Source organism: Andreprevotia sp. IGB-42 (genome assembly GCF_009848685.1).
Classification (GTDB): Bacteria; Pseudomonadota; Gammaproteobacteria; order Burkholderiales; family Chitinibacteraceae; genus Andreprevotia.
This window is the reverse complement of the sequence record NZ_WXTX01000014.1, coordinates 1-108,329: the sequence shown is the minus strand read 5'-3', so window position 1 is coordinate 108,329 and position 108,329 is coordinate 1. Positions and strand designations below refer to the sequence as shown.

The 108,329-nt window shown below is 61.5% G+C and carries 120 protein-coding genes and 3 tRNA genes (1 of these 123 running past the window's edge); 59 read left to right on the top strand and 64 right to left on the bottom strand.

All coding sequences use genetic code 11. The features are described from left to right. The 11 genes from rplR to rplQ form a co-directional block, all read left to right on the top strand. On the top strand, window positions 1–320 hold the 3' portion of the coding sequence (gene rplR / locus IGB42_RS18740; protein ID WP_159674543.1) for a 50S ribosomal protein L18. It extends 34 nt beyond the left edge of the window; the window shows 320 of its 354 coding nt (coding positions 35–354); its start codon lies beyond the left edge, outside the window; it ends in the stop codon at window positions 318–320. Between the two features lie 19 nt (window positions 321–339). Further along, entirely contained in the window at window positions 340–852 is a 513-nt protein-coding gene (gene rpsE, locus IGB42_RS18735; RefSeq protein WP_159674541.1) for a 30S ribosomal protein S5, read from the top strand. Further along, window positions 852–1,037 carry a 50S ribosomal protein L30 gene (gene rpmD / locus IGB42_RS18730; RefSeq protein ID WP_159674539.1) on the top strand — a complete coding sequence of 62 codons (186 nt, stop codon included), beginning with the start codon at window positions 852–854 and terminating at the stop codon, window positions 1,035–1,037. Before rpsE ends, rpmD begins: the two co-directional genes overlap by 1 nt. A 2-nt stretch (window positions 1,038–1,039) precedes the next feature. Next, window positions 1,040–1,480, top strand: a complete 441-nt coding sequence (gene rplO / locus IGB42_RS18725; RefSeq protein ID WP_159674537.1) for a 50S ribosomal protein L15 — start codon at window positions 1,040–1,042, stop codon at window positions 1,478–1,480. A 27-nt stretch (window positions 1,481–1,507) separates the two neighbouring features. Then, window positions 1,508–2,812 carry a preprotein translocase subunit SecY gene (gene secY / locus IGB42_RS18720; protein ID WP_159674535.1) on the top strand — a complete coding sequence of 435 codons (1,305 nt, stop codon included), beginning with the start codon at window positions 1,508–1,510 and terminating at the stop codon, window positions 2,810–2,812. A 266-nt stretch (window positions 2,813–3,078) separates the two neighbouring features. Beyond that, window positions 3,079–3,192, top strand: a complete 114-nt coding sequence (gene rpmJ / locus IGB42_RS18715) for a 50S ribosomal protein L36 (protein ID WP_018748524.1) — start codon at window positions 3,079–3,081, stop codon at window positions 3,190–3,192. A gap of 60 nt (window positions 3,193–3,252) precedes the next feature. Next, window positions 3,253–3,615 carry a 30S ribosomal protein S13 gene (rpsM, locus tag IGB42_RS18710; protein ID WP_159674533.1) on the top strand — a complete coding sequence of 121 codons (363 nt, stop codon included), beginning with the start codon at window positions 3,253–3,255 and terminating at the stop codon, window positions 3,613–3,615. Between the two features lie 29 nt (window positions 3,616–3,644). After that, the gene (rpsK, locus tag IGB42_RS18705; RefSeq protein ID WP_018748522.1) at window positions 3,645–4,037 is read left to right on the top strand and encodes a 30S ribosomal protein S11; all 393 of its coding nucleotides are present in this window, start codon (window positions 3,645–3,647) and stop codon (window positions 4,035–4,037) included. Window positions 4,038–4,051: 14 nt separating this feature from the next. Beyond that, window positions 4,052–4,678: a 30S ribosomal protein S4 gene (gene rpsD / locus IGB42_RS18700; protein WP_159674531.1), complete on the top strand. Its 627-nt coding sequence runs from the start codon at window positions 4,052–4,054 to the stop codon at window positions 4,676–4,678. Window positions 4,679–4,715: 37 nt separating this feature from the next. Beyond that, on the top strand, window positions 4,716–5,699 hold the full coding sequence (locus IGB42_RS18695; RefSeq protein WP_084088518.1) for a DNA-directed RNA polymerase subunit alpha: 984 nt from the start codon (window positions 4,716–4,718) through the stop codon (window positions 5,697–5,699). Between the two features lie 25 nt (window positions 5,700–5,724). Then, window positions 5,725–6,114 carry a 50S ribosomal protein L17 gene (gene rplQ, locus IGB42_RS18690; RefSeq protein WP_159674521.1) on the top strand — a complete coding sequence of 130 codons (390 nt, stop codon included), beginning with the start codon at window positions 5,725–5,727 and terminating at the stop codon, window positions 6,112–6,114. 42 nt (window positions 6,115–6,156) lie between these two features. On the opposite strand, the gene IGB42_RS18685 is transcribed toward rplQ, so the two are convergent. Continuing rightward, entirely contained in the window at window positions 6,157–7,179 is a 1,023-nt protein-coding gene (locus IGB42_RS18685; RefSeq protein ID WP_255461529.1) for an HDOD domain-containing protein, read from the bottom strand. A 48-nt stretch (window positions 7,180–7,227) separates the two neighbouring features. Between IGB42_RS18685 and IGB42_RS18680 the strand changes: the two genes are divergently transcribed. After that, the gene (locus IGB42_RS18680; RefSeq protein WP_159674517.1) at window positions 7,228–8,049 is read left to right on the top strand and encodes a symmetrical bis(5'-nucleosyl)-tetraphosphatase; all 822 of its coding nucleotides are present in this window, start codon (window positions 7,228–7,230) and stop codon (window positions 8,047–8,049) included. Here IGB42_RS18680 and IGB42_RS18675 read toward each other — a convergent pair. The 10 genes from IGB42_RS18675 to IGB42_RS18630 all read right to left on the bottom strand — a co-directional run bounded on the left by IGB42_RS18675 (window position 8,031) and on the right by IGB42_RS18630 (window position 17,478). Further along, window positions 8,031–8,810 carry a 1-acyl-sn-glycerol-3-phosphate acyltransferase gene (locus IGB42_RS18675; RefSeq protein ID WP_159674515.1) on the bottom strand — a complete coding sequence of 260 codons (780 nt, stop codon included), beginning with the start codon at window positions 8,808–8,810 and terminating at the stop codon, window positions 8,031–8,033. The genes IGB42_RS18680 and IGB42_RS18675 overlap by 19 nt on opposite strands. Window positions 8,811–8,901: 91 nt before the next feature. Further along, complete coding sequence (locus tag IGB42_RS18670) at window positions 8,902–9,654, bottom strand: GNAT family N-acetyltransferase (RefSeq protein ID WP_159674513.1); 753 nt, start codon at window positions 9,652–9,654, stop codon at window positions 8,902–8,904. A 108-nt stretch (window positions 9,655–9,762) separates the two neighbouring features. Continuing rightward, window positions 9,763–9,969, bottom strand: coding sequence for a DNA gyrase inhibitor YacG (locus tag IGB42_RS18665; protein WP_159674511.1), 207 nt, complete (start codon window positions 9,967–9,969; stop codon window positions 9,763–9,765). 2 nt (window positions 9,970–9,971) lie between these two features. After that, window positions 9,972–10,748 carry a cell division protein ZapD gene (gene zapD / locus IGB42_RS18660; protein WP_255461528.1) on the bottom strand — a complete coding sequence of 259 codons (777 nt, stop codon included), beginning with the start codon at window positions 10,746–10,748 and terminating at the stop codon, window positions 9,972–9,974. 24 nt (window positions 10,749–10,772) lie between these two features. Further along, window positions 10,773–11,414, bottom strand: coding sequence for a dephospho-CoA kinase (gene coaE, locus IGB42_RS18655; protein WP_159674509.1), 642 nt, complete (start codon window positions 11,412–11,414; stop codon window positions 10,773–10,775). Window position 11,415: 1 nt separating this feature from the next. Next, window positions 11,416–12,282 carry an A24 family peptidase gene (locus IGB42_RS18650; protein WP_159674507.1) on the bottom strand — a complete coding sequence of 289 codons (867 nt, stop codon included), beginning with the start codon at window positions 12,280–12,282 and terminating at the stop codon, window positions 11,416–11,418. 1 nt (window position 12,283) lies between these two features. Beyond that, window positions 12,284–13,507, bottom strand: a complete 1,224-nt coding sequence (locus tag IGB42_RS18645) for a type II secretion system F family protein (RefSeq protein ID WP_159674505.1) — start codon at window positions 13,505–13,507, stop codon at window positions 12,284–12,286. 14 nt (window positions 13,508–13,521) lie between these two features. Next, window positions 13,522–15,228, bottom strand: coding sequence for a type IV-A pilus assembly ATPase PilB (gene pilB / locus IGB42_RS18640; RefSeq protein ID WP_159674503.1), 1,707 nt, complete (start codon window positions 15,226–15,228; stop codon window positions 13,522–13,524). Window positions 15,229–15,369: 141 nt separating this feature from the next. Continuing rightward, a complete protein-coding gene (locus IGB42_RS18635; RefSeq protein WP_159674501.1) occupies window positions 15,370–16,629 on the bottom strand; it encodes an HlyC/CorC family transporter in 1,260 nt (419 codons plus the stop codon). A gap of 45 nt (window positions 16,630–16,674) precedes the next feature. After that, window positions 16,675–17,478, bottom strand: coding sequence for an inner membrane protein YpjD (locus tag IGB42_RS18630; RefSeq protein WP_159674492.1), 804 nt, complete (start codon window positions 17,476–17,478; stop codon window positions 16,675–16,677). An 84-nt stretch (window positions 17,479–17,562) separates the two neighbouring features. Here IGB42_RS18630 and ffh point away from each other — a divergent pair, with 84 nt between their 5' ends. From ffh to IGB42_RS18590, 8 genes are all read left to right on the top strand, one after another. Continuing rightward, entirely contained in the window at window positions 17,563–18,921 is a 1,359-nt protein-coding gene (gene ffh, locus IGB42_RS18625) for a signal recognition particle protein (protein WP_159674490.1), read from the top strand. Between the two features lie 160 nt (window positions 18,922–19,081). Then, complete coding sequence (gene rpsP, locus IGB42_RS18620) at window positions 19,082–19,330, top strand: 30S ribosomal protein S16 (RefSeq protein ID WP_035052911.1); 249 nt, start codon at window positions 19,082–19,084, stop codon at window positions 19,328–19,330. 7 nt (window positions 19,331–19,337) lie between these two features. Continuing rightward, a complete protein-coding gene (gene rimM / locus IGB42_RS18615; RefSeq protein WP_159674488.1) occupies window positions 19,338–19,889 on the top strand; it encodes a ribosome maturation factor RimM in 552 nt (183 codons plus the stop codon). 11 nt (window positions 19,890–19,900) lie between these two features. Beyond that, complete coding sequence (gene trmD / locus IGB42_RS18610) at window positions 19,901–20,719, top strand: tRNA (guanosine(37)-N1)-methyltransferase TrmD (RefSeq protein WP_255461526.1); 819 nt, start codon at window positions 19,901–19,903, stop codon at window positions 20,717–20,719. 113 nt (window positions 20,720–20,832) lie between these two features. Beyond that, the gene (gene rplS / locus IGB42_RS18605) at window positions 20,833–21,213 is read left to right on the top strand and encodes a 50S ribosomal protein L19 (RefSeq protein WP_159674486.1); all 381 of its coding nucleotides are present in this window, start codon (window positions 20,833–20,835) and stop codon (window positions 21,211–21,213) included. A gap of 147 nt (window positions 21,214–21,360) precedes the next feature. Further along, the gene (locus IGB42_RS18600) at window positions 21,361–21,867 is read left to right on the top strand and encodes a methylated-DNA--[protein]-cysteine S-methyltransferase (protein ID WP_201800009.1); all 507 of its coding nucleotides are present in this window, start codon (window positions 21,361–21,363) and stop codon (window positions 21,865–21,867) included. Between the two features lies 1 nt (window position 21,868). Continuing rightward, complete coding sequence (gene xerD, locus IGB42_RS18595; RefSeq protein ID WP_374705061.1) at window positions 21,869–22,771, top strand: site-specific tyrosine recombinase XerD; 903 nt, start codon at window positions 21,869–21,871, stop codon at window positions 22,769–22,771. A gap of 69 nt (window positions 22,772–22,840) precedes the next feature. Continuing rightward, window positions 22,841–23,719, top strand: a complete 879-nt coding sequence (locus IGB42_RS18590) for a mechanosensitive ion channel family protein (RefSeq protein ID WP_159674480.1) — start codon at window positions 22,841–22,843, stop codon at window positions 23,717–23,719. 127 nt (window positions 23,720–23,846) lie between these two features. On the opposite strand, the gene clpA is transcribed toward IGB42_RS18590, so the two are convergent. Then, on the bottom strand, window positions 23,847–26,126 hold the full coding sequence (clpA, locus tag IGB42_RS18585) for an ATP-dependent Clp protease ATP-binding subunit ClpA (protein WP_159674478.1): 2,280 nt from the start codon (window positions 26,124–26,126) through the stop codon (window positions 23,847–23,849). Further along, window positions 26,123–26,461: an ATP-dependent Clp protease adapter ClpS gene (gene clpS / locus IGB42_RS18580; RefSeq protein WP_374705060.1), complete on the bottom strand. Its 339-nt coding sequence runs from the start codon at window positions 26,459–26,461 to the stop codon at window positions 26,123–26,125. Before clpS ends, clpA begins: the two co-directional genes overlap by 4 nt. Before the next feature lie 227 nt (window positions 26,462–26,688). Between clpS and IGB42_RS18575 the strand changes: the two genes are divergently transcribed. Next, entirely contained in the window at window positions 26,689–26,892 is a 204-nt protein-coding gene (locus IGB42_RS18575) for a cold-shock protein (RefSeq protein ID WP_159674474.1), read from the top strand. A 134-nt stretch (window positions 26,893–27,026) separates the two neighbouring features. Here the strand turns inward: IGB42_RS18575 and icd are convergent, their stop codons facing one another. Further along, window positions 27,027–28,250, bottom strand: coding sequence for an NADP-dependent isocitrate dehydrogenase (gene icd, locus IGB42_RS18570; protein WP_159674472.1), 1,224 nt, complete (start codon window positions 28,248–28,250; stop codon window positions 27,027–27,029). Window positions 28,251–28,372: 122 nt separating this feature from the next. Here icd and IGB42_RS18565 point away from each other — a divergent pair, with 122 nt between their 5' ends. The 5 genes from IGB42_RS18565 to mnmA all read left to right on the top strand — a co-directional run bounded on the left by IGB42_RS18565 (window position 28,373) and on the right by mnmA (window position 31,423). Continuing rightward, a complete protein-coding gene (locus IGB42_RS18565) occupies window positions 28,373–28,996 on the top strand; it encodes a pseudouridine synthase (RefSeq protein WP_159674470.1) in 624 nt (207 codons plus the stop codon). A 208-nt stretch (window positions 28,997–29,204) separates the two neighbouring features. Next, window positions 29,205–29,399 (top strand): hypothetical protein, encoded by a 195-nt coding sequence (locus tag IGB42_RS18560; RefSeq protein ID WP_159674468.1) that lies wholly within the window; start codon window positions 29,205–29,207, stop codon window positions 29,397–29,399. A 187-nt stretch (window positions 29,400–29,586) separates the two neighbouring features. After that, window positions 29,587–29,775: a hypothetical protein gene (locus tag IGB42_RS18555; RefSeq protein ID WP_159674466.1), complete on the top strand. Its 189-nt coding sequence runs from the start codon at window positions 29,587–29,589 to the stop codon at window positions 29,773–29,775. 122 nt (window positions 29,776–29,897) lie between these two features. Beyond that, window positions 29,898–30,368: an NUDIX hydrolase gene (locus IGB42_RS18550; RefSeq protein WP_159674464.1), complete on the top strand. Its 471-nt coding sequence runs from the start codon at window positions 29,898–29,900 to the stop codon at window positions 30,366–30,368. Next, window positions 30,365–31,423: a tRNA 2-thiouridine(34) synthase MnmA gene (gene mnmA, locus IGB42_RS18545; RefSeq protein ID WP_159674462.1), complete on the top strand. Its 1,059-nt coding sequence runs from the start codon at window positions 30,365–30,367 to the stop codon at window positions 31,421–31,423. The genes IGB42_RS18550 and mnmA overlap by 4 nt, the downstream gene beginning before the upstream one ends. 88 nt (window positions 31,424–31,511) lie before the next feature. Here mnmA and IGB42_RS18540 read toward each other — a convergent pair whose 3' ends face one another. The 7 genes from IGB42_RS18540 to purB form a co-directional block, all read right to left on the bottom strand. Beyond that, window positions 31,512–32,243: a proteasome-type protease gene (locus IGB42_RS18540; RefSeq protein WP_159674460.1), complete on the bottom strand. Its 732-nt coding sequence runs from the start codon at window positions 32,241–32,243 to the stop codon at window positions 31,512–31,514. 65 nt (window positions 32,244–32,308) lie between these two features. After that, complete coding sequence (locus tag IGB42_RS18535) at window positions 32,309–33,100, bottom strand: transglutaminase family protein (RefSeq protein ID WP_159674458.1); 792 nt, start codon at window positions 33,098–33,100, stop codon at window positions 32,309–32,311. Between the two features lie 7 nt (window positions 33,101–33,107). Next, window positions 33,108–34,040, bottom strand: coding sequence for an alpha-E domain-containing protein (locus tag IGB42_RS18530; RefSeq protein ID WP_201800008.1), 933 nt, complete (start codon window positions 34,038–34,040; stop codon window positions 33,108–33,110). Window positions 34,041–34,068: 28 nt separating this feature from the next. After that, window positions 34,069–35,496, bottom strand: a complete 1,428-nt coding sequence (locus tag IGB42_RS18525) for a circularly permuted type 2 ATP-grasp protein (RefSeq protein WP_159674456.1) — start codon at window positions 35,494–35,496, stop codon at window positions 34,069–34,071. 196 nt (window positions 35,497–35,692) lie between these two features. Further along, the gene (locus IGB42_RS18520) at window positions 35,693–36,631 is read right to left on the bottom strand and encodes a DegV family protein (RefSeq protein WP_159674454.1); all 939 of its coding nucleotides are present in this window, start codon (window positions 36,629–36,631) and stop codon (window positions 35,693–35,695) included. 150 nt (window positions 36,632–36,781) lie between these two features. After that, the gene (locus IGB42_RS18515; RefSeq protein ID WP_159674452.1) at window positions 36,782–38,248 is read right to left on the bottom strand and encodes a YdgA family protein; all 1,467 of its coding nucleotides are present in this window, start codon (window positions 38,246–38,248) and stop codon (window positions 36,782–36,784) included. A gap of 113 nt (window positions 38,249–38,361) precedes the next feature. Further along, window positions 38,362–39,732, bottom strand: a complete 1,371-nt coding sequence (purB, locus tag IGB42_RS18510) for an adenylosuccinate lyase (RefSeq protein WP_159674450.1) — start codon at window positions 39,730–39,732, stop codon at window positions 38,362–38,364. A gap of 275 nt (window positions 39,733–40,007) precedes the next feature. On the opposite strand from purB, the gene IGB42_RS18505 reads away from it, so the two are divergent. After that, window positions 40,008–40,889 carry a 2OG-Fe(II) oxygenase gene (locus tag IGB42_RS18505; RefSeq protein WP_159674448.1) on the top strand — a complete coding sequence of 294 codons (882 nt, stop codon included), beginning with the start codon at window positions 40,008–40,010 and terminating at the stop codon, window positions 40,887–40,889. Window positions 40,890–41,055: 166 nt separating this feature from the next. Continuing rightward, window positions 41,056–41,781 (top strand): 5-oxoprolinase subunit PxpA, encoded by a 726-nt coding sequence (locus IGB42_RS18500; RefSeq protein ID WP_201800007.1) that lies wholly within the window; start codon window positions 41,056–41,058, stop codon window positions 41,779–41,781. 78 nt (window positions 41,782–41,859) lie between these two features. Here IGB42_RS18500 and IGB42_RS18495 read toward each other — a convergent pair whose 3' ends face one another. After that, complete coding sequence (locus IGB42_RS18495; RefSeq protein WP_159674446.1) at window positions 41,860–42,195, bottom strand: DUF5684 domain-containing protein; 336 nt, start codon at window positions 42,193–42,195, stop codon at window positions 41,860–41,862. Window positions 42,196–42,428: 233 nt separating this feature from the next. On the opposite strand from IGB42_RS18495, the gene murI reads away from it, so the two are divergent. From murI to IGB42_RS18480, 3 genes are read left to right on the top strand one after another with little or no spacing between them, the layout of a single operon-like run. Further along, window positions 42,429–43,238: a glutamate racemase gene (gene murI, locus IGB42_RS18490; protein ID WP_159674444.1), complete on the top strand. Its 810-nt coding sequence runs from the start codon at window positions 42,429–42,431 to the stop codon at window positions 43,236–43,238. 4 nt (window positions 43,239–43,242) lie between these two features. Then, window positions 43,243–43,581, top strand: a complete 339-nt coding sequence (locus tag IGB42_RS18485; RefSeq protein ID WP_159674442.1) for a CidA/LrgA family protein — start codon at window positions 43,243–43,245, stop codon at window positions 43,579–43,581. Next, window positions 43,578–44,294, top strand: a complete 717-nt coding sequence (locus IGB42_RS18480) for an LrgB family protein (protein ID WP_159674440.1) — start codon at window positions 43,578–43,580, stop codon at window positions 44,292–44,294. Before IGB42_RS18485 ends, IGB42_RS18480 begins: the two co-directional genes overlap by 4 nt. A 22-nt stretch (window positions 44,295–44,316) precedes the next feature. Here IGB42_RS18480 and IGB42_RS18475 read toward each other — a convergent pair whose 3' ends face one another. From IGB42_RS18475 to IGB42_RS18430, 10 genes are all read right to left on the bottom strand, one after another. Next, window positions 44,317–44,820, bottom strand: coding sequence for a molybdopterin-dependent oxidoreductase (locus IGB42_RS18475; protein WP_174764237.1), 504 nt, complete (start codon window positions 44,818–44,820; stop codon window positions 44,317–44,319). A gap of 10 nt (window positions 44,821–44,830) precedes the next feature. Next, a complete protein-coding gene (locus IGB42_RS18470; RefSeq protein WP_159674438.1) occupies window positions 44,831–46,918 on the bottom strand; it encodes an ATP-binding protein in 2,088 nt (695 codons plus the stop codon). A gap of 114 nt (window positions 46,919–47,032) precedes the next feature. Continuing rightward, a complete protein-coding gene (locus IGB42_RS18465; RefSeq protein ID WP_159674436.1) occupies window positions 47,033–47,599 on the bottom strand; it encodes a putative metalloprotease CJM1_0395 family protein in 567 nt (188 codons plus the stop codon). A 187-nt stretch (window positions 47,600–47,786) separates the two neighbouring features. Continuing rightward, window positions 47,787–49,811 carry an ATP-dependent DNA helicase RecG gene (gene recG, locus IGB42_RS18460; RefSeq protein ID WP_159674434.1) on the bottom strand — a complete coding sequence of 675 codons (2,025 nt, stop codon included), beginning with the start codon at window positions 49,809–49,811 and terminating at the stop codon, window positions 47,787–47,789. A gap of 158 nt (window positions 49,812–49,969) precedes the next feature. Continuing rightward, window positions 49,970–50,533: an NADPH-dependent FMN reductase gene (locus tag IGB42_RS18455; protein ID WP_159674432.1), complete on the bottom strand. Its 564-nt coding sequence runs from the start codon at window positions 50,531–50,533 to the stop codon at window positions 49,970–49,972. Window positions 50,534–50,540: 7 nt separating this feature from the next. Further along, on the bottom strand, window positions 50,541–50,942 hold the full coding sequence (locus IGB42_RS18450; protein WP_159674430.1) for an OsmC family protein: 402 nt from the start codon (window positions 50,940–50,942) through the stop codon (window positions 50,541–50,543). 1 nt (window position 50,943) lies between these two features. Beyond that, window positions 50,944–51,834, bottom strand: coding sequence for a pirin family protein (locus tag IGB42_RS18445; RefSeq protein WP_159674428.1), 891 nt, complete (start codon window positions 51,832–51,834; stop codon window positions 50,944–50,946). Between the two features lie 126 nt (window positions 51,835–51,960). Further along, complete coding sequence (locus IGB42_RS18440; protein ID WP_159674426.1) at window positions 51,961–52,818, bottom strand: pirin family protein; 858 nt, start codon at window positions 52,816–52,818, stop codon at window positions 51,961–51,963. A gap of 168 nt (window positions 52,819–52,986) precedes the next feature. Beyond that, window positions 52,987–53,958 carry a phosphate/phosphite/phosphonate ABC transporter substrate-binding protein gene (gene phnD / locus IGB42_RS18435; protein ID WP_159674424.1) on the bottom strand — a complete coding sequence of 324 codons (972 nt, stop codon included), beginning with the start codon at window positions 53,956–53,958 and terminating at the stop codon, window positions 52,987–52,989. A gap of 191 nt (window positions 53,959–54,149) precedes the next feature. Beyond that, entirely contained in the window at window positions 54,150–55,211 is a 1,062-nt protein-coding gene (locus IGB42_RS18430) for an imelysin family protein (protein WP_159674422.1), read from the bottom strand. A gap of 206 nt (window positions 55,212–55,417) precedes the next feature. Between IGB42_RS18430 and IGB42_RS18425 the strand changes: the two genes are divergently transcribed. Continuing rightward, window positions 55,418–55,798 carry a hypothetical protein gene (locus IGB42_RS18425; RefSeq protein ID WP_159674420.1) on the top strand — a complete coding sequence of 127 codons (381 nt, stop codon included), beginning with the start codon at window positions 55,418–55,420 and terminating at the stop codon, window positions 55,796–55,798. Here the strand turns inward: IGB42_RS18425 and IGB42_RS18420 are convergent. Beyond that, entirely contained in the window at window positions 55,790–56,962 is a 1,173-nt protein-coding gene (locus IGB42_RS18420; protein ID WP_201800006.1) for an MFS transporter, read from the bottom strand. The two genes, IGB42_RS18425 and IGB42_RS18420, sit on opposite strands and share 9 nt — an antisense overlap. Before the next feature lie 160 nt (window positions 56,963–57,122). On the opposite strand from IGB42_RS18420, the gene IGB42_RS18415 reads away from it, so the two are divergent. From IGB42_RS18415 to IGB42_RS18400, 4 genes are all read left to right on the top strand, one after another. Beyond that, a complete protein-coding gene (locus tag IGB42_RS18415) occupies window positions 57,123–58,832 on the top strand; it encodes a proline--tRNA ligase (RefSeq protein WP_159674418.1) in 1,710 nt (569 codons plus the stop codon). A gap of 57 nt (window positions 58,833–58,889) precedes the next feature. After that, entirely contained in the window at window positions 58,890–59,204 is a 315-nt protein-coding gene (locus IGB42_RS18410; RefSeq protein ID WP_159674416.1) for a hypothetical protein, read from the top strand. A 5-nt stretch (window positions 59,205–59,209) separates the two neighbouring features. Further along, the gene (locus tag IGB42_RS18405; protein ID WP_374705059.1) at window positions 59,210–59,851 is read left to right on the top strand and encodes a lytic transglycosylase domain-containing protein; all 642 of its coding nucleotides are present in this window, start codon (window positions 59,210–59,212) and stop codon (window positions 59,849–59,851) included. A 64-nt stretch (window positions 59,852–59,915) separates the two neighbouring features. Further along, window positions 59,916–60,359, top strand: coding sequence for a hotdog fold thioesterase (locus IGB42_RS18400; RefSeq protein WP_159674414.1), 444 nt, complete (start codon window positions 59,916–59,918; stop codon window positions 60,357–60,359). A gap of 25 nt (window positions 60,360–60,384) precedes the next feature. On the opposite strand, the gene IGB42_RS18395 is transcribed toward IGB42_RS18400, so the two are convergent. From IGB42_RS18395 to IGB42_RS18375, 5 genes are all read right to left on the bottom strand, one after another. Further along, window positions 60,385–61,059, bottom strand: coding sequence for a Crp/Fnr family transcriptional regulator (locus IGB42_RS18395; RefSeq protein ID WP_159674412.1), 675 nt, complete (start codon window positions 61,057–61,059; stop codon window positions 60,385–60,387). A gap of 9 nt (window positions 61,060–61,068) precedes the next feature. Continuing rightward, complete coding sequence (gene xth / locus IGB42_RS18390) at window positions 61,069–61,839, bottom strand: exodeoxyribonuclease III (RefSeq protein ID WP_159674410.1); 771 nt, start codon at window positions 61,837–61,839, stop codon at window positions 61,069–61,071. Window positions 61,840–61,988: 149 nt separating this feature from the next. Further along, window positions 61,989–62,465, bottom strand: coding sequence for a glutaredoxin family protein (locus IGB42_RS18385; protein ID WP_159674408.1), 477 nt, complete (start codon window positions 62,463–62,465; stop codon window positions 61,989–61,991). Window positions 62,466–62,589: 124 nt separating this feature from the next. Next, complete coding sequence (locus IGB42_RS18380; protein WP_159674406.1) at window positions 62,590–63,036, bottom strand: hypothetical protein; 447 nt, start codon at window positions 63,034–63,036, stop codon at window positions 62,590–62,592. Beyond that, window positions 63,033–63,980, bottom strand: a complete 948-nt coding sequence (locus tag IGB42_RS18375) for a Nudix family hydrolase (RefSeq protein ID WP_159674404.1) — start codon at window positions 63,978–63,980, stop codon at window positions 63,033–63,035. Before IGB42_RS18375 ends, IGB42_RS18380 begins: the two co-directional genes overlap by 4 nt. 104 nt (window positions 63,981–64,084) lie before the next feature. On the opposite strand from IGB42_RS18375, the gene IGB42_RS18370 reads away from it, so the two are divergent. Beyond that, window positions 64,085–64,528 (top strand): hypothetical protein, encoded by a 444-nt coding sequence (locus IGB42_RS18370; protein WP_159674402.1) that lies wholly within the window; start codon window positions 64,085–64,087, stop codon window positions 64,526–64,528. Window positions 64,529–64,579: 51 nt separating this feature from the next. Here the strand turns inward: IGB42_RS18370 and IGB42_RS18365 are convergent, their stop codons facing one another. From IGB42_RS18365 to IGB42_RS18355, 3 genes are all read right to left on the bottom strand, one after another. Further along, entirely contained in the window at window positions 64,580–65,467 is an 888-nt protein-coding gene (locus tag IGB42_RS18365) for an ATP-binding protein (protein ID WP_159674400.1), read from the bottom strand. A 635-nt stretch (window positions 65,468–66,102) separates the two neighbouring features. Then, window positions 66,103–66,942, bottom strand: coding sequence for a GyrI-like domain-containing protein (locus tag IGB42_RS18360; RefSeq protein WP_159674398.1), 840 nt, complete (start codon window positions 66,940–66,942; stop codon window positions 66,103–66,105). A 76-nt stretch (window positions 66,943–67,018) separates the two neighbouring features. Continuing rightward, window positions 67,019–67,774: a DeoR/GlpR family DNA-binding transcription regulator gene (locus IGB42_RS18355; protein WP_159674396.1), complete on the bottom strand. Its 756-nt coding sequence runs from the start codon at window positions 67,772–67,774 to the stop codon at window positions 67,019–67,021. A 100-nt stretch (window positions 67,775–67,874) separates the two neighbouring features. Between IGB42_RS18355 and IGB42_RS18350 the strand changes: the two genes are divergently transcribed. Further along, on the top strand, window positions 67,875–68,474 hold the full coding sequence (locus IGB42_RS18350; RefSeq protein WP_236822641.1) for an NUDIX domain-containing protein: 600 nt from the start codon (window positions 67,875–67,877) through the stop codon (window positions 68,472–68,474). Here the strand turns inward: IGB42_RS18350 and IGB42_RS18345 are convergent, their stop codons facing one another. From IGB42_RS18345 to argJ, 3 genes are all read right to left on the bottom strand, one after another. Beyond that, window positions 68,475–68,798: a YnfA family protein gene (locus IGB42_RS18345; RefSeq protein WP_159674569.1), complete on the bottom strand. Its 324-nt coding sequence runs from the start codon at window positions 68,796–68,798 to the stop codon at window positions 68,475–68,477. A 15-nt stretch (window positions 68,799–68,813) separates the two neighbouring features. Beyond that, window positions 68,814–69,146 (bottom strand): multidrug efflux SMR transporter, encoded by a 333-nt coding sequence (locus IGB42_RS18340; protein ID WP_159674394.1) that lies wholly within the window; start codon window positions 69,144–69,146, stop codon window positions 68,814–68,816. An 85-nt stretch (window positions 69,147–69,231) separates the two neighbouring features. Next, window positions 69,232–70,461: a bifunctional glutamate N-acetyltransferase/amino-acid acetyltransferase ArgJ gene (gene argJ / locus IGB42_RS18335; RefSeq protein ID WP_159674392.1), complete on the bottom strand. Its 1,230-nt coding sequence runs from the start codon at window positions 70,459–70,461 to the stop codon at window positions 69,232–69,234. A gap of 492 nt (window positions 70,462–70,953) precedes the next feature. Here argJ and IGB42_RS18330 point away from each other — a divergent pair, with 492 nt between their 5' ends. Then, on the top strand, window positions 70,954–71,535 hold the full coding sequence (locus IGB42_RS18330; protein ID WP_159674390.1) for an outer membrane beta-barrel protein: 582 nt from the start codon (window positions 70,954–70,956) through the stop codon (window positions 71,533–71,535). 62 nt (window positions 71,536–71,597) lie between these two features. Here the strand turns inward: IGB42_RS18330 and mutY are convergent, their stop codons facing one another. After that, window positions 71,598–72,638 (bottom strand): A/G-specific adenine glycosylase, encoded by a 1,041-nt coding sequence (mutY, locus tag IGB42_RS18325; protein ID WP_159674388.1) that lies wholly within the window; start codon window positions 72,636–72,638, stop codon window positions 71,598–71,600. Further along, window positions 72,635–74,896, bottom strand: a complete 2,262-nt coding sequence (locus IGB42_RS18320; RefSeq protein WP_159674386.1) for an AsmA family protein — start codon at window positions 74,894–74,896, stop codon at window positions 72,635–72,637. Before IGB42_RS18320 ends, mutY begins: the two co-directional genes overlap by 4 nt. Before the next feature lie 109 nt (window positions 74,897–75,005). On the opposite strand from IGB42_RS18320, the gene IGB42_RS18315 reads away from it, so the two are divergent. The 3 genes from IGB42_RS18315 to IGB42_RS18305 all read left to right on the top strand — a co-directional run bounded on the left by IGB42_RS18315 (window position 75,006) and on the right by IGB42_RS18305 (window position 76,592). Further along, a complete protein-coding gene (locus IGB42_RS18315; protein ID WP_159674384.1) occupies window positions 75,006–75,416 on the top strand; it encodes a thioesterase family protein in 411 nt (136 codons plus the stop codon). Continuing rightward, complete coding sequence (locus IGB42_RS18310; protein WP_159674382.1) at window positions 75,413–75,892, top strand: LEA type 2 family protein; 480 nt, start codon at window positions 75,413–75,415, stop codon at window positions 75,890–75,892. Before IGB42_RS18315 ends, IGB42_RS18310 begins: the two co-directional genes overlap by 4 nt. Before the next feature lie 64 nt (window positions 75,893–75,956). Continuing rightward, a complete protein-coding gene (locus IGB42_RS18305; protein ID WP_159674380.1) occupies window positions 75,957–76,592 on the top strand; it encodes a hypothetical protein in 636 nt (211 codons plus the stop codon). A gap of 117 nt (window positions 76,593–76,709) precedes the next feature. Here the strand turns inward: IGB42_RS18305 and IGB42_RS18300 are convergent, their stop codons facing one another. Next, the gene (locus IGB42_RS18300; RefSeq protein WP_159674378.1) at window positions 76,710–77,912 is read right to left on the bottom strand and encodes an amino acid aminotransferase; all 1,203 of its coding nucleotides are present in this window, start codon (window positions 77,910–77,912) and stop codon (window positions 76,710–76,712) included. Here IGB42_RS18300 and IGB42_RS18295 point away from each other — a divergent pair. The 3 genes from IGB42_RS18295 to IGB42_RS18285 are packed head-to-tail and all read left to right on the top strand — an operon-like array spanning window position 77,911 to window position 81,510. Next, window positions 77,911–78,093 (top strand): hypothetical protein, encoded by a 183-nt coding sequence (locus tag IGB42_RS18295; RefSeq protein ID WP_159674376.1) that lies wholly within the window; start codon window positions 77,911–77,913, stop codon window positions 78,091–78,093. The two genes, IGB42_RS18300 and IGB42_RS18295, sit on opposite strands and share 2 nt — an antisense overlap. 32 nt (window positions 78,094–78,125) lie before the next feature. Beyond that, complete coding sequence (locus IGB42_RS18290; protein ID WP_159674374.1) at window positions 78,126–81,059, top strand: HD domain-containing phosphohydrolase; 2,934 nt, start codon at window positions 78,126–78,128, stop codon at window positions 81,057–81,059. A gap of 58 nt (window positions 81,060–81,117) precedes the next feature. Beyond that, window positions 81,118–81,510 carry an SgcJ/EcaC family oxidoreductase gene (locus IGB42_RS18285; RefSeq protein ID WP_159674372.1) on the top strand — a complete coding sequence of 131 codons (393 nt, stop codon included), beginning with the start codon at window positions 81,118–81,120 and terminating at the stop codon, window positions 81,508–81,510. 16 nt (window positions 81,511–81,526) lie between these two features. Here IGB42_RS18285 and IGB42_RS18280 read toward each other — a convergent pair whose 3' ends face one another. Further along, window positions 81,527–82,516, bottom strand: coding sequence for a hypothetical protein (locus IGB42_RS18280; RefSeq protein ID WP_159674368.1), 990 nt, complete (start codon window positions 82,514–82,516; stop codon window positions 81,527–81,529). Between the two features lie 110 nt (window positions 82,517–82,626). Here IGB42_RS18280 and IGB42_RS18275 point away from each other — a divergent pair, with 110 nt between their 5' ends. The 4 genes from IGB42_RS18275 (at window position 82,627) to IGB42_RS18260 (ending at window position 86,867) form a co-directional block, all read left to right on the top strand. After that, on the top strand, window positions 82,627–83,514 hold the full coding sequence (locus tag IGB42_RS18275; RefSeq protein WP_159674367.1) for a LysR family transcriptional regulator: 888 nt from the start codon (window positions 82,627–82,629) through the stop codon (window positions 83,512–83,514). 93 nt (window positions 83,515–83,607) lie between these two features. Next, on the top strand, window positions 83,608–84,177 hold the full coding sequence (locus IGB42_RS18270) for a LemA family protein (protein ID WP_159674366.1): 570 nt from the start codon (window positions 83,608–83,610) through the stop codon (window positions 84,175–84,177). Between the two features lie 3 nt (window positions 84,178–84,180). After that, on the top strand, window positions 84,181–85,188 hold the full coding sequence (locus tag IGB42_RS18265) for a hypothetical protein (protein ID WP_159674365.1): 1,008 nt from the start codon (window positions 84,181–84,183) through the stop codon (window positions 85,186–85,188). 65 nt (window positions 85,189–85,253) lie between these two features. Further along, entirely contained in the window at window positions 85,254–86,867 is a 1,614-nt protein-coding gene (locus IGB42_RS18260; protein WP_159674364.1) for an NAD+ synthase, read from the top strand. Window positions 86,868–86,977: 110 nt separating this feature from the next. Here IGB42_RS18260 and IGB42_RS18255 read toward each other — a convergent pair whose 3' ends face one another. After that, window positions 86,978–87,571, bottom strand: a complete 594-nt coding sequence (locus tag IGB42_RS18255; RefSeq protein ID WP_159674363.1) for a TetR/AcrR family transcriptional regulator — start codon at window positions 87,569–87,571, stop codon at window positions 86,978–86,980. Between the two features lie 138 nt (window positions 87,572–87,709). On the opposite strand from IGB42_RS18255, the gene surE reads away from it, so the two are divergent. From surE to IGB42_RS18240, 3 genes are all read left to right on the top strand, one after another. Beyond that, window positions 87,710–88,666 (top strand): 5'/3'-nucleotidase SurE, encoded by a 957-nt coding sequence (gene surE / locus IGB42_RS18250; RefSeq protein WP_159674362.1) that lies wholly within the window; start codon window positions 87,710–87,712, stop codon window positions 88,664–88,666. Window positions 88,667–88,675: 9 nt separating this feature from the next. Next, on the top strand, window positions 88,676–89,329 hold the full coding sequence (locus tag IGB42_RS18245; protein ID WP_159674361.1) for a hypothetical protein: 654 nt from the start codon (window positions 88,676–88,678) through the stop codon (window positions 89,327–89,329). A gap of 149 nt (window positions 89,330–89,478) precedes the next feature. Beyond that, a complete protein-coding gene (locus IGB42_RS18240) occupies window positions 89,479–91,269 on the top strand; it encodes a GGDEF domain-containing protein (RefSeq protein ID WP_159674360.1) in 1,791 nt (596 codons plus the stop codon). Between the two features lie 16 nt (window positions 91,270–91,285). Here IGB42_RS18240 and IGB42_RS18235 read toward each other — a convergent pair whose 3' ends face one another. Continuing rightward, entirely contained in the window at window positions 91,286–92,413 is a 1,128-nt protein-coding gene (locus IGB42_RS18235; RefSeq protein WP_159674359.1) for a response regulator, read from the bottom strand. Window positions 92,414–92,530: 117 nt separating this feature from the next. Between IGB42_RS18235 and IGB42_RS18230 the strand changes: the two genes are divergently transcribed. Then, a complete protein-coding gene (locus IGB42_RS18230) occupies window positions 92,531–92,881 on the top strand; it encodes a hypothetical protein (protein ID WP_159674358.1) in 351 nt (116 codons plus the stop codon). An 85-nt stretch (window positions 92,882–92,966) separates the two neighbouring features. Here the strand turns inward: IGB42_RS18230 and rpsT are convergent, their stop codons facing one another. Both rpsT and IGB42_RS18220 read right to left on the bottom strand, forming a co-directional pair. Next, on the bottom strand, window positions 92,967–93,230 hold the full coding sequence (rpsT, locus tag IGB42_RS18225; protein ID WP_084088604.1) for a 30S ribosomal protein S20: 264 nt from the start codon (window positions 93,228–93,230) through the stop codon (window positions 92,967–92,969). Between the two features lie 118 nt (window positions 93,231–93,348). Further along, window positions 93,349–95,343, bottom strand: a complete 1,995-nt coding sequence (locus IGB42_RS18220) for a UvrD-helicase domain-containing protein (RefSeq protein ID WP_159674357.1) — start codon at window positions 95,341–95,343, stop codon at window positions 93,349–93,351. 182 nt (window positions 95,344–95,525) lie between these two features. On the opposite strand from IGB42_RS18220, the gene IGB42_RS18215 reads away from it, so the two are divergent. Then, window positions 95,526–96,377, top strand: coding sequence for a flagellar brake protein (locus IGB42_RS18215; protein WP_159674356.1), 852 nt, complete (start codon window positions 95,526–95,528; stop codon window positions 96,375–96,377). Between the two features lie 148 nt (window positions 96,378–96,525). On the opposite strand, the gene IGB42_RS18210 is transcribed toward IGB42_RS18215, so the two are convergent. The 6 genes from IGB42_RS18210 to IGB42_RS18185 form a co-directional block, all read right to left on the bottom strand. Further along, entirely contained in the window at window positions 96,526–98,184 is a 1,659-nt protein-coding gene (locus IGB42_RS18210; protein ID WP_159674355.1) for a carbohydrate-binding protein, read from the bottom strand. 296 nt (window positions 98,185–98,480) lie between these two features. Beyond that, window positions 98,481–99,017, bottom strand: a complete 537-nt coding sequence (locus tag IGB42_RS18205) for an LURP-one-related/scramblase family protein (RefSeq protein WP_201800005.1) — start codon at window positions 99,015–99,017, stop codon at window positions 98,481–98,483. A gap of 156 nt (window positions 99,018–99,173) precedes the next feature. After that, complete coding sequence (gene nth / locus IGB42_RS18200; protein WP_159674352.1) at window positions 99,174–99,824, bottom strand: endonuclease III; 651 nt, start codon at window positions 99,822–99,824, stop codon at window positions 99,174–99,176. A gap of 3 nt (window positions 99,825–99,827) precedes the next feature. Continuing rightward, complete coding sequence (locus IGB42_RS18195; protein WP_159674350.1) at window positions 99,828–100,070, bottom strand: DUF2164 domain-containing protein; 243 nt, start codon at window positions 100,068–100,070, stop codon at window positions 99,828–99,830. Window positions 100,071–100,082: 12 nt separating this feature from the next. After that, window positions 100,083–100,628 carry a DinB family protein gene (locus IGB42_RS18190; RefSeq protein ID WP_159674348.1) on the bottom strand — a complete coding sequence of 182 codons (546 nt, stop codon included), beginning with the start codon at window positions 100,626–100,628 and terminating at the stop codon, window positions 100,083–100,085. A 13-nt stretch (window positions 100,629–100,641) separates the two neighbouring features. After that, complete coding sequence (locus tag IGB42_RS18185; RefSeq protein WP_159674346.1) at window positions 100,642–101,184, bottom strand: alpha/beta hydrolase; 543 nt, start codon at window positions 101,182–101,184, stop codon at window positions 100,642–100,644. A 123-nt stretch (window positions 101,185–101,307) separates the two neighbouring features. Between IGB42_RS18185 and IGB42_RS18180 the strand changes: the two genes are divergently transcribed. Beyond that, entirely contained in the window at window positions 101,308–102,402 is a 1,095-nt protein-coding gene (locus tag IGB42_RS18180) for a sorbosone dehydrogenase family protein (RefSeq protein ID WP_201800003.1), read from the top strand. Window positions 102,403–102,444: 42 nt separating this feature from the next. Here IGB42_RS18180 and IGB42_RS18175 read toward each other — a convergent pair whose 3' ends face one another. From IGB42_RS18175 to folD, 4 genes are read right to left on the bottom strand one after another with little or no spacing between them, the layout of a single operon-like run. Then, window positions 102,445–103,185, bottom strand: coding sequence for an alpha/beta hydrolase (locus tag IGB42_RS18175; protein WP_201800002.1), 741 nt, complete (start codon window positions 103,183–103,185; stop codon window positions 102,445–102,447). Window positions 103,186–103,239: 54 nt separating this feature from the next. Further along, window positions 103,240–104,052 (bottom strand): RnfABCDGE type electron transport complex subunit B, encoded by an 813-nt coding sequence (locus tag IGB42_RS18170; RefSeq protein ID WP_159674340.1) that lies wholly within the window; start codon window positions 104,050–104,052, stop codon window positions 103,240–103,242. Further along, on the bottom strand, window positions 104,052–105,071 hold the full coding sequence (locus tag IGB42_RS18165; protein ID WP_159674338.1) for a quinone-dependent dihydroorotate dehydrogenase: 1,020 nt from the start codon (window positions 105,069–105,071) through the stop codon (window positions 104,052–104,054). The genes IGB42_RS18170 and IGB42_RS18165 overlap by 1 nt, the downstream gene beginning before the upstream one ends. Continuing rightward, a complete protein-coding gene (folD, locus tag IGB42_RS18160) occupies window positions 105,068–105,922 on the bottom strand; it encodes a bifunctional methylenetetrahydrofolate dehydrogenase/methenyltetrahydrofolate cyclohydrolase FolD (RefSeq protein WP_159674336.1) in 855 nt (284 codons plus the stop codon). Before folD ends, IGB42_RS18165 begins: the two co-directional genes overlap by 4 nt. Window positions 105,923–106,044: 122 nt before the next feature. Between folD and IGB42_RS18155 the strand changes: the two genes are divergently transcribed. The 3 genes from IGB42_RS18155 (at window position 106,045) to IGB42_RS18145 (ending at window position 106,377) form a co-directional block, all read left to right on the top strand. Next, window positions 106,045–106,121 (top strand) — tRNA-Pro (locus tag IGB42_RS18155). A 40-nt stretch (window positions 106,122–106,161) separates the two neighbouring features. Continuing rightward, window positions 106,162–106,238, top strand: a tRNA-Arg gene (locus IGB42_RS18150). A 63-nt stretch (window positions 106,239–106,301) separates the two neighbouring features. Then, a tRNA-His gene (locus tag IGB42_RS18145) sits at window positions 106,302–106,377 on the top strand. A gap of 298 nt (window positions 106,378–106,675) precedes the next feature. Here IGB42_RS18145 and IGB42_RS18140 read toward each other — a convergent pair. Both IGB42_RS18140 and IGB42_RS18135 read right to left on the bottom strand, forming a co-directional pair. Continuing rightward, a complete protein-coding gene (locus IGB42_RS18140; RefSeq protein ID WP_159674334.1) occupies window positions 106,676–106,927 on the bottom strand; it encodes a hypothetical protein in 252 nt (83 codons plus the stop codon). Next, window positions 106,928–107,065 (bottom strand): hypothetical protein, encoded by a 138-nt coding sequence (locus tag IGB42_RS18135; protein ID WP_159674332.1) that lies wholly within the window; start codon window positions 107,063–107,065, stop codon window positions 106,928–106,930. A 386-nt stretch (window positions 107,066–107,451) separates the two neighbouring features. Between IGB42_RS18135 and IGB42_RS18130 the strand changes: the two genes are divergently transcribed. After that, window positions 107,452–107,805, top strand: a complete 354-nt coding sequence (locus IGB42_RS18130; protein WP_159674330.1) for a DUF5710 domain-containing protein — start codon at window positions 107,452–107,454, stop codon at window positions 107,803–107,805. Window positions 107,806–108,329 lie beyond the last annotated feature (524 nt).

The following is a 108,329-nucleotide window of genomic DNA, read 5'->3' as shown; positions in this document are numbered from 1 at the left end:
GTAAAACCCGTGCCAAGATTGCGGAGCTCAAGGTGGTGCGCCTTTCGGTGCACCGGACCAACAGCCACATCTACGCCCAGGTCATCGATGCGACCGGCGGCAAGGTGTTGGCAACCGCTTCCAGCCTCGAGGCTGAAGTGCGTGGTCAAATCAAGAATGGCGGCAACGTCGATGCAGCAACCCTGGTTGGCAAGCGTATTGCTGAAAAAGCAGCCGCAGCCGGCGTCAAGGAAGTGGCGTTCGATCGTTCCGGTTTCCACTATCACGGTCGCGTGAAGGCTCTGGCTGACGCGGCTCGTGAAGGCGGCCTCGTCTTCTAATTGAGCTTGGAGCTACAACATGGCTAGAAATGAAGTAGAAGATCGTACGGACGGCCTTCGCGAGAAGATGGTTGGCGTTAACCGCGTCACCAAAGTCGTCAAGGGCGGTCGTATCATGGGCTTCGCTGCACTGACCGTGGTCGGTGATGGCGATGGCGGCGTTGGCATGGGCAAGGGCAAGGCGAAGGAAGTTCCGGTCGCCGTGCAGAAGGCTCTGGAAGAAGCACGCAAGAAGATGTTCAAGGCGCCGTTGAAGAACGGTACCGTACCGCACACCGTAATCGGCAAGCATGGCGCGACCACCGTGTTCATGCAGCCGGCTCCGGAAGGTACCGGCATCATTGCTGGTGGCCCGATGCGCGCTGTGTTCGAAGTGTGTGGCGTGCATAACGTCTCCGCCAAGATCCACGGCTCGACCAACCCGTACAACGTTGTTCGCGCAACGCTGGACGGCCTTTCCAAGCTGTACACCGCAGGCGACATCGCGGCCAAGCGTGGCAAGTCCGTCGAAGAAATTCTGGGGGATGCGTAATGTCTGATTCCAAGAAGATCAAGGTCACGCTCGTCAAGAGCCTGATCGGTCGCCTGGAAAGCCACAAAGCTTCGGCACGTGGCCTGGGCTTGCGGAAACTCAACTCGTCGGCTGAAGTGATCGATACCCCGGAAAACCGCGGCATGATCAACAAGATCAGCTACCTGCTGAAAGTGGAGGGCTAATCATGTCTCTCGTTCTGAATGATCTGAAGCCGGCCGAAGGCTCGACTCACGCCAAGAAGCGCGTGGGCCGTGGTATCGGCTCCGGTCTGGGTAAAACCGCTGGTCGCGGCCACAAGGGTCAGAAATCCCGTACTGGCGGCTTCCACAAGGTTGGCTTCGAAGGCGGTCAGATGCCGCTGCAACGTCGCCTGCCGAAGCGCGGTTTCAAGTCGCTGGCAGCCGGCAAGTCGGCTGAAGTCAATCTGTCGGACCTGGGCAAGTTGCCGGTCAGCGAGATCGACTTCCTGGTTCTGCTGCAGGCTGGTCTTGTTTCGCAGCACGCGAACCAGGCCAAGGTGATTCTGTCCGGCAAGATCGAACGCGCCGTCACGCTGAAGGGCATCGCTGCCACCAAGGGTGCACGTGCTGCGATCGAAGCAGCTGGCGGCAGCATCGTCGACTAATCGGCTTTTGAAGGAATAGGGCATAACGTGGCAAACCCCGCTCTGGCTTCTGCAGGCAGCAAATTTGCAGATCTGAAGAAACGGATCTGGTTCCTGGTAGGCGCGCTGATCGTATATCGCATCGGCGCGCATATCCCGGTTCCAGGTATCAATACAGATGAACTGCTGAAGCTGTTTGATTCGAATGGAGCGGGCCTGTTGAACATGTTCAACATGTTCTCCGGTGGCGCGCTGTCGCGTGCCACCGTGTTTGCCATCGGTATCATGCCTTACATTTCGGCGTCGATCATTTTGCAGCTTGCGTCGGAAGTATTCCCGACCTTGAAGCAGCTGAAAAAGGAAGGGGACGCTGGTCGCCGCAAGATCACGCAGTACACGCGTTATGCGACTGTATTGCTGGCTACGGTGCAGAGTTCCGTTCTGGCTTTGTCGCTGGCCAAGCAGCCGGCAATGGTGACAGTGCCGCATACGCAGTTTGTCATCATCGCGGTGGTTACGCTGGTGACGGGTACGATGTTCCTGATGTGGCTGGGTGAACAGATCACCGAGCGTGGTCTGGGCAACGGGATCTCGATCCTGATCTGCAGCGGTATTGCTGCCGGTGTGCCCGCTGCGATCGGCAAGACGCTGACCTTGGCTAACCAGGGCGCTTTGCCGGTACTGCTGGTGCTGGCATTGTTCGTTGGCGTGATCTTGCTGACTGCAGCGGTGGTGTTTGTCGAACGTGGTCAGCGCAAGGTGCCCGTGCACTATGCCAAGCGCCAGGTCGGCAACCGCATCCAGCAGGCGCAAAGTACCCATCTGCCGTTGAAGTTGAACATGGCCGGTGTGATTCCGCCCATCTTCGCTTCGTCGATCATCCTGTTCCCGGCAATGGCCTTGTCCACTGCAGGCAACCTTGATCGCTTCAGCTGGATGAAGAGCATCGGCGACAAGCTGCATCCGGGCCAGCCGCTGTATGTGCTGTTCTACGCTGCCGCAATCATCTTCTTCTGTTACTTCTATACCGCCCTGGTTTTCAACCCCAAGGAAACGGCAGATAACCTGAAGAAGAGCGGTGCGATGATCCCGGGCTATCGTCCTGGTGAGCATACAGCGCGTTATATCGAGAAACTCATTCTCAAGCTGACGCTGATCGGTGCTGTTTACATCACCACGGTCTGCCTGATTCCCGAGTTTCTGATCCTGAAGTGGAACGTGCCGTTTTACTTCGGTGGTACATCGCTGCTGATTCTGGTGGTGGTGACCATGGATTTCATGGCACAGATGCAGTCATACGTGATGTCGCACCAGTATGAAAGCTTGCTGAAGAAGGCCAATTTCAAGGGCTGATCTGCAGGTGTTTCGTGTGGCGAAGCAACGTCATTCAAATGCAATGAGCGGTACCCGGTGTTTCAGGTTTGGCCACCGGGTGCAACTCCAAACGGGCATGTGATTCTTGGTCATATCGCCGGCAAGACGTGATTGCTCCGCAAGCGCATCTTTCCTGGCGGCAAGTCACCGTAGTGCTTACCCTCTACGATCTCTGACCAAGGCGCGCATCGTATTCCGGGCGAGGTAACCCTCCCGGGATTTCATTTTGACTGAAAGGAAAGACGATGAGAGTTCAAGCATCGGTCAAGAAAATCTGCCGCAACTGCAAAATCATTCGCCGCAACCGTGTTGTGCGCGTGATCTGCACCGACCCGCGGCACAAGCAACGCCAAGGCTGATTGTTTTAATCGGCAACTAGCGTTATACTCGAAAACTTTTTTAACCTGGGGTAAAGAAGTATGGCCCGTATTGCTGGGGTTAACATTCCCAATCACCAGCATGCTGTGATCGGCCTTCAGGCGATTTTTGGCATTGGCCGCACTCGCGCTTACGCGATTTGCGATGCTACTGCCATTGCGCCGAACAAGAAGGTCAAGGATCTCAGTGAAGCTGAGCTGGACAAGCTGCGTGAAGAAGTTGGCAAGTTTACCGTCGAAGGCGATTTGCGCCGTGAAGTGACGATGAGCATCAAGCGTCTTATGGACCTTGGTTGCTATCGTGGTTTCCGTCATCGCAAAGGCCTGCCGGTTCGCGGTCAACGCACGCGTACCAACGCCCGCACCCGCAAGGGCCCGCGCAAGGCAATTGCTGGCAAGAAATAAGCCGGCAAGTAATCAAAGGATTTATGTAAATGGCTAAAGCAAACACAGTGCGTGTACGCAAGAAAGTCAAAAAGAGCGTGTCGGAAGGCATCGTGCATGTGCACGCTTCCTTCAACAACACGATCATTACCATCACCGATCGCCAAGGCAATGCACTTTCTTGGGCTACCTCGGGCGGTGCTGGTTTTAAAGGCTCTCGGAAAAGTACACCCTTTGCGGCACAGGTTGCTGCAGAGCACGCTGGTAAAGTTGCCCAAGAATATGGTGTGAAGAACCTTGAAGTCCGTATCAAGGGTCCTGGTCCGGGTCGTGAATCCGCTGTGCGCGCTCTGAACGCACTCGGCTTCAAGATCACCAGCATTTCGGATGTGACGCCTGTGCCGCACAACGGCTGCCGTCCGCCGAAAAAGCGTCGTATCTAATCCCGGAGTAATTCATGGCTCGTTATATTGGACCCAAGTGCAAACTCGCACGCCGCGAAGGGACTGACCTTTTCCTGAAGAGCGCCCGTCGCTCGCTCGATAGCAAGTGCAAGCTGGAACAAGCCCCAGGCCAGCATGGCGCTAACGGTAAACAACCGCGTCTTTCCGACTACGGTGTTCACCTGCGTGAGAAGCAAAAGATCCGTCGTATCTACGGCGTGCTGGAACGTCAGTTCCGCCGTTATTTTGAAGAAGCCAGCCGCCGTAAAGGTTCGACTGGTGAGAACCTGCTGAAGTTGCTCGAATCCCGTCTCGATAACGTCGTTTATCGTATGGGCTTCGGTTCGACTCGTGCTGAAGCGCGCCAACTGGTGTCGCACAAGGCGATTCTCGTCAACGGTAAGGTCGTCAACATCGCATCCTTCCAGGTGAAGGCTGGTGACGTCGTTTCCGTGCGCGAAAAAGCACAGAAGCAAGCTCGTGTAGTTGAGGCCCTGTCCCTCGCGGAAGGTAATGGTTTTCCGGGTTGGGTGCAGGTTGAAAGCAAGAAGATGGAAGGTGTGTTCAAGAGCACGCCGGAGCGTTCCGACCTGTCCAGCGATCTGAATGAATCGCTGGTGGTGGAATTCTATTCCAAGTAATTGCTAAAACCCGCTCAGGCCAAGGATCACTGAATATATGCAAAACCTCGCTAATGAGTTGCTCAAGCCGCGCATCATCGACGTGCAGGCTCAATCGGCTGCCCAAGCCCGGGTGGTGATGGAGCCGTTCGAGCGCGGTTACGGCCATACGCTCGGTAACGCCTTGCGCCGCATCCTCTTGTCTTCGATGCCGGGCTTTGCCCCTACCGAAGTCAAGATCGACGGTGTCGTCCACGAATACAGCGCGCTGGATGGCGTGCAGGAAGACGTGGTCGACATCCTGTTGAACCTGAAGGGTGTGGTGCTCAAGCTGCACGGCCGCGAGGCTGTGACGCTGACACTGGTGAAGGATGGCGAAGGCGTGGTCAAAGCCAGCGACATCCAGCTGCCGCACGATGTAGAGATCGTCAATCCGGATCACGTGATTGCCCATCTTTCCGCCGGTGGCAAATTGAATGTGGAAATCAAGGTCGAAAAGGGCCGTGGTTACCAGCCGGCGCCGGTTCGTCTTGCAAATGACGAAAACCGCACCATCGGCACCATTCAGCTGGATGCGTCGTTCAGCCCGATCCGTCGCGTCAGCTATGCCGTTGAGAGCGCACGTGTCGAACAGCGTACCGACCTGGATCGTCTGATCCTCGATATCGAAACGAACGGCGTGCTGACGCCGGAAGATGCCGTGCGCCAAGCTGCACGCATTCTGATGGATCAGCTGGTTGTGTTCGCCGATCTCGAAGGTACGCCGGTTGAGGAAGAGAAGCCGCAAGCGCCGCAGATCGATCCGATCCTGCTGCGTCCGGTGGACGACCTCGAGCTGACCGTCCGTTCGGCGAACTGCCTGAAGGCCGAAAACATCTATTACATCGGGGATCTGATCCAGCGCACCGAGACTGAACTCTTGAAGGCGCCGAATCTAGGCCGCAAGTCCTTGAACGAAATCAAGGAAGTGCTGGCTTCGAAGGGCCTGTCGCTGGGTATGCGCCTCGAAAACTGGCCGCCGGCCGGCTTGGAAAAGCCCTGAGCGGCCAACGGAAAGGAACTGACAAATGCGTCACCGTAATGGCAATCGCAAACTGAATCGTACGTCGAGCCATCGCCAGGCTTTGCTCCGCAACCTGGCCAATGCGCTTCTGCGTCACGAAGTCATCAAAACCACGCTGCCGAAGGCAAAGGAACTGCGCCGCGTCGCAGAACCGCTGATCACCCTCGGCAAGGCACCGTCGCTGGCTAACCGTCGTCTCGCCTTCGATCGCACCCGCGATCGCGAGATCGTCGTCAAGCTGTTCGACGTACTTGGCCCGCGTTATTCCGCCCGCAACGGCGGCTACCTCCGTATCCTGAAGTGCGGTTTCCGCGCAGGCGACAACGCGCCGATGGCGTTTGTCGAACTGATCGACCGTCCGGAAGATGCAGAAGTGGTTGAAGCAGCTGAATAAGCTGTTTCATGACAGTAGAAAGGCCGGCTTATGCCGGCCTTTTTATTTGGCTGTGGCCGGCGGCGTTCCGCTGGATGGCTCGTCACCCGGTGGTGTGACAGCCGCGGGCATGCCATCCGGTGTGGCGTCGCTCGTTGCTGCGGCCGCTTCGCCACCGTCCTGTGTTTGAGGTGGTGGCGTTGCGTCCAGCGGCCGTTGGCTGATCGGTGGCAGGCAATGGAACCATTGCCACTGATGCCCGCTGTTGATCGCACAGCGCAGCACCAGGCGGTAGGCATCATCCAGGCTGCACGACAGCAGGTCGGCAACCATGCGGTAGTCGTCCGGTAGTGCGGCGTTGTGCCAGCCGGTGGCCAGATGCCGTGCCAAGGCGGTAGCAACGCTCACCGTGCGCACGCGCGGCTCGTCCGCGCGCTTCTCATCCATCAGGTGTGTCAGCAGCTCGGGCAGGTGCCAGCGTGCTGCCAGCTCCAGCTGCAGTTCGATCAGTGGCAGGCCGATCACGGCGATCTGCGCGTCACGGCTGCGCAGCGCGGGTTGCTGCAGCTGATTGCGCATGATGGTGGTAGCGAGCTGCGGAGCGGACAGCCACAGCAGCATTTCTGCCAGGCCGCTGAGCAGTGATGCAGTTTTCACTTCCAGCGGATCCAGGTCGTGGCGCTGGTCGGCAATCGCGCATGCCAACCGCGCGGCAAAGTAATGGCGCGCCATCACCCGGCGCAGCCCTTCGCGTGCGGATGGAAAGTCGTTCAGACGCGCCTCCAGTGCCTCGCTGGTTGCAAATTCCTTGAAAAAGCCTTCCACACCGATCATCAGCAGTACGCGGTCGACCGTACTGACATCGGTGATCTGGCTGACATGGCGATTTTCCTGCAGGAAACGGATCACCCGCAGCGTCAACAGTGCGTCGTGCTCGATCAGCGCCGCCAAATCTTTCAGACCGATATCGTCACTTTTGCCATGGAGGGCATGCATTTGTTCCAGCGTATACTGCAGCACGGGCAGTTCCAGTGTTTGCCAGTGTGCAATCCAGGCTGTACGGGTGGGGAGGGGGCTGCTGAGCATCACGCGGCTTCATCAGAACGGTGATTTCATTGTAGTGGGTGTTTGCCTATGGCGCGGTATGCAATCGGCGATGTGCAGGGATGTTTTGCCGAATTTACTCAGTTGCTCGACTGCATGGATTTCAATGCGGAGTTGGATACGGTTTATCTGGTCGGCGATCTCGTCAACCGCGGACCGGATTCGCTCGGCATGTTGCACTGGATGCTGCAACACCGCCAGGCAGCGCGGACCGTGCTGGGCAATCATGACCTGCACCTGTTGGCAGTCGCGGCCGGGCTGGCTAAACAGAAGGCCGGCGATACGCTCGATGCCGTGCTGGCCGCGCCGGAGCTCGATACGTTCGTCGATTATCTGCGCCATCAGCCGCTGATGATCACCTTGCCGGACGCATTGATCGCACACGCCGGCGTATGGCCGGGCTGGGCGCCGGCGCGGGCGCAGGCGCTGGCAGACGAAGCGGCCGCGGTGCTGGCCGGACCGGACTGGCGCACTTTCTTGCCGGATATGTATGGCAATCAGCCGTCACATTGGGACGAAGGGTTGCGTGGCACGGACCGTCTGCGTTTCGTGATCAATGCAATGACGCGCATGCGGTTTGTCGGTGCCGATGGCGCATTGCAGCTCAAGTACAAGGGCGAGATAGCCAACGCACCGGCCGGCTTGCTGCCGTGGTTCGACTGGCCGGCGCGGCAACCGGGCCCACGTGTGGTGTGTGGGCATTGGTCGGCGCTGGGCCTGCATCACGATGCCACTGTTTGCGCGCTCGATACCGGTTGTATCTGGGGTGGTGCGCTGACCGGGATCGATCTCGATAGTGGTCAGCTGTTTCAGGTTCCGGCGCAGCAGGTATATCAGTCCGTCGGCGAGTGAGGCCGGTTATGTGCATCCAGCGCGGTGTGCGCGGCCTGGATGCGTGCTTCCAGGGTGCGGGTGAGACTGCGGCGATCCTGCTGTTCCGGCGATAGCGGGGACAGGAAATTGATTTCCACCGTCAGACCACGGTTGCCCAGGATGCGCCATAGCGAGCGGCCGATACTGATGTCGTCGATGTACGCGGCAAGTCCGCAACGCTGGCCCTGCGCGTTGCAGTAGCGCAGGTAAACCGGTTGCAGCGTGGTATTGCCGTCCACCGCAGCTTGCAGTAGCGACGAGCGGAAGGGCAGTACTGCCTGACCATCACTGGTGGTGCCCTCGGGGAATACCGCCAGGCAGTGGCCGGCCTGCAGCGCGGCCAGCATATCCTGACCCACCCGTGCGGTATCGCGCTTGCGTTCGCGTTCGATGAACAGCGTACCGGTCCCCAGGCACAGGCGACCCACCACGGGCCAGTTGCGGATTTCTGCCTTGGCAACGAAGCGCGATACCGTCACCGCGTTCAGCACGAAGATATCCAGCCAGGAAATATGATTGGAGATCAGCAGGTGATTGGCGGGGTAAACGCCCGGTACCACGCCCTGCACGCGCACGCTGATGCCGAGTATGCGTGTCAGCTGGGTGGACCAGCGCTGGATATGCGCAACGCGGCCGGCCTGGTCGAGCCCGGGAAAGCGCCACGCCACGGTTGCCATGCCGCGCAATACGTGAAACAGGAAGCGACAGAGGCGGTAGGGGCGCAGAACGAAGACAGGCATAACCGGAGGCGGCAGGCTCGGAAGGGAGAGGAAAAGTTCCCCGGATTCTAGCCGCTCCGTGGGCATCGTGCTATGTGGCTATTGCCAAACATCAGCGGATAAAGTGCTTTGCATACCGCTCGTCGACTTTCTGCATCGGTAGCAGTACGAAGAGATCTGCGGTATTGAAATCGGGATCCCACGCGGGCTCGCCGCAGATCATCGCACCGGCGCGCAGGTAGCCCTTGATCAGCGGCGGTACCTCGGCATCAAGTTTCTGGTTCAGCGCAGCCAGCGGGAGCGGGCAACGCGGGAACACGCGCCATTCCACCGGCCCCAGGTGCTTGTCGGCCAACTTGCGGTACAGGCTGGCTGCCAGATGGCCGCCATCGATCAGCGATACGCTGGCGCAGCCGATCAGGTAGCTATGGTTGCGTGCCTGCATGTAGTCGGCCAGGCCGGACCACAACAGCGCGATGGTGGCCCCGGTACGGTAGTCCGGGTGCACACAGGAACGGCCCACTTCCACCAGCTCCGGGCGCAGTTGCGCAAGGCGGGTCAGATCGAATTCGGTGTCGGAGTAGTAGCTGCCCAGTTTCTTGGCCTGCGTTGGCGGCAGGATGCGGTAGGTACCGACGACTTCGCCAGTTTCGTCATCCTGCACCAGCAGGTGATCGCAATAGGGGTCGAATAGGTCGCGATCGATGCGGCCGTCGCGGCTGGGCAGGCGGGCACCCATTTCCTCGGCGAATACCTTGTAGCGTAATTTCTGGGCTGAGCGCACCTGATCTTCGTGGCGTGCCAGTACGACGGACAGGGGCCGTCTGGGTGTTTTGCTGGTTGTCGAATGCAGCTGCTGTAGCATAAGTCTTTCCTCCTGCGAGTAAGACAAAACTAAGCGGTTGCGATGACGGTGCGATGACTGAAGTGTGAAGAGCCGGTGACTTGCTTGTGACGGGATGATGAACGGGCGTCAGTTGCGGCCCAGCTGGTCCGGATCGAGCTGCTGATAATCGAAATCCGGGTCCAGCGGTGCTGCGACGGGAATGCGATAACGCTCTTCCGCCCAGGCGCCCAGATCCACCAGCTTGCAGCGCTCGCTGCAAAACGGCCTGAAGGCATTGCTGGTGCTATAGAGGTGACGTTCCCCGCAGGTGGGGCAGATGACTAAACGGGCCATGATCAGAGGTTGCAGTAACCCAGTGCAAAATCGATATCCGACTCCACCACCTTGGCGCGTTCGCCCGACGTGGATGGCAATACAAAACGGATATTGATCGCGTAACGGTTGGCGGAAAGCTCCGGAATGGCGGGCAGATCGGGAGGCAGGCTCACACGCAGCAGCTGTATGCTCTTGCCGCCGGACATCTGCTGGAAATGCCCATTACGCGCCGTGTAGTGGCTGACCTTGGATGAATCGCGCAGCAGTCGCAGCACGATGTCCAGCCCTTGCTTGATGGGCAGCAGCGGGCCAAACCAGCGATCCAGATCGGCACGGCGACGCTCCGCCGATTGCTGGCGCCAGTAGTGATAGCCGGGCAGGTCGAACTCGCAGGCACCACCGGGAATGCCCATGCGCTGCTTCACGGCCATCAGCCATTCGTTGTCGCGCAGGTACTGGCCGAACTTGCCGGTCATCTTCAGCAGGCGTGCGTGCGTTTCCTCGATATCGCCCAGCACGCGCTCCAGTGCGGCTTCGGAGATATGCGGGTTGTTGCGTAGCGCAGACAGTGCCTGGCGCTGCCGCTCCAGCTCCTGCAGCAGGTCGGATTTGAGGTCGGCGCGGCTGGCCACTTCCATGATTTCGAAAATGCCGGCCAGCGCCGCGTGGTGGTCGAGGCCGTGCTCGCGCGAAACGAACAGCGTGGTTCGATCGTACAGATCCTCAAGCCGCAGCAAAGTGCGCACACGCTCGGTAATCGGAAACTCGTAGTTGATCACGTCAGGCCTAAACGCCAAAGATATGCAATTCTGCAGCAAGGTTCATGTTTTGAAAACCCGCTTTGTAAGCGAGCCTTCATCGGCATTCGCCCATTGCCGATATTGCTGGTGCGCTACATCGACCTGATCGGCCAGGCTTTGCAGGTTTGCACGGTTGTCGATCACATCATCGGCCGCAGCAACGCGCTGTGCCGATGTCCATTGTTGCGCCATGATGGCCGCCGCGATCGCGGGGGTCAGCCCGGGCCGCAACAGCACCCGTGCCAGCTGCGCATCCGCACCGCAATCCACCACCAGCACCCGTTCGACGATATCGGAATAATCACCTGTTTCAAACAGCAACGGTACCACCACGATGGCATAGGCCGTTTCCGGGGCCAGTTCCTGCAATGCATGCACCACTGCTGCATGGATGGCCGGGTGCATGATGGCTTCAAGCGCCTGTCTGGCTGCCGGATCGCCAAAAACCTTGTCGCGCATCAGGTCACGCCGCAAGCTGCCGTCGCCGGCGATGAAATCGCGACCGAACGTGCTGGCGATGTCATCAAGCACTGTCGACGGTGGCCGCGTCAATGCGTGGGCGATCTGGTCGGTATCGATCACCGGCACACCGTGCTGCGCAAACAGCTCGGCAACGGTTGATTTGCCGCTGCCGATACCGCCGGTGAGCCCGATTATGCGCATGTCAGTGAAACTGGAACAGGGCTTGCTGCAGTTGCTGGCCACATATCAGGTACAGCCAGCCTGCGATGCCCAGATAAGGGCCAAACGGCATCGGCTTGCCAAAACCACGCTTGGCTGCAACCACCAGCCCGATGCCGATGACCGCACCTGCCAAGGACGACAGCAGCACGATCACCGGCAACGCCATCCAGCCAAACCATGCGCCCAATGCTGCCAGCAGCTTGAAATCACCGTAGCCCATGCCTTCCTTGCCGGTGGTCAGTTTGAATGCCCAGAACACCCCCCACAGCAGCAAATAGCCGGCTGCCGCGCCCACTACTGCCTGCGGCAACGGCACGAACCCGCCATACAAGTTGAACAGCAAGCCCAGCCACAGCAGCAGCAAGGTCAAGCTGTCCGGCAGCAGGTAGGTATCCGCGTCGATGAAAATCAGCGCAATCAGCAGCCAGGTCATGGCAATGGCACCAACCGCAAGCATCCCGGCGCCAGAATGCAGCCCGACCACGGCGGTCAGCAGGCCGGTCAGCAGTTCCACCGCTGGATAGCGCAGGCTGATGTGGGCGCCACACTCACGGCAACGGCCGCGCAGCACCAGATAACTGATGACGGGGATGTTTTCCAGCGCAGTGATCTGATGGCCGCAATGCGGGCAGGCTGAGCGGGGCACCACCAGGTTGTAGCGCGGTTTTGCCGGTGCAGGCGCATCGATGGGTAGATCGATGCACGAACAGTCATGCCGGAATTCGGCTTCGATCATTTTGGGAATGCGATGGATGACCACATTCAGAAAACTGCCGACCAGCAAGCCCAGCAGTAACAAAAACCCGCCGAACACCGGCGGGTTTGCAAACAAGATCGAATAATCCATATCAACCAACTGCTTCGCCCATTTTGAAGATGGGCAGGTACATGGCCACCACCAGGCCGCCGATCAGCGTGCCCAGCACCACCATGATGATGGGTTCCATCAGGCTGGAGAGCGCCTCCACCGCGTTGTCGACTTCTTCCTCATAGAAGTCGGCCACTTTGCCCAGCATCGCGTCCAGTGCGCCCGATTCCTCGCCGATGGACACCATCTGCAGCATCATGTTGGGGAATACGTTGGCATTTTGCATCGCCACCGTCAGGCTGGTGCCCGTGGTGACTTCGGACTGTATTTTCCGGGTGGCCAGCCGGTAAACGTAGTTGCCGGATGCACCGCCCACAGAATCGAGTGATTCCACCAGCGGCACACCGGCAGCAAACATGGTGGCCAGTGTGCGCGCCCAGCGCGCCAGCGTGGCGTTCTTCATGATTTCCCCCAGCACCGGCAGCTTGAGCATCAGGCGATCCATGAAGATTTGCATTGCTTCGGAGCGCCGCCACGCTTTCATGAACAGGAAGAAGCCACCAAAAATGGCGCCGAAAATGATCCACCAGTATGAAACGAAGGCATCCGAGATGATGATCACAACCTGGGTTGGGTAGGGCAGGTCGGCGCCAAAACTGGAGAACAGGTCCTTGAACGCCGGAATCACGAAAATCATGATCACCGCGGTAATCACGAACGCAGCGACGATCACCGCGGTCGGATAAAACAGCGCCGACTTGATCTTCTTTTTCACCCCGAGGATTTTTTCCTTGTAGGTGGCCAGCCGCGCTAGCAGGCTATCCAGAATGCCGGCCTGCTCACCGGCCTGGACCAGGTTGCAATACAAGGCATCAAAGTAGGCAGGGTGCTTGCGGAACGCGGTGGTCAGCGACGAACCGGTTTCGATGTCAGTCTTGATTTCCATCAGCAGCCGGGTGACGGATGCATTCGAGTGCCCTTTGGCAACGATGTCGAACGAGGTCAGCAGCGGCACGCCGGATTTCATCATGGTGGCCAACTGGCGGGTGAACATCGCGATGTCCGTTTCGGTGATGCGCCCGCCCGGCCCTCTGCGGTTGCGCTTGACCTTCACCACGTTGATGCCCTGACGGCGCAACTGGCTTTTGATCACCGCCTCGCCGGTTGCGCGCATTTCACCCTTGATGGTTTTGCCGGCGCGGTCACGCCCTTCCCACGCAAACGTGTGTTCCTTGACCGCTACAGCTCTCGCCTTCGTTCCCATGCTGCTCCCCTCTATTATTCGTTGGTCACGGCCATGACTTCATCCAGCGACGTCATGCCATGCTTCACCTTGACGAGGCCGGATTGTCGCAGGTCGTTGATGCCTTCACGCCGTGCCTGGTCGGCAATGTCGATCGCATTGCCGTTGGTCATGATGATACGGTTCATTTCATCGGTGATGGGCATCACCTGATAAATACCCACGCGGCCCTTGTAGCCGGTGTTCTTGCATAGATCGCATCCCACCGCCTTGTAGGGTGTCCAGCTGCCATCCAGATCGCTTTCCTTGAAGCCGGCATCCAGCAGCGCCTGGTGCGGAATGTCTACCGGTGTCTTGCAACTGGTGCACAGCTTGCGCGCCAGCCGCTGCGCGGTGATCAGGATCACCGACGAAGCCACGTTGAACGGCGCCACACCCATGTTCAGCAAACGCGTCAGTGTTCCCGGAGCATCATTGGTGTGCAGCGTGGAGAACACCATGTGGCCGGTTTGCGCCGCCTTGATCGCAATGTCGGCGGTTTCCAGGTCGCGGATTTCACCCACCATGATGATGTCCGGGTCTTGCCGCAGAAACGCCTTCAGCGCTACCGGGAAGGTCAGCCCGGCCTTGTCGTTCACGTTGACCTGATTCACGCCGGGCAAGTTGATTTCAGCCGGGTCTTCTGCGGTGGAGATATTGGTGCCGGGCTGGTTCAGGATATTCAGGCAGGTATAGAGCGACACCGTTTTGCCCGAGCCGGTCGGCCCGGTCACCAGCACCATGCCATAGGGCCGGTTGACGGCGTTGAGCATGGCTGCTTTCTGTTCCGGTTCGTAGCCCAATGCGTCGATCCCCAGTTGCGCTGAGGTCGGGTCCAGAATCCGCATACAGATCTTTTCGCCATGCAGCGTGGGCAGCGTGGAGACCCGGAAATCGATGGCGCGGGTCTTGGATAGCACCAGCTTCATCCGGCCATCCTGCGGAATGCGCTTTTCCGAAATATCCAGCTTGGAAATCACCTTGATCCGCGAGGCGATCTTTTCCTTGATCGCCAATGGTGGCTGGGCCACTTCCCGCAATACACCATCCTGGCGGTAGCGGATGCGGTAATACTTTTCATAGGGTTCGAAATGGATATCGGATGCGCCGCCATTGATTGCATCCAGCAGGATTTTCTGCAGGTATTTGACCACTGGCGCATCGTCGACATCGGTATTGACCGTATCGCCCTTGTCGCCACCATCGTCGCCACCGGTGATTTCGAGGTCTGCTTCATCAACCTCGAGGTTTTTCAGGTTGGCGCCACTGGCTTCCACCAGCTTGTCGAGCAGGGCAGCAAGCTTGCTGTCCTCGACCACGATGGGCTCGACCTGCATGCCGCTCTGGAAACGTACTTCTTCCATCGCCTGCAGGTTGGTGATGTCCGACAGGCCGATGAACAATTTGGTGCCGCGTTTGAACAGCGGCACGATGCGCTGCCCCTGCATCACCTTGTGATCCATCACGCCGACCGGGATGTAGCCGGTGTCGATCTTGTCCAGATCGAGCAAGGGATAGCCGAACGCCTGCGAGCTGAATTCCGCCACATCTTTGGCGGACATTTTCCTGCTCTGTATCAGCTGTTCGATGAATGACAGCTTGTTGCTGGTTGCCGAGTGCTGGACTGCTTCGGCATCGGCTTCAACAAGCCGTCCGTGTTGCACCAGCAAGCGGGCCAGGCCGGAAATGGGGGCTGTGGTCATGGTCTTGGGCGTCTGAACTTTTGGGGTGTTTGCGCAATTGCCATTTGTTAACCTTGTCGGAGAGATTGCCACCTTCCGTCGGCAATTTTCTGCAGTCTAGCAAATCGATGCGGGCTCGTAGCTCCCATCTGCATTTGTGGCTTACAAGTGTGGGTAAAGACGCACCATTCTTATGCTGCGATCCTGTGTCTGCACGATTTCCAGCCGTTCCCCCGCCAATACGAAACAGGTGCCTGCGTCTGGAATTTCTTCAAAATACTCTAGAATCAGCCCGTTCAAGGTTTTGGGTCCGTCCGTCGGCAATGCCAGTTTCAGTTTGCGGTTCAATTCGCGCAGGCTGGTTGCGCCGTCCAGCAAATAGGTGTTATCCGGCTGCTTTTCAAAGCGCAGCCCCGCTTGCGGCGCATTGGTGGTGAATTCGCCGATGATCTGCTCAAGGATATCTTCCAGTGCCACCAGGCCCAGCAGCTCGCCATATTCATCGACCACCATGCCGAGGCGACGGCGGTTTTCCTGGAAATTTTGCAATTGGGTAAACAGCGGTGTGCCGGATGGTACGAAGTACGTACTGCGTGTCAGCGCGCGGATGGCATCGCTGTCTATTTCTTCTTCTTTCAGTGATAGCACCTTGCGCACATGCAGGATGCCCAGAATATCGTCCGGATTGCCGGAATAAACCGGCAGCCGCGAATGATGGCTGGTAAACAACTGCCGGCGCAGCTCGTCGGCCGGGGTATCCAGGTCGACCATTTCCATCTGGTGGCGCGGCGTCATCACGTCGTCGACGGTAATGCTGCCCAGCTCCAGCAGGTTGAGCAGCACGGACTGATGCTTCTTCTGGATGTACTTGCCCGATTCGAGCACCAGCAGCCGCAGCTCCTCCGGCGCCAATGCCTGCTGGCCATGATTGCGCTGGTTCAGCCGCAGCAACTGCAGCATGCCGCCGACAAACAAATTGACGAACCACACTGCAGGCTGGAATACCCGCAACAGCAGCGTGAGCGGCGCGCTGGTGGCAAAGGCAAATTTTTCCGGGTGGGTGGCCGCGATCACCTTGGGCGTGGCCTCGGCAAACACCAGGATGATGAAGGCAACCAGCACCGCCGACACGCCGATGGCTGCTTCGTTGTCGACAAACAGCTTGGCGGCGATCAGCGCCGACAGCGTGGCCGAGCCGGTGTTGGCCAGTGTATTGCCCAGCAGGATCACCGACAGCAGTTTTTCGGTCTGATCGAGCAGCACCTGCGTGCGCAGCGCGGCGCGGTGGCCTTGCCGTGCCTTGCTGGCCAGCCGGTAGCGGTTGATCGCCATCATGGCGGTTTCCGAACCGGAAAAAAACGCCGAAATCAGCAGGCAGATGCACAGGCCGATGACGAGAGCGGAAAGCGGTATATCGTCCAAGTTCGCGGGTCCGGCGGCAGGATTGCGTGAGTATAGCGGTGTCTGTCAGGGGCGCTGCAAGATTGCGTCCAGCACCAGCCGGGTGCCGATATAGCCGAGCAACAGCAGCGCAAAGCCGGCCAGCGCCCAGTTGGCAGCCCGCTGGCCGCGCCAGCCGGAACGCACGCGGCCAAAAATCAGCCCGCCGTATGCCAGCCAGGCCAGTGCCGAGAAAATCGCCTTGTGCCATAGCCCGCGGTGCGGGCCATAGATGTGTTCTGCATAGAAGGTGCCGGTGATCAGCGCTACGCTCAGCAGTGCGAAGCCGGCGTAGACGCAGGCAAACAGCAGTCTTTCCAGCGCCAGTAGCGGCGGGAGCGTTTGCACCAGCAGGTTGGCGGCGGCCTTGTGAAGGCGGCGATCCGCCATGCGGATCAGCACCGCCACGCCGGTGGCGATGGCCAGCACCGCGTAGGCGAGCATGGCGGAGAAAAAATGCAGCCGCGACACGATATTCTGCGGATAGCCGAGCGCATGGCCTTGTGGCAGCACGATGCTGGCCGCCAGCAGCAGCGCAACCATGCCCAGTAGTGCCGGCTGTATGCCCTCGAGCTGGTAGGCCAGGTGGCCCACCAGGTAGACCAGCATGGCCAGCCAGGCAGTCAGCGACAGCGCCTCGGCCGCGCCGAAGTGCAGCGGCAGTGCGATGAAGCCTGGCCACAATGCCAGCCCGTGCAGCGCCAGTGCCAGTGTCAGCAGTGTATGCTCGACGCTTGGGTAGGCTGGCGCGCGCCGGCTGAGCCGGCTGCGATAGAATTGCCAGCCGAGGGCGAGATAGAGCACGAGGGCGATCGGTGCAAGCCAGGTCACGAAGCCAAATCGGGTAGAATGTCGGGATACACAGTCTAGCAGAGCGCGCCCACCCTACGGCGCGTTCCGGAAAAGGGAATTGCAATGCTGGAGAACCTCTCCAACCGCCTTGGTGGCGTGATCAAGAATCTGCGTGGCAACGCACGCCTGAGTGAAGAAAACATCCAGGACGCGCTGCGCGAAGTGCGCATGGCGCTGCTGGAAGCCGACGTTGCGCTGCCGGTGGTCAAGGCGTTCATTGCGGACGTCAAGGTGCGGGCACTGGGCCAGGACGTGGTGGGCAGCCTCACGCCGGGCCAGGCCTTCATCGGCGTGGTCTACGAAGAGCTGACCAAGCTGATGGGGGTGCAGAACGATGCCCTCAACCTGGCTGCGCAGCCGCCTGCGGTGATCCTGATGGCCGGTTTGCAGGGGGCGGGCAAGACCACCACCTCGGGCAAGCTCGCCAAGCGCCTGAAGGAAGAACACAAGAAGAAAGTGCTGCTGGTTTCCGGTGACGTCTACCGCCCTGCGGCCATCGAGCAGCTCAAAACCGTGGCTGCGCAGATCGACGTGGCATTCTTCCCGTCCGATGTCTCGCAAAAGCCGGTGGATATCGCGCTGGCTGCGCTCGATCATGCCAAGCGGCATTTCTTCGACGTACTGATCGTCGATACCGCCGGCCGTCTGGCCATCGATGAGGCGATGATGGCCGAGATCAAGGCGGTGCACGCCGCGATCAAGCCGATCGAAACCCTGTTCGTCGTCGATGCCATGCAGGGCCAGGATGCGGTCAATACTGCACAGGCGTTCAATGAAACGCTGCCGCTGACCGGTGTGGTGCTGACCAAGATGGACGGCGACGCACGCGGCGGTGCTGCGCTGTCGGTGCGCAATGTCACCGGCAAGCCGATCAAGTTCATCGGCGTGGGTGAAAAGCTCACCGGGCTGGAACCGTTCTACCCGGACCGTATGGCCAGCCGTATCCTCGGCATGGGCGACGTGCTGAGCCTGATCGAAGACGTGCAGAAGACCGTCGACGAAGCCGAAGCGCTGAAAATGATGAAGAAGGTCAAGTCCGGCAAGGGCTTCGACCTGGAAGACTTCAAGACGCAGATTGGCCAGATGAAGAAAATGGGCGGCATGTCGGCGCTGCTCGACAAGCTGCCGGGCATGGGCCAGATGGCCGAGATGGCCAGCAGCCAGGTCACCGACAAATCGGTGGCGCGTATCGAGGGCATCATCAATTCGATGACCCCGCTGGAGCGCCGCAAGCCGGAACTGCTCAAGGCCAGCCGCAAGCGCCGCATCGCGGCGGGTGCCGGCGTTTCGGTGCAGGAAGTCAACCGCCTGCTCAAGCAGTTCGAGGACACGCAGAAGATGATGAAGCAGTTCTCGGGCGGCGGCATGATGAAAATGATGAAGGGCCTCAAGGGCATGAAGGGTATGTTGCCCGGCATGTAAACCGCCGGCTCCGCGGCGCTTGTGTGGTGCAGAATGCACGCAAGCGCCTCATTTTTCTGCATAAATTGATACCGCACGGCGTTTTTGCTTGTGCCTGCTTGCGTTGTTCCCGTACAATCGCGGGTTTCGCATTAACCGATTTCGATACTGGATACTGAAAATGGTCGTGATTCGTCTTTCCCGCGGCGGCGCCAAGAACCGTCCGTTCTACAACATTGTCGCCACTGACTCCCGTAACCGCCGTGATGGCCGTTTCATCGAGCGCCTGGGTTTCTACAACCCGGTAGCCGTTGAAGGCGAAGAAGCCGTGCGTTTCGCGCTTGACCGCGTGAACTACTGGGTTGGCGTGGGCGCTCAAGTGAATGAGTCCGTCGCCAAGCTGCTGAAGAGCTACAAGCCGGCTGCCTGATTTGGCCGTGACGCAAAAAACATCCGCCCCGCAGGCACCTGTGCCGGCTGAGGTCCCGAGTGATCTCGTCGAAATGGGTTTTGTCAGTGGGGCGTTTGGCATTCGTGGCTGGATCAATGTCGTTGCCAGCACCGAATACGCTGACAGTTTGCTCGACTACAGCACCTGGTGGCTGGGTGTCGATGGCAAGTGGCAGGCGTACACGGTGCTCGAGGGCCATGTACAGCCCAAGAAGCTGGCTGCACAGCTCGAAGGCGTGGAAGGGCGTGATGCCGCTTTTGCGCTCAAGGGCATGCAGGTTGCCGTGCCGCGCAGCGCGCTGCCGGTACTCGACAGCGACAATGAATTCTACTGGGCCGATCTGATCGGCCTCGCGGTCGTCAATACGCAGGGCGAAAGCCTGGGCGTGGTCGACAAGCTGTTTGAAACCGGTGCCAACGATGTGCTGGTGGTGATGGATGGTGCAACGGAACGCCTGTTGCCCTTCGTTGGCCACGTGGTGCTGAAGGTTGACCTTGATGCAGGAAGCATCACCGTCGACTGGGGCCTGGATTACTGAGCGATGGTCGTTTGACTGACACGCAAGCGGTGACACGGCAGATCGATGTCGTGACGCTGTTCCCGGAAATGTTCGATGCCGTGACCAAAAGCGGTGTGACACGACGGGCAGTGGAGCTGGGCATCTTCGCATTGCATGCCTGGAACCCGCGCGATTTCACCAGCGACAATTACCGTCGTGTCGATGATCGCCCGTTTGGTGGCGGCCCCGGCATGGTGATGCAGCCGGAACCGCTGGAACAAAGTCTGGAAGCAGCCAAAGCCAGGCAGATTGCCGCAGGCGTTACCCCGCGGGTGATTTACCTGTCGCCGCAGGGTGCGCCGCTGACGCATGCCAGGGTGGCCGAACTGGCCGCACTGGATGGACTGATTTTGCTGTGTGGCCGTTATGAAGGCGTGGATGAACGTCTGATTGCGCGCCAGGTGGATGAGGAAATCTCCATCGGCGATTACGTGCTGTCGGGGGGCGAGCTGCCCGCGATGGTGCTGATCGATGCAGTGGCAAGGCTGTGGCCCGGCGTGCTCAATACGCAGGCCAGTGCAGCAGAAGATTCGTTTGTGGACGGGTTGCTCGATTGCCCGCATTACACTCGTCCTGAAGATTACCGCGGCATGGCGGTTCCGGAAGTTCTGCTTTCGGGAAATCATGCCAACATTAGGCGCTGGCGCCTGAAGCAGGCATTGGGCCGCACCTGGTTGCGCCGCCCGGATTTGCTTGTGGATCGCCAGCTTTCAAAAGAGGAAGCTCGGCTTCTGGCTGAATTCAAGGCCGAACAATCGGCCGGACCAGCAGGACCTGTGAACGATTTGGTGGCGAGGCGCGAAGGTTAGTGAGCAGCAACGAGATAGGGCCTGAGCCCCATCAAGGCGCAGCGCGGCCGGCAAAGTATCGCTGCCAAAGCGAAAACAGGCAGAAGGAACAAGCTTCACAAGGAGTAATTGCAATGAATCTGATTCAGCAACTTGAACAAGAAGAAATCGCTCGTCTGGGCAAAACCATTCCGGATTTCGCACCGGGCGACACCGTGATCGTTCAGGTCAAGGTCAAGGAAGGTACGCGTGAGCGTCTGCAGGCTTTCGAAGGCGTGGTTATCGCCAAGAAAAACCGTGGCCTGAACAGCGCCTTCATCGTACGCAAGATTTCGGCCGGTACGGGCGTCGAGCGTTCGTTCCAGACCTACTCCCCGCTGGTTGCCGCGATCGAAGTGAAGCGCCGCGGTGATGTGCGTCGTGCCAAGCTGTACTACCTCCGCGATCGTTCGGGCAAGTCCGCACGTATCAAGGAAAAGCTGCCAGCTCGCAAGACTGCAGCTGCAGCCCAGTAACAAGGGTTCTCCTCCGGGAGCGTGGAAACGCGGGCTTCGGCCCGCGTTTTTTCATGCGCGCCGTTTACGTGTATCCGCCCGTGCATCCACCGGTATCATGGCAGCAGGCCCGCACGCCGCGGGCTGGTCAAGAAAGGGGCGATGCAGGTGTCACGAGTAGGGTTCAGCCCGCAGCATTATCAGGCGGTCATCGATACACCCTTCGCGCGCGTAGGGCTCGCCGCCAGCGGCGAGGCGCTGACCCGCATCGATTTCGTGCCTGCCGATATGGCGCTGCTGGCACCGGCCACGCCCTTGCTGCGCGAGACGGCGCGCCAGCTGCATGCCTACAGCCAGGATGCGGATTTCCGTTTCGATCTGCCGTATCAACTGAACGGCAGCGAGCACCAGTGCAAGGTGTGGCTGCGCATCGCGCAGATTCCGCCAGGCAAGGTGATCCGCTACGCCGATATCGCCCATGATATCGGCTCGGTGCCACGTGCCATCGGCGGCGCGTGCGGCGCCAACCCGCTGCCGGTGTTGATCCCGTGCCACCGCGTGGTGTCGGCGCAAGGGCTGGGTGGCTTCAATGCCAACCGCAACGGCATGGACTGGATGCCGGTGAAACGCTGGCTATTACGCCATGAAGGGGTGCTGCGTGACTGGTTCGACTGATCTGCCTGCCGCCGGCATGGCGCAGATCGATGAATTCATCGATGCGGTATGGCTGGGGGATGGCCTGGCGCAGCATACAGTGGACAGCTACCGGCTGGACCTGCAGATCTGGCTGGCCTGGCTGGCCGGGGCGGGAAAAACCCTGCTGGGTGCGGATCGCCACGATATCCAGATCTTTCTGGCCGAGCAGGCGGCCACGCTGAAGGCCGCCACGCTGGCGCGCCGGCTGGCCAGCCTGCGCAAGTTCTACCGGCACAGCCTGCAATCGGAAAAGATCGCTACAGACCCGACCGATACACTGACCTCGCCACGGCGGGTGCGGCCGCTGCCCAAGGCGCTGGAAGAGTCACAGGTGGAAACCCTGCTGGCGGTGCCGGACGTGGACGATGCGGCCGGCCTGCGCGACCGGGCAATGCTGGAGCTGATGTATGCCACCGGGCTGCGGGTTTCCGAGCTGGTGGCGTTGCCGGTCGAGCAATTGCACCTGAACCCGGGCTATGTGCAGGTGATCGGCGGCAAGGGCAACAAGCAGCGGCTGGTGCCGATCGGTGAGGAAGGGCGGCACTGGTGCGGGCTGTACCTGCAGCAGGCGCGCGCGCAGCTGTGCGGCAAGCGCAGCCCGCCCACCCTGTTCGTCAACCAGCGTGGCGAGCCGCTGACGCGGCAAGGCGCGTGGTTCATCATCAAGGGCTATGCGGCAGCGGCGGGCATCGCCGCCGAAAAGCTCTCGCCGCACGTGCTGCGGCATGCATTTGCTACCCACCTGATGAACCACGGTGCAGACCTGCGCATCGTGCAGGCGCTGCTTGGCCATAGCGACATCAGCACTACGCAGATCTATACGCATGTCGCCACCGCCAGATTACAAGCCTTGCATAAGGATTTTCATCCTCGCGGAAAATAATTACGGAAGGCTGTCTTTGCTTTGTCGTATGCTATCCGGGTTTTCCATCCTTACCCCGGGGAGCCCATCATGGCTGAAAGTCTGGTCACGACGACCGTCAATACCGCGAGCAAGTATCAGGACATCGTAATTACCTACGCCACCGAATTCGGCGTCAAGATTCTGGCGGCCATTGCCTTCTGGGTGATCGGGCGCTGGCTGATCCACGTGTGCGTGCGCATGGTGCAGGGCTCGCTGGAAAAGCAGAAAGTCGACCCCACCGTGCTGCGTTATGTGGGCTCGGTCATCACCGTCACGCTGAACATCCTGCTGGTGATCGGCATCCTTGGTTACTTCGGCGTGCAGACCACCACGTTTGCCGCATTGATCGCCGCTGCCGGTATCGCCATCGGCATGGCGTGGTCGGGCTTGCTGGCCAATTTTGCCGGCGGTGCCTTCATCATCGTGCTGCGTCCGTTCAAGGTGGGTGATTTCATCACTGCCGGTGGCGTGACCGGCACGGTGAAAGAAATCGGCCTGTTTGCCACCGCGCTCAATACGCCGGACAACGTGGTCACCCTGATCGGCAACAACAAGGTGTTTTCCGACACCATCCAGAACTACAGCACCAATGCATACCGCCGGGTTGATCTGAAAGCGCAACTGGCCGGCAATGCCGATCACCGCGCAGCGATTGCCTTGCTGAAGGAAAAGATCGCGTTGATTCCCAATGTGCTGGCCAGCCCGCCGGTGGATGTGGAAATCCTCGAGTTCAACCTGGTCGGCCCGGTGCTGGCGGTGCGTCCGTATTGCCATACCGATCATTACTGGCAAGTGTACTTCGACACCAATATGGTCATCCGCGAAGCGCTGGCAGATGCCGGCTTCCCGGCGCCGACACCGTCGCAAGTGGTGACGCTGGGCACGCCGGGCGTGCTGGAAGCGCTGGCGAACAAGCTCAAGGGCTGATCAGTTGTAACCGGGGAGCGGTATGCTGTTTTGCGTCATTCCCCACGCCAAAAACAAACCCCGCTCAAGGCGGGGTTTGTTTTTGCTACCGGTTTCTTGCGGGCAATGCACAGATCAGAAAGAGCGATCAGGCCGGTTCGGCTGCCACTTCGGCATCGTCCAGCTGCAGGACTACCTTGCCGTCCTCGTCCAGATCGATGGTGACGTCGCCACCGCGGGTCAGTCGGCCGAACAGCAATTCGTCGGCCAGCGCCTTGCGGATGGTGTCCTGGATCAGGCGCGCCATTGGCCGTGCACCCATCAGCGGATCGAAGCCCTTTTCCGCCAGCATGGCTTTCAGCGCCGGCGTAAAGTGCGCATCCACCTTCTTTTCCTGCAGTTGCAGTTCCAGTTGCAGCAGGAACTTGTCGACCACCTTCAGGATGACGCTCTGATCCAGCGGGGCAAACGGAATCGTCGCGTCCAGACGGTTGCGGAACTCCGGCGTGAACATGCGCTTGATTTCCTGCAGCTCGTCACCGGTTTCCTTCCTGGCGGTAAAGCCCAGCACCGGCTTGTTCAGCGATTCTGCGCCGGCATTGGTCGTCATCACGATGATCACGTTGCGGAAGTCCGCCTTGCGCCCGTTGTTGTCGGTCAATGTGCCGTGGTCCATCACCTGCAGCAGGATATTGAAGATATCCGGATGCGCCTTTTCGATTTCATCCAGCAGCAAGACCGCGTACGGGTGCTTGTTGATGGTCTCCGTCATCAGGCCACCCTGCTCGAAGCCCACATAGCCCGGAGGCGCACCGATCAGGCGGCTGACCGCATGGCGTTCCATGTACTCGGACATGTCGAAGCGGATCAGCTCGATGCCCAGCGTATACGCCAGCTGCCGTGCCACTTCGGTCTTTCCCACGCCGGTCGGGCCGCTGAACAGGAACGCGCCGATCGGCTTCTGCGGGTTGCCAAGGCCGGCCCGCGCCATCTTGATGGCGGTGGCCAGTGCCTCGATCGCCCGGTCCTGGCCGAACACCACGTTCTTCAGGTCGCGATCCAGTGTCTTCAGTGCGCTCTTGTCGTCGTTCGAGACGCTCTTGGGCGGAATACGCGCGATTTTGGCCACGATCTCTTCGATCTCGTGCTTGTTGATCGTTTTCTTCTGCTTGGAGCGCGGCAAGATCTTCTGTGCAGCACCGGCCTCATCGATCACGTCGATGGCCTTGTCCGGCAGATGGCGGTCATTGATGTACTTGGCCGACAGCTCTGCCGCAGTAGCCAGCGCCGACAGCGTGTACTTCACGCCATGATGGCTTTCGAACTTGTCCTTGAGCCCCTTGAGGATCTCCACCGTCTGCTCGACCGTCGGTTCGGCCACGTCGATCTTCTGGAAGCGGCGCGACAGCGCGTTGTCTTTTTCGAAGATGCCACGGTATTCGGTATACGTGGTGGCACCGATGCACTTGAGTGTGCCGTTGGACAGCGCCGGCTTGAGCAGGTTGGATGCATCCAGCGTACCGCCAGAGGCCGCGCCGGCACCGACGAGGGTGTGGATCTCGTCGATGAACAGGATGGCGTTGCGCTCTTCGGTCAGCTGCTTGATCACGGCCTTCAGCCGTTGCTCGAAATCGCCGCGATACTTGGTGCCGGCCAGCAGTGCGCCCATGTCCAGCGAATACACGGTGGCATCCGCGAGGATGTCCGGCACTTCGCCTTCGACAATGCGGCGGGCCAAGCCCTCGGCAATGGCTGTCTTGCCCACGCCGGCTTCACCCACCAGCAACGGGTTGTTCTTGCGGCGGCGGCACAGGATCTGCACCACGCGCTCCAGCTCCTGCTCGCGGCCGATCAGCGGATCGATCCGGCCTGCCAGCGCCTGCTGGTTGAGGTTCTGCGTGAAGTTCTCCAGCGCGCCACCCGGGGTGACTTCGCTGTCGTGCTCTTCGGATTGCTCCTGGCGCGATGCGCTGTTGGTCGGCGCAGCACCGCCTGCCTGCTTGGCAATGCCGTGCGAGATGAAATTCACCACGTCGAGGCGGCTGATGCCCTGCTGGTGCAGGAAATAGACTGCGTGGCTGTCCTTCTCGCCAAAGATGGCGACCAGCACGTTGGCGCCGGTGACTTCCTTCTTGCCCGACGACTGCACATGCAGGATGGCGCGCTGGATCACGCGCTGGAAGCCAATGGTGGGCTGGGTTTCAACCTCGCCGGTACCGGAAACCACCGGTGTGTGCTCGGTGACGAAATCGCCGAGCGCGCGGCGCAGCTCGTCCATGTTGGCGCCGCACGCACGCAGCACCTCCGCGGCCGAGGGGTTATCAAGCAGCGCAAGAAGGAGATGCTCCACGGTGATGTATTCGTGGCGCTTTTGTCTCGCTTCCATGAACGCCATATGGAGGCTGTGTTCAAGTTCCTGGGCGATCATTCTTGTACCTCCATGATGCATTGGAGCGGGTGGTGATGCTGGCGGGCGAAGCTGTTCACTTCGTCCACCTTGGTGGCTGCAATGTCCTTGGGATAAACCCCGCACACACCGCGACCTTCTGTATGAACTTTGAGCATGACCATGTTCGCTTGTTCATGCGCCATGGCAAAAAATTGCTGCAGCACCACCACGACGAATTCCATCGGTGTGTAGTCGTCGTTCATCAGGAGCACCGTATACAGGGGCGGTGGCCCCACACGTGTTTCCTGCTCTGCCAGTTGTGGATCAATGTGATGCTCTGTAGCCATGCTGTTCCATTCACCTCTGTTTCTCATTTTGGCCCGACTGCCGGGCTTTTCAAGCTTACCGAGGGCAATACCTGCTGTTGTATTTTTTACCCATGCGGCTTGACCGCCGTATGATTACTCGCGTACAAAGTGATCGCGTTTGATAAGCAAGCTTCATGCAATACCGGGTTCACCGTTGTGCAGGTCTTGGTATCAAACCGGAGTCCCATCCGGGACACATCTGCATCAACGCTATATCTGGAGAAAGACCCCAAATGGCAACCGGTACCGTCAAGTGGTTCAATGATTCCAAGGGCTTCGGCTTCATCACTCCGGACGAAGGCGGCGAAGACATCTTCGCACACTTCTCCGCGATCAACATGCCGGGCTTCAAGACCCTGAAAGAAGGCCAGCGCGTGTCGTTCGAAGTTGCGAACGGCCCGAAAGGCAAGCAAGCCGCAAACATCCAGGCCGCTTAATCGCTGCTTGAGTGTTTCGGAAAGACCCCGCTTCGGCGGGGTTTTTTTATGGGCTGTTTCATTCATGATAGGCCAAACAAAAAGCCCCGCACATGGCGGGGCTTCTTTTTGTGCAACGGTTCACAGCAACGCGCTTACATGCGTTCGATGATCGCCTTGCCGAAGGCCGAGCAAGACACTTCTTCTGCGTCGTCCATCAGGCGGGCGAAGTCGTAGGTGACGATCTTGGCCTGGATGGTTTTTTCCATCGCGGCAATGATAAGGTCAGCTGCTTCCTTCCAGCCCATGTGGCGCAGCATCATTTCTGCCGACAGCAGCAGGGAGCCCGGGTTGACCTTGTCCTGGCCCGCGTATTTCGGTGCGGTGCCGTGGGTGGCTTCGAAGCACGCCACGTTGTCGGACAGGTTGGCACCCGGCGCAATGCCGATACCGCCCACTTCTGCAGCCAGTGCGTCGGAGATGTAGTCGCCGTTCAGGTTCAGCGTGGCGATCACATCGTATTCGGCCGGGCGCAGCAGGATCTGCTGCAGGAAGGCATCAGCGATCACGTCCTTGATCACGATGCCGTTCGGCAGTTGCAGCCACGGGCCGCCGTCGATCTCGACGCCACCGAATTCGCTCTTGGCAAGCTCGTAGCCCCAGGTGCGGAACATGCCTTCGGTGAACTTCATGATGTTGCCCTTGTGAACCAAGGTAACGCTCTTGCGGTTGTTGTCGATCGCGTACTGGATGGCCTTGCGCACCAGGCGCTCGGTCCCTTCCTTGCTCACCGGCTTGATGCCGATGCTGCTGGTTTCCGGGAATCGGATCTTCTTGACGCCCATTTCCTGCTGCAGGAATTCGATGACTTTCTTGGCGCCTTCCGACTGCGCATCCCACTCGATACCGGCATAGATGTCTTCGGTATTTTCACGGAAGATGGTCATGTCGATGAGGTCCGGGCGCTTCACCGGCGACGGCACGCCGTCGAAATAGCGTACCGGGCGCAGGCACACGTACAGGTCCAGCTGCTGGCGCAGTGCCACGTTCAGCGAACGGATGCCGCCGCCAACCGGCGTGGCCAGCGGGCCCTTGATCGAGACCACGTAATCTTTCAGCGCGGCCAGCGTTTCTTCCGGCAGGTAGTTGTCGTTGCCGTAAACCTTGGCTGCCTTCTCGCCGCAGTAGATTTCCATCCAGTGGATCTTGCGCGAGCCACCGTAGCTCTTGGCGACTGCAGCGTCGACCACATCCTTCATCACCGGGGTGATATCAACACCGATGCCATCGCCTTCGATGAACGGGATGATGGGATTATCTGGTGTGGCGAGGTTCGGGACGATCTTGGTGCCGCCCTGCGGAACTTGGATGTGGCTCATGTTGCTTCCCTGAGGTGGTTAGTCAGACAACGCCTTGACGGCGCAGCAAAAACGCGATTATCGCGTGAAGCACCACTTTGTGCCAAGCCATGCCTGATGTATGGGCAGGTAGAATCGCGCTTATGGCCAAACTCATTTTATTCAACAAGCCTTGGGGCGTGATATGCCAGTTTTCGCCCAGCCCGCCGCACCACTGCCTTGCCGATCATGTGGCGATCAGGGATGTCTACCCGGCCGGCCGGCTGGATACCGATTCCGAAGGGCTGCTGCTGCTGACCGATTCCGGTGCATTGCAGTCGCGCATTGCCGATCCCAGGCACAAGCTACCCAAGACCTACTGGGTGCAGGTGGAAGGTGCGCCGGATGATGATGCGCTGGCTCCGTTACGTTCGGGTGTCGATCTGGGTGACTTCGTCACCAAACCCGCGCAGGTAAGGGTGATCGACGAGCCTGCCGGCCTGTGGCCGCGCGATCCACCGGTGCGCTTCCGCGCGGCCATTCCCACCACCTGGCTGGAGGTGATCATTGCCGAGGGCAAAAACCGCCAGGTGCGGCGGATGACGGCCAAGGTGGGCTTTCCCACGCTGCGCCTGATCCGCGCGGCGATCGGTGATTGGCAGCTTGCGGACCTGCAGCCCGGGCAGTGGCGACAGCTGGATGTGAAAGCGCCCGTGAGTGCGCCGGCACCGCGTGCCAGTACCGGCCCGAAGCAGCGCGGCAGGCGCGGTCCGAACAAGGCCCGTTGATCGGCTGCTGGCTGCGTCTTGTCGTCCGGCTGCCGCATGGCAGCGTTGTGATCAGGCACCGGTTGATTTATTGGCAGCTTGCATTAGCTTTCACTTGTTACTGATGTATCGTTTGCTTGTTGCAAGTATTTTTGCCTGGCGCAATGGCGCGTCTGCTACATCGGTCAATGGGCTTGTTTTTCATCCACCACCCCAAAGGAGTATTGCCATGCAAAAAGCAATTTTTGTGCTGTTGTCCCTGGGCATTTCTGGCGTGTTGTACGCAGGAGAAGCGGTATCCGAGCAGGCTAACGGCAAAACGCATGAAGAATATGTGCAAAAGCAGGAGCAGCAGAAAAAGGACCGCGCCGCGAAGAAGTCCAAGAAAAAGGCCAGCGCCGCGGCAGCGTCCGCGATGCAATAAGGCGGTATCGTGGCAATGGAATGGGCGGAGATACCGCCCATTTTTCATGGACGCCATCAATCCTTGCCAAAAAATCACAACGCATTCGGGTGATTTGCCACAGTCGATTCTGCATCCTCGCTACGTATATCGGGAACGGGCCTGGTGATGTGCCACCCGTCTTCGCATGCATACAAGGAGCACGATCATGAAAAAATTCATCATTGCACTGGCCGCACTGTGTTTTTCCGGTGCCGTTCTCGCCAGTGAAGCCCCCGAAGAGTTCAATGGCAAAACCCAGCAGGAATACAAGGCCAAGGAAGACAAGATGAAGCACCACCGGGCCGAGAAAAAGGCCAAAAAGAAGGCCAGCGCTGCTGCTGAAGCGCCGATATAACTGCAGTCATTTCCCATTGCGATAGCAGGAGCGGGCGGCAACGCCCGTTTTTCATGGGCGCAAAACTCGTAAGGGGGCAGGGCTTCGGGTAAAATCACTGTTTGTATTCAAGTGGTTGCCTTATGTGGAAGCCCAATGCCACGGTCGCGGCGGTGATTGCCCGCGGCGATACCTTCCTGCTGGTTGAAGAGCGCATCCTCGGCGAGCGCAAGCTCAATCAGCCTGCTGGTCATATCGACGCCGGCGAATCCATCATCGAAGCCTGCGTGCGTGAAACGCTGGAAGAGACGGCCTATCACGCGGTGCCGACCGCGCTGGTGGGCATCTACCAGTGGAGCCCACCGGAGCGCCCGGAACTCACCTACCTGCGCTTTGCCTTTGCTGCCGAGCTCACCGGTTTCGACGATACCGCCATGCTGGACGACGGCATCGAAGCCGCCGTGTGGCTGACCCGCGACCAGATCGTGGCGCGCAGCGCCGAACACCGCAGCCCGTTGCTGCTGGCCTGTATCGATGATTACCTGGCCGGCAAGCGCTACCCGCTGGCATTGCTGCGCGATTTCGATGTGCCGCTGCGCGGAGGCAAGCCATGAGCGACAAGATCGTGGTGGGGCTGTCCGGCGGCGTGGATTCATCCGTCACCGCGCACCTGCTGCAGCAGCAGGGCTTCGAAGTGCATGGCGTGTTCATGCAGAACTGGGAAGACGACAACAACGACGAATACTGTTCGATCAAGGAAGACAGCATGGATGCCATTGCGGTGGCTGACCTGCTGGGCATCGATATCGAGCTGGTCAACTTTGCCGCGCAGTACAAGGACCGGGTATTCAGCTACTTCCTGGCCGAGTATTCGGCCGGGCGCACGCCCAACCCGGATATCCTGTGCAATAGCGAAATCAAGTTCAAGTGCTTCCTGGATTACGCGATCGAACTGGGTGGCGTGAAGATGGCCACCGGCCACTACGCGGACAACCGCGTGCGCGCCGATGGCCGGACCGAGCTGATCCGCGCTGCCGATCAATCCAAGGATCAGACCTACTTCCTGTATCGCCTGTCGCAGGCGCAGGTGAGCCAGGCAGTGTTCCCGCTGGGCGGGCTGCAAAAATCGCAGGTGCGCGAGATCGCCGAGCAGATCAAATTGCCCAATGCCCGCAAGAAGGACAGCACCGGCATCTGTTTCATCGGCGAGCGGCCGTTCCGCGAATTCCTCAACCGTTACCTGCCCAAGGTGCCGGGCAAGATGCGCACGCCGGAAGGCCGCGCAGTGGGTGAGCATATGGGCCTGATGTACTACACCATCGGCCAGCGCCAGGGCCTGGGTATCGGCGGCGAGGGCCTGCCGTGGTTCGTGGCGGGCAAGGACATGGAAAACAACGAGCTGATCGTGGTGCAGGGCCATGATCACCCGCTGTTGCTCAAATCCACACTGCTGGCCAAAGACTGCTCCTGGATACTGGGCGAGCTGCCGGCCGAGGGCAGCTACACCGCCAAGACACGTTACCGCCAGCAGGATGCCGCGTGCACGCTGAGCCACGCCGGGGATGGCGTGGTACTGACCTTCGACGAACCGCAATGGGCCATGACGCCGGGGCAGTCGATGGTGTTGTATGGCGGGGAGGTATGCATGGGGGGGGGCATCATTCAGTAGCGGTTATTACTGCTGATGCGATGTCAGGACAGCCAGTGCGGAGTGCGCTGGCTGTTTTGTTTTGTGGAGACTCCAAAGCTCAGATGGCTTACTGCTCAAACCACGCGGCATCTTCCAGCTCGCTGAACACGTGCCGCAACCCCGCCCCCCAGATCTGGCGGATGTTGTTGAAGTAGGGATCGCTCTCGGTCACGCGGTACGGCCGGGCCGGGGTGAAGGTGTCCTTGCGGTAGCTCAGCACGTCTATCGGCAACCCTACCGACAGATTGCTGCGTATGGTCGAATCGAACGAGATCAGCGTGCACTTCATCGCCTCTTTCAGTCTGGTGTCGTAGCGCACCACGCGGTCGAGGATGGGTTTGCCGTATTTGGATTCGCCGATCTGGAAGTACGGCGTGTCCTCGGTGGCCTCGATGAAGTTGCCGGCCGCATACACATTGAACAGTCGTGGCGCTTCGCCGCTGATCTGGCCACCCAGCAGGATGGAACAGCTGAAATCGATGCCCTGTGTCATTTCGCCACCGCTGTCGCGGGCGATCACTTCGCGTACTGCCTGGCCCACCAGCTCGGCGGCGGCAAACAGGTTGGCCACGTTCAGCAGGTTGGGCAGATCACTGCCGCAGCGCGTGCGCAGCAGGCTGATCACGCTTTGCGTGGTGGCCAGGTTGCCGGCGCTCAGCAGCACCAGCGTGCGTTCGCCCGGCGTTTCGAAGATATGCATCTTGCGGAAAGTGGCGATATGGTCGACACCGGCATTGGTGCGTGAATCGGATGCAAACAGCAGGCCATCCTGCAAGGCCATGGCAACACAGTAAGTCATGCAGCGGGTTCCGGAAAAACAGCGTGGGTTGCCGCAATTGTACGCCAGCAGCAGCGCGATGCCGGCTACTGCTGGTCCATCAGCGCCACCTTGGCGAGCGATTGCAGCGATTCGGTGCCGCCGCCACGGCGCACGCCGCGTACCGGGCCGGCTTCCAGGTAATCCAGCCCCAGCGCCAGCCGCACGTAACGTTCGTCCGGCGTGCAGTTGTTGCTCACGTCGAAGCCGTCCCAGCGGTTGCCGGTCCATGCCTGTGCCCACGCATGGCTGGCCACATGGCCATCGTGCTCGGTGTACAGGTAGCCGCTGACGTAACGCGCCGGAATGCCCAGCAGCCTGCAGGCAGCAATGAACACATGGGCGTGATCCTGGCATACGCCTTGCCCCAGCGCATATGCGGCAGCGGCGGTGGTGGTGGCATCGGTCTGGCCGGGCAGGTAGGGCATGCGGTCGAGCAGGTCGGCCATCAGGTCCAGCAATGCCTCTCGACCGTGGTGCGTAACCAGCGTGCGGTAGCCTTCGGCAAACGCGGTCAGCGCCGCATCGCAGCCGGTGAGCGGGGTGGGGCGCAGGAACAGCTCGGCGGGCAGCGGCTGGTCCGCGCTGACATTGCTGCGGGTTTCCACCGTGCCTTCGGCAACGATGCGTATGGTATCGCCGGGGGTATCGAGCACCAGCAGGTGCTGGCGGTTGCCATAGGCATCGTCGCTGGCACTGGCAGGCGCCGGCAGTGCCAGCGACCAGTCGATCACCTGCTGGTCGCGGTCGGCGCGCGGCGTCAGCCGCAGCAGCTGCGCGCTGTGCAGCAGCGCTGCATCGTAGCGGTAGACGGTTTCGTGATGGATATGCAGTTTCACGGTGGCCTCAGGCAGCTTTCAGATAGGCTTGGTAAATGCGGTCACCCAGCCCATTGATATCGATCAGGCACTCGGCCAGGTAGTCGTGCAGCCCTTCGTCGAGGATCTCGTCCACACTGGCGAATTTCAGCTCGGCCAGCAGCGCAGCGGCATCGCGCTGCGCCAGCCTGCCGTTGTCGCCTTCCAGCTGGGCAAGAATCTTGCAGATGGCCTCCAGGCAGGCGCGCAGCGAGCGCGGCAGCCGTGGCGACAGGATCAGCATCTCGGTCACCTGTCGTGCGGTGACGGCATCGCGGTAGATTTCCAGATAGGCCTCGTACGCCGACAGCGCCTTCAGCAGCGCACTCCATGCATAGTAATCGGATGCGCTGGCGGCCTCATCGCTTTGCAGCAGATGTGCTTTCACATCCAGCAGCCGCGCGGTGTTGTCGGCGCGCTCGATGAAGGTGCCCAGGCGGATGAAGCTGTATGCATCGCCGCGCAGGATGGTGCCGTAGGTGACGCCACGGAACAGGTGCGAGCGCTCTTTCACCCAGTCGAAGAAGGCGCCGACATTGTCGATGCCCTTGGCGGCATATTCGCGTGCCTCGATCCAGGTTGCGTTGATGTTTTCCCACATCTCCGCGGTGATCTTGCCGCGCACCGCGTGGGCGTTCTCGCGTGCCTGGCGGATGCAGCTGACGATGCTGGCCGGGTTGCTGCGGTCCAGCGCCACGAAGTCCAGCAGCTTTTCCGGCGTCAGCTCATCGTGCTTGCGGTTGTACTCTTCCAGCATTTCTGTGATCACCAGCGGCGCACTGATTTCGCTACGCGCACCGTTCTTCGATTGCGGCAGCAGCGCCAGGCTGAAGCTCACGTCGAGCAGGCGGGCCAGGTTCTCGGCGCGTTCCAGGTAGCGGCTCATCCAGTACAGGTGATCTGCGGTACGGCTCAGCATCATCGCGCAATGTCCTTGTTATTGTTGTCGTTCACGCTTCGAGCACCCATGCGTCCTTGGTGCCGCCGCCCTGCGACGAGTTCACCACCAGCGAGCCACGCTGCAGGGCCACGCGCGCCAGGCCACCGGGCACGATCTTCACTTCCTTGCCCGCCAGCACAAACGGGCGCAGGTCGATATGGCGCGGTGCAATACCCTCCTCGACAAAGGTCGGGCAGGTGGAGAGCGCCAGCGTGGGCTGGGCAATGTAGTTGGCCGGGTCGGCAATGATGCGGCAGCGGAATTCAGCGATTTCCGCGCGGCTGGCTTTGGGGCCGATCAGCATGCCGTAGCCGCCGGCGCCGTGTACCTCTTTCACCACCAGGTCATCCAGGTTGGCCAACACGTGCGAGAGATCGGCCGGCTTGCGGCATTGCCAGGTGGGCACGTTCTTCAGCAGCGGTTCTTCATCCAGGTAGAAGCGCACCATGTCCGGCACGTAGGGGTAGATGGATTTATCGTCCGCCACGCCGGTGCCGATGGCATTGGCCAGGATCACGTTGCCAGCACGGTAGGCGGCCAGCAGGCCGGGTACGCCCAGCGATGAATCGGACCGGAACGCCAGCGGATCAAGGAAGTTGTCGTCCACGCGGCGATATATCACGTCCACCTGCTTGTGGCCGGCGGTGGTACGCATGAACACGCGGTCGTTGCGCACGAACAGGTCACGGCCTTCCACCAGTTCCACACCCATCTGCTGCGCGAGGAACGCATGCTCGAAATACGCACTGTTGTAGTGGCCGGGCGTCAGCACTACCACCGTGGGGTTATCGGCAAATGTGGCGTGGCGCAGCGTATCGAGCAGCAGGCTGGGGTAGTGCTCGACCGGGGCCACCGCGTGGCGGGCAAACAGCTCCGGGAACAGCCGCATCATCATCTTGCGGTTTTCCAGCATGTAGGACACGCCGGAGGGCACGCGCAGGTTGTCTTCCAGCACATAGCAATCGCCGTCGTTATGGCGGATCACGTCCACGCCGCTGATATGCGAATAGATGCCATGCGGCAGGTTCACGCCACGCATGGCGGTCTGGTATTGCGCGTTGGCCAGCACTTGCTCGGCCGGAATCAGCCCGGCCTTGAGGATATGCCCATCGTGATAGATGTCATGCAGGAAGGCATTGAGCGCGGCCACGCGCTGGCGCAGGCCGGCTTCCAGCCTTTGCCATTCATCTGCGGGCAGGATGCGCGGAATGGTGTCGAAGGGGATCAACCGTTCGGCATCGTTGTCGTCACCGTATACGGCAAAGGTGATGCCCACGCGGTGGAACAGCAGTTCGGCTTCCTGGCGGCGCTGGCTGAGCGTTTCGGCGCTCTGCTGGTTCAGCCAGCGCAGGAACTCGTCGTAATGCGGACGTACGGCCAGATCGCTGGCGAGCATCTCGTCGTAAATACTGGCGGCAGGGGGTTCAATCCGGTGCATGAGGCTATCCTGGCGGGGCGAGATAGTCCTGCTTTAGCAAGCAACGCGCCAACGGCCGCCAAGCCGCGTGCCGGCTGGATCGGGCTGCCATTCCGCTGGCATGCGGGCCGGTTTGCTGCGCCAAAGCGGTGCGCGGCAACGGGCCGCCGGCAGCGCGATGCCCATTTTTCTGGCGGTGCGCCGCGCGATGGCGCGCCTAGTCGAACGGGATTTCGTGCTCGGCAGCAAACGCCAGCGCCAGGCCGCCGGCACCGATATTGACTGCTGCCGTGGCGCTCATTTCGCACACGTGTACATCCACGCCATGCTTGCCGGCGCTGCTGCGCAGATCGGCGTAGCCGGGCATGGCGGCAACGGCGGCAGGGTCGCCACCGTAGCTGATGGTGATGGTGGGGGCGAGCAGATGCTTGCCCTCGATCAGGCTGGTGGCCAGTGCAAACAGCTTGTGCACGCCGGTCTCGAAGCCACGCACCTTGGCCACCGGGTGCGTATCGCCCTGGAAGCCGCGGATTACCGGCTTGATGTCCAGCGCGCTGCCCAGCAGATAGGTGGCCAGGCCCACGCTCTTGTCGCCCTTGCGGCGCGCGTTGTTGCGTAGCTGCGCCAGGTCGGACGGAATCAGGAACGCCTGCGTGCAATGGGTAAGCTGCTCGATACGGCTGATGATGGCGGATGTGGTGGCTTCGGCTTCCGCCATGCGCACGATCTCGGCCACGATCAGCCCCTGGCCGACGAACAGGTTCTGGCTGTCGAACACCCGCAGGCTGAATGGCCGGGTTTGCCCGGCGGCTTCACGGATGGGGCGGTAATCGGTGAGGATGGTGCGTGCGGCCTGCGTCGCGTTGTCGAAGATCTTGCTGCGCGAGCTCATTACCGTCAGGCAGAACACATAGTCGAAATCGACCACGATCTGGTCGAGGAAGCGCTGGCGTATCGCATCCACGCTGAATGGCTCGGACAGGAATTCGCTATCGCCCAGCGTGGCGTAGAACGCCCGCGTGGCGGCCGGGTCGCGCCGGTCGATGAAGGTGCTGTCGCCACTGCGTATGGTGATGGGCAGGATATCGATGCGGTGCTGATCGAGAAACGCGCGCGGCAGATCGCAGCAGGAGTCGGTAACGATGCCTATGCGCATGATGAGTCCATCCAGTAAAAGCGGTCGTGCATGATGTGAATCTGATATGTCAGTGTCAATCAGGCAGGATGCGTACCCGGATATTTGAACGACGGACGGCAAGAAAAAACGGGGGCCTTAGCCCCCCGTTTCCGTGCAATGACGTACCGCTTACTTGGCGGCTGCCGGGCTGGCGGCCGCCGGTGCGCTGGCCGCCCACGGCAGCGGTACATTCACGCCATTGAGCGTGAACGCGCCCTTGCTGAGGTCGGCAGTGGCAGCGAGCATGTCGCCCTCCACGCGGATCAGTTTCTGCTCGGCCAGGCGGTTGATCTGCCCCTCGACAAACTGGCCGGCCAGGTAATCCAGATCAGCCTGCGAGATACCCGAATCCGGCCCGCCGAACATGCGGCTGGCCTGCCAGGTGATGATGGTTTCCACCACTTTGCGCGGCACGACAAAATCGGCCTTGGCGTTGAGCTTTTTCACGAACTCGACCGGGCGGTCCAGATCGCCAGCCACGAAGCCCTTCAGGCCAACCAGGCCATTGAAGCGGATTGCGCCATCCGGCAATTTAACTTCCAGCTTGTCGATGGCCAGTTGCGGATCGTGCGTGAGCAGCGGCATGCCTTGTTCGCGGGCGAGCCTGGTGAGCTTCTCGGCAAATTCGTCCCGCTTCAGTGGTTGCTTCTGCAGCGCGGTGAACGCATCACCCAGCTTGGCCAGCGTAGGGCCGTGCAGGTGGCGCGCGCTGGCCAGCAGTTCGGCCGGGCCATAGGGCTTGTCGTCCAGTACCAGCCTGGCCAGCTTGAATTCGGCGGTGCCGTCGATGAACTCGCCGTTTTCAACCAGCTTGCCGTTGTAGCTTGCCTTGTCCAGTTGCAGCTTGAATGGTGTGCCCTCGGTGATATTCAGGTCGAGGCTGTCGAAGGTGGCCTGCGACTGGCCGATCATCAGGCCGGTCTTGCCACGGGTATGGTCGAGCGAGACCTGCAGGTTCTTGAAATCGAACGTGCCCTTGCCCTTGGCTTCGCCGGACAGGCCCGGCGCACGCGCGTCGAGCTTCACGCGGTTGAAGTCGCCGCCGTAGTCCAGCGTGGCATCCAGGCCTTGCCACCTGGCCTTCACGCCGGAAATGGCTTCTTCGTAATCGAAGCCGGGTACCGCTACCTTGATCACGCCATCATCGTCGAAGCCGATGCGGTTTTCGATAGTGATGGGCTTCTGTTCGCCAAAGAATTTGCTCAGCAGCTTCTGCGTTTCCGGTGCGAAGGCAAAATCGGTGCTGACCACGGCCTTGTACGGGTGCAGGTTGAAGTGCGCCAGCAAGGGCAACGGGCCATGGGTGATGTGCTGCGTGTAGGTGACTTCGAACTCGGGCAGCGGCTCGCCTTCCTTTTCCAGCGCAAAGCGGTACAGCTCCGGGTTGATCTTGAGCGTGGTTTTCTCGGTGGACGAGAACCAGCCGCGCTCGTACTGCCTGTCCTTCACGATGAAGTAGGGCAGGCTGCTCAGCCATTCGTGCTGTTTCTGCAGCGTGGTTTCGGCCGCGCGGCCGGCAAACCAAGCGCCGCCGATATAGCTGGCGGCAAGGACGACAACGGCGGCGGTGCCGGCGATCAGTACTTTGCGTTTCACGCTGGAACATCCCTTGCATTGTGAAGGCCGGATGCAATCCGGCCGTGAACCCGCCCCTGCCAGTCTGCCGCATCGGGGGCAGGGCCGGAAAGCGGGTCCGGAACGGCTGATGGTTAAATGCGACGGGCCAGTTCTTCGGCCTTGCCGAGGTAGCTTGCCGGTGTCATTTCTTTCAGGCGGGCTTTCTCTTGCGCCGGGATGGCCAGGCCGTCGATGAACACTGCCAGGGTTTCACGCGTGATGCCGCGCTGGCCACGGGTGAGTTCCTTCAGCTGTTCGTACGGGTTGGGCACGCCATAGCGGCGCATCACGGTCTGGATCGGCTCGGCCAGTACTTCCCAGTTGTTGTTCAGGTCGTCCAGCATGGCCTGGCGATTCACTTCCAACTTGTTCAGGCCCTTGAGCGCCGATACATAGCCCAGCAGTGCATAGCCCAGGCCCACGCCCATGTTGCGCAGCACCGTGGAGTCGGTCAGGTCGCGCTGCCAGCGCGAAACCGGGAGCTTCTGGCTCAGGTGGGTGAGCAGCGCGTTGGCCAGGCCCAGGTTGCCTTCGGAATTTTCGAAATCGATCGGGTTGACCTTGTGCGGCATGGTCGAGCTGCCCACTTCGTTCTTGTTGACCTTCTGCTTGAAGAAGCCCAGCGAGATATAGCCCCAGATGTCGCGGTTGGTATCGATCAGGATGGTATTGATGCGCGCGAAGGTATCGTACAGCTCGCTCATGTAATCGTGCGGTTCGATCTGGATCGTGTACGGGTTGAAGCCGATGCCCAGGCCCTCGACGAAACGGCGGCAGAAGCCTTCCCAGTCGAACTCCGGGTAAGCGGACAGGTGGGCGTTGTAGTTGCCGACGGCGCCGTTGATCTTGCCGAGGATTTCCACTTCTTCCAATCGCGCCAGCTGGCGCTCCAACCGGTAGGCCACGTTGGCCATTTCCTTGCCCATTGTGGTGGGCGTTGCCGGCTGGCCGTGGGTGCGGCTCATCATCGGTGCATCGGCCAGCGCGTGGGCCAGTTCCTTGAACTTGGCGACCATCTCGCGCAGCTTGCCCACCAGCACGCTGTCGCGCGCGCCCTTGAGCATCAGCGCGTGGCTGAGGTTGTTGATGTCTTCCGAAGTGCAGGCAAAATGGATGAATTCGGATGCGGCGCTCACCTCGGCATTGCCGGACAGGCGCTCTTTCATCCAGTACTCAACTGCTTTCACATCGTGGTTGGTGGTGCGTTCGATGGTTTTGACTTCCAGCGCGTGCTCGGGCGAGAAATCGGCAACCACGCGATCGAGTTCGGCAATGGTGGCGGCCGAGAACGGGCGGATTTCCGCGATGGCGCTTTCCTCAGCCAGCGCCTTGAGCCACGCCACTTCAACGGTGACACGGTTTTTCACCAGTGCGTATTCGGAAAAGTGCGGGCGCAGGTCGGCAAGTTGCTTTTCATAGCGGCCGTCGAGCGGGGAAAGGGCGGTCAGTGCGGAGAGTTCCATGAGGCGGTCTGCAGCGGATCGAAACAAAGGCGGGATTCTAGCACAGCCATATCACCAGCCTCTGCCCGCCCGGCGGTCAAAATATGGGCAATACTTACCGCAAGCCCGCTGCAATGCTGCCCTGCACGATCATGCCAGCCAAAGCAGCCAAGTGATTGATGTCACTTTATATTGCATCGCAGCGTGGAAAGCGGATGACTTTGTAGTCGGCCTGGCTGACAATACACCTTACATAAAAACCCTGAGCCAAAGAGCTCAAACGAGGATGGAGTCTAATGAACAAGATCATAGAGTTATCGCCAGACTGGCAAAGCTGGCTGCAGGATAATCTGGCCCGTGGCTGCGCACCGCAATCGCTGATCGAAATGATGGTGGCGCACAACTTCGAGCCGATGTTTGCCAATGCCATCGTGTTCCATTTCACCGCGCTGGGCCAGGCGCCGATACCGCAGGCTTCCGAGCCCAATGCCAACCAGCGCGCGGCGCAAACCGGTTATCAGTACGAAGCACCGCGTCTTGCCGCCACCGGTAATACCATCACCACGCATGACCGTGAGGTGCGCGTAGCGGCGCGCTTTGCCAAGCCCTACGTGGTGATACTCGATGGCCTGCTGTCCACCGAAGAGTGCGACGAACTGGTACGGCTGTCTGCCGACAAGCTCAAGCGTTCGATGATTGTCGATCCGCAAACCGGGGGCGATGCGGTGATTGCGGACCGCACCAGTTTCGGTACCTTCTTTGCGGTGAACGAGAGCCCGTTCATCGCCACGCTGGACCGCCGCCTGTCCGAAGTGATGCAGATGCCGGTCGAAAACGGCGAGGGTATCCAGATCCTCAAGTATCCGGTGGGCGGCGAATACAAACCGCATTTCGATTACTTCCCGCCGCGTGATCACGGCAGCAAGGGTCATCTGAAACAGGGCGGCCAGCGCGTTGCCACGCTGATCATGTACCTGAACGACGTGCCGGACGGGGGCGAAACGATATTTCCGGAAATCGGCCTGGCGGTATCGCCCAAAAAGGGTTCGGCAGTCTATTTCGAATACTGCAACAGCCTGGATCAGGTAGACCCGCTGACACTGCATGGCGGCAATCCGGTGGTGAGTGGCGAGAAATGGATCGCCACCAAATGGGTACGCCAGCGCCGCTACAGCTGATCGCTGCTGATCTGCCGCAGCTGTAACGCGCTGCGTTGCTTTATCCACCATCTGCTGCGTGCCGGGGTGTGATGCATGGGGCATCTGCCGTATGCTCGCCGTATCCGGGCGTGCGGTATGGTCACGCCTGTCGCGGCCGATGCCGCTCTGGCCGCAGGAGCGCCATATGGACAGTCTGAAAATCGACCTCAACGCAGACCTGGGTGAAGGTGCACCGCACGATGCCGAGCTGATGGCGCTGATCTCGTCGGCCAGCATCGCCTGTGGCGGGCATGCCGGTGATGTGGACAGCATGCGGGCAACGGTGCTGGCAGCGCGTGCGCATGGCGTGCGCATCGGCGCGCACCCCAGCTATCCGGACCGGGCGCATTTCGGCCGCCGCAGCCTGCAGATCACGCCTGCCAAACTGGCCATCGATATCACCGCGCAGCTGTGGTCGCTGAAAGCGGTGTGTTTTGAAGCCGGTGTGTCGTTCTCGTATGTGAAGCCGCATGGCGCGTTGTACAACGATGCCGCGCGCGATGCTGCGCTGGCAGACCTGATTGCCGGCACCATCCATGAAATCGATCCCGGCCTGGCACTGATGGGATTGGCAGGTAGTGAGCTGATCGCCGCCGGGCAGCGTGCCGGCCTTGCCACCATCAGCGAGGTCTTTGCCGACCGCGCCTATCTGGCGGATGGCAGCCTGATGCCACGCGATCAGCCCGGCGCGGTGCTGGATCATGAGGCGGCTTTGGCGCAGGCGCTGACGGTGGTCAATCGGGGTGGTCTGACTGCAGTGGATGGCACATGGCTGGCATTGAATGCGGATTCAATCTGCGTGCATGGCGACAATCCGCATGCGCTGGCATTTTTGCAGCTGCTGCACGCCAGGCTGGGAGCGGCGCGTTAATCGGATTGCCCCGAGGGCAAGCCGGGTGATACGCACGGCGGCTACCTGAAAGACCACCGCCGCGCGTATGCCTTGCGATCAGGCGTTCTCGTCGTAGGTCGCGTCACCGAAACCGAGGATCGGGTAGAAAACGAAGCCCAGCAGCGCCAGGCCGATGCCGAAACCCGTGCCTTTGCCAAACTTCCTGGCCAGTTCGATGGAAATGAGGAACACCACCACGATGTTCACGAGCGGGATGAAGGTCAAAATAATCCACCACAGTGGCTTCTTCACGATTTCAAGCAGCACAATGATGTTGTAAATCGGGATGATGGCCGCCCAGCCAGGCTTGCCAGCCTTGACGAAGGTTTTCCACACACCGGCAATGATGCCGACGATGACTGCCAGATAAATGATGCTGCTAATGAACCCCATTTTGCTTCCTCTCCGAATTTAGGTTTAACAGCCGCTGTCATTTTTGTAACGCGGTGTAAGGCTTTATTGAGGATTTTTGGGATGTAGTCAACTGTAGGGGTATGTCTGACGACAGTTTGTTGCCTGAATGACAATGGCAACGTGGCTATTTTCCGTTGCTGTTGGCCTGTAGCTGCTGCCCATCCGGCTGAGTGCAGCGTAAAATGCAGGTTTTGCCAAGTCTGGATTGCTTCATGGCCCGCTCGCTGCCCTCACATCCCATAGGCGTATTCGATTCCGGTGTGGGCGGCCTGACGGTCGTGCGTGCGCTGATGGACCGGCTGCCGTTCGAAGACATCGTTTATTTCGGTGATACCGCGCGCGTGCCCTATGGGGTGAAATCGGTGGCCACCATCCAGCATTTCACCCAGCAGATCGCCGATTTCCTGCTGCAGCAGGACGTGAAGTTGCTGATCATCGCCTGCAACACCATGGCCGCAGTGGCCGCCGACGTGGTGCGCGCCAAATCACCGGTACCGGTGCTCGACGTGATCGAAGCCGGCGCGAAGAACGCGGTAGCGCGTACGCGCTCAGGCGGTATCGGCGTGATCGGCACACCTACCACCATCAACTCCAACGCCTATGCGCGTGCCATCCACCAGCTCAATCCGGACAACCGCGTGTATTCGCAAGCGTGCCCGCTGTTCGTGCCGCTGGTGGAAGAGGGCTGGCTGGATCACGCGGTGACACGGCTGACCGCGCAGGAGTACCTGAAGCCGGTGTTTGTCGAGCAGATCGATACGCTGGTGCTCGGGTGTACGCATTACCCGCTGATCAAGCCGCTGCTGCTGGAGCTGACGGGCGAGCGCATGCAACTGGTGGATTCGGCACTGTCGATTGCAGATCAGACTGCCGAGCTGCTGCACGCACAGGGCCTGGCCAATACCAGCCGCGACATGCCCGATTACCGCTACGTGGTGACCGATGTGCCGGTCAAGTTCCAGACCGTGGGCGAGCGCTTTCTTGGCCGCAGCCTCAACCACATCGAGCGCGTGGAGCTGTAGCGCGATGCTCTACGGCATCACGCTGCTGATCGTTTTCCAGCTGGTGGGCGAATTGCTCAGCCAGTGGCTGCACTTGCCGCTGCCCGGCCCGGTGCTGGGCATGTTGCTGCTGGCTGCGTGGTGCCTGGTCAGGCGGGGCGTGGATGAACGCGTTGCCAAGGTCAGCCAGGGCTTGCTGGGCTACCTGGGGTTGCTGTTCGTACCGGCTGGCGTGGGTATCGTCACGCTGGGGCCGGTGCTCAAAACCCAGGGCTGGGCGATGGCGGCCGTGCTGGTGCTCTCCACGGTGATCACGCTGGCGGTGACGGCACTGCTCCTCAAGTGGCTGCTGGTGCGGCGATGAGCGTGGCCGCGATGTTTGCCATGCTCAAATCGGCGCCGTTGCTGTGGCTGGCGGTGACGGGGTTTGCCTATCTGCTGGCGGAAAAAATCTATCACCGCGCCAGGCACTTCCCCTTGCTGCATCCGGTGCTGGTTTCGATTGCGCTGGTGGCGGCCTTGCTGCTGCTGGCCCGCGTGGATTACGCCGATTATTTTGTCGGCGCGCGCCCGCTGCACTGGTTGCTGGGGCCGGCCACCGTGGCATTGGCAGTACCGCTGTTCGATAACCTGCAACGCGTGCGCAGCCTGCTGCTGCCGTTGACCATTGCGCTACTGGTAGGCGGGCTCGTGGGCATCGTCTCCGCGCTGGGGCTGGCGCATCTGTTCGGCCTGAGCTGGCCGGTGCAGCTGTCGTTTGCGCCCAAGTCGGTCACTACGCCGATTGCCATGGCGCTGTCCGATCATCTGGGCGGCCTGCCGGCGCTGACGGCCAATATCGTCATCATTACCGGCGTGGTGGGCGCGGTGATCGTGGTGCCGCTGCTGCGCTGGCTGAAAGTGGATGGCGATATCGAGCGCGGCTTTGCGCTGGGCGTGGCCGCACATGGCGTGGGCACCGCGCGGGCGTTTCAGCTCTCGCCCACTGCGGGTGCGTTTGCCGGGCTGGCAATGGGCCTCAACGGCATCTGGACGTCATTGATTCTGCCGCTGGTACTGGCGTTCTGGCCACACTGAGCTTGCCGCGCTGCGGCTGGCCTCACTCCACCACGATACGGTTCAGCTGCCACGAGCAGCGGCGGTAGTACTCGGCTTGGCGCAGTTCCGGCTTGCTGTCGAACGGGTACATGATGAACAGCGGGCCTTTTTCACGGACCGTCATCGGCTTGCCGTTGAGCCTGCGCGCAATGATCACGTCAAAGCGGTTGGCATCGTCATGCGGGATGGTGACGATATAGTCATTGAGCGCGGTGAGGTTCAGCACCTTGCCGCTGGCACCGGCGGCGGCGAGCACGTCCCGCAATAACGGGCCCTCGAAAGTTTGCGGGCCGGGGTACCACGGCGTGGGCACCGTGAGTTTCGTCTGTGGCAGCTTCGCCAGCATCGCATCGTCGAACGCGGCGGTTTTGTTGCCGTTGTTCTGGCTGATCTTGCCGCTGAGGGTGAGCACCACCGGCCCCTTTGGGGTCTCCAGCGCGCTGGCCATGGTACTGCCCAGCAACAGCGCGCCGCCCAGCAATGTCCGCAGGAAAATCCGTTTCATTTCTCGATCCTCAAAACTGGGCCAGTGCTGCTTCGGTGCGGGCCAGCAACACGCCGGTGCTGTCCAGCAAGGTGATTGCGCGCTCGCCCGCCACGGCGGCCACTTCCAGATCCGCGCAGCCGGTGGCCAGCGCGGTGGCGCCAATCTGCAGCGCAATGCCGCGCGCGCTGTGTGCCAGCCGCTGGCGGGTGATGACGTCGCCGGCGCTGTAATCGCCCAGCAGCGCGTGTATCCGCGCCAGACCCCTGGCGGCAATATCCCTGTAACGTGCTTCGTCGCAACCGAGCCGTGCCATTGCCTGCTGCGCATCAAGCAGCGTGGCCTGCCGGCCTGCCATCTGGCTGGCTTGTGGCGCAGGCCTGCTGGCCAGCACGGCAACCAGATGCTCGCTGTCGAACGGTTTGCTCAGCCAGTGGCTGATCTGCGCCTGTGCCAGCGCGCTTTCCCCCGGGTGCAGCGCAGCGCTGAGCATCACGATGCGGCCCTGCCAGCGCGCTGTGCGCATCTGCTGCGCCAGGGCCAGGCCATCGCCATCGGGCAGGTTGAAATCGAGCAACAAGACATCGAAATGCCGCCCGGCGATGGCCTGCAGTGCTGCTGCACCATCGGCGACGGCGCTGACGGTGGCGCCAGCGTCGCGCAGCACATCGCAAAGCAGCTCGCGGTTGATGGCCTGGTCTTCCACCACCAGCACATGCTGGCCGCGCAACGTGGCTGCCGGGCTGGTGACGGGCGGGGCTGCGGGCAGATCGGGGGCGGCATCGGCCAGCACGGTGGCTTCGAAAACGCTGCCGGCGCTGTTGCTTTGCACGCACACCACATCGCCCCCCATCAGGCGCGAAAACTCCCGGCTGATCGCCAGCCCCAGCCCGCTGCCGCCGGCATTGCGGCCGCTGCTGGTCTGCTCGAACGGCGAAAACAGCAGGCCCTGTTCTTCGCTGGCAATGCCGGGGCCGCTATCGCTGACCCGGGCATGCAGGCGGAAGCGCTCTGCCGCTTGCTCGAGCGAAAAGGCCACCCGCACCTCGCCATGGCTGGTGAACTTCACCGCATTGCCGATCAGGTTGATCAGGATCTGCCGCAGCTTGCCGCCGTCGAGCTGCAGTGCGGCTGGCGTTTCCGGCGGGTTTTCTATGATCAGCGCTATGCCTTTTTCCTCGGCTTGCAACGCAAACAGCCCGCGCAGATCGGCGGCCAGCGTGGCCAGTGATACGGTTTCGGCGTGCAGTTGCACCCGGCCGGCTTCGATGCGCGATACATCCAGTACATTGCCCAACAGGCTGGCCAGGAACTCGGCACTGCGGCGGATCAGTCCCAGCTGCCGGCGCGATTCGCTACCCAGCGCGGGGTCCTTGAGTACTTGGCCGGCATAGCCGAGGATGGAGGTCAGCGGCGTGCGCATTTCATGGCTGACATTGGCCAGGAAGCGGCTCTTGGCTTCGTTGGCTGCCTGCGCCGCGCTGCGGGCCTCGCCCAACTGGCGCTCGCGCTGCAGGCTGCGCCGCAACTCGAACAGGGCCATGCCGGCAAAACCCAGCAACAGCAGCGACTGGAAAATGGCCAGTGCGATACGCGTCTGCCCCAGCCGGTTCACCAGCTTTTCGTTATCGCCCAGTTGATCGGAGAAACCGTGCTGGGTGAGATCGCTGAGCGTTTGCAGGTTGGGCTGGATGCGGTCCAGCGACAGCATCAACTGGTCGATTTCGTCCGCGCTCATCGGGTAGACCGCCCAGCGTGCGTCGGTGTTCTCGATCACCTGGTTCACCGCCGCCATGTGCTCGCCGTACGCGCGCTTGTCGATCAGCTGGTGGATGAACGCGCCGTTCTGCATGGCGGCCACGCGGCCGGCAAAAATATCGTAACGCGTACGCAACTGCAGGTAATACGCGCTGTTGCCGCGCGCCAGCGCCGCGATCTCGCGCAGCTTCAGGTATTCCCTGGTCAGCGCAAACGAGTGCCACAGCTCGTCCTGGTTGGAGAACGCGGTGACGCGGCCAAGCTCGCTGCGCTGTTGTTGCTCGAAGCGCACCGTCAGGCCAAGCGAAATGGCCAGCAGGAGCGAGGCCAGCAGCAGCGCGCGGATAAAACGGGATTTCATCGGTATTGCAGCCGGGGGCTGACCGTAGAGTCTGTAAGCATGGCGCGAGTGTAGTGGCGTTTCGGTGCGCACCACAATGCAGATTGTCAGCAGCAGATGGCGCGGTGCGGAAAGTCAGGCAGCGACGGCAAAACTGGAACGGGGCAGTTCGGTGCTGCCGTAAGATTTTGCCAGCTGGTTCTGGCCCGGTGTGCGGCTGGAAATTTCCGCATTGGCCTGTGCTTCCAGTGCCGCTGCGGCCGCCGCGACGGATCTGTCCTGGCCGGAAGGATCTGCCGGAGCCAGCGCGGCTGCCTGCACGATACGCGCCTTGCGCAGCGTTTCTTCCGCGGTTTTGCCGGGGGATACATCGACATGCACATCGCCGGCCACCGCGTAGCGTTTGCCGTCCGGCCCGGTTTCAAAGCTGTACGACGCACCACTGGTGGCAAGGCCGCCAGCGGCAGACAGATGCGCCTGCTCGTGCTGGCGTACCTTGCGGTCGGTCTGCTGCAATTCGGTCAGTGCAGCCCGGGATTTTTCGTCCAGCTGCGTGCCGTCGCTGGCTTTGGCGGTTTCGGCCGAGCCCGCTTCATCTGCGCTGCCGCCACTGCCTTGCGCGCGCGCGGAATCAGCCTGTCGTCCACTCGGGACGAGGCTGGCAGCGGCTTGCTGGCTGATGGAGCTGGTTGCGCTGAGCATGATGCTGGACTGGGGGCGGCGGCGTGAACCCGATGCATGGATGGATACGCCAATTTTAGCGGTAAACCGGCCTGGCCCGCGCAGCGCTGGCGACAGGCGGCAGGCGGCAGGCGGCAGGCGGCAGTATCGTGGCGATCAACCCGTTACCGGCATCGTGATGGTTCCGGCCGCTTCCCGCTGGCAGCGCCTACACCCGCAGCAGTGCTTCGCGCCCGGGCAGCCAGCGCTGCAGGTGTGCTTCAGCCACTGCGGGGCCGTCAGCCAGCAATTGCTCGGCCGCTTCGCGCGCAGCGTCGAGCAGATCGGCATCCTGTTCCAGATCGGCAAAGCGCAGCATGGGCACGCCGGACTGGCGCACGCCGGCCAGCTCGCCCGGGCCGCGGATGCGCAGGTCTTCCTTGGCGATCACGAAGCCATCGGTATTCTCGAAAATGACCTTGAGCCGCTCCTTGGCAGTCTCGCCCAGCGGGCCGGTATAGAGCAGGATGCACAGCGATGCATGCGCGCCGCGCCCCACCCGGCCGCGTAGCTGGTGCAATTGCGACAGTCCCATGCGCTCGGCGTGCTCGATCACCATCAGGCTGGCATTGGGTACGTCCACACCCACTTCAATCACCGTGGTGGCCACCAGCACCTGGAGCTTGTTGGCAAGGAAATCAGCCATGATGGTGGCCTTGTCGGCGGGTTTCATCTTGCCGTGCAGCAGGCCGACGGCAATGCCTTCCAGCTCTTCGGTCAGTTGTGCATGGGTATCGACGGCGGTTTGCAGCTGCAAGGCCTCCGATTCCTCGATCAGCGGGCATACCCAGTACACCTGGCGGCCTTCGCGCACCTTGCTGGCAATGCGCTCGATGATTTCATCGCGGCGTGCATCGGATACCAGCTTGGTAACGATGGGCGTGCGGCCCGGTGGCAGCTCGTCGATCACGCTCACGTCGAGGTCGGCGTAGAAGCTCATTGCCAACGTGCGCGGGATGGGCGTGGCGGACATCATCAACTGGTGGGGGCTGCCGCCTTTTTCGCGCAAGGCCAGCCGCTGCGCTACGCCGAAACGGTGCTGCTCGTCGACGATGGACAGGCCCAGGTTCTTGAACTCGACATTCTGCTGAAAAATGGCATGTGTGCCGCATACCAGTTGCGCGGTGCCCAGTGCTGCATCTTCCAGCGCACTGCGTTTTTCCTTTGCCTTCAACGAGCCGGTCAGCCAGCTCACTTTCACGCCCAACGGTTCCAGCCACCGCACGAACTTGCGATAGTGCTGCTCGGCCAGGATTTCGGTGGGGGCTAGCATCGCCACCTGGTAGCCGCATTCGATGGCATGGCACGCGGCAATCGCCGCAACGATGGTCTTGCCCGAGCCCACGTCGCCTTGCAGCAGGCGCTGCATCGGGTGGCGCTGTGCCAGGTCCTTGCTGATTTCCAGCAGCACGCGGTTTTGCGCCCGCGTCAGGCCGAAGGGCAGGCTGGCCACCAGTTGCGCGGCCAGCCGGCCGGGTGGGGCGATCTGTGGCGCGGTACGTTCGCGCCGTACCGCGCGCGCCATGCGCAAGCTCAGTTGCTGTGCCAGCAATTCATCGAATTTCACGCGGCGCCATGCCGGGTGGATGCGTTCGGTCAGTTGCACCCGCGCCACGTCCGGCGTGGGGTTGTGCAGGAAGCGCACGCTATCGGCAAAGCCGGGCAGGCCCAGATCGTGCGTCATGGCCGGTGGCAGCGTGTCGTCCAGCCGGCAGCCGTTCAGCGCGCGGGCAATCAGCTTGGCCAGCGGTGCCTGGGCGAGGCCGGCCACGGTGGAATACACGGGTGTCAGCGCATCGTTCAGCCCGCTGTCTTCCCCCACGCTTTTCACCTTGGGGTGCACCATTTCATCGCCCCAGTAACCGTGGCGGATTTCGCCATACAGCCGCACGCGCTTGCCGACTGCAAGCTGCTTGACCTGGTTCGGGTAGAAATTGAGCAGGCGCACCAGCAACGTGCCGCTGCCATCACTGAGCCGGGCGACGAACTGTTTCTTGGGGCGGAAGGTGGTTTCGGCGCTCTGTACCTCGGCTTCGACCAGCACCGGGCTACCCAGCGGCGCATCGGCCAGCGGGTAGAGCTGCGTTTCATCTTCGTAACGCAGTGGCAGGTGCAGCACCAGATCAAACGGCCGGCTGATGCCGAGTTTGAGCAACCGTGTCTGTATGCCGGGGGGAAGCAGCGAAAGATCCATGCCGGGTGAAATAACCGCTGAACGATTGTTCTATGGCATGGAATGTAGCGGGTTTACGGCATTTTGGCGAATCGTCGACGCATCGCAGGCCTGCGTGGCGCACAGCAGGGTGAATGTGCGGCGCGCTGGCGCGCAGCAGTACTGGCCGCGGGCCGGGCTTAATCGCGCAGTTTTTGCGTGGTGCCGACCAGTGCCACGGCGACGTTGTTCACGCCCGCCTGCACCCGCGCATCCAGCAGCAGCCCCTGTTCATCGAACGCGTGGCCGGCTTCGCTTACCGCCTGTTGCTGCGGTACCACCAGCAAGCCCAGGTTGTTCAGGTATTGCCGGGTGGCCATCAGCGAGCGCAGCCCGCCAACCCGGCCGGGCGATGCCGACAGGATGCCGGCAACCTTGCCGGCAAGGTGATCCAGCCCGTTGCCACGGCTGACCCAGTCCAGCGTGTTCTTGAGCAGTGGTGGAAACAGCCCGTTGTATTCGGGTGTGGACAGCAGCAGGCCATCGTGCCCGGCAAACAGCTGCTGCAGCGCCTGCGTGCTGGCGGGCAGGCCATCCCGTGCTTCCAGGTCGCCGTTGTACAGCGGCATATCGTAATCGAGCAGGTCGATCAGCGTGACCTCGGCGCCGGCATCGCGCGCTGCCTGCGCGGCAACGGCAATCAGCTTGCGGTTGTACGAAGCGAGCCGCGTGCTGGCGGAAAAAGCCAGAAGTTTGATGGTCATGCAGTCCTCAGGCGGCCAGCGCGGTATGGATGGCAACCGGGCCACTCAGCAGTTTGTGGATCGGGCAGGCATTGGCGATTTCCAGCAGGCGCTGGCGTTGCGCTGCATCCAGATCGCCATGCAGTTCGATCACGCGCTCGAGCTTGCTGTCACCATCGCGGTGATCATCGGCGTAACGTAGCGTGACGCGGATATCGGTCAGCGCCCAGCCTTTGCGGTCCGCATACATCTTGACCGTGATGCTGGTGCAGGCGCCCAGCGCCGCCAGCAACTGCGCATGCGGGCCGGGGCCGCTGTCGCCACCGCCGGATGCGGCGGTAACGTCTGCCAGCCAATCATGGGTGCCATCACCCACTTGCACCTGGTAGGGTGCGCCATCCAGCCTGGCGTGCACTGTTTCATAGGCCATGTCATTCCCCGCTGAGCCTGGGTACTTCGGGCGCGGTCAGCCGCGCACCATCGTAGCCGTGTACTTCGCCAAAACGGGCATCGCCCGCATTCCATTGCTCGGTTGCGCTGCGGATATCCGCGCCGCCGCGGCCGACAAAATTCCAGTACAGGATACGCGGTGACGCAAACGGCTCGCCGCCGATCAGCAACACACGGGTTGCGGCATCGCATTGCAGCGCCAGCGCACGGGCGCCGGGCGCAAAGTACAGCAGCTCGCCGATGGCCAGCGCTTCACCGTTCACGCTGGCACTGCCTTCCAGCACGATCACGCCATATTCGAAATCCGCGCGCAGCGGCACCGCCAGTTGCGCTGTGCCCGCGCTGGTCAGGTCCAGCCCGATCAGGGGCGTATATACCCTGGGTGGTGCAGTTTGTCCGGCAAACTCCCCCGCCAGCACGGTGATGACAAAGCCACCGTCGTGCACGATCGGCAACACCGGGTGATGCTCGAACGCAGGCGGACAGGAGAACGCTTCATCCGGCAGCGCAATCCACAACTGCGCACCATGCATGCGCCGGCTGTGATCGGCCGGTGATTCCTCGCTGTGCGAGATGCCGTGGCCGGCAGTCATCAGGTTGACCTGGCCGGAGCGGATCAGCTGCGCGTAGCCCAGGCTGTCACGATGAAGGATTTCCCCTTCGATCAGCCAACTGAAGGTTTGCAGGCCGATATGCGGGTGCGGGCCGACGCGCATGCCGGCGCCGCTGCCGATATCCACCGGGCCGAAGTGATCGAGGAAGCACCAGGCGCCGATCATGCGGCGCTCCCGGTGCGGCAGCGAGCGGCGGATGGGCATGCCTTCGCCCAGCGTGGTCATGTGCGCGGCAATGCGTTGAGGCGTGGCTGGCATGGAAACTCCTGTGCGGCAATGGGGCAGGGGATTGGGTGGTGCTCTGCCGGGACTATGGTGCAAACGGGCGGGAGCGTGCCGGCATCCTGCCGCCACCGGGAAGGACCGCATGCATGCCAGCGTATTTCAGAACTTGCCTTGTTGATAGTCGATGAATGCCTGCTGTACTTCCTCGGCAGTATTCATCACGAACGGGCCGTAGCGGGCTACCGGTTCACGCAGCGGCTTGCCGGCCACCACGATGAAGCGTGCTTCCCCGGCCAGCGCGCCTACCGCCAGTGCACCGCCTTGCGTCAGCGCGGCCAGCTCACCGCGTTTTACCGTGCGCTCCTTCGGGCCGTCGACGATGTTCAGGTCATTCTGGAACACGTAGACAAACGCGTGGTGTTCGGCTGGCAGATCCAGTGTCAGCACGCCGCCGGCTGGCAAGGTTACGTCGTAATACACCGGTTCGGTGGCTACGCCGTTGATGGGGCCGACCGCACCGGCGAACTCGCCGGCGATGACCTTCACGCTGCCACCGTTGTCCAGCGCCACCACCGGCATCTGTTCCGCCGCGTATTCTTGGTAGCGCGGTGCGCTCATCTTGTCGCGCGCCGGCAGGTTCACCCACAGCTGGAAACCCCACATCAGGCCGTTTTCCTGCTGCGGCATTTCCGAGTGGATGATGCCGCGGCCCGCGGTCATCCATTGCACGCTGCCCGGGCCCATGTCCCCCTTGTTGCCCAGATGATCACCGTGCTGCATGTGGCCGGCCAGCATATAGGTGACGGTTTCGAAGCCGCGGTGCGGGTGTTCGGGAAAACCGGCGATATAGTCGCCCGGGTCGTCCGAGCGGAATTCATCCAGCATCAGGAAAGGATCGAGCATGGGCAGGTCCTGACTGCCGATCACGCGGTTGAGCTTCACGCCGGCACCGTCTGATGCGGCCATGCCGTGTACCACGCGGGCAATGCGGCGCAGGTCGGTTCGGGTGGTGGTCATGGCGGCTTGCTCCGTTGATTGCGATGGATAAACTATGCCATTCGATTCAATTGATGAAAATACAGCGGATCTGGAAATGATTGTTCCATGCATCAATGCAATCTGCGGGGCAGCCATGAAAAATGGGGGCCTTGCCCCCATTTTTATACTGCATGGTATGGATTTCGCCTATCTGGCGCCGCCCAACAGGCTTACCAGGGTCTGGTAGCGGCGATAGTAGTCTTTTTCCTGTGCGGTTTTTTCCGTGGCCGGCACGCTGGCATTGAGTGTGAGGCGGAACAGGTCGTTGTACAGCTGCAGATCGGACGTTTCGCGCAGCAGGCGGTTGCTGGCCGGCAAAAAGCCATCGAGCTGGTCGGCGTAATAGAGCTTCTGTTTTTGCTGCGTGGCTACTGCGCCGTCACGCCCGTAGCGGGTAAAGAAGGTAGCGATTTTCTGCTTCATCGCAGCGGGCAGCGTGTTCTTGTACACCAAAGGATCAAGCGCGAAGTTGGGCGAGGTCCAGATCACTTTCAGGCTGGCGAACTCGCGCGGATATTTTTCCTGCAATTGCTCGATGTCGAAGGAGTTGGCAACGGCCACGTCGACATCCTTGCGATACAGCGCCAGGAAATTGTCTTCGTAGTTGCCCTGGCGCGTGGTCTTGAACAATTGCTCGGGCAGCACATTGTTTTTCAGGAACGCGTGATATTGCGGGATCAGATAGCCGGCGGTCGAGTTGGTGTAGTCGCTGGCATAGCGGTAACGGCCCTTGGCGCGCAGGATGGTATCGAGGTTGTTGATGCCGCTGTCCTTGCGTACCAGCAGCATGGAACGGTATTCGGACAGACCGGGGTTCTGCACCAGGCGGGCGAACACTTCGGCGTTGTCGTGCTCGACCAGCGACAGCGCCAGCCGGTTGCCCACGCGTGCTACCTGTACTTCGTTGTTGCGGAATTTCTGCTGCAGTTCATCGTAGCTTTTTACCGCGATCACTTTCACCGGCTGGCCGATGCTGGCAGAAAGATCATCGATCACCGGTTGCCAGAAGCCCGGCAGCTCTTCCGGGTTACGGGTGGCGATCAGGCCAACGGTGAGATCGGCAGCCTGGCTTGCCAGTGGCAAGGCAAGCAGCAGCGAGAAAAACAGACGGCGTAACATGATATGAATCCGGTATATAACAAGACGCTACATTAGCTCCGGATTGTTTCGATAGTGTGTAACTCCCGGGCTAATCGTCTAGGGAAGTGCATGTTTTATGCTAAACATGCGTATCCGAGGCGCGATTTGCCCGCCAGAAACAAAAACCGCCCGGTTGGGCGGGCGGTTTTTGCTGCATTGCTAATCAGCACTCAATCGGTTTTTTTGCCTGCATCCACCGGGAAGCCCAGTGCCTGCGCAAACGGGCCAGACAGGAAATCGGCCAGTGCGTTGAGCTTGCGCTGCGCATGCAGCCGCTCGCCCCGGTTCTGCGCGGCCTGGTCTGCCAGATCATCCGGCAGTTGCACCAGTGCCAGTCGGGCTTCCACCAGCTTGGCATTCAGCTGCTGCACCAGTTCGTCCTGACCACGGCTGGTCAGGTAGTCATCGAAGCCGATCCCCTTGTCGTCGCCCAGCAACACCTGCCGGATACCGTCGAAGCTGGCCAGCAGGCTGGGCTTGGTCTGGCCGGCACGCCAGTCCGGGAAGCGGTTTCTGGCCGGCGTGACGTCCTTATGTGCCAGCTTCCAGCCGGCCAGTTCTTTCAAGCCGGCAATCGAGCGGCCCAGCGCATCGGTGAGGAAGGGCCGGTAATAGGCGAGGTCGTAATTGAGACCGGTACGCAGGCCGCGCCATTCATAACCCAGCGTGGTGGCGCGGCGCGCTACCCCGGCCGCCTGCCACAGTGCATAGCGGCAGCGGTTGCTGTCTTTCAGCTGCGCCAGCTGTTTTTCCGGCGTGGCTTCGCTGAACAGCAGGTATTCGATAGCCGGCAGGCCGCCTGCGGTGGTGGGGGTCTGCATCCACTCGCCGACCGCGCGCGGGCTGGTCGGCTCGGCCGGGGTTTTGGGCAGCGCCTGATCCAGCGCCTGCACATCCAGCGGCCACGGGTCGATCAGCTCGACGGCATTGCCACGGCCGAGAGGACCGACGCGTGCTGCTTCCACGCGCCGCCAGGCCACGCTGGCGCCGCGCCAGCTGGCCTGCGCTTCGGCCAGCTTGTCCTTGCTGGGGGCGGCGCAGAGGGCGGTGACGGATTCGACCAGCTTGCCGGTGGCAGCCTCCAGCGATTGCGTGGCCGGCAGCAACACCTTGTCGGTCAGGCTGATGGCCAGTTCAGGCGGCTGTATACGGGCTTCTTCAGCCATGGCGGGGATGGCCAGCAAGGCACCGGCCAGCCGGGCAAGCCGCAGGCTGTTTTTCAAGATATCCATTTCGTTTTCCTTCCATCCTGTGTCGGTCCCGCCGGAGGGATGCGGGCCGGCTGCTCTGGGGCAGCATGCTTAGATACCATACTTACAGTATGGATGTCAGTAGTCGTCGCCACGACAGCCGTATCTTGCAATTTGCCGGGCCCGCCATGAAACTTGCCGGCTTCCGGGCGAGTCCCAGTGGGCTTCCCTTCAAAAAGCAACAAGGAATGAACGAGATGGCGTTTTACTGGAAAGCGGATGAGGTACCGGAACTGCAGGGGCTGTCCCGCCTGGAGCAACGTGTGCTGTTGCGCGGCACCTTTTTGAAAGAACGCTCGATGTCCACCGTGGCATTGCTGGTGGTGGCATTTGCCAGTATCGAATTCGTGATCAACCCGCTGGTGCGCAGCGTGGCGCCGCAAATGACTACCAGCCAGATGGGCTACGCCGGCGCGCTGATCGTGTGGATCCTGCTGCTGATGGGCGTGCGCGATATCGTGATGATGAACATCCTGCGCCCCAAGATTGCCGCCAAGCGCGCCGCGCAAACCGCGGCCAAGGTGGCCGAGCTGGAAAAACAGGCCAGCGAGCCGGCCGGATCAGCCTGACGCTTGCGCCTTGCGCAAAACACGGGCGCCATCGAGCGCAATCCAGCCGATGGCGACCGCCACCACCACCATGCCCCAGCGCAGAGTGCTGTGCTCGGCCACCATGCCGATCAGTACCGGGCCCAGCAACAGCCCCACGTAGGCCAGCCGTGCCACGCCGGCAATCGCCTCGGCCGGCGAGATGCCCGGCAAGCGTGATGCGGCCAGGAAGAAAATCGGCACCAGGTTGGCGCAACCCAGCCCCATCAACGTAAAGCCCAGCAGGCTGGTCAGCGGCCACGGCAGCGCAATGGCCAGTGCAATGCCGGCAAAACCGGCCCAGCCCGACAGCTTCAGCAGCTTTTCCATACCAAAGCGTGCGCGCAATGCATCGCCGCCAAAGCGGCCGATTGCCATGCCGGCCGAGAAGGTGGCATAGCCAAAGCTGGCGTATTGCGGCGTGAGCGCGATATCGCGCAGGTAGATAACCGTCCAGTCGTACATCGCACCTTCGGCCACCAGCCCTAGGAACGCCAGCGCGCCCAGCAGCCATAGCACCTTGCCGACGTGTTGATGGGCAGCGGACGGCGGTGCAACCGGGTGGTCTTCCTGCATGCGTGGCTTCGACCAGACCACCGTCAGCAGCAACAGCGCGGCCATGCCGAGGCAATGCGCCAGCGGCGGTACCCCGGCGGTGATCAACACGCCACCCAGCGATGCACCCACCATGCCACCCAGGCTGAACATGCCGTGGAACTGCGCCATCACCGGCCGCGGTGCACTGGCTTCCACGGTGGCCGCTTGCGCGTTCATCGCCACGTCATAGCCGGTGTTGCCGATGGCGAACAGCACCAGGAACACGGTCACCAGCCAGAACGAGGGCGCCAGCATCAACAGCGCAATCGCTGCCGCGTAAACCAGCCCCGCCTGCCAGGCGGCGCGGGCGCTGCCCTGGCGCGCCACCCAGCGGCCTACCGGCTTCATCACCACGATGGCGCCGGCGGCCATGGCGAACATCAGCATCGACAGCATGCCGGCAGACAGGCCGAATTTGTCGCGTATGGTCGGGATATGCACGCCCCAGGTGGCGTAGCTGGCGCCGGCCATGAAGAACAGCCACATGGTGGCCCAGCGGGCGCGGGAGAACACGGCGTGCGGGACGGGAGCGTGCGTAGGGGTATGCATGCCGGCAGTGTCCGGCATTGCGGCAAACAAGGCCATTCGGGAAGGCCCGCACAAGGCTGGCAGTGTCGTAATCGGGCAACCGTCGCACGTAATAGGCGCTGGCGAATCGGTTCTTGGTAGAATTGCGCTCTTCACTTTTCAAATCATCGCGATTCCCATCATGCGTACCTCGCAATTTTACCTGTCCACCCTCAAGGAAGCGCCTTCCGAGGCCGAGCTGATTTCCCACAAGCTGATGCTGCGTGCCGGCCTGATCAAGCGCCTGGGCTCGGGCCTGTATACCTGGATGCCGCTGGGCCTGCGCATCCTGCGCAAGGTGGAACGCATCGTGCGGGAAGAGATGGACAAGGCAGGTGCACAAGAGCTGCTGATGCCGGCGGTGCAACCGGCCGAGCTGTGGCAGGAAACCGGCCGCTGGGACGTATTCGGCCCGCAGATGCTCAAGATCAAGGACCGCCACGACCGCGACTTCTGCTTCGGCCCCACGCACGAGGAAGTGATCACCGATATTGCGCGCAACGAACTGCGCTCGTACAAGCAGCTGCCGGTGAACTTCTACCAGGTGCAAACCAAGTTCCGTGACGAGATCCGCCCGCGTTTCGGCGTGATGCGCGCGCGCGAGTTCATGATGAAGGATGCGTACTCATTCGATGCCACCTTTGAAGGGCTGCAGGCGAGCTACGACAAGATGGCCGCTGCCTACGCCAGCGTATTCACCCGCCTGGGCCTGCAGTTCCGCGCAGTGGCTGCGGATTCGGGCGCGATTGGTGGCGATGGCAGCCAGGAATTCCATGTGCTGGCCGATGCCGGCGAAGACTTGCTCGCCTACTGCCCGACATCCGCCTTTGCCGCCAACGTCGAGCTGGCCGAGGCACTGGCGCCGACCACGCCGCGCGCTGCAGCGGCAGAAGCACTGCGTGATGTGGATACCCCCAAGCAGACCACCTGCGAAGACGTGGCCAGGCTGCTGGATATCGGCATCGAACGCACGGTGAAGCTGATTGCGCTGGTCACCAACGATGGTCAGTTGGTGATCGCGCTGCTGCGTGGCGACCATAATCTGAACGAAGTCAAAATCAGCAAGGTAGCGGGCATGGGCGACTTCCGCTTTGCCACCGACGAGGAAATCCGCGCCCGCTTCAACTGCCCGCCCGGCTTCCTCGGCCCGGTCGGCATTGCTGCCGACATCAAGGTCATTGCCGACCGCAGCGTGGCGGTGCTGAGCGATTTCGTCTGTGGCGCCAACAAGCCCAAGTTCCATCTGGCTGGCGTGAACTTCGGCCGCGACCTGCCCGAGCCTGCGGTGGTGGCGGATATCCGCAACGTGGTTGCAGGTGACCCGTCGCCGGATGGCAAGGGTGTGCTGGAGCTGTGCCGCGGTATCGAAGTGGGGCATATCTTCCAGCTGCGCACCAAGTACTCCAGCGCGCTGAACGCGGTATTCACCGATGTGGATGGTGCGCTCAAGCCATTCGAAATGGGTTGCTACGGCATCGGCGTGAGCCGCATCGTCGGCGCGGCGATCGAACAGAACCATGACGAGCGTGGCATCAAGTTCCCGCAGGCGATGGCGCCGTTTGAAATTGCCATCGTTGCCGTGGGTTATCATCGCTCGGAAGCAGTAAAAGACGCCGCTGATCAGCTTTATGCTCAACTATCTGCTGCCGGTGTCGATGTCTTGCTGGATGATCGCAATGAGCGTCCGGGTTCGATGTTTGCCGATATGGAGCTGATCGGTGTTGCACACCGCTTCACCATCGGCGACAAGGGTCTGGCGGATGGCGTGGTCGAATACGTGGCGCGGGCCGGTGGCGAGATGCAGAAAGTGGCACTGGCCGAAGTGGCTGCGTTTGCGCAAGCGTTGGTCTGATCGCATGGGCCGGCAGGCGTTTCATGACGTGTGCATGGCGTGACGCTGCACCAGTTCATGATGGATTACGTGCTGCCGGTTTCGATCAGCGGTGCGTTCGTCGGCGCGCTGGCATATCTTTACCTGGTACAGAAAATCTACGATATCTTCAGCGACGCCTATCCGGCGCTGGTGGATAACGAGGCACACCATTACCGGGTGAATCTGGACCAGCCGCTGCAGGCGTTCTTCAAGGTGCCACCGTTGCTGAAAAGTGGCGAGTGGCGGCAGGTACCGTCGTTGCTGCACCGCCGCCTGTGCCTGTGGACGTTCAGGCTGTCGCGGTTGGTGTTGTTGTGTCTGGCCGGGTTTCTGGCTGCTTTTTTTATCTGATGATCATGCCGCACTTATCACTACGAAAACCGCTGCTGAAACACTTGGCCACCGGCGCGCTGCTGCTGGCGGCCATGACGACTGCCATGGCTGGTGCACAGCGCGAAGAGACGCTGTCCGATTCGGTACAGTCGTCGATGTCGCGCGCCATTGCCGATGGCGTACAGCCCAGGCTGGTGTTCACCAATGCGGCGGAAGGGCAGGCGTGGCTGGATGAAATGAGCGACCGGCTTGCCAAGCGCATCCCCGACGAGTTCATGCGCAAGAAGCTGTTGACCATTGCCCAGTACGAAGCCACCCGCGCCGGGCTGGATCCGCAACTGGTGCTGGGGCTGATCCACGTGGAAAGCGGCTTCAACCGCTATGCGCTCAGCCCGGTGGGCGCGCGCGGGCTGATGCAGGTGATGCCGTTCTGGCAGCGCCAGATCGGCACGCCGCAGCAAAGCCTGTTCGATCTGGCCACCAACCTGCGTTATGGCTGCACCATCCTGCGCCATTACCTGGATATCGAAAATGGGGACCTCTTCCGTGCGTTGGGCCGCTATAACGGTAGCCTAGGCCGCGCCGAGTACCCCAATCTGGTGTATGGCGCATGGAAGAACTACTACGCATGGGTACCGCCTACCCAGCAGGTGGCCCAGAAGTAACCAGGACAGGCGGGCGCCTGTGCCTCACGCCCGCTTTGCAAAACCCGAAATCTGGAATTGATCCATGTCGATCTGGCATCGCAGCTATACCATTGCTGATCTGGAGCGGCTCTGCGCCGATACCGTCGTCCCCTACATCGATATCGCTTTCACCGAAATAGGCGATGATTTCCTGTCTGCCACCATGCCGGTGGACGCACGTACCGTGCAACCGATGCGCATTCTGCATGGGGGCGCATCGTGCCTGCTGGCCGAAACGCTGGGTAGCCTCGCCAGCAATATGGTCGTCAACCCGGAAGGATTCTATGCAGTGGGATCGGAAATCAATGCCAGCCATTTGCGCCCGGCCACGCGTGGCCGGGTAACCGGCACTGCGCGGCCGATACGGCTGGGTAGCAGCCAGCACGTGTGGGATATCCGGATCGAGAACGAGGCGGGTGGCCTGGTGTGCATTGCCCGGCTGACCAATGTGATCCGCCGCCGCCGGGATGCGATAGAACGCGATTGATGCGTGTGCGAGGGTTTTCCCGCGCTCAGACCGGTAGCAGTTCCGGTTTCAGCAAGCGGATATAGCCGCTGCTGACGAGTTCGATCAGCCCTTCGTTTTCCCATGCATTCAATTGCTTGTTCACCGATTCGCGGCTGGCGCCAACCAGGTTGGCCACTTCCTGCTGGGTGAGCTTGAGATCGATCAGCACCCCGTTCGGGCCGCTGGCACCGTGTTGTTCGCCCAGCTGGCGCAATACCTTGGCCAAGCGCTGCGTCATGGGCAGGAACAGCGCATCCTGCAGCAATTCATCGGCGCTGCGCAGCCGGTGGCAGAGCGCTGCAATCAGCTGGCGCATTACTTTGGGATGGGTTTCCAGGTGGCCCAGCACCGCATCGCGCTGCAGCACCAGCAATTCACAAGGTTCGAGTGCCTCCACGCTGGCGGTGCGCAAGCCGCCGTCCAGCATGGCAATCTCGCCAAATACTTCGCCCCCTTCAAGGATGGCCAGCGTGGCTTCGCGGCCTTCGGCACTGGTGCGCGATACCTTGAGGCGGCCGTGCAACACCGCATACATTTCATCGCCATGCGTGCTTTGGGCGATCACCACCTGCTTGGCACGGACACTGCGCAGCTCGGCGTGTTGCGCCAGGCCATGCAGTTCGTCAGTACTCAGGTCACAAAAGAGGCAACTGCCGGACAGCAGTTTGCTTTTATCCATGGCTATTCCTCAGTCGGTAAAGCTGGCCCAGACCGGGGTGTGGTCAGAAGGCCGTTCGTGCTTGCGCGGTTCGATATCGATGCCACTTGCCGTCAGCTTGCGGGTGAGGTCCGGGGTGATCAGCAGGTGATCGATGCGTAAACCGGCATTCTTCTTGAACGAGAAGCCACGGTAATCCCACCAGCTGAACGATTTTTCTGCCTGCTCGAAATTGCGGAATGCATCGGTCAGCCCCAGTGCGATCATGCCGGCAAACGCTGCCCGCTCGGCCGGGGAAACCAGTACGCCGCCGGCCCATTTGGTGATGTCGTGCACATCGCGGTCTTCGGGGGCGATGTTGTAGTCGCCGGCCAGGATCAGCTTGGGATGCCGTGCGATCTCGTCGATCAGGTAGGCATTCATCGCTTCCAGCCACGCCAGCTTGTACGGGTATTTGTCCGAGTCCAGCGACTGGCCATTGGGGATATATGCGCAGATGAAGCGTACGCCTGCAACGGTAGCGGCGATCACGCGCTTTTGCGGGTCATCGAAGTTGGGCAGGTTGTACTGGATATCGGTCAGCGGCTGCCGCGAAATGATGGCGACGCCGTTATAGGTTTTCTGGCCGATGAAGGCGACATGGTAGCCGGCAGCTTCAATCTCGGCCTGCGGGAAGACGCTGTCTTCCATCTTGGTTTCCTGCAGTGCCAGCGCGGTCAGGTCCGGGTTGGCGGCAAGCCAGTCCAGCACCTGTTGCTGGCGCACTTTCAGGCTGTTGACGTTCCAGGTGGCAAAGCGCATTGCGGGCACTCCATGCTAAAGCCGGCAGTGTAGCGGATGCCACGGGCCGATGGGATGGGCGCGCAATGGGCCGGCTAGCCGGAGTGGCCTTGCCGGGCGGGCTGGCAACGCGGTTTGCGTGTAGCGGCACAAGCCTGCTGACAGGAAGGTTAACGTTGCGGCAACTTGAAGCCGGCCTTGGACAGTGCCGCACTCCAGATCGCGCGATCCCAGTTCTTGATCACTTCCTTGCCGATGATCATCACCGGCGGCCGGGTACTCATGCTGCCCACCGCGTTGATGAACTGGATCATTTCGGCTTCGGAGCTGCCCACGGTGCGCACTTCGTATTCGACCTTGCGGCTATCGAGCAGGCCCAGTGCTTCTTCGCATGGCAAGCCACAACCCTGGCTGATGTACAACGTGACTGCGTAGCTCGGGCTTGCCTCGCGCTTGGGGGCGCTGGCCGTGCCGGAGTTGATCACGTTCTGGCGTATGGTTCGCTCACGCGCGACCTGACCTGCCGGCGGCTGGTCAGAATAAAACACGTTGCCATCGGCATCGCGCCACTGGTACACCTTGGCCGAGGCAGCCTGGATGCACGAGAGCGCCAGCATGGCGGCGGTAAGCAATAACCCTGATTTCATTTGCCGATTATCGCGTAAGGATAGCGTCCCGTCATTACGTTGACGCCACCCGGGCGATAGCCGCACGGTATGCACCGTTTCAGCACAGTTAGGTGTGGCGCGCCGCCAACATATCAGTAGCTGCTTATTGCTGGATAGTGCGGATTTGCACGATCTGGCTATCGATCTGCAGTATCAGCAGCCAATCATGCCGGCCCTGTGTGCAGATCGGTAGCAGCGTGCTGGTGTGCCAGGTGCCTGTACCGCCTGCCTGCAATCGGTAGCGGTTCGGGCCCATTGCCATGCCGGCCATCTGCCAACTGGCGTGAACCGATGTGGCGGGGCCGGCCAGATCGAGCTGCATCGGGTGCTTGCCGCTGATGGGGCCATCGGTGGTGATGCGGTAGCCTTTGTCGCCCAGCTTGAAGTTGCAACCCCGGGCGAGATCGGGGCAGGCCAGATCCAGTGTCGGGACTGCCGCTGCCGATTGCAGCCAATCGGGCCGCCAACCCAGATTGATCGCCAGGATCAGCGTGGCACTGATGGCGGCGAAGACGCCCAGCAGTAGCCGGACAGCCGGTTTGACGGTCATGCCCAGGCCGCTGACAGCATGGCCACGCCATGACCACCGAGATGCTGGCTGCGGCTGGTATCGCCTTGCTGCATGCCGCCCAGAGCATAAACGGGAAAGGGCCAGCCGCGGCCGACGAGATCGGCAAAGCCGTCCCAGCCCAGCGGCGTTTGATCGGGGTGCGATGCGGTAGGCGTCACATGGCCTAGCAGCGCGTAGTCGGCGCCAATACGTTCGGCCTGTAGCAGTTCGGCGCTGCTGTGCGCAGAAACACCCAGCCAGTCTATGCCACGGGGGCGTTCGGTCAGCGTGGCGGCAAGGCGCGCAGGCAACTGGACGCCATCCGCACCGATCTGCTGCGCCAGCGCGATATCCGCATGCACGATCAGCCGGCAACCGGCCGCACGGCAGAGCGGCTGCACGGTCAGCGCCAGCGTGCGATAGGCATCAGGCGGCAACTGTGGCTCGCGCAGGATCAGCCAGCGCAGGCCGCCAGCCAGGCGCGCTGCCAGCTTTTGCAGCCAGGCGGCCTCGCCCAGCCCGGCGACGTTGGACAGCACCAGTTGGTCCGGCAGCAACAGGCCGCGCAGGATGGGGCCATTGGCTGGCAGGATGGGCGATACACTGAGCGCCCCCGGTTGTTGCCAGGCAAATTGCTGGCCTTCGTGCGGCGTGGGTTCGCCCTGCCAGCCGCTGACGCGGAAGAAATGCAGCCGCACTGTCGCATGCGGGTAACTGAAGGTTTGTACGATCCATGGCGTTGCGGCGGTGGTGATCACGCCCATTTCCTCGATCAGCTCGCGCTTGAGCGCATCGAATGCCGTTTCGCCCGCCTCCAGCTTGCCGCCGGGAAACTCCCAGTAACCTGCGTAGGGCTTGCCGGCCGGCCGGCTGCCCAGCAGGAAACTGTTGTCAGGTTTGATCAGGATGCCTGCCGCCACTGCGACCGACTTGCCACTGCTCATTGGTACTTTCCCGTAGATAAATGTTTGAAATTGCTTGATAAACTTGAATTCATGCAAGTTTGGTTGCTAATATTCACAAAAGCTTTTGTAAGCTTGGGGCTGACATGAAGCGCGTCATAGAACTGCAGGGCGGGCCGGACCACCGGTTGATACGCCAGATGGGTACGCTGGTGGCCGAATCCGCCACCTTGTGCGTGATTGTGGCCTTCGCGCCGCAAACACTGGTGATCCGCGCAGGCTGGGGTGCGGCGTTGAATGTGCTGATTGTACAGGATGAGAGCAGCTATCTTTTGCGTGGCGCCCGCCTGGTCATGCTGCGTGGCCTGGCCGAAATGCTGCTGGAAACCGGGCGCCCCGCGTTCTTTGTGCCCAAGCGGACTATTCCGTTGACAGAATGGCAGGCGGAAGAGGCCGCGCGCTTCCTGATCTCGCTACCGCCGGTTTTGCTGGCAGACGACACGCTGGACAGATTGCGCCAGGTGGCGCAACCGATGCATGGCGAAATGACCGATTTACTGAGCCCGGTGCTGCAACAGGCCACAGCCTGATTGCCGCAGCAGGCTCACATGGCTCCATCCTCCGGTCGGGATGCGTGGCAATCACGCATCCCGGCCTTCTTTTTCCTGCCCCACCCAGTCACGCGCGAATTGCCACGCCACGCGGCCATTGCGTGCGCCACGGCCCTGCGCCCATTGCAGTGCAGCGCGCTCTGCCGTGTCGTTCCATGCGCCGCCGCCCAGCGTATCGCTCCAGTGGCGGCAGGCAGTCAGGTATTCCTGCTGGCTGAAGCCATAGAACGATAGCCACAGGCCAAAGCGCTCGGACAGCGCGATTTTTTCCTCGGTGGCCTCACCCGGGTGGATTTCGCCATCCACGTAACGCGTCTGGCGGTTTTCGTCGTGGTATTCCGGCAGCAGGTGGCGGCGGTTGGAGGTGGCGTAGATCAGCACGTTGGCGCTGGGTGCGGCAATCGAGCCATCCAGCGCGGTCTTGAGTGCCTGGTAGCCCCAGTCGCCTTCCTCGAAGCTGAGGTCGTCGCAGAAAATCAGGTATTGCTCGGGCCGGTCCGCCACCTGCGCCACGATATCGGGCAGATCGACCAGATGGGTTTTCTCCACCTCGATCAGCCGCAGCCCCTGCGGGCGGAATTCGTTCCATACTGCCTTCACCAACGAGCTTTTGCCGCAGCCGCGCGCACCCGTCAGCAATACATTGTTGGCTAGGTTGCCGTGGACAAACTGCCGGGTGTTCGCCAGCAGACGCCCCTTCTGCAGCTCGACATTCTGCAGGTCAGACAGCTGCACCCGGTGTGGGTGGCGCACTGCTTCCAGATAGCCGCGATCATGCGGCTTGCGCCAGCGGTAGGCTTCTGCCTGCCAATCCTGCGCCGGTATGGCCGGTGGCAGGCCGGCTTCAAGCCGGCTCAGCAAGGTGTCGGTGCGCTCGATGAGCTGCTGGAAATACGGGGCGAGTGGGTGCTGATCCATGGCGTGACGACAGTATGAGCGGGAAAGCATCAGGGTAAACCGCAGCCGCTGGCTTGTCCTTGCCGTTTTGCCTGATAGACTTGCGGAAATAACCTAAGTGGCTGTTTTGGTGCTGATTAATTTCATGCAGGCTTGTTTGACCTTGCGCAGGGGCAGGTGCTAGAGTGATTACGCCGTCATTGCAATTGGGCCGTGACGGACGTTCGGTTGTGCAAACAGGCGGGCATGCCAACAGGCATGCCGCGCGGCCGGAGACGACACTCCGGCAACGATTCGCCGCACCGGCCGCTGCCTGTGACTGGTGAGGCGATACCTGTCAGCAAAATCCACGACGTAGATAGTGAAACCTTCGCAGGAGATCGCAATGCGATTCGACTTCATGGAAGGCTTAGCGAGTACGGTCAACGATGCGTTGATGAACTTGTTCCGGGCCTTCAAACCCTCTACCCAACTCGACCACGACGATACGAGGAACCTTGCCCTCGAAGTTGCGGAACCGTACCGGTAGCTACCCTGGCCAGGTAAGGACTGATTCCTGAAAGGACCGGGGGGCGTGAGCCCCCTGGTCCTTTTTCATGCTTGCGCAAATCGTACGGCGGTATTCCAGCGCGGATGCCTGCTGCGCCCGCCTGCGGTCAATTTGCCAACGGAATGCGGATCAGCGTACGCAGCTCGGATGGCGGCGTGGTGCGCGGATCGTTGGTGTACTCCTCGAACTCCGGGAAATTGCCGGGCAGGTGGCCGTGCTGCGGCAGCCACTCGCCATACAGCCAGCCGCATGCCTGGGTGAGGCCGGCATAGGGCCCGATATACTCCAGTGTGGCGCAACGCAATGCCGGGATGGTCAGTGTTTCCACACCATCGGCGGCCTTGTGGCCGGCGGGCAAGGTCATTGCTGCCGCGGATTTGAGCTCGCTGGCGGGCAGTTCTTCGCCGCTGCAGTAATACACGCCGAAGGACCGCTCGCGGTCGGCATCGATGCCTTGCTTGCGCGCCCAGACGTACAGGCGGTCGAACGCCTGGCCGATTTCCATGTATGGCCCGGTGTGCGGCACGCTGGCGAGCGTGATCGGGCCGATTGTTTCAATGCTGACCTGTTGCATGGTGTGCTCCTCGTCGGGTGGATAACCGGAGGCGTGCAACGCACGGAACGAGCTGGGCGGCAGGCCGAATGCCTGCCTGAATGCCCGGCTGAACGCAGCGGGTGAATCGTAACCGGCATTGCTGGCGATCTTGCCCAGCGCCATGGCCGAGCGGGTCAGTTCGCCGGATGCCCGGTGCAGGCGCAAGCGCCTTACCGTATCGGCCACCGTTTCGCCCATCCACGCGTGCCACACGCGGTGAAAGTGGAACGGCGACAGGCAGGCGATATCGGCAAGCCGGTACATGTCCGGATCGGCATCCAGGTGCTTTGCCAGGTAAACGATCACCGCTTCAAGCCGGCTGGCGTAAAGCTGCTGCGTACTGTGTTTCATGCGACCTCCTGGCAGTCACTGTACGGGGAGTGGGTTTGCAGATTTTGCGCTTTCTGCCCTCGCCACCGCCAACCTGTCAGACTTGCGTGATGACGATACCGGCGCCGCGCAGCGGTGCCAGCTGCGCATCACCGATGGTGGTTTCGGTGATGATGCCGCTGGCTTCGGCCAGCGGCGCGATCACGTACGCGGATGCCGCGCCGATTTTTTCTGCGGAGGCCAGCACGATGGTCTCGGACGCGTGTTGCATCAGCGCGCGCTTCATATGCGCTTCTTCCAGATCGCCGGTGCTCAGGCCCGCCTGGGCATGCACGCCGGTTACCCCCATGAAGAACAGGTCTGCACGGATATGCGCCAGCGCGGCCAGTGCGGCGGTGCCCATGGTTACCACCGAATGCTTGAACAGCCGGCCACCGATCAGGATGACTTCCACGTGCGGGTGCAATGCCAGCTCTACCGCCACGCTGGGGCTGTGGGTGACGATGGTGGCATGCAGGCTGGCCGGCAATTGCCTGGTCAGCTGCACGGCGGTGGTGCCGCCATCGACGATGGCTATCTGCCCATCACCGATCATCTGTGCAGCAGCGCGGCCGATGCGTGCTTTGCCATCCGCTGCAATGTGGTTGCGGCTGGCAAAGTCCGCCACCGCCGGGGATGCCGGCAGTGCGCCACCATGCACGCGCTGCAGCAGTCCTTCCGCCGCCAGCTCGCGCAGGTCGCGGCGGATAGTGTCTTCCGATAGCGCCAGCTCCTGGCTGACGGCCTTGGCGATTACTTGGCCGTCACGCTGCAGGATGGCAAGGATGTGCTGCTTTCTCTGGCTGGTTAACATGGCCTTTGCACGAAAAATCTTGACCATGCACGAAATTGCACGATACCTTGCTGCGCAGTATAGCACCTGCCCGGGTGCTGTCATCTTGCCGGGGACATCAATGGAACAATCCATGCAGGCTGATGCCGAGCGCATCAGGATCGTCGACGTGCAGGTGCTGTCGCATGACTGGTATCTGCTGAAAAAAACCACTTTCGATTTCCGCCGCAACGACGGCAACTGGCAGCGGCAAAGCCGCGAAACCTACGACCGTGGCAACGGCGCCACCATCTTGCTGTACAACCTGGCGCAGCGCAGCGTGATCCTGACCCGACAGTTCCGCTTTCCCGCGTATGTGAACGGCCACGATGGCTTCCTGATCGAAACCGCTGCCGGCTTGCTCGATAACGCCACACCCGAGCAACGCATCAAGACCGAGGTGGAAGAGGAAACCGGCTACCGTGTACAACGGGTGCAGAAGGTATTCGAGGCCTTCATGAGTCCGGGTTCGGTGACCGAGAAGCTGTTTTTCTTCGTGGCCGAGTACGACCCGGCATCGAAGATCGGCAATGGCGGCGGCGTGGAGGCGGAAGGCGAGGATATCGAAGTGCTGGAGCTGCCGTTTGCAGAAAGCCTGGCGATGATGGCGCGCGGGGAGATTGCCGATGGCAAGACCATCATGCTGCTGCAATATGCAGCGCTGCACCTGTTTGCCGATTGATCAGGAGCGCGGTGCCAGCATGATGATGGCCATGCCGCTGATGGCGACTGCGCCGCCGAGCAGATCCCAGCCGGTCGGACGGATGCCCTCCACGATCCACAGCCACAACAGCGCTACGCCGATGTAGACGCCGCCATATGCGGCATAGGTGCGGCCGGCTGCGCTGGGGTGCAGGGTCAGCAGCCACGCGAACAGCGCCAGGCACAGCGCAGCCGGCAGCAGCAGCCACGGCGAGCCGCCGCGTTTCAGGCATAGCCATGGCAGGTAGCAGCCGGCGATTTCGGCCAGCGCGGTCAGGATGAACAGCAGCGTGGTTGGCAGCAGTGCGGTCACGGTGGCTCAGTGCGGTACGGAGCGGGAGAACAGATTCATCACCAGCACGCCGGCGATGATCAGCGCCATGCCGCCCATGGCGGCGGCGTCCAGCGCCTGCTTGTAGACCACCCAGCCCACCAGCGACACCAGCACGATGCCGACGCCCGACCATACTGCATACGCAACGCCGACCGGCAACGTGCGCAGCGTGAGGGCGAGGAAGTAGAACGCGATGCCGTAGCCGGCAATCACGATGCTGCTGGGAATCAGCCGGCTGAAGCCGGCGGAGGCCTTGAGCGCCGAAGTGGCAATCACTTCGGCAACGATGGCGATGGCGAGGTAGATCCAGTGTGTCATGCGCGTGCCTCCTGCTGTTGCGATCAGGCCAGGGATGAGCCGGGCCTGACCATGCGGTGGAGCAGGCGCCAGACGATACGCGGGATCAGCTGCGGTAGTCTGCGTTGATTTTCACGTAGTCGTAGCTGAAATCGCACGTCCATACGGTGGCTTCTTCGCTGCCGCGGCCGAGCTTCACGGTGATGTCGATCTCGGCTTGCTGCATCACGCGCTGGCCCTGTGCTTCGGTATAGCTGGCGGCACGGCCGCCTTTTTCTGCCACCAGCACATCGCCCAGCCACACTTCCAGCTTGTCGACATCCAGGTCTTCCACCGCAGAATAGCCGATGGCGCACAGGATGCGGCCCAGGTTGGGGTCGCTGGCGAAGAACGCGGTCTTGATCAGCGGCGAGCGACCGATGGCGTAGCCGACCGCCTTGCACTCGGCGCGGTCACGGCCACCCTCGACCTGGATGGTCATGAACTTGGTGGCGCCTTCGCCATCGCGGATGATGGCCTTGGCCAGCGTTTGCGCAACGTCGAGCAGTGCCGAGCGGAACGTGGCGAAATCGGCGCTGCCGGCATCATCGATCTCGGCATTGCCGGCCTGGCCGGTGGCGATGAGGATATAGCTGTCGTTGGTGCTGGTGTCGCCATCGACGGTAATGCTGTTGAACGAGCGATCCGCCGTCCAGCTCACCAGTTGCTGCAGCAGTGGCTGGCTGATAGCGGCATCGGTGGCGACGTAGCCCAGCATGGTGGCCATGTTCGGGTGGATCATGCCGGCACCCTTGCTGATGCCGGTGATGGTGATGGTCTTGCCGCCGATTTCCACCTGCTTCGACGCTGCTTTCGGCGCGACATCGGTGGTCATGATGGCGCGTGCGGCCTCGGCCCAGTGGGTGGGCTGCAGGTCGGCAATGGCAGCCGGCAGTGCACCGATGACTTTTTCCACCGGCAGTGGCTCCAGGATCACGCCGGTCGAGAATGGCAGCACCTGCGCCGCTTCGATATCCAGCAGGCCGGCGAGTGCTTCGCAGCTTTGCTGCGCGCGATTGTAGCCGTCCACGCCGGTGCCGGCATTGGCGTTGCCGGTATTGACCACCAGCGCGCGGATGTTGCCGCCTGCCGCCAGGTGGTCACGGCAGATGCGCACCGGTGCCGCGCAGAACTTGTTCAGGGTGAAAACGCCGGCTGCACGCGCGCCTTCTGCCAGCCTGATCACCAGCACGTCCCGTCGGCCTGGCGTTTTCACGCCGGCTGATGCAATGCCCAGTTCCACGCCAGCGACGGGGTACAGGCTTGCAGGATCGAGTTCGGGCAGGTTGACGGGCATGGCAGGGGTCCTTGTATGGGTCAGGGCTTGTTAACACTCGGTTCGCAGTTGCGTTCGGGCAGCCCGGCATGGCAAGCAGGACTGTGAAGCGCGCCGCGGTACGATACCGCAAGTGGTTTGCAACACAGCAGGCTGCCCGGAATATCCCGAACCTGCAGAGCCGCGTCGCAAACAGCCATTGCTTGACGCGCCTTGGCAATAGCCGGCCGTTGCCTGCGTTGCGTGCCTTGCATCCGGCCTTTTTGCGACCCGACGCGACCGTGAAACGAGTGTTAACAAGCCTTGTTGCAGGTGAAAACGTGATTGTAACCGGCGTACCCGCCATTGTGTGTTGCAGTGCAGGAATCAGAAAGTTGCACGGTGTGATGATTCACAGCCGGGTAATCGGTCACAGCGTCCGGCGCCGCAGGTTCTTAGCATGGGTACCGGATCAGTGCCGCGCCGCAACAGCGCGGGCTGAGTATTTCACTGATGCACATGGAGAACCCGCACATGAAAAACGCACGCACACTTCTGGCCATTGCCACACTGGGCCTGAGCACAGCCGTATTCGCCGCCCCGGTGGGTGGCAGCAATGTGTATATGTATGGCGATATCGGGCAATCGCGTTACGACGCCGACGATGCCACCGCCAGGCTGGGGCCGGGTGCGAGCTCGGATGAAACCGATTTTGCCGGTAGTGTGGGTGCCGGTTATCAGTTCTCGCCCAATTTCGCGCTGGAAGCCGGTTATCTCAATCTGGGCAAGATGACCGCCAACCGGGGTGTCAACAGTTCGGAATACAGCGCGCAGGGTATCGCCTTCCAGGCGGTGGGTACCGTGCCGCTGAATGACCGCTTCGGCCTGTATGGCACTGCCGGCCTGAACCCGCTGTACGTCAAATCCAGCTATAACGGCGTTTCCGACAACGAATGGCGCGTTGCACCCAGCCTGGGTTTGGGGGTGAACTTCAAGGTCAATGAAGCTGTAGGCCTGCGTGCCGGGTACACCCGCTACTTCAATGCGGTGGATAACCGCGGCGTGAAGTCGGATGCCGACCTGATGTCGGTGGGTATGACTTACGCATTCAAGTAAATCACCCATGCCGGTATCCGGCATGATGTTCAAACCGCAAACGGGCCAGCAGGCCCGTTTTTTCATGCGCTCAGCAGTTTGCGCAGCGGCGTGGGAATGCCGGCCGCCAAGGCCTGTTCACGGCTGAACCAACGGCGGTCATCATCGTGCACGGCGTTGCCCTGCGCCAGCAGCACCGCCGGTTGTGGCGTGATGGTGAGGCGGAAGTGTGTGAACACATGCACGAAATCCGCGCCCGCCGGTTCCAGCGCGATGGTCATGTCGAGACGCTGCTGGCTGTCTGCCACCGCATCCAGTGTCGACGGCGTTTCCGGCAAACACCACAGCCCGCCCCAGATGCCGTTGGGGGGGCGGCGCTCGAGCAGCAAGCGGCCTTGCGCATCGTGGATCAGCAGCATCACCGTATGGCGCTCGGGAATTTTCTTCTTCGGCTTTGCGGTAGGCAGCTCGAGCTGCCGGCCGGTCAGGCGGGCCACGCAGTCATCACTGACCGGGCAGGCAAGACAGGCCGGTTTGCGGGGCGTGCACACCGTGGCGCCCAGATCCATCTGCGCCTGCGTATACGCAGGCATGTCGGCAGGGTTATCGGGCAGCAGGCTGCCAGCCAGTTGCCACAGCTGTCTTTCGATGGCCTTTTCGCCCGGAAACCCGCTGATGCCGGCCCAGCGGGCCAGCACGCGCTTGACGTTGCCGTCGAGGATGGGGCTGCGCACATTGAACGAGAACGCGGCGATGGCCGCCGCTGTGGATGGCCCCACGCCGGGCAGCTCGGTGATGGTGAGCGGATCTTGCGGAAACACGCCGCCAAAGCGGCTCATCACCATCTGCGCGGCCGCGTGCAGGTTGCGCGCGCGGCTGTAGTAGCCCAGCCCGCTCCAGTGCGCGAGCACGTCATCCTGCGTGGCAGCGGCAAGGTTGGCAACGGTGGGAAAGCGCACCAGAAACCGCTGGTAATACGGAATGACCGTGGTGACCTGCGTTTGCTGCAGCATGATTTCCGACAGCCATACACGGTACGGGTCGTTCACTTGCCATGGCAGGTCATGCCGGCCGTAGCCGGTGTGCCAGGCCAGCAGGCGCGGCGCAAAGCGGGTGGTGCTCATTTCTTTCTGGCCGCGGCTGCCGGCGCTGCGGGCTTCTTCGTGGGTACCGGTTTCAGGCGCGCCTGCTCGGCGGCTTTGGCGGCTTTTGCCTTGGCTTCTTCCTCGGCTTTTTGTCGTATCAGGATCTGATCGCGCAGGCTGGCGTAATCGATACGGTAATCGGGGGCCCCCAGCGTGCCGGCCAGCTGGATCGGCAACAGCAGGCCGGCCAGCCCCTTGAGTTCCGGCACCTTGGGGTTGGCGCTGGCGATCAGCTTGTAATCGATGGCGCCACCGGCCAGATCCAGCACGCCTTCGCCCTTGAGCTGCAGCACGCCGGCGGTGACATTGAGATCATCATTGGTAGCAACACCATGCTTGAGCTGCATAGTGGCTTTCAGTTCGGAAAAGCGTGTGCGCGCATCCAGGTTGAGGATGGGCGCGGATTCACCCTGCATGGCCTTGAGCTGCCGGCTGGCGGCGCGCAGCAGCGCTTCGATGTCGATGCCGCGTATGGCGCCCTTGTTGAGCAACACGCGCACATCGCCACCGGCGGTTTTCTTGACGTCCGACAGCTTGTTGCCGGTGGCGGCAATGTCGAGGTCAAGGTGGCCACGTCCTTCAAAGCGGCTGGTATCGAGTACGTCCGCCAGCAGGGTGTTGACGTTCATGTCCGACAGTTTCTGGGCGATGCGCCAACTGGGTACCTTGCTGCTGGCGTCCAGCTCCAGCCGGCCTTGCAACTGGCCTTCGTACAGCGTGGCGGCCAGCGGATCGAGCGTGAGCTTGCGGTCATGCGCGGCCAGCTTCATCGACAGGTCATCGACATGCAGTTTCTGCAGCACCAGCTCGCCGATGCGCAGCTCGCCTTCGGCATTGAGCGTATCGAGGAAACCCAGATCGAGCGGGCTATCCGCATCGACCGATCTGGCGCCTTCGGTCACTGCTGGCAGATAGGGGCTGAGATCGAGCTTGGCGAGGTCGAACTGGAAGCGGTAACGCGGTTTGACGAAGTCATCGATATCGAAGTGCGCGGTCAGCGCGGCCTTGTCGAAATCACCACGGCTGGCGACTTGCAGCGATTCGTTGCGCAGGTCGAGCATGGCATCGCCCGCCAGCATCAGCGGGATGGCGCCACGCGGTAGCGCGCTGCTGCTGTACTGGCCGGTCAACTGATAACCGGGCAGCCGTGCCACGGTACCGCCATGCAGTTCCAGCGGGGTTTTGAAATCCAGTGCCAGCGTCTGCTTCGGGCTTTTCAGGTAGACATTGAGTACGGCATCGCTGGCATGCATGGTGCCTTGCTGCGTGGCCGCCAGCGACGGCAAGGAGATACCGGCGTTGAAGCGCAGTCCATGGCTCTGCATGTTCAGGCTCAACCTGGAGCGGTACAGCCCCAGCTGGTTCTCGGTCAGGCGTATCTCGGGAATGGTCAGCTCGCCCTTCCAGAACTGGTCGGCACGCTGGCCTTGCCCGGTGAGCTTGAGCTGGCCGCCGGTCAGGCGCAGTGGTTGCCAGCCATAAATCAGGTTGCCGGTGATCTGCAGCGCCACGCCTTTGAGATCGACACTGGGGCGGCTGGCGCCGTCCTGCGTCAGCGCGATCTGCAAGTCGTTCACCAGCAGATTGCGCTGTATCTCGTGATAACGCATCGCGGCATCGGCCTTGATGGCGCCTTGCCAGAGCGGGTCTTTCTCAGAGCCGATCACCAGCCGGCCATCCACATCCAGCCGGCCATTCTTCGGATCGGCCAAGTTGTCCATGGTGAAATTGAGCGGCCCCAGCTTGGCGGTTTCGCCAAGAAACGCATCGCGGTAATCGAAGCGGGCACCGGTGAATCGCAGGCGGTTCAGGCCGAAGCGCAGCTTGCTGTTGGGCTGGTGGTTCTGCAGCAGGTCTTCGAAATTGTAGCTGCCGTCACCGCGGTGCTCGATCAGCAATGCCGGGCGTTCGAAATCGATGGCGGCGATTTCCAGCTTGCCCGACAGTAGCGGCCATGGCGCCAGCGTGATCTTCACGGTATCGGTCTTGGCGAAAATGGCGGCGCTGTCCGGCTCGGATAGCGTGGTGTCTTCCAGCAGCAGCGCCGGGCGCGGCAGCAGCACTACGCGGGTTCTGGCGGCATTGAGCGTGCGGCCGGTATCACGGGCGATTTGCGTGACCAGCAGATTGCGTATCCATTCCGCTTCGATGAAATAGGGTGCAATACCGGCGATCAACACCAGCATGGCGATCAGCAGCAGGCAGATGCGAAAAGGGCGAGAGTGGCGCAGGTCCATTGGATTTGATGTTAGTTGGGCCAGCAAGGGATGCGACCGATTATCACCAAGACCCGCCAGAAATCAAAGTGCTAAAATTCGTGGCATTTCCTGACCAACGGCTAAACCGATGCTGCACAAAACCGAAATCAAGGTCCGCGGTTACCATCTGGACCTGTATGGCCACGTGAACAATGCACGTTACCTGGAGTTTCTGGAAGAGGCGCGCTGGGGCTTGCTGGAGGATGCCAGCGACATCGGCTGGTTCATGCAGCAGCAACTGGCGCTGGTGGTGACACGGATCGACATCCGCTACAAGCGCCCGGCGACGATGGGCGATGTGCTGGTGATCGAAACGCAACTGGCACAACTGGAAGAGCGCGCTGCCATCGTGACGCAGCGTATCGTGCGCGCCGACAACGGCAAGCTGGTGGCCGAGGCCGATGTGACGCTGGCGGTGGTGCACCCGGATACCGCGGGCGCATTGGTGATCGAAGGCGAGTTGGCCAGCCGGCTGGGCGCGATGAAAGGGGCCGAATGATGAAGCGTTATCTGTTGTTGATGGCCTGCCTGTGGCTGGCCGCATGTGCCGGCATACCGGAGCATTTCGAAAAGCCGCGGCTGAGCATTGCCGATGTTCGCCTCAAGCAGGCGGGCTTGCTGGAGCAGCGTTTCGTGCTGACGCTGCGGGTGCAGAATCCCAACAAGGTCGATATACCGATCGACGGGCTCGATACCACGCTGGCGATTGCCGGCAAGCCGCTGGCGCAGGGCGTATCGCATGAGCGCGTGACGCTGCCTGCGTTGGGCGAGGCACTGGTGCCGGTGGAGGTGACGGCCAATCTGTCCGGCTTGCTCAAGGCATGGCGTGCGGTGCAGGGCGAAGGAAAATATACGCTGGCAGGTCGGTTGTTCGTGCCGATGCGCGCCGATGGCGTGCCGTTTGCCTACGAGGGTGATCTGCCGGCGCTGAAGGGCCTGTTCAATCAGCTTGTGCCCGGCAGCGAAAATTTTTAAGCCAGTGCAGGCCGCTATTGGCTAAGCTGTCTCGTCCGCTTTATATACATTTTTGATTGAGATCATGTCCGAACCCACTCACGCAGAAGCCGCCCAGCCGGCGGAACCCAAAGCCAGGAAGCTGATGTTGCCACTGATGATCGGTGGCGGCGTGCTGGCGGTGATCATCCTTGTATGCATCGGGGTGGGTATCGGCATGGCCAAGCGGCAGTTCGAGCGCAAGGGCTATGTGGAGCAGATCATCAAGCTCAAGACCGCGCTGGCCGAGTCAGTCGATTTGCGCAAGGAGTCGGAAGGGCGGGTGGAAAAAATGCGTGAAGAGCTCAAGGAAAAACGGGACGAAATCCACGATCTGGAACTCAAGCTTGATGAAGCGCAGCAGCAAGCTGGCCGTGGTGGAAATGCCGACGCGCGGCCGGCTGCAGCGGCACCTGCTGCCGCGCATGGCGAGGCGGATGCACATGGCAGCGAAGCGGCAGCGCCCAGCGGCGCATCGGTCACGCCGAAGTTTGCCAAGAAAGGCGACTGCGTACTGAGCACCGGCTCCAAGGGCGCAGACTGGAAGGATTGCCTGGGGGTATCGAAGGCACCGACGTCCGACGGCAAGGCGGCGGAAGGCAGCAAGCCCGGTGCCAAACCTGCCGCGGAAAAAGCACCGGCAGAAAAGGCCCCGGCTGAAAAAGCACACGCAGAACACTGAGATCGCATCGGCAGCTTGTGATTGCCACAATGCTTGCAGTAGCGGTTACAGCAACGGCACCCAAAGAAAAACCCGGCTTCGCAGCCGGGTTTTTTCATGCTGTCCGGCGGTGCGGGATCAGAGCACCTTGGCGATGGATTGGGCCACGTAACCGATGTTCTTGCTGTTGAGCGCAGCAAGGCAGATACGGCCGGTGGATACCGCGTAGATGCCGAAGTCGTTCTTCAGGGTTTCCACTTGTGCGGCGGTCAGGCCGGTGTAGCTGAACATGCCGCGCTGGGCGATCACGAAGCTGAAATCCTGTGTGACGCCGGCCGCCTTGATGGCTTCGACGAGGCCGGTGCGCATTGCGCGGATGCGCTCACGCATGCCGGCGAGTTCGTCTTCCCACTGCTGGCGCAGTTCCGGGCTGGACAGCACGGCAGCAACCACGGCGCCGCCATGGATGGGCGGGTTGGAGTAGTTGGTGCGGATCACGCGCTTGAGCTGGCTGAGTACGCGGCTGGCTTCGTCCTTGCTGGCGGTGACGATGGACAGCGCGCCGACGCGCTCGCCGTACAGCGAGAAGCTCTTGGAGAACGAGCTGGATACGAAGAACTGCAGGCCGGAGGCCGAGAACAGGCGCACGGCAACCGCGTCGGCTTCGATGCCATCGGCAAAGCCCTGGTAGGCCATGTCGAGGAACGGCACCAGGCCGCGCTCGCGGCAGGTTTCCACCACTTCAGCCCACTGCGCATCCGACAGGTCGGCGCCGGTCGGGTTGTGGCAGCAGGCGTGCAGCACGATCACCGAGCCCGGTGCGTACGACAGCAGCGCAGCCTTCATGGCGGCGAAGTTCACTCCACGGGTGCTTGCATCGTAATACGGGTAGTTTTCGACCACGAAACCGGCCGATTCGAACAGTGCGCGGTGGTTTTCCCAGCTTGGATCGCTGATGTAGACCTTGGCATCCGAATTGAGGCGCTTGAGGAAGTCTGCACCGATCTTCAGTGCGCCGGTGCCGCCCAGCGCTTCGGCAGTGATCACGCGTCCTTCGCTGGTCAGTTCGGAACCCGTGCCGAACAGCAGGTTCTGCACGGCGGTGTTGTATGCACCCAGGCCTTCGATAGGCTGGTAGCCACGTGGCGGCTGGGTTTGCAGGCGAGTCTGTTCAGCGGCCTTTACAGCAGCCAGCAGCGGGATCTTGCCATTGTCGTCGTAGTACACGCCCACGCCCAGATTCACCTTGGTTTCACGGGTATCTGCGTTGAAGGCTTCGTTCAGGCCCAGGATCGGGTCGCGAGGCGCCAGTTCGACGGCGGCAAAAATCGAGTTGCTCATGCTGCTCTCCATGCGTGGCAGTGCGGCCATGGGTACGTGTGCCATGGACCATAAATTGGAAAATCGGAACCGCGCAATTCTAGCACGAGTGCCTGCGCCCGGCGTTGCGGCGCAGCGGGAAAATGGCCTGCTGGCGCAGGTTTATCGGGCTAGTCTTGAGCTTGATGTAATCAAAGAATAAGCTCAGGTAAAACCACTTACGGCGGTGTCGCAATGAGTATCCCGGAAGCAAAACCACTACGCCCGCGTTACCCGCTGTACCTGCATATTTCTACACTTTTCGTTGCCCTGATCGCAGTGTTTGCAATGGTGAACATTGCTTACCAGTACAGCCAGACCAGCCGCATGCTGCTGTCCGCATCCGAAGCGCTGTTCAACCGCATTGGCGCGCAAACCGTCAAGACCATCGAATCGCGTTACGAGCCCACGCGCATGGTGGTGAACCTGATGTCGCACCAGCGCATCATGTTTGCCGGCTCGCTGGGCGAGCGGTTGCAAAGCCTGCCGTACTTCGCCGAGGCGCTGCGCGGCAATTTCGGCCTTGCGTCGGTATACGTGGGGTACCAGAACGGCGATTTCTTCCTGGTGCGCCGCCTGGACAGTTCGAAACTGCTGCAGCAGCGTTTCGAAACCCCTGAAGGGGCGATGTTCATGGTGCAGAGCGTCGAGCATCGCGCGGATGGCATCCACGGCAAATACCTGTTCTACGATGCCGGCCTGCAACTGATGCGCGATAGCTCGCAGCCCGATTACCAGTTCGACCCACGCACGCGCCCCTGGTACAAAACCGCGATCGGGCAGGCCGATCTTTATGTGACGGATCCCTACCTTTTTTTCAGCGTGAAAGAAGTGGGTACGACATTTGCACGCCGCAGCGAAAATGGCGATGCGGTGGTGGCTGCCGATATCACGCTAGGTGAATTGAGCAGCCTGCTGGCCAGCCAGCGGATTTCCCCGAGCGCCGAACTGGCGCTGTTCAGCCCGTCCAGGGATGTGCTGGCTTACCGTGATCCGGCCCGGCTGACCCGGCAGAAGCAGGGCGAGCAGGCTCATCTGGCCAAACTGGAGGAGCTGGGTATCCCGGCGCTGAACAAGCTGGCACAGCAGGGCGAGGCGGCCGGTGCGGGGGCCGCGTTCGACGTGGGTGGCAAGGACTGGCATGGTTTTCTTGCCCCGATACCGGTTTCCGGTGGCACGCCCATGTATCTGGCGGTGGCCGCCCCCCAGGAGGAGCTGCTTGGTGACGCGATGGCATTGCGTACCCGTTCGCTGATGATTACTGCAGTGCTGGTGGCTGTTTCGGTGCTGATTGCCATCTGGCTGTCCAGGCTGGCATCCAATCCGATCCGCGCGCTGGTGGAAGAGGCCAAGGAAATCCAGGCGCTGCGCTTCGACAAGCCTATCGCGGTGCGTTCGCGCATTTACGAAATCGATGAACTGGCCCGATCGATGGGCAAGATGAAGTCGACCATCCGCAACTTCCTCGATATCGGTCAGGCGCTGGCCAGCGAGAAAGAGTTCAGCTCGCTGATCGCGCGCCTGCTGGAAGAGACTACCGATATTGCCCGCGCATCGGGCGGCATCATCTATCTGCATGAAGTGGATGACAGCCTGCGGCCTGCGCAGGCGCGCTGGGGCAGCAACGCACTGCGCGAGCCGGTGCAGCAACTGGCGCAACTGGCCGCCGATGACGCGGAACACCCGGCCTGGCAGGCATATGCAGCCGGCCGCACCATCCAGACATCGCTGGATGCACTGGCGCTGGGGCTGCTGTTCGGCTCGCTGCATTCATTCGATCACCCGCTGACCGTGCTGGCGGTGCCGCTGAAAAACCAGCAGGACGAGTGCCTGGGCGTACTGGTGCTGCTGCAGGACGAGCGCAACCAGCATACCGATGACGCGCTGCTGGCGCTGGTAGGGGCGGTATCGGGCACGGCGGCGATTGCGATCGAAACCCAGCGGCTGATCCTGGAGCAGAAGGTATTGCTCGAATCGTTCATCCAGCTGATTGCCGGTGCCATCGATGCCAAGAGCCCGTACACCGGCGGCCACTGCCAGCGGGTGCCGGAGCTGACCAAGATGCTGGCGCGCGCGGCGGAGCGGGACGAAAGCGGCCCCTACGCCACCTTCACGCTCAGCCCGGATGAATGGGAAGAGCTGCATATTGCTGCATGGTTGCACGATTGCGGCAAGGTCACCACGCCGGAATACGTGGTCGACAAGGCGACCAAGCTGGAAACGCTGTATGACCGCATCCACGAGGTGCGCATGCGCTTCGAGGTGCTCAAGCGCGATGCGGAAATCGATTACTGGCATGCGGTGGTGGCCGGTGGCGATCCGGCGCGGCTGAAGCTGCTGCTGGATGAACAATTGCAGCAGCTGGATGATGATTTCGCCTTCATTGCCGAATGCAATCTGGGTGGCGAATTCATGGCGCCGGACCGCGTGGAGCGCGTGAAGGCGATTGCCGCCAGGACATGGCGCCGCACCTTGTCCGACCGCATCGGTATCTCGCACGAAGAGGCCGAGCGCAAGGCCAGCGCGCCGGAAGCTGCGTTACCGGTGGATGAGCCGCTGCTGGCAGACCGGCCGGACCACGTGTTCGCGCGCGGCCCGCGCGATCAGTTGCCGCAGGGCCATGGCTTCGACATGAAAGTGCCCGCGCACCTGTACAACCGTGGCGAGATCTACAACCTGGCGGTGGCACGCGGTACGCTGTCCGAGGAAGAGCGCTACAAGATCAACGAGCACATCGTGCAGACCATCGTGATGCTGAACAAGCTGCCGTTCCCGCGCCACCTGCGGCGCGTGCCGGAAATTGCCGGCGGCCATCACGAGAAAATGGATGGCACCGGTTATCCGAAGCGGCTCAAGCGTGACGAGATGAGTCTGACCGCACGCATGATGGCGATTGCCGATATTTTCGAAGCGCTGACCGCTATCGATCGCCCGTACAAGAAAGGCAAGACCTTGTCCGAATCGCTGAAGATCATGGCACGCATGGCACAGGATGCACATGTGGACCCGGGGCTGTTCCGGCTGTTCATCCGTTCGCAGGTGTATCTGGAATACGCGCAGCGCTACATGCAGCCGCAGCAGATCGATCCGGTGGATGAGGCAGCACTGCTGAACGGGCTGCCCGATTAGCGCCTGCCTGTACCAATGCTGCTGCCGCGGCAGCGGGACGGCCTTCAAGGAGGGATGAATGCAGGATGAACAGGCAATACGTGATCTGCTGGCGGACTGGCGCGAAGCCACGCAGCATGGTGATGCGGCGCAACTGCAGGCGCTGTGTACCGATGATGTGGTGTTCCTGCAACCGGGCCAGCCGCCGATGCACGGTGCGGCTGCATTTGCCGCCGTGTTCCGCTCGGTGATCGGCGAATACGGCATCGACTACACGCAGACCGTAGAGGAAATCCGCATGCAGGGTGACTACGCGTATTGCTGGACCGGGCTGGTGGTGACGATCACCCCGCGCAACGGGGGGGATGTCAGGCAGCGCGCCGGCAACACGCTGAGCGTGCTCCGGCGCGAAAACGGCCGCTGGCTGCTCTGCCGCGATGCCAACATGCTGGTGACTGTGCCGCTGGTGTGAGTGCGGCGACTGCCGCTTACGGCAACGGCTGCGATTGCAAATCGAAAGGCACGTGCTGCGGTATCGGCAGTTTATCCTGCGTGCGCTTGATCAGCAGCCCGTACTTCGATTCGATGAAATACACGCGCCCATCGGCCACCACGCCGGACGATGGATCATTCAAACCGGCAACCAGCGTCTGCAGCGTGCCGGTGTTGTCGGAAATGCTGGCGATGCTGATCTGGCCGCCGTACGGCCCGTCGTTGCCGAACGCGTTGCTCTCGAAAATTACCAGCCTGCCCGGGCCGGCGCTGCGGATGGCATCGGCATTCTTCAGCGGGCGTGCAAAGCGGATGGTTGCCGGTGCGGCGGGCGTGCCGTCTGCGGTAATGCCGATGCGCAGCAGGTGATCGGTGGCGGATACCTCGCTCAGGTAAAGCTGGTCGTCGCCGTCGAGCGCGATGCCGTTGAAGAAAAAGCCATCCTTGCCTGCAGGATGGTCGGCGAGCGCCAGCCATACCTGCAGTGCGGCACCATCGCGTGGCAGGCGCAGCACACGCGGGTTTTTCGAATCACTCACGTACAGCGTGCCGTGGCTGTCCTGCACCAGATCGTTGCAATAGCCACGGTCCGGCAGTAGATAGCTGGCTACCGGCTTGCCGCTGGCGAGCGCATAGCTTTTCAGGGCGCTGGGGGTCTGCGGCACCGTGGTGAAGCCCATATTACCCGAGCATACCCACAGTAATTGAGCGGTTTCATCCACCAGTACCCCCTGCACATTGGCAAGGCCATTCGAGCCGGGTGGCACCAGCATCCGGCTGCTGCCATCGGCGGCGATGCGCACTACCGCGCCCTGGCGCCAACTGCCGGCGTAGAACGCACCATCCGCATCGCGCGCCACGCTTTCCGGGTACCAGTCGTCGGGCAGTGCCAGCGCAGCCGGCGCTGTTGCGGATTGCGCGGCGATCGTGTTGGCAGCCAGCGCTGCGATGAGCAGTGCAAACAGGGTGGAGAAGCGGGATGGCATGGTGCACCTCGGGTGGGGTTGAATGAGTGATTGAACGCTGCCAGTGTCTTCCCGGTGCAGGGGTTGATAAAGTGGGTGCTGCTTGAATCAATCGACACTCAAGGTTTGGAATGGACAAACTGACCAGCATGGCGGTGTTTGTACAGGTGGTGGAAAAGGGCAGCTTTGCGGCAGCGGCGGAGGGGTTCGGCCTGTCCACCACCATGGTGGCCAACCATGTCCGCGCGCTGGAGCAGCAACTGGGCGCCAGATTGCTGGAGCGCACCACGCGCCGGCACAAGCTGACCGAAGTCGGCAGCGTGTATCTGGAGCGTTGCCGCGAGGTGCTGGCCGCTGCGGCCGCTGCGGAGCGTGTGGCGGAGACGCTGAAGATGGCGCCGCAAGGCACCTTGCGGGTGACCGCGCCGGTATCCTACGGCGCGCACCGGCTGGTACCGGTGATTGCCGGTTACATGGCGGCGTATCCGCAGGTGCGGGTAGAACTGACACTGAACGACCGCGTGGTCGATCTGCTGGAAGAGGGGTTCGAGGTTGCCATCCGCTCGGGCGTGCTCGACAACACCAACCTGATTGCGCGGCCACTGCAGCAGTCGCGCATGCTGGCGGTGGCAAGCCCGGATTACCTGCAGCGCCACGGCACGCCCGGGCACCCGGATGAACTGGTCAGCCACGCATGCCTGGGTTTCATGCCGTGGGGGCGCAGTCACACCTGGCGGTTCAGTCTTGACGGGCAAACGGTGCATGTACCGGTGCAGGGTGGTTTCCTTGCCAACAATGGCCAGGCACTGCGCACGGCAGCGTTGTGCGGGATGGGGATCGTGGTGCAGGCGGACGTCTTGCTGGACGACGCGATTGCCAGCGGCCAACTGGTGCAATTGTTGCCGGAGTGGGCGCTGCCGTTGCGCGATATCCACATCGTGCGGACGCGTGATCTGCAACCTACCCCCAAGCTGCGCAGCTTTGTCGATTTCGTCGTGGAGCAACTTGGCCGGCGCTGAACGCTTGGTGGGGCGCGGCTTGTCGGCTAATCTGCGGGAAGCGTCTGCCTGTAACAATCGTGCTGGCGCGCCCGTATCCTGTGGAGTGTGTGTATGCCTTTGGTGATTTTTCTGTGCCTGCTGGTGGTCGTGCTGCTGTACCTGGTGTCGGTGTACAACAATCTGGTGGCGCTCAAGCACGGTGTGGCGCGGGCATGGGCGAATATCGATGTGTTGCTCAAGCAGCGGCATGACGAATTGCCCAAGCTGGTGGAAGCCTGCAAGCAGTACATGAAGTTCGAGACCGAAACACTGGAAAAGGTGATGCAGGCGCGCGCCGGCGTGGCCACCGCGCGCGAGGCGAAGAACATCCCGGCGCTGGGTGCTGCGGAAGGGCGCTTACGCGCCGGCCTCAGTGCGCTGTTTGCCACGGTGGAGGCTTACCCGGAACTGCGCGCCAATGATCATTTCACCCATCTGGTGGCACGCATCACCGAGCTGGAGGACGGCATTGCCGATCGGCGCGAGGTCTACAACGAGGCGGTCAACCTCAACAACGTGCGGATCGACCAGTTTCCCGATGTGATCGTGGCGCGCAACTTCGGTTTCCGTGCTGCGCTGTCGCTGGAATTTGCCGAGCCGGAAAAAGCCGATGTCGATATGGCGCAGGCGTTCAGGGACTGACGCTTGCACTGGCTCTACGAACTGCTGGACCTGCCGCTGCCGGACGTGGTGCTCACCGACCGGCGCCTGTGGCAATTCAATGGCCTGGCCATCGCGGCGCAGCTGCTATTGCTGGTGACGGCGCTGATGCTTGGGCGCCCCGGCCTGTGGCAGGCTGCCTTTGCCGCATGCGCGCTGATCAGCCTGGCGGCATGGCGCCATAACCTCGGGCGCAAGCAGGCGCTGGCCAATACCCCGGTGACATCGATTGCCGCTGCGGCACAGGGTTATGCGGCCATCGAAGGGCGGGCGCGGGTGTATCTGGACCGCCAGTACACGCCAACCGGCATCGAGTGCGTGTGGTACCGCTGCCGCCACATGCGGCGTAGTGCAGCGCGTGGCGGCGGTGAGCGCTGGCAGCATGTAAGCACCTGGCAAAGCGAAACGCCTTTCCTGATTGCCGATGCGCGCAGCGAGTGCGTGATCGCCCCGGCAGGCGCCGACTTCGACCTGCCCGCATGCGAAGTACACCATCGCGGCGAAGACCGTTTCGAGGAATGGGCGATTCTGGAGCGCACCCAGCTCTATGCCGCCGGTGATTTCAGCAGCAGGCGCGCCGATCTGCATACGCCCCGCGCAATCCGCAGTGCCGTATCGGACCGGCTGCAGGACTGGAAGGCAGACCGCAGCGCGCTGCTCGAACGCTTCGACCGGGACGGCAACGGCGAGATCGATCTGGATGAATGGGAGGCAGCGCGCAGCGCTGCCAGCCAGGAGGTGGAGGCCGAACGCGTGCGCGCCGGCATGGCGCCGGTAACGCACAGCCTGAGCTGCCCGCCGGATGGCCGGCCTTTCGTGATCAGCGCACGGAACCCGGCACGGCTGGTGCGCCGCCATCGCTGGCTGGCATGGAGCAACCTGCTGGCCGCCGTGTTGCTGCTGCATGCAGTGCTTTGGGTGCACAGGCATCCGGACCGTTTTACCCGGGTGCAACCCGCAACGATCGAGTGGCAGGACGGCAGCAGCGAGTGATCGGCGGGCAGGCAAGCGCCGGCTGCCGTAAAATGATGCGTCCGCCACCCAGAATGCCTGTCACGATGAAAATTGCGCTTGCCCAGCTCAACCCCAAGGTCGGCGATCTTGCCGGCAACTTCGATCTGATCCTGGCCGCCATTGCCGATGCACGCGCTCAGGGCGCCGATGTGATCGTCACGCCCGAGCTGGCGCTGTCCGGTTATCCGCCGGAAGACCTGCTGCTGCGCCCGAGCTTTCTGGCCGAGTGCAAGCGGTTGATCGGCCGCATCATCGACGAAGTGGATGACATCACCGTGGTGATCGGCCATCCACATGCGGCTGGTGACGAGCGCTTCAACGCAGCCACGGTGATCCGTGATGGTCATGTGCTGGGCCGCTACGAAAAGATGCTGCTGCCCAACGACGAAGTGTTCGATGAAGTGCGCTACTTCACGCCCGGCTATTCGCCACTGGTGTTCGAGCATGTGGGGGCGGAGGGCATCATCAAGGTCGGCGTGGTGATCTGCGAGGATATCTGGGATATCGAACCCGCCGCCGCCGCGCACGACGAAGGCGCACAACTGTTGCTGGTCCTCAACGCATCGCCATATCACAAGGCCAAGCAGGCGGTGCGGCGTGATCAGGTGGTGGCGCATCGCATCGATGAAACCGGCATGCCCATCGCGTACGTGAACATGATGGGCGGCCAGGATGAACTGGTGTTCGACGGGCATTCGTTCGCGATGAACCGGGCTGCGGAGCTGGTAGCGCAGGCGGCGGCATTCGAGCCCGCGTTGCTGATGGTCGATTATGCCGATGGTGATTTCCTGCCCGGCGAGGTAGCGGCCGATGCGGGCGAGGAAGCCAGCGTCTACCAGGCGCTGGTACTGGGGGTGAAGGACTATATCGGCAAGAACGGGTTCCCCGGTATTTTGCTCGGGCTGTCCGGCGGGGTTGATTCCGCGTTGACGCTGGCGATTGCCGTCGATGCGCTGGGTGCGGAAAACGTGCACGCGGTGATGATGCCGTCGCGCTATACCGCGGATATTTCCGTCACCGATTCGCGGCAGATGATAGACATCCTCGGCTGCAAGTATTCCGAGATCGAAATCTGGCCGATGTATGAAGCCTTCATGGCCGGGCTCGCCCCCGAGTTTGCCGGGCGGGACATGGATACCACCGAGGAAAACCTGCAAAGCCGCATCCGCGGCACCTTGCTGATGGCGCTGTCCAACAAGAGCGGCAAGCTGGTGCTGACCACCGGCAACAAGAGCGAGATGACTACCGGCTACGCCACGCTGTACGGCGATATGGCCGGCGGCTTTGCGGTGCTCAAGGACGTGGCCAAGACGCTGGTGTACCGGCTGTGCCACTGGCGCAACAGCCAGGGGCTGGTGATTCCGGAGCGCATCATTACCCGCCCGCCGAGCGCCGAGCTGCGGCCGGATCAGAAAGACCAGGATTCGCTGCCCGATTACGCAGTGCTCGACGCCATCCTTGCGCACTACGTCGAAGAAAACCTCAGCCGCGACGAGATCAAGGCACGCGGCTTTGCCGCAGAGGACGTCGACAAGGTGGTGCGCCTGCTGCGCATCAACGAATACAAGCGCCGCCAGGCGCCGGTGGGCCCTCGGGTGACCAGCCGCGCGTTCGGCAAGGACTGGCGCATGCCGATCACCAACGGTTACCGCGATTGAGCGATCTGTCCGGCGGCTGGTTCGCCTGCAGGTTCAGCGGATAAAAAACGGCAGCGCAGGCTGCCGTTTTCCATCAGATCACAGAAGGTAGAAGTCGGTTCTGGCGGTGCCTATGCCGCCTGTTCCATCTGCAGGCGCTCGACGAAGCCGGCTGGGGGCGGCAGCTTTTCCAGTACCCACTGGATGGCCGCAACCAGCGCGTTGCGGTCGTAATCCACGCTGTAACAATGCATGCATGCGCCATGCAGCAGACAGCGCAATGCCAGTGCGTCCGGATCCGCAGGCGTTGCCGATGTCATGCCGAACAAGCGCTCGATCGCGCTGTTCATGATGGGGTTGATGCGTTCGCCCAGCTTGGCATCGCCACGTGCAGCCATCCAGACCTCAAGGATGGCGACGGTATCGGACTGTATCGGCGCGTCAAGCAGGCCGAACAGCATCAGGTAGATGCGTTCTAGCGGGTTTTGCGGTTGGGCGGCAGCAATCAGCTCGCTTTGCCGGGCGATCAGCCTTTCCACCAGTACCGGCAGCAGGTCATAGCGGCCGTTCGGATAGTGGTGGCGTAGTGCGCCGCGCGTCAGGTTGGCGAGTTCACAAATGCGTGCCTCGCTCACCGCTGCATAGCCTTGTTCGGCCAGCAGGCGCTCGGTGGCAGCGAGCAATTGCTGCTGGGTTTGGTTGGAGCGTTGGATTTGAGTAGCCATAAGCGAATTCTACCTTGGCTTGTTAGGGATATCACCAATATCGTGAGTGCCCGGTTGTATTCGCATGACTATAGGTCGTTTTAATATAAAAGACATGAAGGTTTGTTTATATGGCGGCTCTTTACGGGAGCCATCACCATGAAAACAACTCGCATCGCCCTGGCCATTCTGGCCGCAGGCGCTGTTACCCCAGCCTTCGCGCTCAATATCCTGCTGACCAACGATGATGGTTTTGCCGCCCCCAACATCCGTGCGCTCTATATCAAGCTCAAAGCTGCCGGCCACGATGTGATCGTTTCCGCGCCGTGCCAGAATCAGAGCGGCAAGGGTGCTTCGCTCAATTTCCTCACCCCGCTGACCGCACTGACCAAGGATTGCCGCGGCGGTACCGTCAAGGTTGGTGCCCCGGGTGTGGGTACTGATCCGACCTATGCCGACATCAGCTATGTCGATGGCACGCCGGTAATGGCCACCATGTACGGGCTGGATGTTCTGGCACCGGCACGCTGGGGCAAGCAGCCGGACGTGGTGATTTCCGGCCCGAACGAAGGCCAGAACCTGGGGGGCATCGTCAATACCTCCGGTACCGTCAGCAATGCGATCTTCGCCGCCAACCGCGGCCTGCCGGCGATTGCGATCAGTGCCGATACCAATACCACCGACAATGCTGCGCTTGCCGATGAAGTGGCTGTGCTGTCGATCAAGTTCCTGGCTGCGCTGCAAGCCAAGGCCGGTAGCGGCCCGCTGCTGCCGACCGGCACGTCGCTGAACGTCAACTTTCCTACCTTTACCGCCGGTGGCTCGGCCAATCTGCCATGGGTATTCTCGCGTTTCGGCACGTTCTCCACCACCTCGCCCAAGTTCGTGGCAGATCTGTCCAAAGACCCGGTTGCATCGGGCTATGGCGTAAAAGCGCCTTACCCGGGTGTGACCTTTGTGATCGGTGGCAAGCCGGACAGCACGCAAGCCGATAACGAAGCTGCGCTCAATGCTGGTGGCAAGATCACCGTGACGGCGATGCAGGTCGGTTTCGAGGCGCGCCCGCAATCGCAACAATGGTTGCGTCTGCGTTTGCGCGACCTGCTTGCCAAGTAAGGGGGCGACATGAATCGTTTTCTCTTGGTGCCGCTGGCCTTGCTGCCGGCGTTGCTGGTTGCCTGCGGCAGTGATGACCCGGTTGTCGTCACGCCTACCCCTGCACCCGTACTGAAGGTCGACGCGTTGGCTGAAGGCACCTACATGGTGGCGCTGGGTAACGAAGCGCAGCCTGCCAGCGGCCAGTACTATGCGGCGGCGGACGGTACGCGCCTGCTGGTGGTCAACGATGACAGCGAGCGGGTACAGACGCTGTACAAGCAGACTGCAGGCGGCGCATGGACATCGGTACCGGCGGCAAAAACAGCGGCGACCATCAGCCTGCTACGCAGTGATACGGCGACCGCTGCGGTGACCGATGCAGCAAAGCTGGTCGGTCGCTATATCGCGCAAACACCGGCTGGCGCCAATGCTGCGTTCACGCTGGCGGCAGATGGCACGCTGGCACCGCTGGCGGGTAGTGTGTGCCAACTGGCCGGCAAGGCGGTGGCGGGCAAGCTGCCCGGTACGCTGGCAGTCACGCTGACGCTGGCCGGCTGCAGTGGTTTGCCGGCAAGCGCCAGCGGTATCCTGGTGGCGGATACCGCCTATGCACCGGCACGGTTCCGGTTGCTTGCGGATGACGGCAGCCAATCCGTCGACCTGTGGGCGTATAGCGAGTAACACCTGTTGCAACAACGGCCCCGCGGGTCGTTGTTGCCTCAACCCTTACGCAAGGTCGTCCATAGATGTAGACGACAGTGCGCATTTGTCACTGCGCGGTAATGCGCAGTGCCTAGACTTGCCGCTTTTGTCGTTCTGGACGCCCCTTTATGCCCCAACTGCCCGAGCTGGAAAGCCTGCGCCATGAGCTGGTGTTGCTGCTGGATGGCGGCAAGCTTTCGGCGCTGTTTCAGCCCATCGCCTCATTGAATGATGGCGAGATATTTGGCTATGAAGGCTTGATACGCGGCCCATCGGACAGTTTCCTGCATTCGCCGATCAACCTGTTCCGTAGTGCCGACGCGGTGGGCTTGTTGCCTGCGCTTGATCTGGCGTGCCGCCGCACGATCATCGCCGCATTCGTGGCTGAGCGCCTGCCGGGGCGGCTGTTCCTCAATGTCAGCCCATCGTGTCTGACTGCGCCGGATTTCCGCCCGGGCATCACGCTGGACATCCTGCGCAATGTGGGCCTGCAACCGCAGCGGGTGGTGATCGAGCTGACCGAAACCCAGCCCACGCATGATTACGCGCTGTTGAAAGATGCGTTGCTGCATTACCGCGAAATGGGTTTCCAGATTGCCATCGATGATCTGGGCGAGGGCTTTTCCACCTTGCGGCTCTGGTCCGAGCTCAAGCCCGACTTCGTGAAGATCGACAAGTACTTCGTGCAGGGCCTGGCGAACGACGCGCAGAAGCGCCAGTTCGTGCGTTCCATCCAGCATATCGCTCTCAATACCGCCACGCGGGTGATTGCCGAAGGCATCGAAACCCAGCAGGAGCTGGATGTGGTGCGCCGTATCGGCATCGGTTTCGGCCAGGGTTACCATATCGGCCGCCCCCAGCCGCACCCGACGCGGCTGCTATCGCTGGACCTGGCCGATCACGACACGTCGCGGGGGCGGGATGGGGGGCGGGCACGCACGGCAGGCAGCCTGCTGGTGGACGTGCAGACGGTGGCGCCGGGCGAGCGCAGCGAGGCGGTGTGCCAGTTGTTCACCGGCTCACCCGAACTGTATGCATTGCCGGTGGTGGAAGGACAGCGGCCGGTGGGCTTGCTCAAGCGCCACGAGGTGCTGGAGTTCTTTGCCCGCCCGTTCACGCACGAGCTGTATGGCAACCGGCCGTGCCGCGCGCTGATGGACCCGGCGCCGCTGATCGTCGAGGCATCGATGAGCCTGCAGGAGCTGTCGCTGCTGGTGACGGCTGCCGAGCGCCGCTACCTGGCGGATGGTTTCATCGTGACCGAGCATGGTTATTATCAGGGCATGGGTACCGGGCACGACCTGATGCGCGCAATCACCGAGCTGCAGGTACGCGCGGCACGCTACGCCAATCCGCTCACGTTATTGCCCGGCAATGTGCCGATCCAGGAAGAAATCGATGGGCTGCTGGCAGAGGGCAAGGCCTTCACCATGGCCTATTTCGATCTGGATCATTTCAAGCCATACAACGATGTTTACGGCTACGCCAGCGGGGATGCATTGATCCAGCTGACCGGCACGATGCTGCTGGAAGCGGCCGACCCGCAGCATGATTTTGTCGGGCATATCGGTGGCGATGATTTTGTGGTGTTGTTCCGCAGCGCAGGATGGGATGCGCGCTGCGCCGCACTATTGCGGGATTTTGATGCGCGCCGCCTTGAGCACTTCGACGCAACGCATTGCGCGACCGGTGGCTATTGGTCGCCGGACAGGCGTGGCGAATTGCAATGGCATGCGCTGGTGACCTTGTCGGTTGGTGCTGTCGAGGTCGATCCCGCGCTGTTTGCATCACATCACGAAGTGGCTGCTGCCGCAGCTGCGGCCAAACGCTGCGCGAAGCGCGAGCCGGGCTCCAGTCTGTTTGTAGAGCGCCGCAGCGTGGACGGGCAGGGCGCGGCGATCACCCTGCTGGCCGGTTAGCTGGCGCAAATCCGGATCAGGGCTGATCCGGCTCCTGCTCCAGCGCGGCGATATCCCAGCCCAGGCCCATTTCGCCATTGGCCAGCTTGAGCAGCGGCAACAGGTTTTTCATCAGTGCAGGCAGATGTGGCTTCACTTCGTCCGTCATGCCCTTGTGCAGCATCAGTACTGCCTCCGCCAGCAGTGGCACGGCATTGCGGTCCGGGCCACCTTCCGGAATCACCACACGGTTCTGGCCTGCTTCCGCATACAGGCGATCCGTGGCGGCGGCAAACAGACCGGATGCACTGGTTTGCGCATCGTGGATCGAATTGGCGGCCGCGATGCTGGCGGTGACCTGCACCAGCTCTTCGCGGAAATGCACGCGTGCACCTGCAATGGCCAGCCGCAGGCGCTCACCAAGTATCCTGGCTTCGGTCAGCGTGGTGCCCGGGGATACCACGGCAAATTGCGGGCCTTCCACATGGGCCAGCGTATCTTCGCGGCGCAGCTTGGCGCCCAGGTGCTTGGCCAGCAGCCCCAGCATCTGTTCGGCCAGTCGTGTGCCCAGCTTGTCCTGCAACTGGCCGAAACGGTCGATTTCGATCAGCAGCAAGGTTACTTCGCTGTGATGGCGGTGCGCGAACGCAAGCGATTGCTCGGTCTGCATCGTCAGCAGGTGGTGTGAGCCGGCGCCGGTATGGTCGGTGGTGGCGGTTTCTGCCTGCTGGCTGCGCGCAGTTTCGAGTGCTTTCTGCGTTTGCGCGTGCTGGATGTTGGCGTTGACGCGCGCAAGCATCTCGGAGCGATCGGTCGATTTGGTAATGAAGTCGTTGGCACCGCATTCCACGCAGCGGCGCTTGGTTTCTTCGTCTTCTTCCCCCGAGATGATGATGACCGGCAATTGCATCAGACGGCCTTCGCCGCTGCCGCGGATGCGCGCCAGGAGGCCCATGCCATCCAGCTCGGGCATGGTCAGGTCGGATACCACCAGTTGCACATCGGGCTCGTTCTGCAGCCTGCGCCAGCCGGCTTCCCCATCGGCTTCTTCCAGCACGGTGTAGTGCTCGGACAGGTGTTTCTTCACCGTGGCGCGCACGATGCGCGAATCATCGATGATGAGGATGGTCGGGAGTGGTGCGAGTTCGGTGGCTGCTTGCGTCATGGCAAAGGCTCTCTACAGATGCTTCGCCAATCTAGCACAGCACGCAGCCTTTGGCGTGACAGGCTTTCCCGGACGGCCGGTGCTGGCGTATGCAAACCACGGTGTTAAGCTGACAGGATGAGCGCCATTCCATTGCAAATCAGCCTGGCCCCGCTATCGCCGCGCGAGATCGATCTTGTTTTGCTCGAGCTGGCACGCCAGCACCTGCCGGTCTTGCGCACCATGCGCCAGCCACACCCGCGAGGGTGCTTGTTGCTGGTGGAGCTGGAGGTAGCGCTGCACGAGGAAACCCCGCGCTGGTTTGCCGAGCGCATGGTGGCGCACCTGTGGCATGCGCTGGGGCGCTTCGTGCGCATCAGTTGCTGGTTCGAAGATGCCAGCGAAACCGTGGATGGGGTGTGGCTGGATTTTGAGGAGACGGATTACCGTACGCTGTTGCCAGCGTTCCGGCTGTCGCGGCGTTTCTGAAGGGTCAGGAACCGCTGGTGCCGATACGGCAGGCAACAAAAAACCCGGCAGCGCCGGGTTTTTTGTTGAAGCATCTGACAAAGAATCAGGCCAGCGCCTTGATGGCGGCGGACAGGCGGCTCTTGTGGCGAGCGGCCTTGTTCTTGTGGAAGATGTTCTTGTCGGCAATGCTGTCGATGATGCTGACAGATTGCTGGAATACTGCTTGTGCGGCGGTCTTGTCGCCAGCTTCAATTGCCTTCAGCACCTTTTTCACTGCGGTGCGGAATGCCGAACGTTGGCTGGCATTGTGTTGGCGGGCTTGTTCAGCCTGACGCGCACGCTTGCGAGCTTGGGCGCTGTTAGCCATGTCTTGAACTCCAATCTTGGAAATGAAATGTACGAGTCCCGGTAGGCCGGAACGGCACACTCGGAAACCCGCGATGATAACTGCTTCGTCCTGCCGATGCAAGAATCAAGCGCGAAAATCAGCTCAATTTTGCCAGCAGGCCCGCCAGCATGGCGCGGCCCTCGGTTTTGCTGATGGCCTGCTCGGGCTTGCCGCCGGCCAGACGCCCCGAGACGCGGATATCCTCGGCCGGCAGCTCCTTGAGGAAGCGGCTGGGCTCGGTCACCTGCCATTCTCCGGCGCGCTTGCGCTTGCCGCAATAGGTAATGGTGAGCGTGCGCTGCGCGCGGGTGATGCCCACGTACATCAGCCGGCGCTCTTCTTCCACCATGCCGCCTTCTATCGAGTTGGCATGCGGCAGGATGTCTTCCTCGCAGCCGATCAGGAACACGTGCGGGTATTCCAGCCCCTTGCTGGCGTGCAGTGTGGACATCTTCAATGCATCGACGTCTTCTTCATCCCGCCCTTCCAGCATGGTGATCAGCGCGATGGTCTGCACGATCTCGATCAGATCCTTGCCTTTTTCTTCGCCCTGGCGCGTTACCCACTGCACGAATTCGAGCACGTTCTTCCACTTACCCTCGGCCGGTTTGGGCTCGTCACTGTCGTACAGCCAGGTTTCGTAGTCGATGGCTTCCAGCAGCTCGTTCAGCACCTGGCCGGCGGGTTCGCGCGGTGCGCGGTACTGCAGCCGGCCGATGAAATCGCAGAAGGTCTTCAGCGGCTCGTACTGCGTGGCCTGCACCTGCCAGATGAAACCTTCTTCATAGACTGCCTGGAAGAACGAGATCTGCCGGTCTGCCGCATAGGCGCCCAGCCGCTCCAGCGTGATATTGCCCACGCCGCGCTTGGGCGTGGTCACCGCGCGGATGAAGGCGGGATCGTCGTTCTCGTTGGCCACCAGCCGCAGGTAGGCCAGCACGTCCTTGATCTCGGCGCGGTCGAAAAAGCTTTGCCCGCCGGAAATCAGGTAGGGGATCTTGTGGGTGCGCAACGCGGTTTCGATGATGCGCGCCTGGTGGTTGCCGCGGTACAGGATGGCGTAATCCTTGTAGCTGGTATTGGCTTCGAACTTGTGCGCCAGCAGTTTCATCGCCACCAGCTCGGCCTCGTGCTCTTCGCTTTTGCACTCCACCACCTGGATCGGGTCGCCGATGCCCAGGTCGGACCACAGCGTTTTCTCGAACAGCTTGGGGTTGTTGGCAATGACCGCGTTCGCACACTTGAGGATGCGTGCCACCGAGCGGTAGTTCTGTTCCAGCTTGATCACGTGCAGCTTGGGGAAGTCCACCTGCAGCTTGCGCAGGTTTTCCATGTCCGCGCCGCGCCATGCATAGATACTCTGGTCGTCGTCGCCCACCGCTGTGAACTGGCCGGTGATGTCGGTCAGCAGCTTCACCATCAGGTACTGGGTGATGTTGGTGTCCTGATATTCGTCGATCAGCAGGTAGCGTAGCCGTTGCTGCCATTTCTTCAATACTTCGGCGTTCTGTTCGAACAGGTCTACCGGCAGGCGGATCAGGTCGTCGAAGTCGACTGCCTGATAGGCCATCAGTGTGTCCTGGTAGATGCGGTATACGCGTGCCAGGTGCAGCTCGCCTTCCGATTCGGCCATCAGGATGGCGCGGTCCGGCGAGATGCGGTCGGTCTTCAGCGTGGAAATGCGGCTGACCGCGCTGCGGATCAGCTGTTTGTCGGTGGTGCCCAGCGTGTCGCTGATGATCTTGCCGGCATCGGCGCTATCGAGGATGGAGAACTGCGGCTTGTAGCCCAGGTGGCGTGCTTCCTCGCGCAGGATGCGCATGCCCAGGCTATGGAAAGTGGAGACCGTCAGGCCGCGCAGCCGCGGCGCATCCATCAGGTGGCCCACGCGCTCGTTCATTTCGCGCGCAGCCTTGTTGGTAAAGGTGATGGCGGCGATATTGCGGGCATCCATGCCGGCCTTCTCGATCAGGTAGGCAATTTTCTGCGTGATCACACGTGTTTTGCCGGAGCCCGCGCCGGCAAGGACCAGGCAGGGGCCATCCAGATACTGTACGGCGGCGCGCTGGGCGGGATTGAGCAGATGGAGCATGGGGAAAACTCGACAAAACAAGGGCTTGATGCAAGCGGCGATTCTAGCACGCGCGATGGTTGCACCCTGCCTGCGCTTGTCGGCAATGTATTGCAGCGGTATGGCTTAGCTGGTGTAAGCTATCTGCTTGTACCGAAAGCGGATTTCCGTATTCCCGTTCAACGCCTGACAACGATATCGCCATGCCCGAACAATTATTGCCCGTGCGCAAACAGGATCTTCAACTGGGCCAGCCCGTGCCCTACGCAGTGTTCGATCCGCAGGGCACGCTGCTGGTTTCCGCCGGGCAGGTGATACGCAATGCTGAATTGCTGAGCACGCTGCAAACGCTGGGCCATTATGCCAACCCGCAATGGAATGCATTGCGCAAGCCGGCCAGCGCCGGTGGTGCGCGGGTGACGCCGCGCGAAGCCGCTGCACCACCGCCGGTGCGCGCAGCGGACAGCTCGCAAGCCGAACGCAAGGTGTTGCCGGAGCTGAAGCTGCTGCCCGGGACCTGGCTGCAACTGGGCGAGAGCGGCAGCGGCGGGCGGCCCAAGACCAGTGTGCGGCTGATCGGCTGGGTGGATAAAAGCGCGGTATTCCTCAGCAGCGTGAACGCGCAAGGTGCGGTGCTGCCGTTCCGCGAAGGGGAAACGCTGTCGCTGCGCACACTGGCCGGGCGTGATGTGGTGGCGTTCAGCTGTACCGTGAACAAGGTCACTTTCACACCGGTGCCGCATGTGATCCTGAGCTTTCCCGAGCAGATGCAGCGCCAGCAACTGCGCAAGGGTCAGCGGGTGGATATCGATGTGATTGCCAGCCTGACCGTGGGCGATGCCATGGTGCCGGCGCGCATCATCAACCTGTCTGCCGGTGGCGCCATGCTGGTGAGTACTGCCGTACTGCCGTACTGCACGCAGGCACTGGCGTGCAACTGGCGTTCCGCCTGCCCGCTGCCGGTATCGAGCACACGCTGGCCATCAAGGCCGAGGTGCGCAATGCCAGCCGTGCCGATGGGCAGGCCGGGGTGGAGTTCGTGGAGCCGGGCATGATGGAGCGCCTGCTGCTGGAGCACTACATCTTCCATACGCTGCTGGAGAGCTGAGCCGCCAAGCAGCATTGCCGGGCCGGCTGTCGGTTTTGCAAAAAAAACGGCGACAGGCCTGAGCCTGCCGCCGTTTTCAATTGCTCCGTGCTGTTTTACGGGTTGCTGGTCGCGGTGACTGCGCCTGCGGTCGGCAAGGCATCCACGCGATACACGCCGTTGCCCAGTGCCTTGGCCGGCAGTACGTTGCCTGCCTGCCAGAACACTACGCCAGCACCTGCTACCGACAGCTCGAGCGAGAGCGGTGTTGCGTACTTCACGCAGTTGGCATCGGTCGCCGGGAAGTTGGCCTGGCCGCCGTTGCTGCTCAGCACCGGTGCGCAGTAGTCACGGGCAAAGCGGTAGCGGATCACTGTGGATGGCGTGGCTACCCACAACAGACCGGCATCGACCTTGGATTTCACGTAGTCGAGGTGGCCGGTATAGCGTGCTACCGGTACCGGCTCGTAGCCATCTGCGGTTGTGGCGGTATCGCTTATGCCGTGCATGGTCCGTGTGGCCCAGCCGCCCTGTGCAATGGCCGCATCTACATGCAGGTTGAGGATTTCGCTGCCTTGCGGGTACAGCGAGTAGATGCCGCTGCGTGTGAACAGATCCCATTTCACAAAATACGGATCAGCGAAATTGGCTGGATTCACACCTGCTGGCAAGCCGATGTATTCGATGTTGTTGCCACCCAGATCACGATTGGTTGCCCGGCCGCCCAGATAACCTGGTTGCGCACGCAGATAGGTCGCTGCCGCATCGGTAGCGGTATCGTTGGGCCATACGAAGTAAGTGGCCTGATAACCATCCAGGTTGGTTGCGATATCGTTGAGCGAACCGTTGATTTCCGCGCTGCTTACCCATGCGGCATCGGTGGTGCTGCCAGCAGGGTGATTGCGCGAATGGCTGGCGATTTCATGGCCGTGGGCGATGAAGGTCTTGGCCGAGCTCCAGTTGCCGGCATTGCACCAGCCGGTGATGGTGGCAAACGCAGCAACCAGGCCACGCTTGGTCAGTTCCGGATCGGCAATGTTGATCTGGCTTGGCGTTATGGTGCCGCCGGAGCAGAAATCATCGTGCACCATCGAATATGCGCCGGTGGCGCCATTGCGCCAGGTGTCCACTTTCACCGCCCCGATGCGCGCCGGCACCTGTGGCAGGGGGGTGCCGGTGATGACGGGGGTCGGGGTGGTGGTAATCACCGGTGTCGGCGTGGCGGTCACGGTAGGTGTCGGCGATGTGGCCGGGCCGATCAGCTCCCACGGGCCCCATGGATCTGCACCTGGCACTGCGCCCTGTGTCCACCACTTGGCGCGGTACAGGTTGCCGTTGTAGATCACGCAATTGCTGGACACATAGGCGGGTGCGCTCAACCATGGTACGCAGCCGTTGACCGGTGTCGGGGTCACGGTCGGTGTGGGTGTGACCGGTTTGGCGGTCGGCGTCGGTGTTGTGGTCGGTGTAGGAGTAACCGGCTTGACGGTTGGCGTCGGTGTGCTGGTGACGACCGGAGTGGGTGTGCTGGTCGGCTTGATGGTCGGGGTCGGGGTGACCGGTACCACTGTCTGCAGTTCCCATGGGCCCCATTGGTCTGCACCCGGCACATTGTTCTGGGTCCACCATTTGGCTTTCCAGTCCTTGCCGGCATAGCTGACGATTTCGCCGCCGGTATAAATCGTGCCGCTGTTCCATGCCGGTGCCGCCATGGCGGGTGCCGCCACGATGATTGCCGGCACGGCTGCCAGCATCCATAAGTCAAGTGAACGCATTGTCTCCATCCTCGAATGTTTTGTCGGGCGCTTTTTGCGCCGTGCGCCACTGTGACAAGAGAAGGTGCAGGCGGGAAGCTGCTGGCAGTGCTGTGTTCACGGCTGACCGGATGGGACGATTGATGCCTTTTTAAATCAATGCCTTGCTGGGGTTTTTTGCTGGCGCCAATTCACGAAATGCATGCTTCCCCGCGCCTTTTCCTGTTCCGGCCCGCGTCAATACGATACAGATGCGGCTGGCAACGGGGAATGAAAAACGGGGGCCGCGCCCCCGTCCTTGGTCAGCGCTGAAGTACTTACTCTTTCAGCACCATGTCGATACACATCACTGCGGCAATGATCAGCTGGCGCAGCGGGGAATCGGCCGGCACGGTCGGGTCGATGGACAGCATGTAGTTGTCGGCGCTGGTGAACAGCTCCTTGCCGATACCGGCCCACTTCTTGGAAACGGAGGCAAACTGCTTGCCGTCTTTTTCGAAGTTGAATTCCCAACTGGTCCATTTGCCTTTCAACCAGCATAGCGAGTTGCCCTTGGCATCGAGGATCTCGAACTTGCCGCCCAGGCTCAGCAGTTTTTGCTGGAAGGTGCCGATCAGCTGATCGCGCTCATCCAGCACTTCGATACGCGAGCGGAAAAATGACACGCCGCGTTGCACGCGCACCACCGGGCCACCGGTGGGGGTGGTGATGCGGATATCGAACGGGGTATGGCGCTTGTAGTCGGTAAAGCGGAACACCTTGGTAACCATGCCCAGATCCGGCTCGCGGCATTCCAGCACGATGCGGTTGGTGGCCGGGTCATAGATATCGAAATTGTTGGCGGCTTTGAACATGCCGACGTGTTCTTTGACAAAAAACTGGTTCTGCGCGAGCGCGGGATGCATGAAGTCACCGAAGTTATTGTTAGTCGTGTGCCAGCTTGATGCTTACGGCGGCCATACAGTATCCCGCCAGCATGGCTGCTGCAAGTGCGCCGGACCCGTGTGGCGTCAGCGGCCCTTGGGCGGCGTCATTTCCTTGGCCCTGTAATCGCACACGTCCGCCACTGCGCAACGCCAGCACTCCGGCCGGCGCGCCTTGCAGATATAGCGGCCATGCAGGATCAGCCAGTGGTGTGCATTGAGGCGGAATTCCAGCGGCGTGACCTTCATCAGCTTGTGCTCGACCGCGGTCACATCCTTGCCGGGCGCCAGCCCGGTACGGTTGGAGACGCGGAAGATATGCGTATCCACCGCGATGGTAGCTTCGCCAAACGCGGTATTCATCACCACATTGGCCGTCTTGCGGCCCACGCCGGGCAGTGCTTCCAGCGACCCCCGATCATGCGGTACCTCGCTGCCGTGCTTTTCGATCAGGATGCGACAGGTTTCCAGCAGGTGTTTGGCCTTGCTGCGATAAAGGCCGATGGTGGCGATATAGCCTTCCAGCCCTTCCTGGCCGAGCGCAAGAATGGTTTCCGGTGTATTGGCTACCGGAAACAAGCGCTTGGTGGCCTTGTTGACGCCCACATCGGTAGCCTGCGCGGACAGCAGTACGGCAGTCAGCAGCTCGAACGGCGTGGTGTAGTGCAGCTCGGTGGTGGGGTTGGGGTCGAGATCGGCCAGCCGCTGATAGAAGATGCGGCGCGTTTCCTTGTTCATGGTTTACCAGTAGGTTTGTTCGGGTTCAAAGCAATTGGCCGGCAGATCCATGGTTCTTTCGTGCATGTAGTGCTGCGCGTCGGCAATCGCCTGGTTGTAGACGGTGGGTGCCACTTCGGCGAGGAAGAAATCGAGCAACTGCGCGGCCTGCATATTGCCGATGGGCTCATCCATGTGCGTGGCGAAGTAACGCTGTATGGAGGCAACCAGCCGGGCTTCGGTGGCTTTTTCGATCTTGATGGCCATGGGGCGTCCCGTTCAGGCTACTGCCGGCTGATCCGGAATCAGCAGCGGCAGATCCGTGGCGCCGATGTCGATGCCGGCCTGGAAAAACAGCGTGCTGGCCTGGCCGCGGTGGTGGGCCTGGTGGTTGAACAGATGCACCAGCAATGCGGAGAACGGCTTGCTGCCGGCAATGCCCTTGGCGTTCTTGTACTGCAAAACATGGGCGAGATCGGCATCGGTGAGCGCGCTTGCCATGCCGCTGATGGCATCATCCAGCAGCGCGCGGCGCGCGGCATAACTGGCCAGGTCCGGACAGGGTATTTCATCCAGTGAGGCCGGTTGCGGCAGTGCCTGCACCGGAGTGAGTGCGGCAAATTGGGCCGGGTGGTTGATGAAGCGCTTCAGCCACATGGTATCGGCCACGATCAGGTGATTGAGCGTGGCGAAAAGCGAGCCGAAGAATGCGCCCCGGTCTTGCAGCAATGCCTGTTCCGGCAGTTGGCCGGCGGCGTCGATCAGCTTGGCGTTCATCCACTGGTTGTAGCGGGCCAGCAGGATGAAATGATCAGCAAACGTCATTGCATTCCTACCCCTATGGTGCGGTGTCTGGTGCAGAAAACTGCTGCAGCAGCTGCCAGCCAGCGGGCCAGTCACCCAGGCCGCTGGCGGCATTCAGGTGGCCGTGCGCACCGGCATTGACGAAGTTCGCCCCCCAGTTGGTGGCGGTGGCGCTGGCATGGTCCAGGCTGCCATAAGGGTCGTCCGTGCTGGCGACCAGCGTGGCCGGGAAGGGCAGGCGATTGGCTGGCGTGGGGCCGAAGCTGGCGGCCTCTGCCGGGAAGGCCGGGCCGGCCGGATCTGGTACGGCCACCAGCAAGGCGCCGCGTATCGGGCGCGGCGTGCTGGCCGCCCAGTGCGCCACCAGCAGGCAGCCCAGGCTGTGCGCTGCCAGCAGGGTATCGGGGCCACTGGCGACAATGGCGGCATCCAGCCTGGCCAGCCAGGCGGCCAGCAGCGGGTGATCCCAATCGGCCTGCTCCACGCGGCTACAGGATGGGTGGAAGGCTTGCCAGCGGCTTTGCCAGTGCCCGGCGCCGGAACCACCGATGCCGGGGATGATCAGAACGGGATGCATTGCCTGTTTCGCCATGACGGGTATGGCTGTCGATGCTAGCAGGAAATCCGTGCTGCCAAACAGTGGCATGCGTGCGATAAAGACAGGCAATGCAGCGTTGCTCACTTTGCCGGGGGGATGAATATGCGATTGCACCTTGTGGCCGCGCTATGGCTGGCCGCCGTCATGCCAGCGCGTGCCGATGCGCTGGATGAACGCATCCCGCAACTGAAGCTGCCCGCCGGGTTCAGCATCAGCATCCTGGCAAAGGTGCCGGAGGCGCGCGGCATGGCGCTGGGCGAACGTACGCTGTTTGTCGGCTCCCGCCGCAATGGCGTGTATGCGGTGCCGCTCGATGGTGGCAAGGCTGGCGCGCCGCTGCAGATTGCCAGCGGGCTGACCGCACCGATCGGCGTGGCCTTCCGCGCGGGTGATCTGTATGTGTCGTCGGTGGATCGCATCGTGAAATTGCCGGGGATCGAAAAACAGCTGGCGCAGCCGCCCAAGCCGCAGCTATTCCATGGTGGCTTGCCGGCAGAGCGGCACCATGGCGGGCGTTATCTGGGCTTCGGGCCGGATGGCTGGCTTTACCTGGGTGTGGGTGCGCCATGCAATATCTGTGCGCCCGCCCCTGATCAATACGCCAACTTGCAGCGCATCTCGCCGGACGGGAAGCAGCGCGAGGTAGTGGCGCGTGGCATCCGCAATACCGTGGGATTCGATTGGCAGCCCGGCAGCAATACGCTGTGGCTGACCGATAATGGCCGCGACATGCTGGGCGACGATCTGCCGTCCGATGAGCTCAACCGTGTGGGCAAAGCCGGTGCACATTTCGGTTACCCGTATTGCCATCAGGGCGATGTGGCCGATCCGGATTTGGGCAAGCAGCGTGCGTGCAGCGAGTTCGTGGCACCGGCCGCCAGGCTGGGGGCGCATGTGGCCGCGCTGGGCCTGCGTTTTTATACAGGCAAGCAGTTTCCGGCTGAATACCGTGGGCAGATCTTCATTGCCGAACACGGCTCGTGGAACCGCAGCAACAAGAGCGGCTACCGCGTGGTGAGCGCCAAAGTGGATGCGGCTGGCAAGGTGGTGGCGGTGCAACCGTTCATCGAAGGTTGGTTGCAGGGGCAGAATGCATGGGGGCGTCCGGTGGACGTGCTGGTAGCGCCCGATGGTGCACTGCTGGTGTCGGATGACGAGGCCGGGGTGATCTGGCGGGTGAGTTATACGGCGCGCTAGAAATGGGTGAGAAATGGGTGTTGTCCGTGCCCTGCTGGCCGATCAGGGTTGCGCCAGCAAACGCAGGTAGGCCGGGGCATCACCGATGTCGTTATGCCCGATGCCGGCCAGCGTATGCAGGGTGGCCTGCCCGGCAGGAAACTGCTGCCACAGCGCCAGCGTATGCGCTTGCGGAATCACCCGATCATCGCCCGCCATGATCAGCATGGTCGGCATCTTCAAAGCAGCCACATAACGCCAGGATTCATACTTGTCGGCCAACAGCAGCGATACCGGCAACCAGGGAAATTGCTGCTGCGCCATGCGCTGGATGCTGTCGTACGGCGTGACCAGCACCAGCTTGCTGGCAGGTCGCTGCGCCGCCACCTGGATGGCTACGCCGCTGCCCAGGCTGCGGCCGATGAGGGTGATATCCGGGTGCTGCCGGTGTACCCAGTCAAACAGCTTCAGTCCATCGCTGACCAGTGCTGCTTCGGACGGATTGCCCGCGCTGCCACCGTAGCCGCGATAGTGCGGCAGATAGAGTGCGCGCCCGGGGAAGGCGACGGATAGTGGTGCCAGCGTTTGCGAAACGTCCTCGGCGTTGCCGCCAAAATACAGCACCGCCTGCCGTCCCGGGTTCTGTTGCACCGAGATCTGCAGCGTGACCTCGCCCAACTTCAGCGCCTGGCTGTTGGCGGGCGTGGCGATGGCTGCAGGTTGCGGAAAATAGATCAGCCGGCGCTGCAGCAGATACATCAGCGTGCAGATGACCGCATAGCTGACCGCCAGCAGGATCAGCATGCGGCACACCGTGCGGCGCCATGGCATTGCGCTGATCGGGCCCGCTGCAATCATTCAGGATGACTTGGGTTGGCGCAGCGCGGTGGCGCGGGCCATGGCGGCGGCGATGCGTGCCTGTTTCCGGGTGGCGGCATCATCTAACGGTGCTTCTGCAGCGGCGGGTTGTTCTGCTTCGGGTGATGCCGCGTCGGGGGCCGTGCCCGCCAGCCTGGCCTGCGCCCGCGCCATCATCGCCTGGATTTTGGCGGCGCGTGCCGCGGCTTCCGGGGTGATGCCGGGGTCGGTGGTTGCATCGGGTGGCGGTGTACTTTCGGCGCGCTTGGCTGCAGAACGGCCCGCCAGCCTTGCCGCGCGCTCTTGCGCATCCCGCGCCAGCCGGAACTGGTGGAAGTGATAGCGTTTGCGTGCATGCACGCGTTCCGGCAGTGCTAGTCGTGAACTGACCACCGGCTGCAGCACCACCATATCGATGCAATCGACCGGACAGGGCGCCAGGCACAGCGCACAGCCGGTGCATTCGTCGGTGATCACCGTATGCATCAGCTTGGCTGCGCCAACGATGGCATCGGTGGGGCACGCCTGGATGCACAAGGTGCAGCCGATGCAGCGCGCTTCGTCGATCACTGCCAGCTCGCGCGGTTTTTCCATGCCGTGCTCGGGATTGAGTGCAATCACCGTGCGGCCCAGCAGTGCGGCCAGCTCGGTGATGCCAGCCATGCCGCCGGGCGGGCACTGGTTGATATCGGCGCTGCCACCGGCAATGGCTTCCGCGTACGGGCGGCAGCCGTCAAAGCCGCATTGCTTGCATTGCGTTTGCGGCAGGATGGCGTCGATCTGCCTGATCAACGCCGGATCGGCGCTGTGCATCACGTGCGCCCAATCGCCTCGACGCAATCGCCCACCAGCTGCGGGCCACGATAGATCAGCCCGCTGTACACCTGCACCAGCGAGGCACCGGCCTGGATTTTCTCCAGTGCATGTTCGCCTTCGGTGATGCCGCCCACGCCGATGATGGGAAGTGCGCCATCCAGCGCCTGTGCCAGCTCGCGGATCACGTGGGTGGATTTGGCGCGTACCGGCGCACCGGACAAGCCGCCGGTTTCACCGCCGTGTTTGAGATGCTCCACCCCCACGCGTGACAGCGTGGTGTTGGTGGCGATCACGCCGTCGATCTTGTTGGCGATCAGCCGCTCGGCGATGTCCTGGATCTGGTGTTCATCCAGATCGGGGGCGATTTTCAGCGTAACGGGTACGTAGCGGCCGTGTTTGTCGGCCAGCTCGGTCTGCTTCTGCTTGAGTGCGGCTAGCAACTGGTTCAGCTCGTCCGCCTGCTGCAACTGGCGCAGGTTCTTGGTGTTGGGCGAGCTGATGTTCACCGTGACATAGCTGGCGTACTGGTAAACCTTTTCCAGCCCGATCAGGTAATCGCTGGTGGCGTTCTCGATCGGCGTATCGAAGTTCTTGCCGATATTGATGCCCAGGATGCCCTTGTACTGCGCGCGCTGCACGTTCTCTACCAGCGCATCCACCCCGCCGTTGTTGAAGCCCATGCGGTTGATGATGCCCTCGGCATGCGGCAGCCGGAAAATGCGTGGTGTGGGGTTGCCCGGCTGCGGGCGCGGCGTGACCGTGCCCACTTCGATGAAGCCGAAACCGAAGTCAGCCAGCGCATCCAGGTGCCCGCCGTTCTTGTCCAGCCCGGCTGCCAGGCCGACCGGATTGGGAAAATCGATGCCCATTACCCGCGTGGGCATGGGATGGATGCCGGGCGTGAATACCCGCAGGAAACCCATGCCGTGCAATACATCGGCGGTATGGAGGGTAAGCCGGTGCGCACGCTCGGCATCGAGCATGAACAGGAAAGGGCGGATCAGTCCGTAGCTCATCGGCCGCGCGCCTCGCACGCATCGATGGTGTTCTGCATCAGCGTGGCCACGGTCATCAACCCTACGCCGCCCGGCACCGGGGTGATCCAGCTGGCGCGCTCCTTGGCCACATCGAATTCCACATCGCCGCACAGCTTGCCGCTTTCCAGCCGGTTGATGCCCACGTCGATGACGATGGCGCCCGGCTTGATCCATTCCCCTTTCACGAAGTTGGGGATGCCTACACCAGCCACCACCACATCGGCGCCGCGTACCTTGCCTTCCAGATCGCGGGTTTTACTGTGGCAGACGGTGACCGTGGCGCGCGCCAGCAACAGCTCCAGCGCCTGCGGGCGGCCGACGATATTGGACGCCCCCACCACCACGGCATCCTTGCCGACCAGATCGATGCCGGTTTTTTCCAGCAAGGTCATCACGCCACGCGGCGTGCACGGGCGCAGCAGCGGCATCTTCAATGCCAGGCGGCCGATGTTGTAGGGATGGAAACCGTCCACATCCTTGTTGGGGGTGATCAGCTCGATGACTTTTTCTGCATTCAGGTGCAAAGGCAGCGGCAGTTGCACCAGGATGCCGTCCACGGCGTCGTCTTCATTCAGTTTGGCAACCAGCGCCAGCAGATCGGCTTCGGAGGTCTCTGCCGGCAGATCGTACGCCAGCGAGGTGATGCCGGCGTTTTCGCACTGGCGTTTCTTGCTGCCTACATAGACTTGCGAAGCCGGATCGCTGCCCACCAGCACCACGGCGAGCGCAGGCGCGCGCTTGCCGCCGGCGATGCGGGCGTCCACCCGGGCGCGAACTTGCGTAATGATTTCCTGCGAAATGGCTTTGCCATCAAGGATCTGTGCGGTCATCTGTGGGCTCCGGGCGGGCTGATGCAAAGCGCGTATTCTCGCATTTTTCGGCCGCTTGGCTCAAATCTACTCGCACAGTGCTTGACGGCCGGTTTGGGTACTGCTACATTTCTGCCTCTGTTCGGGGCGTAGCGCAGCCCGGTAGCGCATCTGCTTTGGGAGCAGAGGGTCGTGAGTTCGAATCCCACCGCCCCGACCAGACCTTTCCCAGTTGTACCGTAGTCCGCTCTTTGTACCCGGCGCTCGTAGCTCAACCGGATAGAGCAACGGCCTTCTAAGCCGTAGGTTACAGGTTCGATTCCTGTCGGGCGCGCCACTGGCACCCGAAAAATCGACTAGATTGAAACTGCACGCCACGGCGGGCAGAACCGCTTCGGTGGTGGCTGTAGCTCAGTTGGTAGAGTCCAGGATTGTGATTCCTGTTGTCGTGGGTTCGAGCCCCATCAGCCACCCCATCAAATATATGAAAACCCCCTGAGCAATCAGGGGGTTTTTTGCATTCGGGCCGGCGGTAAATCGGCAAGGGGAATGCTGGCGGCGCCTGTATCTGCATATGGTAAGGCGGCAAGCCTTTGACGACGGTCTCGATTGCGCACGCCACTGAGGGTTGCTCTGCCAGTATTCAACCAATGGCTGGGCTTCGGTGCAATGTCGCCCTCAGGGCAACTCGACCGCGGCCCAATATTGCTTGGCGTATTCGCGGTCTATCCCGATTGGCGGGTGGGTGAGGCGGAGTTCCACGCTGAGCGATAGTCACCGATCCATATATAGCCACGCGGTTTGGGCGCGCCGCTGGCTGGGGCGCCGACAGGGCAGTGAGCCAGTGAGCTGCGCGGTCTGGTCGGAAACGGTTTGCGTGGCCTGGAATACATCTGCCTTGGCCTGCGCTGATTGCATTTCTCCGGCGGGTGCATGCTTGTTCAAGTCGCCGATGGAGACCAGTGTGCCGTTGAGCTTGCTGGCGAGATCGGCAATTTCAGCCTTGGCATCCTGCGTGAACTTCACTCAGTCGGTGGATATTTCAGCAACCAGCCCGAAGGTGATCCCGAGCGCGTATTTGCCGATGATCAGCGCCAGCAGGACCGAGAAGATTGCAACCGGGTATTTGAGCAACTCGACGAGGGTGGAATTTTCATCGGCCATTGCTCGGTGTCCTTTTATGGGTAAGGCGCTGGAAAAACAATGGGTGGATTCAGGCGGTCGGCGCGCCGGGTTCCGCAATGGGCGGATGAAGCCGTGGTGGTTTTGTCGTTGCCCTACGTTACGTATGGTGAGCATCAGCGCAGCCGGATGGGTTTCCGCACGGTATGCACTCGCTGCCAGGTTCAACCTCACTGAGGTGTCGTGCGGCGCGGCGACTATCAATTCCGGCAACTTCTTCGCAAAGTGTGGCAGTCATTCCTGACCAATTTTCGGTTGCGTTCAGCAAGTACCCGATTTGGCAGATATCAACGGGCATTGCTTCTCTTTGAATGTATGCCACGCTCAATTACATTACGGGCATCTCCAAACCGTAGCGAATTGATTTCATGACAGGCGCTGGCAGCAAACCCCTCAACCGCTCACCCGGCACCCATAAAATCCAGCTTTACCTCAACGTGCCCTTTGCCGAAAAAGACAAGGCCAAGGCGCTGGGCGCGCGCTTCGATGGCGGGGTGAAGCGCTGGTATGTGCCGCATGGCGTGGATGTGGGGTTGTTCCAGCCATGGCTGCCGGACGATGCGGCACAGGTCTTGCAGCAGCTGGCAGATGCACCTGCTGCGGCCAAGCGGGCGAAGCCCGCATTGCGGTCGGTGCCGGCAGATAGCGGCCGCCCGGTTACTGCGCGCATTCCTTTTCCTGATTTTGTTGCCTATGCGGGTGACGAAGCGCCCTGGTTGTAACCCGGTGCACGCGGGCAGCCAGGCAGCCCATCGTGCTGGCTCGGGCGCAGGCAATGCGGTGCCCTGCCGTTGCGTTGCAGTCCGGGCGGGGTTTCCGCCTTCAGCGCTTGCCATTGATTGATACTTGGGAATTCATGCTTCGCTGGCAAAGCAAGCCAGCGTCATTGTCGCGAGCCGATGACAGGATGGCGATCGCGTCCAGGCTGAACGATCCGATCTGATCCCCAATACAGCAAGCAACGGCAATTCGTCTCAACCTGATCGCCAATCAATCACTGTTCCGCTGGATGGGCCATGGTATTAAGCAAGGCCATTCATACGTGGTTATTTATCAAATAAACATAAAACAGCGCCATTCTTGTTTCTCCGAGTCTGCTAGCATCATCGGCTGACAAACTCGCTCCATGGCAGCAGCGCATCCGTCGGACATGATTTCGCAAGGTTTGACACCATAACAAAAGACACTCCATTAATTTGAGGACAAAGCATCCCATGAATCAAAAGCTGATTTCCCGCCTCGTAGC

Coding starts and splice junctions, on each gene's coding strand:
- rpsE (WP_159674541.1), top strand. CDS start 340: ATGGCTAGAAATGAAGTAGAAGATCGTACGGACGGCCTTCGCGAGAAG.
- rpmD (WP_159674539.1), top strand. CDS start 852: ATGTCTGATTCCAAGAAGATCAAGGTCACGCTCGTCAAGAGCCTGATC.
- rplO (WP_159674537.1), top strand. CDS start 1,040: ATGTCTCTCGTTCTGAATGATCTGAAGCCGGCCGAAGGCTCGACTCAC.
- rpmJ (WP_018748524.1), top strand. CDS start 3,079: ATGAGAGTTCAAGCATCGGTCAAGAAAATCTGCCGCAACTGCAAAATC.
- rpsM (WP_159674533.1), top strand. CDS start 3,253: ATGGCCCGTATTGCTGGGGTTAACATTCCCAATCACCAGCATGCTGTG.
- rpsK (WP_018748522.1), top strand. CDS start 3,645: ATGGCTAAAGCAAACACAGTGCGTGTACGCAAGAAAGTCAAAAAGAGC.
- rpsD (WP_159674531.1), top strand. CDS start 4,052: ATGGCTCGTTATATTGGACCCAAGTGCAAACTCGCACGCCGCGAAGGG.
- IGB42_RS18695 (WP_084088518.1), top strand. CDS start 4,716: ATGCAAAACCTCGCTAATGAGTTGCTCAAGCCGCGCATCATCGACGTG.
- rplQ (WP_159674521.1), top strand. CDS start 5,725: ATGCGTCACCGTAATGGCAATCGCAAACTGAATCGTACGTCGAGCCAT.
- IGB42_RS18685 (WP_255461529.1), bottom strand. CDS start 7,179: ATGCTCAGCAGCCCCCTCCCCACCCGTACAGCCTGGATTGCACACTGG.
- IGB42_RS18680 (WP_159674517.1), top strand. CDS start 7,228: ATGGCGCGGTATGCAATCGGCGATGTGCAGGGATGTTTTGCCGAATTT.
- IGB42_RS18675 (WP_159674515.1), bottom strand. CDS start 8,810: ATGCCTGTCTTCGTTCTGCGCCCCTACCGCCTCTGTCGCTTCCTGTTT.
- IGB42_RS18670 (WP_159674513.1), bottom strand. CDS start 9,654: ATGCTACAGCAGCTGCATTCGACAACCAGCAAAACACCCAGACGGCCC.
- IGB42_RS18665 (WP_159674511.1), bottom strand. CDS start 9,969: ATGGCCCGTTTAGTCATCTGCCCCACCTGCGGGGAACGTCACCTCTAT.
- coaE (WP_159674509.1), bottom strand. CDS start 11,414: ATGCGCATAATCGGGCTCACCGGCGGTATCGGCAGCGGCAAATCAACC.
- IGB42_RS18650 (WP_159674507.1), bottom strand. CDS start 12,282: ATGGATTATTCGATCTTGTTTGCAAACCCGCCGGTGTTCGGCGGGTTT.
- IGB42_RS18645 (WP_159674505.1), bottom strand. CDS start 13,507: ATGGGAACGAAGGCGAGAGCTGTAGCGGTCAAGGAACACACGTTTGCG.
- pilB (WP_159674503.1), bottom strand. CDS start 15,228: ATGACCACAGCCCCCATTTCCGGCCTGGCCCGCTTGCTGGTGCAACAC.
- ffh (WP_159674490.1), top strand. CDS start 17,563: ATGCTGGAGAACCTCTCCAACCGCCTTGGTGGCGTGATCAAGAATCTG.
- rpsP (WP_035052911.1), top strand. CDS start 19,082: ATGGTCGTGATTCGTCTTTCCCGCGGCGGCGCCAAGAACCGTCCGTTC.
- rplS (WP_159674486.1), top strand. CDS start 20,833: ATGAATCTGATTCAGCAACTTGAACAAGAAGAAATCGCTCGTCTGGGC.
- IGB42_RS18590 (WP_159674480.1), top strand. CDS start 22,841: ATGGCTGAAAGTCTGGTCACGACGACCGTCAATACCGCGAGCAAGTAT.
- clpA (WP_159674478.1), bottom strand. CDS start 26,126: ATGATCGCCCAGGAACTTGAACACAGCCTCCATATGGCGTTCATGGAA.
- clpS (WP_374705060.1), bottom strand. CDS start 26,461: ATGAGAAACAGAGGTGAATGGAACAGCATGGCTACAGAGCATCACATT.
- IGB42_RS18575 (WP_159674474.1), top strand. CDS start 26,689: ATGGCAACCGGTACCGTCAAGTGGTTCAATGATTCCAAGGGCTTCGGC.
- icd (WP_159674472.1), bottom strand. CDS start 28,250: ATGAGCCACATCCAAGTTCCGCAGGGCGGCACCAAGATCGTCCCGAAC.
- IGB42_RS18565 (WP_159674470.1), top strand. CDS start 28,373: ATGGCCAAACTCATTTTATTCAACAAGCCTTGGGGCGTGATATGCCAG.
- IGB42_RS18560 (WP_159674468.1), top strand. CDS start 29,205: ATGCAAAAAGCAATTTTTGTGCTGTTGTCCCTGGGCATTTCTGGCGTG.
- IGB42_RS18555 (WP_159674466.1), top strand. CDS start 29,587: ATGAAAAAATTCATCATTGCACTGGCCGCACTGTGTTTTTCCGGTGCC.
- IGB42_RS18550 (WP_159674464.1), top strand. CDS start 29,898: ATGTGGAAGCCCAATGCCACGGTCGCGGCGGTGATTGCCCGCGGCGAT.
- mnmA (WP_159674462.1), top strand. CDS start 30,365: ATGAGCGACAAGATCGTGGTGGGGCTGTCCGGCGGCGTGGATTCATCC.
- IGB42_RS18540 (WP_159674460.1), bottom strand. CDS start 32,243: ATGACTTACTGTGTTGCCATGGCCTTGCAGGATGGCCTGCTGTTTGCA.
- IGB42_RS18530 (WP_201800008.1), bottom strand. CDS start 34,040: ATGATGCTGAGCCGTACCGCAGATCACCTGTACTGGATGAGCCGCTAC.
- IGB42_RS18525 (WP_159674456.1), bottom strand. CDS start 35,496: ATGCACCGGATTGAACCCCCTGCCGCCAGTATTTACGACGAGATGCTC.
- IGB42_RS18520 (WP_159674454.1), bottom strand. CDS start 36,631: ATGCGCATAGGCATCGTTACCGACTCCTGCTGCGATCTGCCGCGCGCG.
- purB (WP_159674450.1), bottom strand. CDS start 39,732: ATGGAACTCTCCGCACTGACCGCCCTTTCCCCGCTCGACGGCCGCTAT.
- IGB42_RS18505 (WP_159674448.1), top strand. CDS start 40,008: ATGAACAAGATCATAGAGTTATCGCCAGACTGGCAAAGCTGGCTGCAG.
- IGB42_RS18500 (WP_201800007.1), top strand. CDS start 41,056: ATGGACAGTCTGAAAATCGACCTCAACGCAGACCTGGGTGAAGGTGCA.
- IGB42_RS18495 (WP_159674446.1), bottom strand. CDS start 42,195: ATGGGGTTCATTAGCAGCATCATTTATCTGGCAGTCATCGTCGGCATC.
- murI (WP_159674444.1), top strand. CDS start 42,429: ATGGCCCGCTCGCTGCCCTCACATCCCATAGGCGTATTCGATTCCGGT.
- IGB42_RS18485 (WP_159674442.1), top strand. CDS start 43,243: ATGCTCTACGGCATCACGCTGCTGATCGTTTTCCAGCTGGTGGGCGAA.
- IGB42_RS18480 (WP_159674440.1), top strand. CDS start 43,578: ATGAGCGTGGCCGCGATGTTTGCCATGCTCAAATCGGCGCCGTTGCTG.
- IGB42_RS18475 (WP_174764237.1), bottom strand. CDS start 44,820: ATGAAACGGATTTTCCTGCGGACATTGCTGGGCGGCGCGCTGTTGCTG.
- IGB42_RS18470 (WP_159674438.1), bottom strand. CDS start 46,918: ATGAAATCCCGTTTTATCCGCGCGCTGCTGCTGGCCTCGCTCCTGCTG.
- IGB42_RS18465 (WP_159674436.1), bottom strand. CDS start 47,599: ATGCTCAGCGCAACCAGCTCCATCAGCCAGCAAGCCGCTGCCAGCCTC.
- recG (WP_159674434.1), bottom strand. CDS start 49,811: ATGGATCTTTCGCTGCTTCCCCCCGGCATACAGACACGGTTGCTCAAA.
- IGB42_RS18455 (WP_159674432.1), bottom strand. CDS start 50,533: ATGACCATCAAACTTCTGGCTTTTTCCGCCAGCACGCGGCTCGCTTCG.
- IGB42_RS18450 (WP_159674430.1), bottom strand. CDS start 50,942: ATGGCCTATGAAACAGTGCACGCCAGGCTGGATGGCGCACCCTACCAG.
- IGB42_RS18445 (WP_159674428.1), bottom strand. CDS start 51,834: ATGCCAGCCACGCCTCAACGCATTGCCGCGCACATGACCACGCTGGGC.
- IGB42_RS18440 (WP_159674426.1), bottom strand. CDS start 52,818: ATGACCACCACCCGAACCGACCTGCGCCGCATTGCCCGCGTGGTACAC.
- phnD (WP_159674424.1), bottom strand. CDS start 53,958: ATGTTACGCCGTCTGTTTTTCTCGCTGCTGCTTGCCTTGCCACTGGCA.
- IGB42_RS18430 (WP_159674422.1), bottom strand. CDS start 55,211: ATGGATATCTTGAAAAACAGCCTGCGGCTTGCCCGGCTGGCCGGTGCC.
- IGB42_RS18425 (WP_159674420.1), top strand. CDS start 55,418: ATGAACGAGATGGCGTTTTACTGGAAAGCGGATGAGGTACCGGAACTG.
- IGB42_RS18420 (WP_201800006.1), bottom strand. CDS start 56,962: ATGCATACCCCTACGCACGCTCCCGTCCCGCACGCCGTGTTCTCCCGC.
- IGB42_RS18415 (WP_159674418.1), top strand. CDS start 57,123: ATGCGTACCTCGCAATTTTACCTGTCCACCCTCAAGGAAGCGCCTTCC.
- IGB42_RS18410 (WP_159674416.1), top strand. CDS start 58,890: ATGATGGATTACGTGCTGCCGGTTTCGATCAGCGGTGCGTTCGTCGGC.
- IGB42_RS18405 (WP_374705059.1), top strand. CDS start 59,210: ATGCCGCACTTATCACTACGAAAACCGCTGCTGAAACACTTGGCCACC.
- IGB42_RS18400 (WP_159674414.1), top strand. CDS start 59,916: ATGTCGATCTGGCATCGCAGCTATACCATTGCTGATCTGGAGCGGCTC.
- IGB42_RS18395 (WP_159674412.1), bottom strand. CDS start 61,059: ATGGATAAAAGCAAACTGCTGTCCGGCAGTTGCCTCTTTTGTGACCTG.
- xth (WP_159674410.1), bottom strand. CDS start 61,839: ATGCGCTTTGCCACCTGGAACGTCAACAGCCTGAAAGTGCGCCAGCAA.
- IGB42_RS18385 (WP_159674408.1), bottom strand. CDS start 62,465: ATGAAATCAGGGTTATTGCTTACCGCCGCCATGCTGGCGCTCTCGTGC.
- IGB42_RS18380 (WP_159674406.1), bottom strand. CDS start 63,036: ATGACCGTCAAACCGGCTGTCCGGCTACTGCTGGGCGTCTTCGCCGCC.
- IGB42_RS18375 (WP_159674404.1), bottom strand. CDS start 63,980: ATGAGCAGTGGCAAGTCGGTCGCAGTGGCGGCAGGCATCCTGATCAAA.
- IGB42_RS18370 (WP_159674402.1), top strand. CDS start 64,085: ATGAAGCGCGTCATAGAACTGCAGGGCGGGCCGGACCACCGGTTGATA.
- IGB42_RS18365 (WP_159674400.1), bottom strand. CDS start 65,467: ATGGATCAGCACCCACTCGCCCCGTATTTCCAGCAGCTCATCGAGCGC.
- IGB42_RS18360 (WP_159674398.1), bottom strand. CDS start 66,942: ATGAAACACAGTACGCAGCAGCTTTACGCCAGCCGGCTTGAAGCGGTG.
- IGB42_RS18355 (WP_159674396.1), bottom strand. CDS start 67,774: ATGTTAACCAGCCAGAGAAAGCAGCACATCCTTGCCATCCTGCAGCGT.
- IGB42_RS18350 (WP_236822641.1), top strand. CDS start 67,875: ATGGAACAATCCATGCAGGCTGATGCCGAGCGCATCAGGATCGTCGAC.
- IGB42_RS18340 (WP_159674394.1), bottom strand. CDS start 69,146: ATGACACACTGGATCTACCTCGCCATCGCCATCGTTGCCGAAGTGATT.
- argJ (WP_159674392.1), bottom strand. CDS start 70,461: ATGCCCGTCAACCTGCCCGAACTCGATCCTGCAAGCCTGTACCCCGTC.
- IGB42_RS18330 (WP_159674390.1), top strand. CDS start 70,954: ATGAAAAACGCACGCACACTTCTGGCCATTGCCACACTGGGCCTGAGC.
- mutY (WP_159674388.1), bottom strand. CDS start 72,638: ATGAGCACCACCCGCTTTGCGCCGCGCCTGCTGGCCTGGCACACCGGC.
- IGB42_RS18320 (WP_159674386.1), bottom strand. CDS start 74,896: ATGGACCTGCGCCACTCTCGCCCTTTTCGCATCTGCCTGCTGCTGATC.
- IGB42_RS18315 (WP_159674384.1), top strand. CDS start 75,006: ATGCTGCACAAAACCGAAATCAAGGTCCGCGGTTACCATCTGGACCTG.
- IGB42_RS18310 (WP_159674382.1), top strand. CDS start 75,413: ATGATGAAGCGTTATCTGTTGTTGATGGCCTGCCTGTGGCTGGCCGCA.
- IGB42_RS18305 (WP_159674380.1), top strand. CDS start 75,957: ATGTCCGAACCCACTCACGCAGAAGCCGCCCAGCCGGCGGAACCCAAA.
- IGB42_RS18295 (WP_159674376.1), top strand. CDS start 77,911: ATGCTGCTCTCCATGCGTGGCAGTGCGGCCATGGGTACGTGTGCCATG.
- IGB42_RS18300 (WP_159674378.1), bottom strand. CDS start 77,912: ATGAGCAACTCGATTTTTGCCGCCGTCGAACTGGCGCCTCGCGACCCG.
- IGB42_RS18290 (WP_159674374.1), top strand. CDS start 78,126: ATGAGTATCCCGGAAGCAAAACCACTACGCCCGCGTTACCCGCTGTAC.
- IGB42_RS18285 (WP_159674372.1), top strand. CDS start 81,118: ATGCAGGATGAACAGGCAATACGTGATCTGCTGGCGGACTGGCGCGAA.
- IGB42_RS18280 (WP_159674368.1), bottom strand. CDS start 82,516: ATGCCATCCCGCTTCTCCACCCTGTTTGCACTGCTCATCGCAGCGCTG.
- IGB42_RS18275 (WP_159674367.1), top strand. CDS start 82,627: ATGGACAAACTGACCAGCATGGCGGTGTTTGTACAGGTGGTGGAAAAG.
- IGB42_RS18270 (WP_159674366.1), top strand. CDS start 83,608: ATGCCTTTGGTGATTTTTCTGTGCCTGCTGGTGGTCGTGCTGCTGTAC.
- IGB42_RS18260 (WP_159674364.1), top strand. CDS start 85,254: ATGAAAATTGCGCTTGCCCAGCTCAACCCCAAGGTCGGCGATCTTGCC.
- IGB42_RS18255 (WP_159674363.1), bottom strand. CDS start 87,571: ATGGCTACTCAAATCCAACGCTCCAACCAAACCCAGCAGCAATTGCTC.
- surE (WP_159674362.1), top strand. CDS start 87,710: ATGAAAACAACTCGCATCGCCCTGGCCATTCTGGCCGCAGGCGCTGTT.
- IGB42_RS18245 (WP_159674361.1), top strand. CDS start 88,676: ATGAATCGTTTTCTCTTGGTGCCGCTGGCCTTGCTGCCGGCGTTGCTG.
- IGB42_RS18240 (WP_159674360.1), top strand. CDS start 89,479: ATGCCCCAACTGCCCGAGCTGGAAAGCCTGCGCCATGAGCTGGTGTTG.
- IGB42_RS18235 (WP_159674359.1), bottom strand. CDS start 92,413: ATGACGCAAGCAGCCACCGAACTCGCACCACTCCCGACCATCCTCATC.
- IGB42_RS18230 (WP_159674358.1), top strand. CDS start 92,531: ATGAGCGCCATTCCATTGCAAATCAGCCTGGCCCCGCTATCGCCGCGC.
- rpsT (WP_084088604.1), bottom strand. CDS start 93,230: ATGGCTAACAGCGCCCAAGCTCGCAAGCGTGCGCGTCAGGCTGAACAA.
- IGB42_RS18220 (WP_159674357.1), bottom strand. CDS start 95,343: ATGCTCCATCTGCTCAATCCCGCCCAGCGCGCCGCCGTACAGTATCTG.
- IGB42_RS18215 (WP_159674356.1), top strand. CDS start 95,526: ATGCCCGAACAATTATTGCCCGTGCGCAAACAGGATCTTCAACTGGGC.
- IGB42_RS18210 (WP_159674355.1), bottom strand. CDS start 98,184: ATGCGTTCACTTGACTTATGGATGCTGGCAGCCGTGCCGGCAATCATC.
- IGB42_RS18205 (WP_201800005.1), bottom strand. CDS start 99,017: ATGTTCAAAGCCGCCAACAATTTCGATATCTATGACCCGGCCACCAAC.
- nth (WP_159674352.1), bottom strand. CDS start 99,824: ATGAACAAGGAAACGCGCCGCATCTTCTATCAGCGGCTGGCCGATCTC.
- IGB42_RS18195 (WP_159674350.1), bottom strand. CDS start 100,070: ATGGCCATCAAGATCGAAAAAGCCACCGAAGCCCGGCTGGTTGCCTCC.
- IGB42_RS18190 (WP_159674348.1), bottom strand. CDS start 100,628: ATGACGTTTGCTGATCATTTCATCCTGCTGGCCCGCTACAACCAGTGG.
- IGB42_RS18185 (WP_159674346.1), bottom strand. CDS start 101,184: ATGCATCCCGTTCTGATCATCCCCGGCATCGGTGGTTCCGGCGCCGGG.
- IGB42_RS18180 (WP_201800003.1), top strand. CDS start 101,308: ATGCGATTGCACCTTGTGGCCGCGCTATGGCTGGCCGCCGTCATGCCA.
- IGB42_RS18175 (WP_201800002.1), bottom strand. CDS start 103,185: ATGCTGATCCTGCTGGCGGTCAGCTATGCGGTCATCTGCACGCTGATG.
- IGB42_RS18170 (WP_159674340.1), bottom strand. CDS start 104,052: ATGCACAGCGCCGATCCGGCGTTGATCAGGCAGATCGACGCCATCCTG.
- IGB42_RS18165 (WP_159674338.1), bottom strand. CDS start 105,071: ATGAGCTACGGACTGATCCGCCCTTTCCTGTTCATGCTCGATGCCGAG.
- folD (WP_159674336.1), bottom strand. CDS start 105,922: ATGACCGCACAGATCCTTGATGGCAAAGCCATTTCGCAGGAAATCATT.
- IGB42_RS18135 (WP_159674332.1), bottom strand. CDS start 107,065: ATGGCCGATGAAAATTCCACCCTCGTCGAGTTGCTCAAATACCCGGTT.
- IGB42_RS18130 (WP_159674330.1), top strand. CDS start 107,452: ATGACAGGCGCTGGCAGCAAACCCCTCAACCGCTCACCCGGCACCCAT.